Source organism: 'Nostoc azollae' 0708 (genome assembly GCF_000196515.1).
Classification (GTDB): domain Bacteria; phylum Cyanobacteriota; class Cyanobacteriia; order Cyanobacteriales; family Nostocaceae; genus Trichormus_B; species Trichormus_B azollae.
This window is the reverse complement of the sequence record NC_014248.1, coordinates 1,496,545-1,611,887: the sequence shown is the minus strand read 5'-3', so window position 1 is coordinate 1,611,887 and position 115,343 is coordinate 1,496,545. Positions and strand designations below refer to the sequence as shown.

General features: G+C 38.2%; 93 protein-coding genes and 34 pseudogenes (2 of these 127 only partly in view). 67 read left to right on the top strand and 60 right to left on the bottom strand.

Annotated features, from left to right (window positions below; genetic code table 11):
* Positions 1 to 287: the beginning of a GDP-mannose 4,6-dehydratase gene (locus tag AAZO_RS07360; protein ID WP_013190748.1), read on the bottom strand. It extends 712 nt beyond the left edge of the window; 287 of the gene's 999 nt are visible here — the first part of the coding sequence; it begins with the start codon at positions 285 to 287; its stop codon lies off the left edge, out of view.
* Positions 288 to 596: 309 nt separating this feature from the next.
* Here AAZO_RS07360 and AAZO_RS42365 point away from each other — a divergent pair, with 309 nt between their 5' ends.
* The 7 genes from AAZO_RS42365 to AAZO_RS07340 all read left to right on the top strand — a co-directional run bounded on the left by AAZO_RS42365 (position 597) and on the right by AAZO_RS07340 (position 4,409).
* Positions 597 to 734 carry a hypothetical protein gene (locus tag AAZO_RS42365; protein WP_338027077.1) on the top strand — a complete coding sequence of 46 codons (138 nt, stop codon included), beginning with the start codon at positions 597 to 599 and terminating at the stop codon, positions 732 to 734.
* 152 nt (positions 735 to 886) lie between these two features.
* A complete protein-coding gene (locus AAZO_RS42360) occupies positions 887 to 1,252 on the top strand; it encodes an oxidoreductase (protein ID WP_338027177.1) in 366 nt (121 codons plus the stop codon).
* Between the two features lie 21 nt (positions 1,253 to 1,273).
* Entirely contained in the window at positions 1,274 to 1,516 is a 243-nt protein-coding gene (locus AAZO_RS42355) for a hypothetical protein (protein ID WP_338027076.1), read from the top strand.
* A 223-nt stretch (positions 1,517 to 1,739) separates the two neighbouring features.
* Complete coding sequence (locus tag AAZO_RS07350; RefSeq protein ID WP_013190747.1) at positions 1,740 to 2,453, top strand: rubrerythrin family protein; 714 nt, start codon at positions 1,740 to 1,742, stop codon at positions 2,451 to 2,453.
* An 889-nt stretch (positions 2,454 to 3,342) separates the two neighbouring features.
* The gene (locus tag AAZO_RS37350) at positions 3,343 to 3,498 is read left to right on the top strand and encodes a hypothetical protein (RefSeq protein WP_228371557.1); all 156 of its coding nucleotides are present in this window, start codon (positions 3,343 to 3,345) and stop codon (positions 3,496 to 3,498) included.
* Between the two features lie 61 nt (positions 3,499 to 3,559).
* A complete protein-coding gene (locus tag AAZO_RS37345) occupies positions 3,560 to 3,850 on the top strand; it encodes a hypothetical protein (RefSeq protein WP_228371556.1) in 291 nt (96 codons plus the stop codon).
* A gap of 367 nt (positions 3,851 to 4,217) precedes the next feature.
* Entirely contained in the window at positions 4,218 to 4,409 is a 192-nt protein-coding gene (locus AAZO_RS07340; RefSeq protein ID WP_013190746.1) for a hypothetical protein, read from the top strand.
* Positions 4,410 to 5,310: 901 nt separating this feature from the next.
* On the opposite strand, the pseudogene AAZO_RS07335 reads toward AAZO_RS07340, so the two are convergent.
* From AAZO_RS07335 to AAZO_RS07325, 3 pseudogenes are all read right to left on the bottom strand, one after another.
* Positions 5,311 to 6,337 (bottom strand): annotated as a pseudogene (locus AAZO_RS07335) (IS701 family transposase).
* Positions 6,338 to 6,411: 74 nt separating this feature from the next.
* A pseudogene (locus tag AAZO_RS07330) lies at positions 6,412 to 6,981 on the bottom strand (ABC transporter permease subunit); the annotation flags it as partial.
* Between the two features lie 37 nt (positions 6,982 to 7,018).
* Positions 7,019 to 7,963 (bottom strand): annotated as a pseudogene (locus tag AAZO_RS07325) (CmpA/NrtA family ABC transporter substrate-binding protein); the annotation flags it as partial.
* 175 nt (positions 7,964 to 8,138) lie between these two features.
* Between AAZO_RS07325 and AAZO_RS07320 the strand changes: the two are divergent.
* The 3 pseudogenes from AAZO_RS07320 to AAZO_RS07310 all read left to right on the top strand — a co-directional run.
* Positions 8,139 to 8,408 (top strand): annotated as a pseudogene (locus AAZO_RS07320) (ABC transporter permease subunit); the annotation flags it as partial.
* Between the two features lie 93 nt (positions 8,409 to 8,501).
* A pseudogene (locus tag AAZO_RS07315) lies at positions 8,502 to 10,465 on the top strand (ABC transporter ATP-binding/substrate-binding protein).
* A gap of 279 nt (positions 10,466 to 10,744) precedes the next feature.
* Positions 10,745 to 11,584 (top strand): annotated as a pseudogene (locus AAZO_RS07310) (nitrate ABC transporter ATP-binding protein).
* Between the two features lie 85 nt (positions 11,585 to 11,669).
* Here AAZO_RS07310 and AAZO_RS37335 read toward each other — a convergent pair.
* A pseudogene (locus AAZO_RS37335) lies at positions 11,670 to 12,212 on the bottom strand (P-loop NTPase family protein).
* A gap of 774 nt (positions 12,213 to 12,986) precedes the next feature.
* On the opposite strand from AAZO_RS37335, the pseudogene AAZO_RS07305 reads away from it, so the two are divergent.
* The 6 genes and pseudogenes from AAZO_RS07305 to AAZO_RS33485 all read left to right on the top strand — a co-directional run.
* Positions 12,987 to 13,532, top strand: a pseudogene (locus AAZO_RS07305) (nucleoside monophosphate kinase).
* Between the two features lie 81 nt (positions 13,533 to 13,613).
* A complete protein-coding gene (gene rph / locus AAZO_RS07300; RefSeq protein ID WP_013190745.1) occupies positions 13,614 to 14,354 on the top strand; it encodes a ribonuclease PH in 741 nt (246 codons plus the stop codon).
* Positions 14,355 to 14,419: 65 nt separating this feature from the next.
* Positions 14,420 to 15,205 carry an MlaE family ABC transporter permease gene (locus AAZO_RS07295; RefSeq protein ID WP_013190744.1) on the top strand — a complete coding sequence of 262 codons (786 nt, stop codon included), beginning with the start codon at positions 14,420 to 14,422 and terminating at the stop codon, positions 15,203 to 15,205.
* A 302-nt stretch (positions 15,206 to 15,507) separates the two neighbouring features.
* A complete protein-coding gene (gene pgl / locus AAZO_RS07285) occupies positions 15,508 to 16,230 on the top strand; it encodes a 6-phosphogluconolactonase (RefSeq protein WP_013190742.1) in 723 nt (240 codons plus the stop codon).
* Between the two features lie 65 nt (positions 16,231 to 16,295).
* The gene (locus AAZO_RS07280; RefSeq protein WP_013190741.1) at positions 16,296 to 17,183 is read left to right on the top strand and encodes an FHA domain-containing protein; all 888 of its coding nucleotides are present in this window, start codon (positions 16,296 to 16,298) and stop codon (positions 17,181 to 17,183) included.
* Between the two features lie 128 nt (positions 17,184 to 17,311).
* Positions 17,312 to 17,395 (top strand): annotated as a pseudogene (locus AAZO_RS33485) (M50 family metallopeptidase); the annotation flags it as partial.
* A 309-nt stretch (positions 17,396 to 17,704) separates the two neighbouring features.
* Here the strand turns inward: AAZO_RS33485 and mutS are convergent.
* The 8 genes and pseudogenes from mutS to AAZO_RS07255 all read right to left on the bottom strand — a co-directional run bounded on the left by mutS (position 17,705) and on the right by AAZO_RS07255 (position 24,677).
* A complete protein-coding gene (mutS, locus tag AAZO_RS07270; RefSeq protein ID WP_013190739.1) occupies positions 17,705 to 20,269 on the bottom strand; it encodes a DNA mismatch repair protein MutS in 2,565 nt (854 codons plus the stop codon).
* 320 nt (positions 20,270 to 20,589) lie between these two features.
* Entirely contained in the window at positions 20,590 to 20,763 is a 174-nt protein-coding gene (locus AAZO_RS41090) for a hypothetical protein (protein WP_266889367.1), read from the bottom strand.
* Positions 20,764 to 20,828: 65 nt separating this feature from the next.
* Positions 20,829 to 21,077, bottom strand: a pseudogene (locus AAZO_RS41085) (transposase family protein); the annotation flags it as partial.
* A 45-nt stretch (positions 21,078 to 21,122) separates the two neighbouring features.
* On the bottom strand, positions 21,123 to 21,491 hold the full coding sequence (locus AAZO_RS07265; RefSeq protein WP_041639628.1) for a transposase family protein: 369 nt from the start codon (positions 21,489 to 21,491) through the stop codon (positions 21,123 to 21,125).
* 122 nt (positions 21,492 to 21,613) lie between these two features.
* A pseudogene (locus tag AAZO_RS33475) lies at positions 21,614 to 21,841 on the bottom strand (IS4 family transposase); the annotation flags it as partial.
* Between the two features lie 409 nt (positions 21,842 to 22,250).
* On the bottom strand, positions 22,251 to 22,439 hold the full coding sequence (locus AAZO_RS07260; RefSeq protein ID WP_144031254.1) for a hypothetical protein: 189 nt from the start codon (positions 22,437 to 22,439) through the stop codon (positions 22,251 to 22,253).
* Positions 22,440 to 23,425: 986 nt separating this feature from the next.
* The gene (locus AAZO_RS37325; RefSeq protein ID WP_228371555.1) at positions 23,426 to 23,530 is read right to left on the bottom strand and encodes a transposase family protein; all 105 of its coding nucleotides are present in this window, start codon (positions 23,528 to 23,530) and stop codon (positions 23,426 to 23,428) included.
* 133 nt (positions 23,531 to 23,663) lie between these two features.
* Positions 23,664 to 24,677 (bottom strand): annotated as a pseudogene (locus tag AAZO_RS07255) (IS701 family transposase).
* A 483-nt stretch (positions 24,678 to 25,160) separates the two neighbouring features.
* On the opposite strand from AAZO_RS07255, the gene AAZO_RS41080 reads away from it, so the two are divergent.
* The 5 genes and pseudogenes from AAZO_RS41080 to AAZO_RS29280 form a co-directional block, all read left to right on the top strand.
* Positions 25,161 to 25,292 carry a hypothetical protein gene (locus AAZO_RS41080; RefSeq protein ID WP_266888689.1) on the top strand — a complete coding sequence of 44 codons (132 nt, stop codon included), beginning with the start codon at positions 25,161 to 25,163 and terminating at the stop codon, positions 25,290 to 25,292.
* Between the two features lie 11 nt (positions 25,293 to 25,303).
* Complete coding sequence (locus tag AAZO_RS26185; RefSeq protein WP_049790610.1) at positions 25,304 to 25,552, top strand: hypothetical protein; 249 nt, start codon at positions 25,304 to 25,306, stop codon at positions 25,550 to 25,552.
* Positions 25,537 to 25,725: a peptidylprolyl isomerase gene (locus AAZO_RS26180; RefSeq protein ID WP_049790609.1), complete on the top strand. Its 189-nt coding sequence runs from the start codon at positions 25,537 to 25,539 to the stop codon at positions 25,723 to 25,725. The genes AAZO_RS26185 and AAZO_RS26180 overlap by 16 nt, the downstream gene beginning before the upstream one ends.
* Before the next feature lie 339 nt (positions 25,726 to 26,064).
* Positions 26,065 to 26,364 carry a hypothetical protein gene (locus AAZO_RS43475; protein WP_041639625.1) on the top strand — a complete coding sequence of 100 codons (300 nt, stop codon included), beginning with the start codon at positions 26,065 to 26,067 and terminating at the stop codon, positions 26,362 to 26,364.
* A pseudogene (locus tag AAZO_RS29280) lies at positions 26,321 to 26,807 on the top strand (IS4 family transposase); the annotation flags it as partial. The gene AAZO_RS43475 and the pseudogene AAZO_RS29280, both read left to right, overlap by 44 nt.
* Positions 26,808 to 27,079: 272 nt before the next feature.
* Here AAZO_RS29280 and AAZO_RS07240 read toward each other — a convergent pair.
* The 4 genes from AAZO_RS07240 to AAZO_RS07225 all read right to left on the bottom strand — a co-directional run bounded on the left by AAZO_RS07240 (position 27,080) and on the right by AAZO_RS07225 (position 29,931).
* Positions 27,080 to 27,763: a DUF4276 family protein gene (locus tag AAZO_RS07240; protein ID WP_013190736.1), complete on the bottom strand. Its 684-nt coding sequence runs from the start codon at positions 27,761 to 27,763 to the stop codon at positions 27,080 to 27,082.
* Positions 27,764 to 27,780: 17 nt separating this feature from the next.
* Entirely contained in the window at positions 27,781 to 28,878 is a 1,098-nt protein-coding gene (locus AAZO_RS07235) for an AI-2E family transporter (RefSeq protein ID WP_013190735.1), read from the bottom strand.
* 222 nt (positions 28,879 to 29,100) lie between these two features.
* A complete protein-coding gene (locus tag AAZO_RS07230) occupies positions 29,101 to 29,499 on the bottom strand; it encodes an NUDIX hydrolase (protein WP_013190734.1) in 399 nt (132 codons plus the stop codon).
* Between the two features lie 9 nt (positions 29,500 to 29,508).
* On the bottom strand, positions 29,509 to 29,931 hold the full coding sequence (locus tag AAZO_RS07225) for a hypothetical protein (RefSeq protein WP_013190733.1): 423 nt from the start codon (positions 29,929 to 29,931) through the stop codon (positions 29,509 to 29,511).
* Positions 29,932 to 30,201: 270 nt separating this feature from the next.
* Between AAZO_RS07225 and folD the strand changes: the two genes are divergently transcribed.
* The 3 genes and pseudogenes from folD (at position 30,202) to AAZO_RS07210 (ending at position 32,972) form a co-directional block, all read left to right on the top strand.
* A complete protein-coding gene (gene folD, locus AAZO_RS07220; protein WP_041639624.1) occupies positions 30,202 to 31,080 on the top strand; it encodes a bifunctional methylenetetrahydrofolate dehydrogenase/methenyltetrahydrofolate cyclohydrolase FolD in 879 nt (292 codons plus the stop codon).
* 192 nt (positions 31,081 to 31,272) lie between these two features.
* Positions 31,273 to 32,203: pseudogene (crtE, locus tag AAZO_RS07215) on the top strand (geranylgeranyl diphosphate synthase CrtE).
* 313 nt (positions 32,204 to 32,516) lie between these two features.
* Positions 32,517 to 32,972, top strand: a complete 456-nt coding sequence (locus AAZO_RS07210) for a divergent PAP2 family protein (protein WP_013190731.1) — start codon at positions 32,517 to 32,519, stop codon at positions 32,970 to 32,972.
* Between the two features lie 60 nt (positions 32,973 to 33,032).
* Here AAZO_RS07210 and AAZO_RS07205 read toward each other — a convergent pair whose 3' ends face one another.
* The 4 genes from AAZO_RS07205 to AAZO_RS07190 all read right to left on the bottom strand — a co-directional run bounded on the left by AAZO_RS07205 (position 33,033) and on the right by AAZO_RS07190 (position 35,781).
* On the bottom strand, positions 33,033 to 33,749 hold the full coding sequence (locus AAZO_RS07205; RefSeq protein ID WP_041642759.1) for a hypothetical protein: 717 nt from the start codon (positions 33,747 to 33,749) through the stop codon (positions 33,033 to 33,035).
* A gap of 80 nt (positions 33,750 to 33,829) precedes the next feature.
* Positions 33,830 to 34,156, bottom strand: coding sequence for an MgPME-cyclase complex family protein (locus AAZO_RS07200; RefSeq protein WP_013190729.1), 327 nt, complete (start codon positions 34,154 to 34,156; stop codon positions 33,830 to 33,832).
* A gap of 64 nt (positions 34,157 to 34,220) precedes the next feature.
* Positions 34,221 to 34,946, bottom strand: a complete 726-nt coding sequence (locus AAZO_RS07195; RefSeq protein WP_013190728.1) for a nuclear transport factor 2 family protein — start codon at positions 34,944 to 34,946, stop codon at positions 34,221 to 34,223.
* 109 nt (positions 34,947 to 35,055) lie between these two features.
* Positions 35,056 to 35,781, bottom strand: coding sequence for a pyridoxine 5'-phosphate synthase (locus AAZO_RS07190; protein ID WP_013190727.1), 726 nt, complete (start codon positions 35,779 to 35,781; stop codon positions 35,056 to 35,058).
* A gap of 390 nt (positions 35,782 to 36,171) precedes the next feature.
* Here AAZO_RS07190 and AAZO_RS32730 point away from each other — a divergent pair, with 390 nt between their 5' ends.
* A complete protein-coding gene (locus AAZO_RS32730) occupies positions 36,172 to 36,492 on the top strand; it encodes a hypothetical protein (protein WP_013190726.1) in 321 nt (106 codons plus the stop codon).
* Between the two features lie 534 nt (positions 36,493 to 37,026).
* On the opposite strand, the gene AAZO_RS07180 is transcribed toward AAZO_RS32730, so the two are convergent.
* The gene (locus tag AAZO_RS07180) at positions 37,027 to 37,809 is read right to left on the bottom strand and encodes an ABC transporter permease (RefSeq protein WP_013190725.1); all 783 of its coding nucleotides are present in this window, start codon (positions 37,807 to 37,809) and stop codon (positions 37,027 to 37,029) included.
* A 127-nt stretch (positions 37,810 to 37,936) separates the two neighbouring features.
* Here AAZO_RS07180 and AAZO_RS07175 point away from each other — a divergent pair, with 127 nt between their 5' ends.
* The 13 genes and pseudogenes from AAZO_RS07175 (at position 37,937) to AAZO_RS07140 (ending at position 49,810) form a co-directional block, all read left to right on the top strand.
* On the top strand, positions 37,937 to 38,542 hold the full coding sequence (locus AAZO_RS07175; protein WP_013190724.1) for a DedA family protein: 606 nt from the start codon (positions 37,937 to 37,939) through the stop codon (positions 38,540 to 38,542).
* 64 nt (positions 38,543 to 38,606) lie between these two features.
* Positions 38,607 to 39,126, top strand: a pseudogene (locus AAZO_RS07170) (exopolysaccharide biosynthesis protein); the annotation flags it as partial.
* A 160-nt stretch (positions 39,127 to 39,286) separates the two neighbouring features.
* The gene (locus tag AAZO_RS07165) at positions 39,287 to 41,023 is read left to right on the top strand and encodes an ABC transporter ATP-binding protein (RefSeq protein ID WP_013190723.1); all 1,737 of its coding nucleotides are present in this window, start codon (positions 39,287 to 39,289) and stop codon (positions 41,021 to 41,023) included.
* 709 nt (positions 41,024 to 41,732) lie between these two features.
* Complete coding sequence (locus AAZO_RS26175; protein ID WP_049790608.1) at positions 41,733 to 42,404, top strand: CBS domain-containing protein; 672 nt, start codon at positions 41,733 to 41,735, stop codon at positions 42,402 to 42,404.
* Positions 42,405 to 42,407: 3 nt separating this feature from the next.
* Positions 42,408 to 42,902 carry a CBS domain-containing protein gene (locus AAZO_RS26170; protein WP_049790607.1) on the top strand — a complete coding sequence of 165 codons (495 nt, stop codon included), beginning with the start codon at positions 42,408 to 42,410 and terminating at the stop codon, positions 42,900 to 42,902.
* 6 nt (positions 42,903 to 42,908) lie between these two features.
* Positions 42,909 to 43,148, top strand: coding sequence for a GAF domain-containing protein (locus AAZO_RS26165; protein ID WP_049790606.1), 240 nt, complete (start codon positions 42,909 to 42,911; stop codon positions 43,146 to 43,148).
* Positions 43,149 to 43,437: 289 nt separating this feature from the next.
* Positions 43,438 to 43,905, top strand: a complete 468-nt coding sequence (locus tag AAZO_RS07155; RefSeq protein ID WP_041639623.1) for a PAS domain S-box protein — start codon at positions 43,438 to 43,440, stop codon at positions 43,903 to 43,905.
* A gap of 440 nt (positions 43,906 to 44,345) precedes the next feature.
* Positions 44,346 to 44,432 (top strand): annotated as a pseudogene (locus tag AAZO_RS43470) (histidine kinase dimerization/phospho-acceptor domain-containing protein); the annotation flags it as partial.
* Between the two features lie 8 nt (positions 44,433 to 44,440).
* On the top strand, positions 44,441 to 44,854 hold the full coding sequence (locus tag AAZO_RS26160; protein ID WP_049790605.1) for a sensor histidine kinase: 414 nt from the start codon (positions 44,441 to 44,443) through the stop codon (positions 44,852 to 44,854).
* Between the two features lie 93 nt (positions 44,855 to 44,947).
* Complete coding sequence (locus tag AAZO_RS26155) at positions 44,948 to 45,202, top strand: hybrid sensor histidine kinase/response regulator (protein ID WP_049790604.1); 255 nt, start codon at positions 44,948 to 44,950, stop codon at positions 45,200 to 45,202.
* A 6-nt stretch (positions 45,203 to 45,208) separates the two neighbouring features.
* Positions 45,209 to 45,550: a response regulator gene (locus AAZO_RS26150; RefSeq protein WP_081462725.1), complete on the top strand. Its 342-nt coding sequence runs from the start codon at positions 45,209 to 45,211 to the stop codon at positions 45,548 to 45,550.
* A gap of 581 nt (positions 45,551 to 46,131) precedes the next feature.
* Complete coding sequence (locus AAZO_RS07145; RefSeq protein ID WP_013190722.1) at positions 46,132 to 47,829, top strand: serine/threonine-protein kinase; 1,698 nt, start codon at positions 46,132 to 46,134, stop codon at positions 47,827 to 47,829.
* A 790-nt stretch (positions 47,830 to 48,619) separates the two neighbouring features.
* Positions 48,620 to 49,810: a M20 family metallopeptidase gene (locus AAZO_RS07140; protein WP_013190720.1), complete on the top strand. Its 1,191-nt coding sequence runs from the start codon at positions 48,620 to 48,622 to the stop codon at positions 49,808 to 49,810.
* A gap of 891 nt (positions 49,811 to 50,701) precedes the next feature.
* On the opposite strand, the gene AAZO_RS07135 is transcribed toward AAZO_RS07140, so the two are convergent.
* Positions 50,702 to 51,757: a hemerythrin domain-containing protein gene (locus AAZO_RS07135; RefSeq protein WP_013190719.1), complete on the bottom strand. Its 1,056-nt coding sequence runs from the start codon at positions 51,755 to 51,757 to the stop codon at positions 50,702 to 50,704.
* Between the two features lie 270 nt (positions 51,758 to 52,027).
* On the opposite strand from AAZO_RS07135, the gene AAZO_RS42350 reads away from it, so the two are divergent.
* From AAZO_RS42350 to fabG, 5 genes and pseudogenes are all read left to right on the top strand, one after another.
* Positions 52,028 to 52,156, top strand: coding sequence for a hypothetical protein (locus tag AAZO_RS42350; RefSeq protein ID WP_338027075.1), 129 nt, complete (start codon positions 52,028 to 52,030; stop codon positions 52,154 to 52,156).
* Positions 52,157 to 52,168: 12 nt separating this feature from the next.
* Positions 52,169 to 52,363, top strand: a pseudogene (locus AAZO_RS42345) (LmeA family phospholipid-binding protein); the annotation flags it as partial.
* Positions 52,364 to 52,375: 12 nt separating this feature from the next.
* Positions 52,376 to 52,594, top strand: coding sequence for a hypothetical protein (locus AAZO_RS42340; RefSeq protein WP_338027074.1), 219 nt, complete (start codon positions 52,376 to 52,378; stop codon positions 52,592 to 52,594).
* Positions 52,595 to 52,782: 188 nt separating this feature from the next.
* Positions 52,783 to 53,325, top strand: coding sequence for a DUF2231 domain-containing protein (locus tag AAZO_RS07125; RefSeq protein ID WP_013190718.1), 543 nt, complete (start codon positions 52,783 to 52,785; stop codon positions 53,323 to 53,325).
* Positions 53,326 to 53,384: 59 nt separating this feature from the next.
* Complete coding sequence (gene fabG / locus AAZO_RS07120; protein WP_013190717.1) at positions 53,385 to 54,080, top strand: 3-oxoacyl-ACP reductase FabG; 696 nt, start codon at positions 53,385 to 53,387, stop codon at positions 54,078 to 54,080.
* Positions 54,081 to 55,168: 1,088 nt separating this feature from the next.
* On the opposite strand, the gene AAZO_RS07115 is transcribed toward fabG, so the two are convergent.
* Complete coding sequence (locus AAZO_RS07115) at positions 55,169 to 56,320, bottom strand: homospermidine biosynthesis protein (protein WP_013190715.1); 1,152 nt, start codon at positions 56,318 to 56,320, stop codon at positions 55,169 to 55,171.
* 407 nt (positions 56,321 to 56,727) lie between these two features.
* Here AAZO_RS07115 and cobO point away from each other — a divergent pair, with 407 nt between their 5' ends.
* Entirely contained in the window at positions 56,728 to 57,405 is a 678-nt protein-coding gene (gene cobO / locus AAZO_RS07110) for a cob(I)yrinic acid a,c-diamide adenosyltransferase (RefSeq protein WP_013190714.1), read from the top strand.
* Between the two features lies 1 nt (position 57,406).
* On the opposite strand, the gene AAZO_RS07105 is transcribed toward cobO, so the two are convergent.
* Positions 57,407 to 58,132 carry a hypothetical protein gene (locus tag AAZO_RS07105; protein ID WP_013190713.1) on the bottom strand — a complete coding sequence of 242 codons (726 nt, stop codon included), beginning with the start codon at positions 58,130 to 58,132 and terminating at the stop codon, positions 57,407 to 57,409.
* Positions 58,133 to 58,987: 855 nt separating this feature from the next.
* Here AAZO_RS07105 and AAZO_RS07095 point away from each other — a divergent pair.
* A pseudogene (locus tag AAZO_RS07095) lies at positions 58,988 to 59,656 on the top strand (Uma2 family endonuclease).
* Positions 59,657 to 59,671: 15 nt separating this feature from the next.
* On the opposite strand, the gene AAZO_RS43465 reads toward AAZO_RS07095, so the two are convergent.
* From AAZO_RS43465 to AAZO_RS07075, 5 genes are all read right to left on the bottom strand, one after another.
* The gene (locus AAZO_RS43465) at positions 59,672 to 59,854 is read right to left on the bottom strand and encodes a DUF2283 domain-containing protein (RefSeq protein WP_081462896.1); all 183 of its coding nucleotides are present in this window, start codon (positions 59,852 to 59,854) and stop codon (positions 59,672 to 59,674) included.
* Positions 59,855 to 60,392: 538 nt separating this feature from the next.
* A complete protein-coding gene (locus tag AAZO_RS07090) occupies positions 60,393 to 61,376 on the bottom strand; it encodes an RNA polymerase sigma factor, RpoD/SigA family (RefSeq protein ID WP_013190711.1) in 984 nt (327 codons plus the stop codon).
* Positions 61,377 to 61,946: 570 nt separating this feature from the next.
* Complete coding sequence (locus AAZO_RS07085; protein ID WP_041639620.1) at positions 61,947 to 63,677, bottom strand: helicase HerA domain-containing protein; 1,731 nt, start codon at positions 63,675 to 63,677, stop codon at positions 61,947 to 61,949.
* Between the two features lie 210 nt (positions 63,678 to 63,887).
* Positions 63,888 to 64,679, bottom strand: coding sequence for a glutathione S-transferase family protein (locus AAZO_RS07080; protein WP_013190709.1), 792 nt, complete (start codon positions 64,677 to 64,679; stop codon positions 63,888 to 63,890).
* Positions 64,680 to 64,855: 176 nt separating this feature from the next.
* Positions 64,856 to 65,809, bottom strand: a complete 954-nt coding sequence (locus AAZO_RS07075) for a diguanylate cyclase (RefSeq protein ID WP_013190708.1) — start codon at positions 65,807 to 65,809, stop codon at positions 64,856 to 64,858.
* 333 nt (positions 65,810 to 66,142) lie between these two features.
* On the opposite strand from AAZO_RS07075, the gene AAZO_RS07070 reads away from it, so the two are divergent.
* Together AAZO_RS07070 and AAZO_RS07065 are read left to right on the top strand one after the other, a co-directional pair.
* On the top strand, positions 66,143 to 67,615 hold the full coding sequence (locus tag AAZO_RS07070) for a TldD/PmbA family protein (protein ID WP_013190707.1): 1,473 nt from the start codon (positions 66,143 to 66,145) through the stop codon (positions 67,613 to 67,615).
* A 102-nt stretch (positions 67,616 to 67,717) separates the two neighbouring features.
* A complete protein-coding gene (locus tag AAZO_RS07065) occupies positions 67,718 to 69,079 on the top strand; it encodes a TldD/PmbA family protein (protein ID WP_013190706.1) in 1,362 nt (453 codons plus the stop codon).
* A 64-nt stretch (positions 69,080 to 69,143) separates the two neighbouring features.
* Here the strand turns inward: AAZO_RS07065 and AAZO_RS37320 are convergent, their stop codons facing one another.
* The 8 genes and pseudogenes from AAZO_RS37320 to AAZO_RS43460 all read right to left on the bottom strand — a co-directional run bounded on the left by AAZO_RS37320 (position 69,144) and on the right by AAZO_RS43460 (position 76,975).
* Complete coding sequence (locus tag AAZO_RS37320; protein ID WP_228371554.1) at positions 69,144 to 69,539, bottom strand: pentapeptide repeat-containing protein; 396 nt, start codon at positions 69,537 to 69,539, stop codon at positions 69,144 to 69,146.
* The gene (locus AAZO_RS37315) at positions 69,529 to 69,897 is read right to left on the bottom strand and encodes a pentapeptide repeat-containing protein (protein ID WP_228371553.1); all 369 of its coding nucleotides are present in this window, start codon (positions 69,895 to 69,897) and stop codon (positions 69,529 to 69,531) included. Before AAZO_RS37315 ends, AAZO_RS37320 begins: the two co-directional genes overlap by 11 nt.
* Positions 69,898 to 69,952: 55 nt before the next feature.
* Positions 69,953 to 70,948, bottom strand: a complete 996-nt coding sequence (locus AAZO_RS07055) for an aspartate carbamoyltransferase catalytic subunit (RefSeq protein ID WP_013190705.1) — start codon at positions 70,946 to 70,948, stop codon at positions 69,953 to 69,955.
* A gap of 92 nt (positions 70,949 to 71,040) precedes the next feature.
* Entirely contained in the window at positions 71,041 to 72,390 is a 1,350-nt protein-coding gene (mgtE, locus tag AAZO_RS07050) for a magnesium transporter (protein ID WP_013190704.1), read from the bottom strand.
* Between the two features lie 752 nt (positions 72,391 to 73,142).
* A complete protein-coding gene (locus AAZO_RS07045; RefSeq protein WP_013190703.1) occupies positions 73,143 to 74,003 on the bottom strand; it encodes a DUF6671 family protein in 861 nt (286 codons plus the stop codon).
* A 103-nt stretch (positions 74,004 to 74,106) separates the two neighbouring features.
* Positions 74,107 to 75,485: pseudogene (locus AAZO_RS29255) on the bottom strand (IS66 family transposase).
* 473 nt (positions 75,486 to 75,958) lie between these two features.
* Complete coding sequence (gene hemJ, locus AAZO_RS07035) at positions 75,959 to 76,522, bottom strand: protoporphyrinogen oxidase HemJ (RefSeq protein ID WP_013190702.1); 564 nt, start codon at positions 76,520 to 76,522, stop codon at positions 75,959 to 75,961.
* 348 nt (positions 76,523 to 76,870) lie between these two features.
* Positions 76,871 to 76,975 (bottom strand): GIY-YIG nuclease family protein, encoded by a 105-nt coding sequence (locus AAZO_RS43460; protein WP_420807045.1) that lies wholly within the window; start codon positions 76,973 to 76,975, stop codon positions 76,871 to 76,873.
* A 243-nt stretch (positions 76,976 to 77,218) separates the two neighbouring features.
* Between AAZO_RS43460 and AAZO_RS43455 the strand changes: the two are divergent.
* The 4 genes and pseudogenes from AAZO_RS43455 to AAZO_RS42335 all read left to right on the top strand — a co-directional run.
* Positions 77,219 to 78,478 (top strand): annotated as a pseudogene (locus AAZO_RS43455) (IS1634 family transposase); the annotation flags it as partial.
* Between the two features lie 82 nt (positions 78,479 to 78,560).
* A pseudogene (locus AAZO_RS29240) lies at positions 78,561 to 79,386 on the top strand (IS5 family transposase).
* 9 nt (positions 79,387 to 79,395) lie between these two features.
* Positions 79,396 to 79,787 (top strand): annotated as a pseudogene (locus tag AAZO_RS07015) (IS1634 family transposase); the annotation flags it as partial.
* Positions 79,788 to 79,902: 115 nt separating this feature from the next.
* Positions 79,903 to 80,121: a hypothetical protein gene (locus tag AAZO_RS42335; RefSeq protein ID WP_013190700.1), complete on the top strand. Its 219-nt coding sequence runs from the start codon at positions 79,903 to 79,905 to the stop codon at positions 80,119 to 80,121.
* Positions 80,122 to 80,249: 128 nt separating this feature from the next.
* Here the strand turns inward: AAZO_RS42335 and AAZO_RS07010 are convergent.
* The 3 genes and pseudogenes from AAZO_RS07010 to psbQ form a co-directional block, all read right to left on the bottom strand.
* Positions 80,250 to 81,074, bottom strand: a pseudogene (locus AAZO_RS07010) (alpha/beta fold hydrolase).
* Positions 81,075 to 81,371: 297 nt separating this feature from the next.
* Positions 81,372 to 82,511 (bottom strand): NAD(P)/FAD-dependent oxidoreductase, encoded by a 1,140-nt coding sequence (locus tag AAZO_RS07005; RefSeq protein WP_013190699.1) that lies wholly within the window; start codon positions 82,509 to 82,511, stop codon positions 81,372 to 81,374.
* Positions 82,512 to 82,655: 144 nt separating this feature from the next.
* Entirely contained in the window at positions 82,656 to 83,117 is a 462-nt protein-coding gene (gene psbQ, locus AAZO_RS07000) for a photosystem II protein PsbQ (protein WP_013190698.1), read from the bottom strand.
* A gap of 320 nt (positions 83,118 to 83,437) precedes the next feature.
* Between psbQ and AAZO_RS06995 the strand changes: the two genes are divergently transcribed.
* Positions 83,438 to 83,869 carry a hypothetical protein gene (locus AAZO_RS06995; protein ID WP_013190697.1) on the top strand — a complete coding sequence of 144 codons (432 nt, stop codon included), beginning with the start codon at positions 83,438 to 83,440 and terminating at the stop codon, positions 83,867 to 83,869.
* A 62-nt stretch (positions 83,870 to 83,931) separates the two neighbouring features.
* On the opposite strand, the pseudogene AAZO_RS37295 reads toward AAZO_RS06995, so the two are convergent.
* Positions 83,932 to 84,156, bottom strand: a pseudogene (locus AAZO_RS37295) (hypothetical protein); the annotation flags it as partial.
* Between the two features lie 507 nt (positions 84,157 to 84,663).
* Between AAZO_RS37295 and AAZO_RS37290 the strand changes: the two are divergent.
* Positions 84,664 to 84,807: a hypothetical protein gene (locus AAZO_RS37290; protein ID WP_013190695.1), complete on the top strand. Its 144-nt coding sequence runs from the start codon at positions 84,664 to 84,666 to the stop codon at positions 84,805 to 84,807.
* Between the two features lie 287 nt (positions 84,808 to 85,094).
* Here the strand turns inward: AAZO_RS37290 and AAZO_RS06980 are convergent, their stop codons facing one another.
* The 3 genes from AAZO_RS06980 to AAZO_RS06970 all read right to left on the bottom strand — a co-directional run bounded on the left by AAZO_RS06980 (position 85,095) and on the right by AAZO_RS06970 (position 89,489).
* A complete protein-coding gene (locus AAZO_RS06980) occupies positions 85,095 to 87,773 on the bottom strand; it encodes a peptidase domain-containing ABC transporter (RefSeq protein ID WP_013190694.1) in 2,679 nt (892 codons plus the stop codon).
* Positions 87,722 to 88,480, bottom strand: coding sequence for a peptidylprolyl isomerase (locus AAZO_RS06975; protein WP_013190693.1), 759 nt, complete (start codon positions 88,478 to 88,480; stop codon positions 87,722 to 87,724). Before AAZO_RS06975 ends, AAZO_RS06980 begins: the two co-directional genes overlap by 52 nt.
* Before the next feature lie 250 nt (positions 88,481 to 88,730).
* Positions 88,731 to 89,489 carry a TIGR00297 family protein gene (locus AAZO_RS06970; RefSeq protein WP_013190692.1) on the bottom strand — a complete coding sequence of 253 codons (759 nt, stop codon included), beginning with the start codon at positions 89,487 to 89,489 and terminating at the stop codon, positions 88,731 to 88,733.
* 297 nt (positions 89,490 to 89,786) lie between these two features.
* Between AAZO_RS06970 and AAZO_RS06965 the strand changes: the two are divergent.
* Positions 89,787 to 90,386: pseudogene (locus tag AAZO_RS06965) on the top strand (Uma2 family endonuclease); the annotation flags it as partial.
* Between the two features lie 157 nt (positions 90,387 to 90,543).
* On the opposite strand, the gene AAZO_RS06960 reads toward AAZO_RS06965, so the two are convergent.
* On the bottom strand, positions 90,544 to 91,248 hold the full coding sequence (locus AAZO_RS06960) for an HAD family hydrolase (RefSeq protein ID WP_041642740.1): 705 nt from the start codon (positions 91,246 to 91,248) through the stop codon (positions 90,544 to 90,546).
* Between the two features lie 827 nt (positions 91,249 to 92,075).
* A complete protein-coding gene (locus AAZO_RS06955; protein ID WP_041639610.1) occupies positions 92,076 to 92,303 on the bottom strand; it encodes a transposase family protein in 228 nt (75 codons plus the stop codon).
* 305 nt (positions 92,304 to 92,608) lie between these two features.
* On the opposite strand from AAZO_RS06955, the pseudogene AAZO_RS43450 reads away from it, so the two are divergent.
* Positions 92,609 to 92,695 (top strand): annotated as a pseudogene (locus AAZO_RS43450) (RtcB family protein); the annotation flags it as partial.
* Positions 92,696 to 93,071: 376 nt separating this feature from the next.
* Here the strand turns inward: AAZO_RS43450 and AAZO_RS06950 are convergent.
* Positions 93,072 to 94,092: pseudogene (locus AAZO_RS06950) on the bottom strand (ISKra4 family transposase).
* Between the two features lie 35 nt (positions 94,093 to 94,127).
* Positions 94,128 to 95,410 (bottom strand): annotated as a pseudogene (locus AAZO_RS06945) (IS701 family transposase).
* A gap of 120 nt (positions 95,411 to 95,530) precedes the next feature.
* Here AAZO_RS06945 and AAZO_RS37285 point away from each other — a divergent pair.
* Both AAZO_RS37285 and AAZO_RS06935 read left to right on the top strand, forming a co-directional pair.
* On the top strand, positions 95,531 to 95,737 hold the full coding sequence (locus AAZO_RS37285; protein WP_228371552.1) for a Fic/DOC family N-terminal domain-containing protein: 207 nt from the start codon (positions 95,531 to 95,533) through the stop codon (positions 95,735 to 95,737).
* 315 nt (positions 95,738 to 96,052) lie between these two features.
* Positions 96,053 to 96,922, top strand: coding sequence for a zinc metalloprotease HtpX (locus tag AAZO_RS06935; RefSeq protein ID WP_013190690.1), 870 nt, complete (start codon positions 96,053 to 96,055; stop codon positions 96,920 to 96,922).
* Positions 96,923 to 97,200: 278 nt separating this feature from the next.
* Here the strand turns inward: AAZO_RS06935 and AAZO_RS35050 are convergent, their stop codons facing one another.
* Entirely contained in the window at positions 97,201 to 97,374 is a 174-nt protein-coding gene (locus AAZO_RS35050) for a hypothetical protein (protein WP_013190689.1), read from the bottom strand.
* Between the two features lie 319 nt (positions 97,375 to 97,693).
* Positions 97,694 to 97,930, bottom strand: a complete 237-nt coding sequence (locus AAZO_RS06930; RefSeq protein ID WP_013190688.1) for a hypothetical protein — start codon at positions 97,928 to 97,930, stop codon at positions 97,694 to 97,696.
* 615 nt (positions 97,931 to 98,545) lie between these two features.
* Between AAZO_RS06930 and AAZO_RS06925 the strand changes: the two genes are divergently transcribed.
* Both AAZO_RS06925 and AAZO_RS06920 read left to right on the top strand, forming a co-directional pair.
* Positions 98,546 to 100,531 (top strand): AMP-dependent synthetase/ligase, encoded by a 1,986-nt coding sequence (locus tag AAZO_RS06925; protein WP_013190687.1) that lies wholly within the window; start codon positions 98,546 to 98,548, stop codon positions 100,529 to 100,531.
* A 38-nt stretch (positions 100,532 to 100,569) separates the two neighbouring features.
* A complete protein-coding gene (locus AAZO_RS06920; protein ID WP_013190686.1) occupies positions 100,570 to 101,019 on the top strand; it encodes a YlqD family protein in 450 nt (149 codons plus the stop codon).
* A 49-nt stretch (positions 101,020 to 101,068) separates the two neighbouring features.
* Here AAZO_RS06920 and AAZO_RS06915 read toward each other — a convergent pair whose 3' ends face one another.
* Positions 101,069 to 101,593 carry a hypothetical protein gene (locus AAZO_RS06915; protein ID WP_013190685.1) on the bottom strand — a complete coding sequence of 175 codons (525 nt, stop codon included), beginning with the start codon at positions 101,591 to 101,593 and terminating at the stop codon, positions 101,069 to 101,071.
* Positions 101,594 to 101,909: 316 nt separating this feature from the next.
* Here AAZO_RS06915 and AAZO_RS06910 point away from each other — a divergent pair, with 316 nt between their 5' ends.
* Complete coding sequence (locus AAZO_RS06910) at positions 101,910 to 103,211, top strand: dihydrolipoamide acetyltransferase family protein (RefSeq protein ID WP_041642737.1); 1,302 nt, start codon at positions 101,910 to 101,912, stop codon at positions 103,209 to 103,211.
* Positions 103,212 to 103,521: 310 nt separating this feature from the next.
* Here AAZO_RS06910 and AAZO_RS06905 read toward each other — a convergent pair whose 3' ends face one another.
* From AAZO_RS06905 to AAZO_RS29225, 3 genes and pseudogenes are all read right to left on the bottom strand, one after another.
* Positions 103,522 to 103,710: an RNA-binding S4 domain-containing protein gene (locus AAZO_RS06905; RefSeq protein ID WP_013190682.1), complete on the bottom strand. Its 189-nt coding sequence runs from the start codon at positions 103,708 to 103,710 to the stop codon at positions 103,522 to 103,524.
* Between the two features lie 73 nt (positions 103,711 to 103,783).
* Positions 103,784 to 104,152: a cyclic nucleotide-binding domain-containing protein gene (locus AAZO_RS06900; RefSeq protein ID WP_013190681.1), complete on the bottom strand. Its 369-nt coding sequence runs from the start codon at positions 104,150 to 104,152 to the stop codon at positions 103,784 to 103,786.
* A gap of 239 nt (positions 104,153 to 104,391) precedes the next feature.
* Positions 104,392 to 105,342: pseudogene (locus AAZO_RS29225) on the bottom strand (RtcB family protein); the annotation flags it as partial.
* A gap of 246 nt (positions 105,343 to 105,588) precedes the next feature.
* Here AAZO_RS29225 and AAZO_RS35045 point away from each other — a divergent pair.
* From AAZO_RS35045 to crcB, 3 genes and pseudogenes are all read left to right on the top strand, one after another.
* Positions 105,589 to 105,726 carry a hypothetical protein gene (locus tag AAZO_RS35045; protein WP_187289614.1) on the top strand — a complete coding sequence of 46 codons (138 nt, stop codon included), beginning with the start codon at positions 105,589 to 105,591 and terminating at the stop codon, positions 105,724 to 105,726.
* Positions 105,727 to 105,802: 76 nt separating this feature from the next.
* A pseudogene (locus tag AAZO_RS06890) lies at positions 105,803 to 107,085 on the top strand (IS701 family transposase).
* A gap of 376 nt (positions 107,086 to 107,461) precedes the next feature.
* Positions 107,462 to 107,860 (top strand): fluoride efflux transporter CrcB, encoded by a 399-nt coding sequence (crcB, locus tag AAZO_RS06885; RefSeq protein WP_013190680.1) that lies wholly within the window; start codon positions 107,462 to 107,464, stop codon positions 107,858 to 107,860.
* 18 nt (positions 107,861 to 107,878) lie between these two features.
* On the opposite strand, the gene AAZO_RS06880 is transcribed toward crcB, so the two are convergent.
* Positions 107,879 to 109,486 carry a peptide ligase PGM1-related protein gene (locus AAZO_RS06880; RefSeq protein ID WP_013190679.1) on the bottom strand — a complete coding sequence of 536 codons (1,608 nt, stop codon included), beginning with the start codon at positions 109,484 to 109,486 and terminating at the stop codon, positions 107,879 to 107,881.
* Between the two features lie 803 nt (positions 109,487 to 110,289).
* On the opposite strand from AAZO_RS06880, the pseudogene AAZO_RS06875 reads away from it, so the two are divergent.
* Positions 110,290 to 111,087 (top strand): annotated as a pseudogene (locus AAZO_RS06875) (SDR family oxidoreductase).
* 228 nt (positions 111,088 to 111,315) lie between these two features.
* Positions 111,316 to 111,573 (top strand): hypothetical protein, encoded by a 258-nt coding sequence (locus AAZO_RS06870; protein WP_013190678.1) that lies wholly within the window; start codon positions 111,316 to 111,318, stop codon positions 111,571 to 111,573.
* 59 nt (positions 111,574 to 111,632) lie between these two features.
* Here the strand turns inward: AAZO_RS06870 and AAZO_RS06865 are convergent, their stop codons facing one another.
* The gene (locus AAZO_RS06865) at positions 111,633 to 113,180 is read right to left on the bottom strand and encodes a mercuric reductase (protein ID WP_013190677.1); all 1,548 of its coding nucleotides are present in this window, start codon (positions 113,178 to 113,180) and stop codon (positions 111,633 to 111,635) included.
* A gap of 166 nt (positions 113,181 to 113,346) precedes the next feature.
* Here AAZO_RS06865 and AAZO_RS41070 point away from each other — a divergent pair, with 166 nt between their 5' ends.
* Positions 113,347 to 113,481, top strand: a complete 135-nt coding sequence (locus tag AAZO_RS41070; RefSeq protein ID WP_013190676.1) for a hypothetical protein — start codon at positions 113,347 to 113,349, stop codon at positions 113,479 to 113,481.
* Positions 113,482 to 113,497: 16 nt separating this feature from the next.
* Here AAZO_RS41070 and AAZO_RS06860 read toward each other — a convergent pair.
* Together AAZO_RS06860 and AAZO_RS06855 are read right to left on the bottom strand one after the other, a co-directional pair.
* A pseudogene (locus AAZO_RS06860) lies at positions 113,498 to 114,250 on the bottom strand (TVP38/TMEM64 family protein).
* A 33-nt stretch (positions 114,251 to 114,283) separates the two neighbouring features.
* Positions 114,284 to 114,960, bottom strand: a pseudogene (locus AAZO_RS06855) (TIGR04283 family arsenosugar biosynthesis glycosyltransferase).
* A gap of 99 nt (positions 114,961 to 115,059) precedes the next feature.
* On the opposite strand from AAZO_RS06855, the gene AAZO_RS43445 reads away from it, so the two are divergent.
* The gene (locus AAZO_RS43445) at positions 115,060 to 115,128 is read left to right on the top strand and encodes a hypothetical protein (RefSeq protein WP_081462895.1); all 69 of its coding nucleotides are present in this window, start codon (positions 115,060 to 115,062) and stop codon (positions 115,126 to 115,128) included.
* Here AAZO_RS43445 and AAZO_RS29210 read toward each other — a convergent pair.
* Positions 115,111 to 115,343: pseudogene (locus AAZO_RS29210) on the bottom strand (IS630 family transposase) (it continues 872 nt past the right edge of the window). The gene AAZO_RS43445 and the pseudogene AAZO_RS29210 sit on opposite strands and share 18 nt — an antisense overlap.

The window sequence follows — 115,343 nt, the reverse complement described above, 5'->3', positions numbered from 1 at the left end:
AGTGTTCCCAAAGGATCATGCCAGGAATCGGGAACGAAACTGGGAGCAGCTAAATTATAAATTTCCTGGGGTTGTAGTTGTTCAACAGCAGTGAATAAACCCGCACTATCTCTTAAATCAACAGTATAAATTTCTACTTTATCTGCCAGCTCTCCCAATTTTGACAAATTAGGTTGTCGGTGAGGAGGCACCAAGCCTACGACTCGGTAATTTTGGTTAAGAAGTAAATGACTGAGATAGTAGCCATCTTGACCTGTAATGCCAGTGATTAGCGCTGTTTTTGTCATAGATATGGTTTTTGATATGACAGTTTTAGTTTAGGGAAATTATGTATCTAGTATATTTAGTATTATTTTTACAGAGAAATTGGCTTTTCCAGTGGTGAGATTTCGGAATTTTATCAAACATTTATTAAAGATTTACGAGTATATTGAATTTGACAGTATCTCCTTAAAGATATGATTAAATGGATAGCAAGCAAAATCTGTTTACACCTGTTCCACTTAAACTATATATTAACCATATATTCTACCTAATCTGATTTTCATAGCTCTTATAACTCGGTTAAGGACGATTGATAGCATTCCAACTCGCTGATGGCGACTTATTATCCTCAACGCGCTAGTGCAGGGGTAATTGTCACAGAATGGACAATGGTATCTCCAATGAGTTTAGGTTACATGAGTGACCAGGGTAAATATTCAGATGACAGGTGGGAGAATGACAACTGGTAACAGATGTTGTTCATGTATAGCAATCTGGCAGGATTTCCCACTCATTTTTGTTAGGGGGATAGTTGCCTGTTTCTCCCAGTGTGATCGCAGCAGTGGGTTCATTACATAAACTGATTAATAAAGTATAATTAGATACTAAATACCAATTGTAAATCGAGGAGATCCTTGAAATAGTTGAGCAATTCCGGCAAGGGGCAAAAAATTCTTTATTAGCTGGTTTTGATAGTGTGGAACTACACGGTGCTTTTGGTTATTTAATTGACCGATTTTTACAAGATGGTTCTAAGCAACGTACTGATGAATATCGTGGTTCAATTGAAAACCGCAGCAGGTTTCTATTGGATGTGGTCACTGCTGTGGCTAAAGTTTGGGGAGGTGAGCCCATCGGTATTAAACTTTCACTTAGTAATACATCTTACGCGATGCAAGATAGCAATCCTCTAGCAACTTTTGGTTATGTAATTCAGGGAATTAACTCCTTTGGACTAGCCTATTTGCATTTGATGGAAGCCAATTAAATTGATTTAGCTACCTGTCTGTTGAATCCTGTAATTACTCAGTTTAGCCCCATTTACCAAGGCACAATCATTGCTAACAGTGGCTATGATCAGATTCTTGGAGAAGGTAATCCAGATTTAGTATCTTTTGGCAAGCTATTTATCTCCAATCCAGATTTACCAAAACCCTTGCAACTTAACGCCCAATTGAATAGCCCAGACCAGAAAATATTTTACACTCCAGATGCTACAGGATATACAGATTATCCCTTCTTAGAATCTTAGAATCTTCACAAATTTATCTCGATTCCTGTGAAAAATCATAAGCTAACCAAAGTTTTCAGTTTTATAATTGTCGAGGGCAGCTAACAAACCACGTGATTAAAAGATGAATCATAATAGGTTGTATAAAACCTATTTAGTATCTTTTTCAAAAAAAATAAATCATCTATGCTAGTTTGAAAGTCTGTTTTTTCCATTAAGTATCACTTCGCAGGCACACAAAAATATGGATTCGTCAAATTTTACTACACTCCAGAACTTAGAATCTGCTTTCGGTGGTGAATCGATGGCAAATCGCAAATATCTGTTCTTTGCAAATGTAGCACGTCAACTGGGTTTTTCAGACTTAGCAAGACTTTTTAAAGAAACAGCAGATCAAGAAACTGAACACGCTTTTGCACATTTCGAGTTATTACATCCAGAACTAGTTGTGAAAGATGCCGCTAGTTTAACTGATCAACAAAGACGGGAAATAGTATCTCGCTGTTTGTCTTTAGCAATTGAAGGTGAAACCTATGAATATACTACAATGTATCCTGAATTTGCTGCTGCTGCTCAAAAGGACAGAGACAATCCAGCAGCTGAAGAATTTCTTAAACAAGCCCAAGAATCTAGCGACCACGCTAACACATTCCGCGCCGCAGCACACCGTTTTGGGTTATTAAAATTCATCGAAAATTACCACGCAGATCGTTACACCGAAGCATTAGAAGTATTAAATGGAGGACAAGCTGTAAGCAGAGTAGCAGGTGAAGATCCTCAAACTCAAAAATGGATTTGTAGACAATGCAGCATGATTTATGATCCCGTTGTTGGTGATCCTGATTCGGGAATTGCACCTGATACACCTTTTGCACAAATTCCCGATGATTGGAGTTGTCCTATTTGCGGTGCGACTAAAAAGACTTTTAACCCACTGGAAACAAAAGTTCCTGCTTAAGGTAACAGCCAAATTTTAATTAATTTAAATCCCTCTTTCGTGATAATCTATAAAATACGGAAGGGGTATTTTTTTAGTTTCTATTAACTGGATTGTATTTCTGAACAGAGAAATAAATATGCATGCAGCAAAAAATAAGAAAAATATACAATACAGACTCGAAGATTCTTCAACACCAGATATATTCTATCATTCCTTTACTCCTGTTTTAGGGTAAGGACTCAGGTGGTGGAGTATTGACAAGTGTGATAGGAGAGGCAGAATATAGCAGTTATGGAAAAGAAGCTGCCACCAAAACTAGACAGAGAGATATTGAAGCAGTTGGCAACAGAGCAACTGGTAGAAATCATTATTGACCAGGGGACAAAGTATAGAGAACCTAACAAATAGAGTAGTAGAACTGGAAAAAGAAATAGAGAAACTCAAAGTCAGTAGAGATTTAGAGACCATAACATGATCCAAATCACCGTCGGGAGACATCCTCCAAAAAACCGAGAACAAACAACAAGAGAAACCAGAAGAAAACCAGACACCAAAATGGAAACCAGGAGGACAACGAGGGCATAGGGGAAAAAGGAGAAAGGGGTTTGGTGGAGTAGATAGAATAAATTTGAGATAGTGGGACGGCAAGTGTGTGGATGGTGAGGTCAGGGGCAATTGTTTGGCGAACCAATAAAAATCCAAACACAACAAGTAGGGGACTTGGTGGACAGGCCAATCCAAAATAGTAGAATATGAAAGATATACGTGGATGTGCAGTGTATGTGGGGCAACACAAAGGCCACAGTGGTCACCAGAGATAGTACTGGGACAAAATATAGGAATCACAGGACAAGCTTTTTTGGGATGGATCAATAACTAGGGCCATTGAGCCTATGAAAAACAACACTTGTTGTTGTGGGAACTGGGTCAAATAGAAATTGGAGTGGGAACATTAGTAGGTACCAATGAAGGAATAGATGGTCCAGTGGCTCAAAGTATTCATAGCCTCAAACAGTGGATAAAACAAACCCAGCCTCATATCCTTGGGGATGAAACACCCTGAGTAGTCAAAGGGGTGAAACAATAGTTATGGATTTTTGCCAATAGTGACTTCCCTTGATTTTATGGGTCCTGATACTCCTTGTCCTGGCGAATTAGAATCCATTGTGGGTTCAAGTTACTCTGATGTACTCAGTTCTGATGACTTTACTGCCTATAACGGTTATGCGGTCACAGCTCAACAGAAATGTCAGGCACATCTACCCCGTCACTTCAAGACACTAATCAAGATTCCTGGCTTCAATCACCAAGAAATTGGCACAAAATTCATGGACCTCATAGATGAAGGTTTTAAAAACTACCCTTTATTCCAACAAACCCAAAACCTTCATGAATTCTTGACTTGCCTATCCTAGTTTCAACCAAAAGTTGAATCTTCCATTCATTCATTGATCAAGCCCCAGGGGAACCTGGTAAACTTTTACCTTCCTTAGGCAATAGACCTTGATCATAATTTAGCTGAACCAAGGTTAGGTTTAGCACTGAAACAACGAAAAGTCTGTGGTGGTTCTCTTTCTCTGGAGCTATTCCAACATCCTGTCAATTTATTGACGGTTATACAAACTTTTCGCCGTCAAGCACTTCCTCTAATTGAGTTTTTTGACCAACCTATGAAAGTCATGGTTCACTCTGCTTTCCATAGATTTTCTTTAATCCCTCTTCCTTAAACCTGAATCCTGACAACTTTAGAAGGTATTTTTATCTATTTTTGCTGGCTGGGAAATGATTGTTTTTTGTTTGATATTAGGTTTATTTATTAGTATTTTAATCTTAGATATTGATAATTGCCATGAAGTAATAACCTGCCATTTCAATTCTGCACTTGGTCAAATTATCTTGCGACAACGAAATATATTCTCTCAAGGAGTAATTGAATTACCACTTTCTGATATTGAAACAGTAAAAATTACCTAGCGCAGTTCTTCTTTGACTACTAAAACTAGTTCTCATAAAAAAATCCAAATTGATGACCAGGTACAAGTAGGTTAGCGTTAAAAATTGTCGTTATGACAGGCAAAAGGCAAGAGGTGAACCAGCACAGTCTTCGAGAGCTACTGCGGTGGATGGGTTTCCCGGCATAAAGCAAGTGGTGTCGTTTCCCCCATGTAGGCGCTTCGCCTTCCCACAGAGTGCAAAAGGGCAAAAGGCAACTTGGATTATTTTAGTATTATATTCTGGTGAATATCGCCGCTTATACTAAAAACGGTTTAAAAGTGTGATTCTGAACTTTCGCGGAGCGTCTCTGAAAGAGATAGTGAAGAATCTCCGAGATACTAGTACCGCTGTGAATTCAAAATGCTTCTTTCAGAAGAGCTAAGCTAACAGGATATCTCCTTCGGAGACGCTCCGCAAAAATTCAGAATGTATATGGCGTGAGCTTTTCAGAGATTTAGAATGGTTGGTTTATTTACGCCGTACTGCACTAGAGCCTAAGGCATGCTCCGAGTTCACGCAGTGTCCCGAAGGGATAAGCTGCACTATATTACACATGACTTACGCCACGCTACGCTATCAGTATGACATAAGTCCAAGTTTTACCCGTTTGGGGTAAACTTATCTTCGTCATAAGATTCACCTATGGATAAAGACATTACTCTATGGTTAACATCGAATTTATCTATCTTATGCGTTTGTTATGTAATTAACTAAATCAATGACTACGGGTATCATAACCTCAAGGTAATCATTATTATCAACTAAAAAATATATATTAGAAAGTTTCCTCAAAATTAAGCCGCCATTATAAATTTTTGCTTATATATCCAATCTAATATTCTAGGAGTTACGCATTGACAAAAAAACTCGTCCATAGGTATTAAGCAGCATCAGTACTGATAAGATTTTCCACAATGTAGTCGCGTACAACTAAAGTGAATAAGTTCCTTTGCAATTCATACCAATTGGAAATTATGTTTTCAGAGCGCATTATTTCTAAACGAACAAATGCTTGAAGTGAACAAAATATCTGTGTTTCAATTCCTTGGCTATCTCTAACCATAAGTCGACAAATTCCACATACTTGTTTGATGGCTCTATGAAAACTTTCAATCCCCCAATGATTATTATGAATTGTTACAAATTCACTTTTGGTGATTTGATTGAGAGCTTCTTCATCTGGTAGATAGACTATATAGTCTCTAGAGTCTTCTTTTTTGAAGTCTTGTCTAAACAGTTTGATCAATCGAAATGCTCTCAAATGAGTTATCAAACCTTCATCAAGAATTCCTAAACTCCTTAATAGACAATAGTTTTCCAGTTTATTTGATACGGTTCTACTTCTGTCAATCCCAAATAGAAAACCCAATTTCTGGTTTTTCGAAAATTTTCAGCTTTCTACCCCTGAATACCAACTGTCTCCTGTAACTATTCTTGGTTTTATACCCCAATCAATCACTTCCTTGAGCATTTCCCGACAACAATCGTTCTTCGTCTTTCCCTCCTTCTTCTCATATATTCTGTAATTTATTGGTACTGAATTTCCATACACATCACTGTAGTACAGTGTGATTAAATTTATTCCTTTCCTGGTCTTATGATATTTCCCAGACCAAGAATAACTGATTAATTCTGAATGTTTTGGGTCACTATACAATTTTTATACTACTGTGTTATCTACACTTGAAATCCCTCATAGTATATTTATGATCTTCTTTACTGTATCGAATAAATATTTCGGTTCCTATCTTCTCTCTGAGCAATAATCTATTCACACTGTCATGTGAAACGTTTTCAAACATCTCTCCCAATCTACAACGTCCCCGATGCTTTGGTTCTGATAGCAAAAACAGAGTGTAATGTTCCAGATTGCATTCTGCTGTAGAAGGTTTAGTCATTTCTCTAATTCTCCCATACCTGCTAAGTAGATAACATTTTTTATCCCTACACTATTTTGCTACTTTGTCAATGCGTAAGTCCTATATTCTTTGCGGCTAAGTTGGAGAACTTTAGCAATGTTTTTATAGTCTTGAGGAATTTGAGTTACACCAACAGCAGTCTTGATTAAAATCAGCCAAGCAGTAATGAAAATTATGAATAATGCTGGTGGTTTATTATCTCTTAAAGGTGCTAGATAAATAGGAACCCAAGCCAAAGGTGGTACAGTTATTAATAACTGAAATAGAGGGTCTAAAGCCTTGGACATGGTTTTATTTACACTGATTAAAACCCCCGGACCAATACCCACAACTGCCGCTTAGCTATAGCTAATAGCAACCCGTTGTAAACTACCCCAAATCTGCCAGAATAATCCTTCCTCAGTACCACCTTTATCATAGAATGGATACAAAATTAATTTCCAGGTGTCTTGAATAACCTGTATGGGTCCTGCTAAAGTCGCTCCTGGAGTCCAAGAGAATAATTGCCAAATCGTCAAGAATATCAGGAGGGCAATAACTGGAGTGACAAGTTCAGGAAATTGCTTTTGCAAACTTGATAAAAAGCTATTATCAACTTTATGGCTTGTGGAAGATTTATGAGCTAAAGTCATGGATGTTATTATCCTCAAATTTACTAATTATTAATCACTAAACACCGGCTTCTTTGATTTTCAAACTATTGAGATATTCCTCTGGTTTTTCTGGATCAAATTTAACGCTATGAAAAAATTTTTCTACTCCAGGAGATGTACTAGTTGGGATATCAGCCGCAGGTATTCCTAGTTCTTTACCAGCTTCTTTCCAAAGATCTTCGCGGTTAACTTTTTTGATCAATTCTCTGGCTTTAGCACCACCATCAGCAATGTAATCTCTTGGTCAGAATACCCAAAGCACATTTTCAATTATAAACCATAAATCATGACTTTGGTAGGGATAAGAAACACTGCTTTTTTAATCTTTCCATTAGTAAGGATCCATTGATTTATCATCAATTTTGCGACCATCACCCATGTCATATTTACCTTGATAGGGATCTACAAGAACTTCTGGTGAAGATAAACCAAAATATTTTTTAGCAGCAAGAATTTCGGCTGCTTCTTTGCGGTTATCAAAATTATCTAGCTATTGCTGGGCTTCCATGATACCTTTGAGTAGGGCTTTTGTGGCTTTGGGATGTTGATCAACCCAATCTCCTGTCATGGCAAAATATTCTTCGGGATGATTTTTCCAAATTTCCGCTGTTAATGCGGTCATGAAGCCAATTTTGTCGTTAACAAGGCAAAATGGCCAGGGGTCACCGGTACTCGAAGCGTCTATTGTCCCGGTTTTTATGTTGGCGACAGTTTGTGGTGCTGGTACTGTTAACAATTTGACATCTGCATCTGGATCAATTCTACTTACGGATAACCAATAGCGAATCGATAAATCTTGGTTAACGTGGGGAAAGGTAAAAGCTGCGGTGAAAGGTATGGAGGATTTAAGTTGGGCTAATAGAGGTTTAGCGCCATCAAGTTTTAAGCTAATACCTTTCCCTAGATGTTTGTTAGCGATCGCAATTCCATTACCATGTGTAATTAATTGACACAAAACATATCAAGCATTTGTTCGTTTAGAAAAAACGTGCTCTGAAAATATAATTTCTAATTGGTATGAATTGGAAAGGAACTTATTCACTTTAGTTGTGCGCGACTACATTGTGGAAAATCTTATCAATACTGGTGCTATCTAATACTCAGATATGAGTTTTTTTGTCAATGCGTAACTCCTAGAATACTTTTTCAAAATTCTTATTCCTTCACCATTAACATACATTTTCACTGGTTTGAGAATTGGGATAGGTTTAGCTCGGTTAGCAATTATTGCAGTAGAAATCGTCATGTCCCGGATTGTGGGAATTGGCTTTTTTATCTGGGATACTTATCACAATAACAACTTTAGTGAAGTTATTTTGGCTCTAGTTTATATCGGTGTTGTCGGTCTAATCTTATATAAACTCATGGCTGCACTACAAAACTGGATTTTACCAGAACAAAAATAGGGGCTGGAGACTGGGTACTGGTTACTGGGTACTGGAAACAGTATTACCAATCACCAATTACCAATTAAAATACGAAATACAAAATCTAAAAATATGTCTGTATTTATTGCTGTCGATAAAATTGATAAGGTCTTTGAATTAACCAGTAGCGGTCAATATATCGCCCTTAAAGGGATTAACTTAGAAATCAAGAAGGGTGAATTTATTTCTCTTATTGGTCACTCTGGTTGTGGTAGATCTAATCTTTTAAAGATGATTGCTGGTTTAGATTTGCCCAGTGAGGTTTTAGTCACTTTGGAAGGTCAAAGGATTAAAAAACCTGGGCTAGATAGAATGGTGGTGTTTTAAAACTATTCTCTTTTGCCTTGGCGAACTGTCAGAGAAAATATAGCCTTGGCTGTAGATTCAGTCTTAAATGGGATGCCAGCTGCCGAACGTAAAGCCATAATCGACAGACATACATAGAGATATGGTGCGTTTACGTCCCCATGCTGACAAACAACCAGGAATGTTATCTCGTGGACAAAAGCAACCGGTTGTGATCGTACCGGCTTTGGCAATTCGTCCTAAACTATTACTATTAGACCACCCCTTCGGTGCTTTAGACGCACTGACTCGGGGTAACTTGCAAGAACAATTAATGCAAATCTGCGAAGAAAACGAAGTCACAGCAATCATGATGACACACGACGTAGACGAGGCCGTTTTGTTATCTGAGAGAATTGTGATGTTGACCAATGGACCAGAATCTAAAATTAGTCACATTTTAGAAGTAGATATTCCTAGACCCCGTAAACGCATGGAAGTTGTAGAACATCCCAGTTACTACAGTTTGCGGAGTCAAATGATTTATTTTCTCGACCAACAAAAACGTATCAAAAAATTACGGGCAAGAAAAACACCAGGTATAGCCCGTCATGGTTTAGAAAAAGTAAATTTAGAAATTGGTCTCTTACCCATAACTGTTTGTGCGCCCCTAGCCATAGCCAAAGAAAAAGGCTTCTTTACCAAAGATCGTTTAGATGAAGTTTCCTTAGTCAGATAAAGTAACTGGCGCGGTATTGTGGATCGTAGTCCGGTGGTTATTTAGATGCAGCCCAAATGCCATCAGGAATGCCTATGTGGCTATCATTAGGAGGTAACAAAAACCAACCCTTACCAGTACCTCCTTAACCATGACTCGCAACAGTAACGCCATTACCCTAGCAAAAAGATTTTATGAAGAAGGTGTACATAGTATTTTCGACTTCAAAAAATACGTTCTCAAAACCCGCTATCAAATGCATAGAATGTGGGTGTAGTACATCCAGCATGCATGTACAATTTACTCCTTCGTTATTGGTTAGCAGCAGGAGCAATTGCTCCTGATTTTGATGCGGGACTATTGACGGTTATTGTGTAGGTGAACCTTGGAACTATCGCGCCGCAATAGAAGGTTCAGGTTTTACAATTGCCACAGATTTAGGAGTTTGGTTAGGGCATCCTGGTAAGGTTTTAGGTGTACGGGAAGACTGGGCTAATAATTATCGAAACACTCATATTGCCTTAACTAAGGCTTTATTAGAAGCTTGTCAATATTGTGCTGATTCCAACGATTCCCAAGAAGTCAGACAAGTTTTAGCCGGTCGAGAATATGTTAGTACCGACATTGATTTTATCCAAATTGAAGATCCAGATGGTGTAAATACTTGCAATTTAGATCATCCCATGCGGGAGTATGCCGATCATCTCATCAATTTTAAGCTACATCTGCTATTAAGCCCCCCAGTCGTACTGAGCAAATTTGGATTATGACACAGTTACCACGGTGGGGTGAAACTCCCTTTCCTCGTAACTAGGTGGAAATTGTGGAAAGAGTTTGTCGAGTTGGTGTGTTTAGCACCGCTGCTAGAGAACTAGGTTTAGATATCAGTTACACTCATCAATCTATTCAATTATTTGATGGTAAACCCTTCAACGCTGATGATCCTTTTGCCTATCTCACCAGTTTAGAACTTAAACGCGATTTTTCTGTGGCGGAAGTGGTTCTTGATACTCCCAGAAAAATAGCAGCTTAATCAATTCAAAATACAGCAGATTGCAGATCAATGAGGTACAAAATCTAAATTGAAACCTAGATAGCAAGAGAGGTTTACTCCTGACTCCTGACTTCTGACTCCTGACTCCTGCTGTATTGTCTACGGTAAACAAAATTTATCGTTTCTTGTTTAATTTCTCATTTCCAGTTCCCATACTCTGTATGGGAATGAATTATGGAACAATCTACCTTCCTTGATATTAGAGGTAGAGCCTCATGATAGCATTCCCAGTTTCTAATAATTACCAATTACCAAACTATGCAAAACAGTACCCTAACTCCTACCAAATCATCTACCCAAATTAACAGCAGTCAACCTTTTTTACAAATTCAAGACGTTTGGAACGTTTATCCCACCAACAATGGACTATTTACCGTCCTTCATGGTGTTAATCTCAACTTTGAACAAGGGGAATTTATTTGCGTTATCGGCCACTCTGGTTGCGGTAAATCAACGCTTTTAAACATGGTTTCTGGTTTTAACTTTCCTACCACCGGACAAGTCCTGTTAGAAGGAGAACCAATTACTAAACCTGCTCCAGATAGAATGGTGGTTTTCCAAAACTATGCGCTGTTACCTTGGTAGACTCCGTTTGAAAATATTTATTTGGCTGTAAATGCAGTTTACCCGACTAAACCAGAAGCTGAAAAACGGGCGATTGTCCTTGATTATTTGGCAATGGTGGGTTTACCTGACACAATGGAAAAGAAGCCCCTGCAAGTGTCTGGGGGGATGAAACACGGTGTTTCTATTGCTCGTGCTTTACCTATTCGTCCCAAGGTGTTGATTTTAGATGAACCTTTTGGTACTTTGCATGCTATCACCAAGGAAGAGTTACAGGAAGAGTTGTTGAAAATCTGGAATGATAACCGTTGTAAGGTGTTGATGATTACTCATTATATTGATGAGGCTTTGTTTTTGGCTGATAAGTTGGTAATGATGACCAACTTATCAGCCAAAATTGGGGAAGTGATGGAAATTCCTTTTTCTCAACCATGGGATAGAGCAAGAATTATGGAAGATCCTCAATATTAGCAACTCCGTAACTATGCGCTAGATTTTCTGTTTAGCAGCTTTGGTCATGATAATGTAGCTTAATCAACATTAGGGCGAACTTCACTTCGCCTATATATTTATAAAATAGATATTAAGCTCGGCTAAGAAATCCTCTTGGCAAATTTTCTTATGGCTGATGACTACGACAAATTTCTGTAATTTGGTCTGCTACATCCAAGAATTTAATGATTTGGGCATTTCCGGTCCACTCAGAATGATATCAACATAAGGAGGGCGTTTTGTCAGAAATGCTAAAACCTCCGATTCTGGAATTCAGGCAAAGTTAATAGCTAAACTTAACTCATCCAAAACAACAAGAGAATACTTCCCTTCAGATACGACTGTTTGTGTAAATTGCCACAATTGTTGTAAGGCTTGATCTTCTATTTCCTCTAAGTGTGCTGTATTAATATACTACACTTAGGCCACAGCGAATCAAATCTAACTTCTGTCCCACTTGGATCGGTTAATCTTGTCCTTGACGAATACCACCTTTGAGGAACTACACTATTAAGACTGGTGTACCTTGACCAGCGATTCTTAGCACCTGAGACATAACGCTAGTAAAAAAGTTACGGTGCGAACTGGTGAAAACCTGCACTAGTCCCTGAACTGAGTATGGTAAGCTGAGAGTCGAATTAATACTAGGGGTGTCTAGTTGGGCAACCATAGGGCTAAGTTTAAAAAGTAACAATAAATTAAATAGCTTCTGATAGTAGTAAACGGAATTTTAGGCTGTATAATCAATTTGTTTTTTGCTGAGTAGTGTATTTTTTGATTAGCATTCTTAGCCAAACACTAGATTTAGTCTGAAGTCAAGAGGGATTTTTATTGAGATTTTAGTTTTGTGCTGGAAAGTAGTTGTAAAAATACAAACCAACAGTTGGCGGTGTCTATATAGAAAATAACAGGCTTCTTCATGAGCGTTAGCCAGATACTGGCAGGGTTAAAAGTTGTTTGTATGTAACAATTCAGGAGTCAGGAGTGAGAATATTTGAGAAATTGGTTAATTATTCAATAGGTCTTTTTGGCGTTAGCCTGAAAAACCTGACTGCTGATAGCTGTTCGCGTAGCGTGCCATTAGGCATTAGCTGAATGCTTACGTTTGTATGTCTATTTTATTATTAGTTGATGTCCTAAATAAGTAGGTAGACACAAATAAACATAACTATGTAACAAAATGTAAATTACTGGAAACCGTTGGGATTGGTTGATTCCCCTTTGCTGCATTCACCATGACATAGTTATAAATTTTTCCGCCCACCTACTTATCTTTAGCGATCGCTATAAATTAAAAATTAAAGATAGGGGCTAACAAATCCTGGAAATAGTAGGTTTATCAGGTTTATCATTTTACTTGCGAAACACAGAGGGAGAAAATAAATAAATTTAAGATGATGAGGCGTAAATTGTTGTGAAATTGGTAATTTTAGGAGGTTAAGGATTGGGGAAAAGCACTCAAGCAAAAAGGCTCTGCAAATACTTTGATGTTCGTCTGATTTCAAGAGGTGAGATTTTACGGGAAGCTTATTTGATGATAATTCCAGCGATGGCTATGGTGAAATACGTGATTTAGTTCGCTATGCTAAACCTTATGTTGAAAAATGGGAATTAGTACCAGATTAAATGATGATTGCATTTATTAGAGTTCCGGTTAGGCGGGAGGATATTAATTGTGGGTGGATATTAGAAGGTTATCCTCGGACTGCTTTTCAAGCTGAAGAATTAGATTTTTTGCTGGACACTTTGGAATAAAAATTTAGATTGGGCAATTTATCTGCAAGTGTAAGAGGCAGTGATGGTTAGTCGTTCTTTAGCGCGATCGCTCCCAGATTATCAACCAGAAATTGTCCAGCGGCGTGTAGAATTATTCTACGATCGCACTATTCCTATTTTAGGATACTATGACCCTCGTCGCCGTCTGTTAACTATCAATGGTGATGATTCCCCAGAACAGGTACAGCAGAATATTCTTAATTTACTTGGGTAGTTAGAGGTAGGGGTGTAGGGGAAGAATATTCTATTACCTATTACCTTTTTTCACTGATAACTGATATTTGAGGAAATTCCCATGGCTTGGCAGCGTCCCGATGGACGAAATTCTTACGAACTTCGTCCCTTAAGTTTTTATTCTAATTTCACCCGCTTTGCTTCTGGTTCAGTTTTGGCTAAATGTGGTGATACGCAGGTACTTTGTACTGTTAGCGTCTCTGATAGTGTGCCTAAGTTCTTAAATGGGACTGGTAAAGGTTGGTTGACGGCTGAGTATAGGATGTTACCATCGGCTACTCAAAAACGACAGGAAAGGGAATTATTGAAATTATCGGGACGAACACAAGAAATCCAACGTTTAATTGGACGCAGTTTAAGAGCAGCTTTAGATTTTGAGGTGTTGGGAGAACGGACGCTGATTATAGATGCTGATGTGTTGCAAGCTGACGCTGGGACAAGAACAACAGCAATTACAGGCAGTTTTGTAGCTTTAGCTCATGCTATTTCTCAAATGTTGCAGCAGGGAGTTTTAGAGCGATCACCTCTGTGTCGACAAGTGGCAGCAGTTTCAGTTGGCTTATTGGCAGGAGAAGCATTTTTGGATCTTAATTACATTGAAGATGTAGCTGCCACCGTCGATTTTAACGTAGTTATGAATCAAAACTTGGAAATTATAGAAGTCCAGGGAACAGCAGAGGAAGGTAGTTTTAACCGTCAGCAATTGAATAAGTTGCTGGATGTTGCCGAAAAAGGAATTCAGGAATTATTAATTGCTCAACGGGATGCCATTACTAATTGGAAGACTCTGATAGGAAATTAGGATGCAATATTTCCCGTCAATGGTCACTTGTGTTAAATACTAACAAATAACAAAAGTCAAGACTAATGGCGGTAAAATTGCAACCAACTAAAAATTTAGAGCAATTGTGGATTGTCCGCTGTTTGTCCACAGTGCTGCTGTTTGGTCAAATCTCGCTACATATACTTCAAGGAAAAACCTATTATGGTAAGGTGTTGGAACATACAGTTACAGCTGGTCCGGCTTCCCTGCCACCAGTTCTCCTCGTTAGTGGTTTTGCAGGAATGATTTTCACCATTCAAACAGCCAGAGAATTAGTGAGATTTGGTGCTGTGGAAAATGTAGGAGGTGCTTTTGCTTTGGCTTTTTGCCGAGAATTAGCACCAATCTTGACCGCTAGTATTATCGCCGGACAGGTAGGTTCAGCATTTGCCGCCGAAATAGGAGCAATGCGAGTGACTGAACAGATTGATGCTCTTTATATGCTCAAAACTGATCCCATTGATTATCTAGTCCTGCCAAGAGTCATTGCTTGCTGTTTGATGATGCCTTTGATGATGATTCTTGCTGTAATTATGGGCATCACAGGTGGAGCTTTTGCAGCATCATATTTTTATCAAGTTCAACCAGAAACATTTTTAGAATCAGTCCGAGATTTTTTAACACCTTCAGATGTTTTTATTATTTTGCTCAAAGGGTTAATTTTTGGACTGATAGTTGCAGTTAATGGTTGTAGTTGGGGACTGACTACCAAAGGAGGGGCTAAGGAAGTAGGAGAATCTGCTACAACGGCAGTTGTCACTACGTGGGTAGCCATTTTTATCATGGATTTTATACTGGCCTTAATACTATTTGAGAAGCCGATACTTTAACAGTTAACAGTTAACAGTTAACAGTGATTAGTTATAAGATAATAGACTCAAGTTGCTGATTATAACAGTAATGCGGAAAGAAAAGGGTGTAGGGGAAGAATCACCTCTTGCGTCCTTAACTACTGATAGCGTACCTTATGGGAAGCTTGCTACACAGATTGTACTGTAGGCGTAGCGATCGCCATACTTCTGACTCCTGACTACTGCCTCCTCATGATCTTAAAAGTTTCAAAAGTTAAAAAGGGAAATAGTCAGAAGTTAGGTATTGTATTGCTGGAAGCCGGCTATGTGATGATGAAGCTATGAACAAAACGGTTGAAGTTTTACCGGATCTGCCTGCGCTGGTAGCACGGGCCCTAGATTTGATCCTGTCCAAATTGGAAACTGCTATTCGGGAACGGGGGCAATTTACTATTGCTTTATCTGGTGGCACCACACCCAAGCCCTTGTACGAAGCAATAGCCTGTTCAAACCTGCGTTGGGATAAAATTCATGTGTTCTGGGGAGATGAACGTTATGTACCACCAAATCATCCTGATAGCAATGAATTGATGGCACGTGTTGCATGGCTAGACCGCGTAGCTATCCCCCCAACGAATATTCACGCCATACCAACTTTATCAGGCAATCCATCAGTAGATGCTGCTAAACATGAACGGCATCTACGAGAATTTTTCAATTCTCCACCGGGAAACTTTCCTGCTTTGGATGTAATTTTACTAGGAATGGGTGATGATGCCCATACTGCATCTTTGTTTCCCCACTCAGAAGCTCTGAAAGTGAGCGATCGCTTGGTAACTGTGGGTAATAAAGATGATAATCTTCGTATCACTTTCACTTACCCATTGATCAACGCTGCACGGAATGTAATTTTCTTAGCTGCTGGTGCTAATAAACGACCTGCTTTAGCTCAAGTTTTTGCACCAGTCGCTGATGATTTTGCTTATCCATCCCGCTTAATTAAACCCCAAGGAAAATTGTTATGGCTGCTAGATGCAGCCGCAGGTTTGGAACTCAGACCCTAAATCAGTTAACTGATAACTGCTTGCCAGAATATATTCTACGATGACCTTGACAAAGGCTTAAATCCATGATCGTCTGCCCGAATTGCAATCATCCCAATCCAGACGGCGCTGTTCAGTGTGAAGCTTGCTACACACCGTTACCAGCTACTACTAACTGTCCCAGTTGTGGGGCAACGGTACAAGCAGATGCTGCTTTTTGTGGTCAGTGTGGTTATAACCTACACTCTAACGCTGTTGCAGTAGAAGCAATAGTAGTAGGATCAACGATGACGCCCGATATTCCTGTGGAAGTGCCACCGTTGGTTACTCCTGATCCAATGTTAGAACTTTTACAAGCAGATGCTCTGGGACTAGGCGCTCCTACTAGTTCTAGTCTACCCCCAACAGTAGTAGCAGTAGCCCCACAACCTATCCCAACACCAGCACCGGTTCCACCTCCAGAAGCCGTTGCACTACCTGTACCAGTTCCACCTCCAGAAGCCGTTGCACTACCTGTACCAGTTCCACCTCCAGAAGCCGTTGCACTACCTGTACCAGTTCCACCTCCAGAAACAGTTGCACCTCCAGAAACAGTTGCACCTCCAGAAGCACCTGTGGTAACTGCGTCTAGAACCCAACTACAGCAAGTAGTGGCGGGGCTATTCCATGTTCAGAGTAATCAAGAAATTGAATTACCGCAAAATCTCTCTGTGATTCATATCGGTAAACCTAATGACCGCATTCCCCCAGATATAGATGTGGCTGGATTTCCCAATTCAGAAATTGTTTCCCGGATTCATTCAGATATCCGTGTTGAGGGAGATGCTCACTATATAGAAGATGTGGGTAGTTCTAACGGCACCTATATTAATAATTTGCCGCTATTACCAGGGAACAGACACCGCTTACGTCCAGGTGATCGCATTAGTCTGGGTAAGGGAGATTTGGTAACTTTCTTATTTCAACTCTCTTAGACGAATAATTCGTAATTGATAATAGTGCCGGAGGCACGCTGTGCGAAGGCTTTAGCGATACGTAATTCGTAATTAATAATGAGTAATTATAATTTACGAATTACGATTAATTATCAGGAATATCATCCATGAAAGAACCAAAAGATTTTCAACCTTTGCTATCTCAAGAAGCTCCTCCAGAAGTTGAACGAATGGGGCTAACATGGCTAATAGGCTAAAAAAATCCATTGAACTGGCTGATAGCGTAGCTTGGCGTTAAGCCATATAAACAGAAAACCTGTATAACTCAAGAGTTTCAGGGGTTGAAAAGGTGAATAAGGTCCAAGGAATAAGCCTTGAAACCATCAAAAACCAATTAATTGCCAGTGCTGCAGGCAATAGGGTAGCTTGGCGTAAGCCATAGCCAGTCACCTTCCCAGATTCGATACTATTCTTACCTCCTTCTAATTCTCCCTCCTGACTCCTGACTCTTGACTCCTGACTCATAGCCCTTACGAAAAGACTTTTTTAGCAAACCCTAATTACAGTCCTTCACGCAAACCCACAGCAATTTTACTATGTTTTTCAATTTGTCCCATTACTTGTTTTGCACGCTTGATTACCACCGTGGGTAAACCTGCTAATCTTCCTGCTTCAATACCATAGGATTTATCAGCACCACCTGGCTGAACTTGATGTAAAAAGATAATTTGATCAGGTAATTCTTTCACGGTAACTTGATAATTAGCCACATTAGAAACAATACTCGCTAATTCATTTAATTCATGATAGTGAGTTGCAAAAATTGTCCGAGATTTAATCTCTACTGCTAAATATTCTGCTACAGCCCAAGCTATTGAAAGACCATCAAATGTTGCTGTTCCACGGCCAATTTCATCTAATAAAACTAATGATTTAACAGTTGCATGATTGAGAATATTTGCAGTTTCATTCATTTCTACCATAAATGTAGATTGACCTGTTGCTAAATCGTCTACAGCACCTACACGGGTAAAAATGCGATCGCACACTCCCAACTTAGCAGAACGCGCTGGCACAAAACTACCAACCTGCGCCATCAACTGAATTAACCCCACTTGACGTAAATAACAACTCTTGCCACTCGCATTCGGCCCTGTGAGAATGACTAAATCAGGTGATTGGTGATTAGTAGGTTCATTCCCAGTCCCCAATGTTGTCGAGTTAGGAACAAAAAACCCCGCTGGTAAAGATTGTTCCACTACTGGATGACGACCATCAATAACCTCAATTTCCCATCCTTCCACCATTTCCGGACAACAGTAACCTTGATGTACCGCTAACTCAGCTAATCCGCATAATACATCAGCAGCAGCTACCGCATGGGAAATATTACGAATGGTTTCCGCGTGAGAACCGACTTCATCCCGCAAAGCAGCGAAAATCTCATATTCCAACTGATTTAAGTCATCTCGCGCTGTGAGAATCCGCGCTTCTCGTTCTTTCAGGTCTGGAGTAATGTATCGTTCCTCGTTCGTCAGAGTTTGCTTACGGATGTAATTATCAGGTACTTGGTCAGATTTGGAACGAGAAATACTAATATAGTAGCCAAAGGTTTTATTAAATCCTACCTTTAAAGTCGGGATTCTTGTTCTCGCTCTTTCATCAACTTCTAGATTTGCAATCCATTTTTGATCCGCTTCTACAGTAGCTTTTCTTTCATCTAAAAGCGGGTTGATCCCGGGGCGAATCAAACTACCTTCTTTGAGATGGATTGGTGGTGATTCTACGATGTGAGCCTGTAACCTTTCTGCTAGTTCCTCTAGTACAGGTGGTACTTTTTGCAAAGCTTTCAAGAATGGCGAGCGCGCATCTTCTACTATACGAGATAATTCAGGTAAACTAGAGAAAGAATCAGCTAAAGCCATTAAATCCCGTGCATTGGCTGTTCCTGAACCTGCACGACCTGTTAAACGTTCTAAATCATAGATCTTCCGTAATAATCTCCGTAAATCCTGACGTAAAGGAGTATTTTCACATAATTCTTGAATGGTATATTGTCGCGCTCGAATGCCTTTAATATCAAGTAGCGGTTGTAACAACCATCTTCTTAAGGCTCGTCCACCCATGGCGGTAGTAGTGCGGTTTAAAGCCCATAACAAAGAACCGTGAAATGTGCCATCGCGCACGGTTTGGGTAATTTCTAAGTTACGTCGGGTTTGGTGGTCAACGATAAGATAATCGGTTAGGCTGTAGGTGTGTAATAGTTGCAGAGGAACGGGGTTTTGTTTTTGGGTATCTTCGATATATTCCAAAAGTCCACCAGCAGCGCGAACTGCGAGGGGAAGATGTTCACAACCTAAGCCTTCGAGCGATCGCAGTTTGAATTTCTGCAATAATTTACTTCTAGCTTCGGATTGAGAAAAGGGAAGTTGCGATCGCAAACTGTAACAAAATGTAGGTGGTAAACATTGGGGAAGAGATGGCGAAGTTTCCCCTGGACGCAGTAAAGTACCTAAATCGGGGGCGTTGGTAGGAAACAACACTTCCGATGGTTGCAATCGCATTAACTCTTGGGTCAAGTGTTCTAAATCACTACCTTCACAGGTGAGAAATTCTCCAGTTGATATATCTGCATAAGCCAACCCCCAATGATTGACAGCAATTACCACAGCCGCCAAATAATTATTGCGACTTGTTTGTAGCATTCCTTCTTCCAACAAAGTCCCAGGGGTAAGGATGCGGGTTACTTCGCGTTTTACCAAACCCACTGCTTCCGATGAATCTTCAACTTGGTCACAAATCACCACAGCGTAACCTTTTTCTACGAGTAGAGTTGTGTAGCGTTCCCAAGCGTGATGAGGTACACCAGTCATAGCAATACGACCAAGCTCACCACCATGTTTACTGGTTAAAACTAATTCTAATTCTCTGGATACGGTTACAGCGTCTTGGAAAAATGTTTCAAAAAAATCACCGACGCGATATAGTAGCAACGCATGAGGATATTTATCCTTCATTTCTACATAGTGCTGATACATCTTACTCAGCTTGCTGCGGTCTTCTACCAGTTTCGTATCCCTAAGAGGTGTATTTGGTTGATTGTGTTCTGGTGTCGGAGTCGTCATGGTATATGCTGAGATCTTAGGCACAGTTTAGACACTATCTTTGATCATAGCGTGATGTGGGGGATGGAGTCCGAGCGCTTAAAGTTTATTTATTTTTACCGAGTTTCCAGCACTTCCTCAACTGTCAAATTTATGTCACCAATAGACTTATCCACACAAGATAAAAAGCTTACTGTGAAAGCGTTACACGAACTATAACTGGGATGAAATACTAATTATGGCTGAAGGCAAAAATATGGGTTTGGGGATGAAAATATCAAAATTATTAAAAGTTTTGAGAAACATAGCCTTCTAAAAAAGATAATCTAAAGGCTGATGATTCAAATATCATGACTTAGTATAAATGAATAATTTAGATCTAACCTAACTAATCCACATACTACCATTATCACCGGATTATAACCATGTCCAGCTAAAGGAAATCTATCACTAGCTACTCGAAAAGTTTTGACTCTACATATGAGATGTTCAACACCAATTCTTCTTGAAGATATTTTCTTATTTTTAAATCTCTAAAAATTCAGCTTTTTTGGGCTTCTTAATAAGGTGTAGTAATAAATTATTCTCCTATACAAGCTTCGTCTCCGGAAGATCTTTGTTTGGCATCTAGGTTTTGGCGATTATTTCTAAATAGTGTAATCTTGCTTATCTTACCTAATTCTCCAATATAAATATCAACTATATCTTCACATCCTGGCAATACTCTAAATTGATTTTTTAGAGTGTGTATTTTCTTCTTGCCTGAATAATTTTTTTTCTGCTCCTGATAGTTACCTGGTCTTTCTATAGCTTCTTCTGCACTATCTATTAGTAATTCATACTCACTCAGTACTTCCCATAATTCTTGATACTTTCACTCATCTTTTTTTGCTTCTTTCATTTGGGAGATAGGTAAAATTTCCATCAGAATTTCTACCCAATAATTAAATGTGCTATTTGCTTTTATCCTCCATAGATTAAACAGTAATTCTAGAATTTCAAATGTTAGCTTCCGTCTCAGTTTTACTAGGTATAGACATACTCCCTCCTTTGGGGTCATTTCTGCTTTACGTCCTCCTCCAGACGCTATTAACCTAATTTTTATTTTTTCAATTTCTGCTTGTTTCTCTAGATGGCTTTCTTCTGCTAATGCTACTAATGTGATAAACTCTTCATACTTAATCCCAATTAATCTTTTTGATTCCTGGGGGTAGAATTCTATTCTTGCTAGGGGACTTGTCATTATTGATATACACAGTTACATTTTTTATGTTTATTTTCCCACAAAATTTCTTTTAAAGATAGGTGTAATGACCTTACGTAACGAAGTTGGTGAAATGTCGCGTCCCTTGTGAAATGGAACTGTTGTTCCCCTACGGCATCAGCTAAATCTACTAAAACAGTATAAAATAACCAAGTCACCCAAATTTGTAATTGAATTCAATTGATTGAACCCGTCCATAAATAACTTAAACCCAAGAGTCTTTTTACTGTATTACAGGCATCTTAAATCCGCCAACGTCCCCGATATAAATCGGCTACCACATCAGGTGGTAAAACATCAGGGTTTAACACGCTTGTTCCATAAGAATGCAATGCCTCCAATCTTGAACCCTTCGGGTTCGCCAGTTACTATAAGGTTAACACCGCAGCCATGATCAACGGTAAATTCAGTAGGCCTCTTGCAAAATTGTTTATGTGGTATGAAAGAGAGTTTTAGATTTTATGTATTTTTGGTGTTCTTTGCGATCGCTAATTCAAACATAACCGTGTAACTCTAACTTTTGGCTAGAACAAAGACAAAGGTGCATTGTAACATAAAATTAATTCTGCAAGAGGTCTAGTATCCGTTCACTGAGTCCTAATGTTCGGTAGTAAGTAGGTAGACACAAATAAACATAACTATGTAACAAAATGTAAATTACTTGAAACCCTTGGGATTGGTTGATTCCCCTTTGCTGCATTCGCCATAACATAGTTATAAATTTTTCCGCCCACCTACTTAGTTTTCTTGATTTGTAATGGTTGGTGTCAGTAATCCTGAGAGTTGCTCGGCAATTACTTGATCTTCTACGAGTAGTCTGTGTTTCTTTTTCGTGTAGTCTCGATTGGTTTTTCGGCTCTGTGTCATGGCTAGTAACAATCGCTCAATTACTTGCCTATTAATGAGTTGCTCACTATTTTTAACCACTCCAAATACCACCCTTGAAAATTTCCCCTTTTCCTTAACTTGTGACCAATAGATGCAGGTAGATGGACTGTGTTTTGCATCACTTATAATTAAGACTGAATTTATGTGTTTCGTTACCCTGGCTTTTGATCAAAACCAGGGATTTTTTATGACATTGTGGCGCGGCTGTCTGGCTAGACAAATTATATGACGCACTACATTAATTACTTGACATAAATGTATTTGACATAAATGTATAGGATCATGCCTGTATAAGTAGGTGGGCGGAAAAATTTATAACTATGTTATGGCGAATGCAGCAAAGGGGAATCAACCAATCCCAAGGGTTTCAAGTAATTTACATTTTGTTACATAGTTATGTTTATTTGTGTCTACCTACTTAATTCTTACTTTTCTCAGGGTAAAAGACGGGGCAGAATATAGTCTACAAAAGGGTACAGAAAAATAGTTCCTCTTCGGGCTCCGCTTACAGAAAAACGGCTAATAAAAAGAGCGACTGGAAGAATAACTGGGAGAGTATCCCTTCGGGATACTCTCCATTTCATTACGCTTAGAATAGAGGCCTCCGACAATTTACAAAGGAGTCTGTGTCTGGCTTTCCATAGTGTTAAGATGAGGAAAGAGCCAAGGAAAGAATCAGGTTTGGGAATAGTTACGGATAGTTCCTATCCATGAAGATGTTGATGACAAATTCATAACTGACCTCATATCCATAACATTTATGAAATGGGCAAAACTAATGAACCAATTCCTAATGTGACTAAACCACAAATAGTTAGTAAGAATTACTTGTGAGTAAACTGGGGAATCCAGGGGAAATCTTTGTTGAGGTACCCGGAATATTTTTACAAGTCTAATGACCTGTTCAACAACAATACCCTTGGTGGAAAACTCTTTGCTTCCTGCCTTTTGTTCTGAGTCGCCATGGTATAATCCCTATCATGTTTTTCTAGCTGTTCACGGAGACTAGGAGGGAAAACATCTCTTCATATCTCTAGCCAGTAATGAAATGTGTCCTTTGCTTCCGTTTTCCATATACCGAAATGCAAACCTAAAACATCAAATGTTGGCATTTTCGTCAAATAGAACAAGCACAGACATACCTATTCTTTTATCTCTAGTTTCCGTTTCCCCCTTCCTCCTTTCTGATTTATACGTATCCAGGACTTACGCAACTGGCACAAATAGGGGGCCGGATGTAGCCCTGGTACGCAATAATTGAACTCAAACCAAGCACATAGGAAGACTTGGGCATTTTAGTTGCTGAATTAAATAATTAGAAAGCAATCTATGCTTGTTTTGATAAACAGTTTGACCAGTCTGATAGGCTAAATTCTTTAATCTAATCCAAACCAACATTGCACAAGCAATATGATTTCTTTTAAGCCTAGCTTTACGACATTGACAAGATTCAATGCCACTTATTTGTTTAATCTCTCGGTGAAACTCCTCGATTTTCCAACGAATTTTACACACCTCTTGTACAACATTCGTAGAACTTTGAGATAAATCGTTAGTAGCGACATAATCCGTTCTGTTGCTAGAAACAGCAACCCGGAATAGGTTCACTTTTTTCTGAGCGGGAAACCCTTTAATTTTTATAATTTTACCACATTCTAACTCTTCAGTACTCCATTCTCATAATTCAATAGGTTTATCTTTTTCCTTGGCAAATGTATCATCAACTAACCGATTCTTGTTTAAAAGGTAATAATAAATTTTGTCTAAACTATTAATATACAGCATGGAACTATTCACTGCATACCATGTGTCCATCAAAACCGTATCAAAGGAGAAAAGCTGATGATACACCAGGTTTTGCAGCATATCTTTCACATGGTCTATCTTGGTTTTACCATCCACATCAGCATTAAAAATGCGGTAATCTATTACCCCAAATCTTTGAACTTTAGCATTCACATATACACAACTGACTACACCAATTCCTTGGAGTATGCCATGTTCATTACCACTATATTGTTTCCTCACCATCTCTATTTCTTCAGAATATCTTTTGTCTAAGACACTATCATCAAATATGATGTACCCATTACCATCAGGTTCTACTACCTCTTTCACCTTATCCCATAGTAGACGAGATGTTAACTTTTCGGTTTTTAAATAATAGTTAATTGCATCATGGCTAATACTTTCTAAATGCTCTGCTAAGTTAGTAACTGTATAATTAATTTGACTACTTAATAAGTATTGCCAGTAATCAAGTTTAGTAAATCCCATTACCCTCAGCAACATTTATGTAATACAATCTCCTACCTATTTTCTCATGAATATTTCAATAATGTTTCCTGTTGCAGCTACTTCTTATGGGTTGATAAAGCTTTCCATATCCGATTCATTTAATATCGGTGTAGTATATTTCACCCATCGCCTGTGCCAGTTGCCTAAGTCCTGGTATCTTTCTTTTTACTTTCTATATCACCTTGAAGTTTTTTATGCTGCATTTCAGCTTGGGCTAACAAGTCTTGAAACTCATGGTTAGTTATTCCCAGTATTTGTTTTGTAAAATGTGGATATTCTTGTCTTGAATATAGTTAATTTAGTGGATCTTTCCTTTTGCTACACCTTCAAGATTCCCTTCTAGCATTTCTTTCACACCAAGTTAATTTTCTTGACAGGTCTAATGACAATTTATACCTCTTAAAACTTTCCAAACATGCTCTTAGAGATCTCCAGGTTGCTGGCAAACTACAACCTTTCTTAATGGAAATAGTGCAACAGTATATTCTTAAACAAGAAACATCTACCATGGCAGATATTGATACAGTAGAGCAATATATCATCGATTTTCAGTTCCAACAGCAACTTGTCAAACCAGAGTCGCGTAATAGCTGAGCACTAACGGCATGAATTTTGCTGATTTTAGTGCATCTGTCGCTTTTCGACTCAAACTAGATCGACTCAAAGCCCAAGTTAGAGAACCCAAACTTGACGAATATTTTACCCAAAACCAACGGTTACTAGAGCAATTTGTTTTCTCTCGTATGGTTGTAGACAATTCCAACTTAGCCCAAGATTTACGCCAACAAGTTGAGCAAAATGGCGCTGATTTTACCAACTCGCCAAATAACACTCTGTTGTGGATGATGCTGTAGTAGGTGGTGTAATGGGAGCAATTAGTCGTAAAGAAATGCCCGATTTCATCCAAGCAGCAACTTTAAACGTTATCCCTGGTCAAATAATTGACCCTTTTGAAATTGATGATCTCTACTACTTGTTGAAAGTCGAAGAGGTCCTCAGTGCTACCCTAGCAGGAGAACTGAAATAAGAGCTAGAAAATCAGATATTTGAAGAGTGGTTGCAAGATAAATTGCAATAAATGAATATCCAGCTTGCTATTGAATGATTGGCGAAGAGTGAAAGTGGCTTTATCAAAGCCTAATCTTTGCTTACAACTTCCTTTTATTATAGGCGCTCGCTCAAAATTTTAGCCACTCAAATTCAAAATCTCAAAATCATCGCTCTCAACAATAAATTCTAAATTCTGTCTATGGTAAGCATTGATGACAAGTTAAGGAAAAGGGGAAATTGTCAAGGCTGGTATTTGCAGTGGTTAAAATCGTGAGTAACTCATTATAGGCAAGTAATTGAGCGATTGTTACCAGCCATGACACAGAGGCGAAAAACCAATCGAGACTACACAAAAAGGAAACACAGACTACTCGTAGAAGATCAAGTAATTGCCGAGCAACTCTCAGGATTACTGACACCAACCATTACAAATCAAGAAAACTACTACCGAAAATTAGGACTCAGAAAACGGATACTGAATTTACCGTTCATGATGGCTGCGCTGTTAACCTTATTATGGGTCAGTGCCGGCGTCAGAGCACTGACAAGAATGTTAGCCGAAGTGGGGTCAGGAAAAACAATGGCATTCTTATTTAACAAGCGTGTTAGACCCTAATGTTTTACCACCTTATGTGGTAGCCGATTCATATCGGGGACGTTGGCGGGTTTAAGATGCCTGTAATACAGTAAAAAGACTCTTGGGTTTAAGTTATTTATGGACGGGTTCAATCAATTGAATTCAATTATAAATTTGGGCGACTTGGTTATTTTATGGTGTTTTAGTAGATTTACGTGATGCCGTAGCGGATGAACTTTCTCTGCCCTTTGATGAAATCTCATTAGAAATGATTTATCGTCGTCTTTATCATTTGATGATGGCTCATTAAAAAGGTAAGGCAACAGAAGAAAGTTAAGTATTTTACTGACCCCCAAAATCGAGATTTAGGTATTATCAAACAGCAGCGAAAACCAAATGTTAGGTTAATTGTCGCTCCTTTACCTGATCTTCAACGAGGGCTTGACCAATTCTTTTTCCATATTTCTCCAAAAGCCTCTTGACAAAAGACTTTCAGCCTTAATTTGTCACCAATGCATTGATATTGTCATATAAATCAACTTTTCTGGTTCTTGGGAACTTATTATGTTGAAATTTTAATTAAATTCCGTCAATTGCCTTGAAAATCAAGCCTTATAGACATTTATTTATAACGTCAATTTCAGTAATTTTGCCTCAAACCCTAAGAATAAGGACTGTTATTATTACCCAGCAAGGGTTTCAAGCTGATTTACAGACATATTTAGCATAACAAGTAATGAAGAGCCAATTTTCTTTATTTTCTCTCAGTGTCGTTGATTAATCCAGTCCTTTTTGATACAGATATAGTAAACAAGTGATCGCAATAAGGGGAAGCTTGACAAACCTTAGCTACATCTAACAATTCTAACAGCTTATAGGCGTGTTTGATTTTGTGATATTCTCCCTTGGTAGTGCTACCAGTCGCAGTTTTGAGAGTAGGTTCTAAAATATCTTTTGAAATAATCTCCACATTAGCATTTTTGGGAATAGAATTTTCTTTAAAATCTTGTCTATAAAACTTTTTCAGAGTTGCAATATCAGCAATAAACCAAGCTTCCATTGTTTGTAGTATTAAATGGCAATTATGATCATCAACTACTACTGGTTCATCCCAATTATCCCTAGCTTTCAAATGTTCCCAAGGAGAATTTATTTTCACAGGTGTTTCTCCATCAAGAAACGACAGATCAAAAGTATCGGCATAAGATTTGAAAGCATTCTTAAAGTCCCTAAAAGCATGATTATAAGTACCACCAATAATAATATCCCATTTAATTTTTGGACTGCTTGCGGTATCAGCAATAGGTTGTAAAAAACGTGCAAATCCTTCCTTAATTAATTTTTTTGTATTTTTATAATCTCCACCACCTTCTATATAAATTCTAATCTCTTTTACCTTCCATCTACCCCTCCTATCTACCCATCTAAACTTTACCAAAATCCCTCAAATAAAGCTCAGCGAACCTCCGTGTTAACCTCCTCGCACTTCTGGGTTTCAATTACCTCCTCAACCCTTCTCAACTCACCCGCCCGCCAACTATCAGCAATATCTTTAATAAAACTAGCGATAGGAATAGCCACCAACAAACCCAAAACGCCGCCTAACTTCGCACCAATTAACAAAGAAATCACCACCCAAACAGGATTTAAACCGGTCAAATTACCCAAAATCCTTGGTGCAACAATATTAGAATTAATTTGGTCAATTGTTACCGCTATCGCTGCAACTTCTACCCCTTCCCAAAAATTTTCTAACGCTACCAATAAACTCACAATACCAATACCTATTCCAGTTCCAAAAGGGAAAAGAGAGAAAATACCAATACCTATTCCAAACAACAAAGCTAAAGGAATTCTTAACGCTACAAATGCCAAAGTAACTGTCACTGCTAAAATCGCTCCTAATGTTGCTTGACCGATAAAATAATTCTGAAAATCCTCTTTGAGTAATTCTCTTACTTTGGTGCTAATATTGGAGGGAAACCATTGATAAATCCCACTCCATAATTTTTCACCATTTAAGGTTAAATAAATAGTTAAAACTACTGCTAATAGTAAATTAACTAAAAATCCAATAGTATCAAATGCAAAACTAAGAATCTTACCGGTAAAAGATTGAAATTGACTAGAAATTCTTTCCAATAACTGTGTAGCTAAACCACTGATATTAACTGGTAGATCTTGTTGTGTAGCTGCCCAATTCAGAAAAACTTGTAATTGTTTAGTTCCCGAATCAATCCAAACTGGGAGAATATTAACTAATTCATTGAGTTGTTGAAAAATTAAGGGTACTAAAATTACGCCTACAGCCCCCAAAATTACTACTGCTATCAGTAAAACTCCCACAATTGCTAAGTTACGTGGTACTCCGCGTTTATGAAAAAATTTGATAGGATAATCCAAGACAAAAGCTAATAAAATGGCAACAGAAATAACACTGACTAAAGGTTGGAAATATTGAATAACTTGGATTACTAACCAACCGTTAAGAATGGCAATAGGAAAAGCCAAACCTATACTTAACCATCTTGGTAATTTGTCGATTGTTTGCATGAGTTGTAATGTTCTTGATTGATTCAGTTGATTGAGATATTTAGAATGGTTTCTTTATTGAGTCCGTGCTGTACTAATTTTTTATTAAGCAAGTGTCACATTCAATGTCTATTGAAGGGTAAATCAAGTGTCGAACATCTTTTGATACTAACCAATTTATAGTTGTGACGCGCCCTACTGAATATGCTATTTGCTTAAGTCATGAAGAAAATCCAGCATAATCTATTGATGGGTAATTCCTAAAGGCCTTACTTCTTCAGCTATTACTGAATAATAACTACTTTGGAAAATATCTTCCGGTCTTAGTAATACCATATCCCACCCTTTATTTAAAACTAATTGATCTAATCCTACTAATAATGGAGCCTGAAAAACATGAGGAATAATGTTTTCATCGGCATACATTCCAAATTTGCTAAAAGATGGTAGTTCATAATTGATTTCTTCAATAACGTCCCTCATAAGTGGTGTTTCTGGGGTTTCTCCTGGTTCTAGATGTCCACCAAATAATCCCCAACAAACAGGATGGACAATATGAGGAAAATTATCCCGCAGTTGCATGAGGAACTTGTTATTTTGGTAAAGAATGGCGATAGCTACTTCCTCAATTGGATTGTTCATAATATTATATTATTCTTCTTCTAAGTAAACTTCACCGTACTCCTGTCCAGATAAGGGAATACTTTTGTATTTGATTCTGCCCTTAAATACTGCATCTTGTCCCACTTGCAGATTGGTTTGATTAGTCACAACCCAGATTTTCCCCGTTAAGTCAGCAATTTGATATGCTCGTTGCTTAATTAAAGGAGCTTTTTTTTCTACTTTGCCTTGGATGTAAACTGTAGTTTTATTATCCTGTACTGGTTTAATTTCTCGAATCGGTGTGACATTAGCACCAATCCTCAAATTATTTAAGTTCAATTCTGTAGGTTTACCATTACCACAACTACAAAATCCCATTACCAGAAGAACAAGCAATCCTTGGTGAAAGAATCTTAAATAAGAAAGTTGTGCTTGTTTCATAAAAGCCAGCAAATGAGAGAATTTTTCCATTAATCCTTACCTTGTCACCAATTTCTCGAAGTTTGTATTCATACTATCTATTCTTTATCCTTCAGTTGACAGAGCTAATCTGAGAAAATAGTCGTTGACTGGGAAATTCTGAACTACTGAATTTCTCAACTCCTAATAGGGGAGCGTGGCGTAAGCCATACTTCTGATAGTGTTTACGTAGTGTGCTGTAGGCATAGCGTGGTGTATAACTCCTACGTCGTCACGCAAGCTATAGTAATATTCCTGAACTTCTTCTTCTCATTAATGACAATGGAAACACAAACTGCAAAAATCCTTGATGGTAAAGCATTAGCTGCTAAAATCCAGAAAGAATTGGCTGCTACCATTACAGAATCACAACTGAAAATTGGACGACCTCCTGGTTTAGCTGTGTTGATGGTTGGTGATAACCCAGCTTCAGCAGCTTATATCAGCAACAAAGAAAGAGCCTGCGCTAAAGTGGGCATTGCCTCTTTTGGTAAGCATTTTCCCACCCAAACTAGCCAAACTGAACTAGAGGATGTGATTGCTGAACTTAACCAGGATGAACAGGTAAATGGGATTCTGGTACAGTTGCCCTTGCCTAAACATTTAGATGCAATAAGCCTTTTACATAGAATTGCACCAGATAAAGACGCTGATGGACTTCACCCGGTTAATTTAGGACGACTGGTGCGGGGTGAAGCAGGTTTACGCAGTTGCACCCCTGCTGGAGTGATACGGCTGCTGGAAGAATATAAAATTCCTTTGCTAGGAAAACAGGCAGTGGTAGTAGGACGTAGTATTTTAGTTGGTAAGCCAATGGCATTGATGCTGTTAGAGGTTGATGCGACAGTCACTATTGCCCATTCTCGAACCCAAGACCTAAAAACCATCACCCAAAATGCTGATATTCTGATTGCAGCAGCTGGTATTCCTGGATTAATCACTGCCCAGATGGTGAAACTGGGCGCTGTTGTGGTAGATGTGGGGATAAATCGCATTACTGATAGCAGTGGTAAGAGTCGTCTGGTTGGCGATATTGACTTTTCCACAACGGCTATGGTGGCAGAATATATTACCCCTGTTCCGGGTGGTATTGGTCCGATGACAGTCGCTATGTTGTTGCAAAATACAGTATCTAGCTATTTGCAGGCGACCAGTAATTAAGGAGTGATAATTTCCCAGCTAACTGCGCCGATTTGAGATTTTCTGGTCAAAGTTCCTAGTTTCCACTATGGAATCACACCAAAATCTAAAATCCAAAATCCAAAATTGAACCCCTAGTGAGTGTTTCTGCTCCACCACACCGTAAAATTGTCACACAGATCAAGATCAACCGAAAAGTTTAGGAATTGCAGTATGGTAGCAACGGATAACTTTCAAAAGAAATCAGAACAAGCTAGGTTTAACCTCGCTGCCTATCTTAAAGAACGACAAAAGCTTTGTGATACTGCCTTAGACCAAGCTATTCCTGTCGTTTATCCAGAAAAGATTTATGAAGCCATGCGCTACTCCCTCTTAGCCGGAGGTAAGCGTGTACGTCCCATTCTCTGCCTTGCTACCAGTGAAATGATTGGCGGTACACTGGAAATGGCCATGCCAACGGCTTGTGCAGTGGAGATGATCCACACCATGTCTTTGATCCATGATGACTTACCAGCAATGGATAACGACGATTACCGTCGTGGTAAGTTGACAAATCATAAAGTCTACGGTGAGGATATTGCGATTTTAGCCGGGGATAGCTTATTAGCTTTAGCTTTTGAGTTCTTAGCCACTCAAACCCCGAGAAATGTGCCATCAGAGCGCTCTTTACACGTCATTGCCCGTTTGGGTAAGGCGCTTGGGGCTGCGGGTTTAGTTGGTGGTCAAGTTGTAGATTTAGAATCGGAAGGTAAATCAGATATTTCCCTAGAAACTCTGAATTTTATTCATAACCACAAAACCACCGCACTTTTAGAAGCTTGTGTGTGTGTGTGGGGGAATTATCGCCGACGCATCCCCAGAAGATATACAAAAATTAACTCGTTATTCTCAAAATATTGGGCTGGCATTCCAAATCATAGATGATATTCTCGATATCACTGCCACTCAAGAAAAACTCGGAAAAACTGTAGGTAAAGACCTCAAAGCTGAGAAGGTCACCTATCCTAGCCTGTGGGGAATCGAAGAATCACGAGCTAAAGCACAACAACTAGTTGAGGAAGCTTGTGTAGAATTGGCATTCTATGGAGACAAAGCAATTCCTCTCCAGTCCATCGCACACTTTATCATTAATCGCGATCACTAGGGTCAAAAGACAGAAGAATTTTGGATTTTGGACTGACGATTTTGGATTTTAGATAAACCTATCCCAAATTTAAAATCGCAAGTACAAAATTTAGTCACAAAATCATCCACGAAACTGGTTTGAATGCTGAACGCTGACTACTGGTGTAAAAAAACTGCTTCTCAACACACAACTGCTGCTTATACAGCAGGAGTCAGGAGTCAGGAGTCGGGAGTCAGGAGTAAAACTCTCTTGCTGTCTAGGTTTCAATTTAGATTCTGTACCTCATTGATCTACAATCTGCTGTAATTTAATTCACCTTAATCAAAATACCATGCAGGACATAGGCGACATTTTCAACAACCGGGTGCTGCTGGTTGCTCTTGTAGCTTGTTTTGTGGCTCAAGGATTAAAACTCATCGTAGAAGTGATTAAACATCGCAAAATAGATATGCGTGTCTTAGTCACCACAGGAGGTATGCCCAGCGCCCATTCGGCCTTAGTAACGGCTTTAGCTGCTGGTGTGGGGCAAACTCTGGGTTGGGCATCCCCTGATTTTGCCGTAGCTGTAATTTTTGCGATCATTGTCATGTACGATGCTGCCGGAGTGCGCCAAGCCGCTGGTAAGCAAGCTCGAATACTTAATCAAATGATTGATGAATTATTTCATGAAAAACCGGAATTTAGCCAAGACCGACTCAAAGAACTCCTGGGACATACACCAGTTCAAGTAATAGTCGGTTCAGCTTTAGGTATAACTATTTATTGGCTATCTAGAGCTGCTTATTAGTCATTAGTTATTGGCAATTAGGAGAGGAATAATCACCAATCACCAATTCCGAATTACCAGTTACTTGGAATTCACAACTGAACGCAGTAATATGACTTTTCGACCATCTGCTAAGAGGGGAAAAAAACCATTTTCATTTAGTTTTTGTAATGTATTATATGCCTCTGTTTGATTGGTAGTATAAACAGCCAATAAATAAGAGCGTTGTCCATAAGAAACAAGACCCACATTACCCCCAACTGCTCTTTGAACACTATTAGCCAGTTCGGGGCGGTTGAAATAATCTACCAATACAGCAAAACCATCTCCTAAGACTCTGGGATTATAGCTAAGTATCTGATTTGGAACAACTGCCGATGAGGTTATTGCCGCTGCGATTGTTTTTGATGTTGTTATTGGCGGTGGGATTGTTGGTGCAGTTAGTCGAGTCGTGATAATGGCAGATAAACCGACAATATTGTTAACATATTTTGCCCAACGATTAGCATCATCAATCTTTTTAAAACCACCAATCCGGGTTACTGTTTCATTCAAATATTGACAAGTAACAGTTTTTAAATCCGATGGTAAAGCACTGCGTAATTGCTCTTGACTATTAGTTGTGGGACTAACAACTAATAAAAGATACTCCCCCTTACTAGGAGGTTGACAAACAGGAATAACTAGTTGGGCAAAAACAGGATTAATCCTACTAATTAAAGGGGCGATGCCTGCGGTGAGTGTAGTTATTGCTAATAATAAAGCACTTGGTAAAGAATGAAATCTTTGCACAAACATTTGATACCTAATATTATATGTTTGTAAATGTTTGTAAGCATTCAGCACCAAGCCAGAATGCCTACATATATTCTAATTGATTACACAGTTGTTAAAGATGCTAAAGGATCAGGAATTTGTGGTGAAGGAGCCTCAAATTGTCCAGTAATTACATACTCTAGACGCAATTTTAACCAATTAATAAATTGATGATTAGTGGAAATAATTGCTACTGGAGGTCTAGGACACTTAGATTTATTTTCTGCCATTTCTGGCGCTTCTAGAAAAGCTGGGTTTTTCACTAACCAAAAATCAATTTCTTTTTCTTGTTCGTGATAATGACGGGTGCGTTCCTTCAACACTTCGTGTATTGGTTCTTCTTCCAGTAGAAAGTGTTGACTAGCCAAAACGTAATAGTACGTTTTCATTTTCTTCCTTGGGTTACTATTTAATAATTTATAGGGTACAGTACGGCTGCTGTACCCTGAACAGTTAACTTTTTTTGAATCCCTTAAACCAAGAACTGAAGGGACAACCACTAGCTTTCTTTTCGTTTTCACTATTGACCAGTGTGCCACCTGCTGTCAGCTTTTCTAAGAACAGGTTGTTGTCAAAATAGTGTTCCACGGACAGAATCTTTAAATCATCAGTAACATGAGCTACACTTATACCGATAAGTTCCACCGTTTCCCCCGTAGGTGCAAAGTCTTTGTAAGCACCTTGGAAATGTCCCCAGTGTCTCCACTTAAATGTAACATTAGGTGGTCCTGAGTACACTTGTAGCACTTCCCAAGGAAAACCTTGTGGAAATGTGCTGTGGAATATTTTAGCTGATGATTCAAAACTTTCTTCCGAAGCTTTGTAATGTTGGGAATCAGCCATAAATAGGTTATAACTACCTTGGGCGGATAAATCTGCTGCTGTATACTCTTTACCACCATTGGTACTGACCCGAAATTTCTCACCTACCACAGATAACCATTGCTGGGGGTTACTTTTGTAAGATACCTCCATCTCGAAGGTTCTCACCAAGTTCTGTACAATCGCTTCTAGTGTACCTTCTAAGTGATTGCAGGTACTTTCCTTAGCTAGATTTTCTTTGGAACGAGTATAATCCGGTGGTGTTTGATAGCGCCATTCGGCATGGCTACTGTATGCAATCACTGTATCCCGGTCTTGTACCCAAAGAGGCAGGTTGTTAGACTGTGTGGAAGTCATAGAAGTGTTAAGTTACAAATGTCACTTTAATCTTGTAGGATTACGCAGCTAATACCCCCCTAATACCATTCAAAATGTTTCTTCATTTTGAATTTTTAATTTTTAATTCTTAATTGGATCCCAGCGACATGGCTTGTTTCATTTCTCGGACGGCTCTTTCTATTCCCACTAAAGCCGCCCGACTGATGATAGTATGACCAATATTTAGTTCTTCCATGCCTGGAAGTGCCGCTACTGGATAAACGTTCCAGTATGTGAGTCCATGACCAGCATTTACTCGCAGACCAGCTTTAATTGCTTGCTCACATCCCTGTGCTAATAAACCTAGTTCACGTTGGCGGGTTATTTCATCTTTTGCTTCAGCATATTGTCCTGTGTGCAGTTCAATAAATTTCGCCTGTACCTTGACAGAAGCTTGGATTTGTGCTGATTCAGCATCAATGAACAAACTGACGGGAATGCCAGCATTTTGCAATTTATCAACTATCTCCCCTATTCTAGCAATTTGCCCGACAATATCCAAACCGCCTTCTGTGGTTACTTCTTGGCGCTTTTCGGGAACTAAAGTTACATAATCTGGTTTGATGTCGAGGGCAATTCCTAACATTTCATCGGTTGCAGCCATTTCTAAGTTTAAGTGCGAGCGCACCGTTTGTCTTAAAATTCTCACATCTCTGTCTTGAATATGTCTTCTATCTTCACGTAAATGTACGGTAATTCCATCTGCACCTGCTAATTCTGCCAATACCGCAGCCGCTACAGGGTCTGGTTCTACAGTCCGTCTGGCTTGGCGAATAGTAGCGATATGGTCAATATTTACACCGAGTGTAGGCACGCCTGGTTTCTCCTGTTTTACTGTCTTTCAGATGTTGATTTTACAGAAAATACCAATTGAGTGGTGAACGTGGAAACTAGATTTTTATTTTTGGACATATTTTTTTTAAAGAAAGACAATTATCCAAAAATTGACCAATAATTCCTTGATGCTACAAGCCCCCGGACTTATCCGTGGAGTCAATCTAAAATCTAAAATCTAAAATCTAAAATCTAAAATCTAAAATCTAAAATCTAAAATCTAAAATCTAAAATCTAAAATCTAAAATCTAAAATCTAAAATCTAAAATCTAAAATCTAAAATCTAAAATCTAAAATCTAAAATCTAAAATCTAAAATCTAAAATCTAAAATCTAAAATCTAAAATTAGGATGACAATGTCTAAGGCGATATGCTTTTAGAACTGCAACAAATTATTGTCGAACTATGTCAACAGATGTTACTAAAAAATATTAATTGGCAGCAATTAGAAAACATTCTAGAGGAAATGGTAGAAAAGTGTGCTCCACGTATTTATTATAGTGATGACCGGCTAAAATTTATGGTTTCTCTACCCGAACACGAAAAATATAAAGAACTTATTGGTGATTTAATTAAACTTGTATTAGACAAACTCGAAATTGATTTTGAGCCTTTTGGTTCTACAAGACTTAAAAATGAGCGAATGCGACAAGAAAATGCTTGGTTGTGGTGTAGACGTTTGGGTTTTTAGTTAGGAACTTGGGAAGGAACTATAGATAGATAAAGTGCAATTTGGGTGCGGTTTTATGATGTTGCGGGAAATCTAGTTTTCTGACCAGAAGAGGCAGCTAAATAACAAGCAAAAATTGCAGTTGTACAAGCGGAGGAATCTAAAGCACGAGAGGAAGAAGCTAAAGCTAAAGCAGCTAAATTGGCTGCTAGATTAAGAGAACTGGGTGAAAATCCAGATATGTTGTGATCACTTTTCTGTAGGTTGGGGATCCATTGCTATGGACGGATTACCCGGCTTGAAGCGAATGGCGTTTGACCCAAGGAAACCCAACATTTATAGCAGGAGTCAGGAGTAAAACTCTCTTGCTGTCTAGGTCTCAATTTAGATTCTGTACCTCATTGATCTACAATCTGCTGTAACTCTCATAAGTACCTGGGCAAAATTAATCAAACATTTTTGGTAAAAACAGAAATCTCTGTATTGCTTATCTCTTCCTTGTTCCCTCCTCTAAATGTACAATTTATTTTGCACGACTACTTGTAAGTATTATAACTAACTTGAAGCACTAGTATAAAACCTTAATGCAAACCGCCAGAACCAAGTAGAAATGAAAAATAATATCACCGCTAATATGGCTGCACCAAATAACCAAGTTAACTTACCTTGTCCTAACATTGCTTGTGCAGGAACGGTGGTTAAAAATGTCACTGGTACTACAAAGGTAAAGAAAACTCGGTAAGTAGCTGGATAAGCTACAATCGGATATCTGCCAGCTTCTAAGAAACCCTGCAATACTTCAGTAACATTGTATATTTTTATAAACCAAATTGTAGTAGATACCAAGATAAACCACAGGCTGTAAAGAATGACCAGGCTACAACCCAAGGGAAATATACTAAGTAGGTATTTGTCTATTCCTAAACCCAGATTTTTACCTGCATAGCCAATGATGATACAGCCAAAGATTAAATCTGGTAATCCCCACGGTGATAGGGTATGAGTGGAAAGCCAAAACTGACTGCGGATAGGTTTTAATAATACAAAGTCTAAAGTACCTTCTTGGACATAACGAACAATGTGGTTTAAGTTGGGTGCTAGGAAGGTGTCAGAAAAGCCTTGCAATAAGGTAAATATTCCTAGAACTATTAAAGCGGCTGACCATGACCAACCAGTAAAGGTGTAACCGTTGCGGTAAAACAAGAATAGCCCAAAAATACTGCCTGCGAGATTGCTGATACTGCTGAAGGTGGCGATAATGAAGTTGAGACGGTACTCCATTTCTGCGGCGATCGCAGCACTCCAAAATAATCGTAGCACTTTTATATATCTTTGCATCTTGTTCCCTTAAACTAATATCTACAACATCTAAAATAACTTTATATAATCTTATTATTAACTTTTATTTTCTGAAAACTTTGAACGTTAAGATGTTGAATACAACTTATTGAGCAGGTTAGATTTGATGCACTTTAATTTACCAGATTTAATTAAATCACTAGGATACTTTGGGGTATGGGGAATTATCTTTGCTGAATCTGGCTTACTGATTGGTTTTTTTCTCCCTGGTGATAGTTTACTATTTACAGCAGGATTTGTTGCTTCTCAAAAATTGCTGAATATTTGGGTGCTAATTTTTGGTGCGTTTGTTTGTGCTGTGTTTGGGGATAATGTGGGCTATTTTACTGGCCATAAATTTGGCAGAAAATTATTTGATAAAGAACATTCTTGGTTATTTCATAAAAATCACATTGTTAAGACTCAAGCTTTTTATGAAAAAAATGGCAAAAAAACTATTGTTTTAGCAAGATTTATCCCAATTATCCGCACCTTTGCCCCAATTGTGGCAGGAATTGGTTCTATGCACTATCGCACATTCATGTCTTACAACGTGATTGGTGGTTTTGTTTGGACATTTGGTATTACTATGTTAGGTTTCTTTTTAGGTAACTCACTACCACCAGAAAAAGTAGATAAATATCTATTACCAATCATTGGTTTAATTATTATTGTTTCTTTATTACCTTCAATTATTCATGTAATTAAAGAAAATAGAGCCAAGAGATCATGATAAAAGAAATAATTATGCTTTTTGTTATATAAGCTCAACTAAATGGTTAGATTACGATTAATATATGGCTAAACTGTCTAAGGAATTACAAAGCTATTTTTTTGAAGAAGAAAAACATGAAAACCTAACTCTGGCAGATATTCTATTATTAGCTGGAGAGAGGATTTTTAGTTTCTTGCTGGTAATTTTATCTCTACCTTCGGCTTTACCTGTTCCTACTCCTGGTTATTCAACTCCTTTTGGTGTGCTGATTTCTCTGTTAGCGATACAGTTAATTTCCAGTGCTAAAACTCCTTGGTTGTCTGAAAAAATGCTGCACCATCCTCTTCAACTCACGACAGTGGAAGGTTGTCTGAAAGCTAGACTGCCTTGGTTAAGAAGAATTGAAGCAATAGCACGTTCTCGTTTATCCTATATTTGTACTACTTTACCAGGTAGAATCACTCTTGGGGTGGTGATCGCTCTCATGGCTATTTCAATCATGGATGATTCCCATCCCAGGGACCAACACTCTACCAGGAATGGGCATTTTTGTAACTGCCTTTGGTTTGTCAGAAGATTATGGTGCCATTAGTTTAGAGGGCAGAGGTTTTGGTCAATTTTACTTTTCGTTACATACTTCTCTCCGAGAAGTCGCTGTGCGTCTACGGTTTTTTTTTGCCTTCCTACTTAATAGTAATAAGTTATCACGGCAAGTTGATAAATTGAAAAAAAGAAAAAATATTTTTTGTGGAAGTTTAAGTTTTGGACACACACTCTAATTCACGATCTAATTATTGGCAACTTTTACCTTACATTCGCATCCAGTGGCAACCCATCACTAAGGGGTTTCTGGGAATATTAGGATATGTATTTGCAACTTTAACACTGATTAATCTAGCGGGTAAATTGGCAGTTCCCTTTGGACAGGGTAATGTAGTAGTGATCGCCCAATTAACCGGAATGTGTGCTTTAGTATTTCTTGTGCGCGGCTTTTTTCAGTCGGTACAGGACTTATACATGGCACGTGCAGCTTTAAGGGTTGCTTTTCATCTCCGTCAACAGGTTTACGCACACTTACAAAAACTGAATCTTAGTTATTTTGAAACCGCGAAATCAGGAGATTTATCTTACCGTCTCACAGAAGATGTTGACAGGGTTGGGGAAGTTATCAATAAGCTTTTTCATGATTTTGTACCCTGTCTTTTGCAGTTGCTAGCTATTCCCATCTACATGATTTATTTGAATTGGCAACTCACTCTTGCTACAGTGATTGTTGCCCCAATTATGGGAATTTTAATCGGTTGGTTTGGGGAACGTTTACGTAAATATTCACTTAAAAGTCAAAATCGTATTTCCGATTTATCAGCTATTTTAACAGAAGTATTTACTGGTATTCGTTTAATTCAAGCTTTTGCAGCAGAAAACTATGAAATTGCTAGATTTAGCCATGAAGCAGAACGTAGTTTAAAGGCTAAATATTCAGCAGAAAAATTAAAAGCGATTCAAATTCCCATTGTGGGATTTTTGGAAGCTTTGAGTGCCTTATCTTTGCTAATGGTGGGAGTATGGCAAATTTCTCAAAATAATTTAACTGTAGGTGAATTTTTTAGTTATTTAGCAGCAGCAGCTTTGTTAATTGATCCTATTGGGCATACGACTAATAACTATAATGAATTTAAAGAAGGTGAAGCATCAGTTGACCGAGTTTTTGAGTTATTAGCGATTCAACCAACGGTGTTAGAAAAAGATGATGCTTTCAATCTTCCTAGTGTTAGTGGCAAAATTGAATATTTGAATGTGACTTTTGCTTATAAACCAGGAGAAATTGTCTTAAATAAGATTAATTTATTGGTGATGCCAGGACAAGCGATCGCACTTGTCGGTGCTTCTGGTGCTGGTAAAACTACTTTTGTAAATCTGTTACCGCGATTTTATGATCCTGAAATTGGGGAAATTTTTATAGATGGTGTAAATATTCGAGATGTTACACTAAATAGTTTGAGAAAACAAATTGGCATTGTTCCTCAAGAAACTATTATGTTTTCAGGAACTATTGCTCAAAATATCGCGTTTGGAAAAAAAGGTTTTGATATTTATGCAGTCGATAAAGCAGCAAAAATTGCTAATGCCCATCAATTTATTCAGCAACTACCAGAAGGTTATAATACTTGGGTAGGTGAACGTGGTGTAAATTTATCTGGTGGACAAAGACAGCGAATTGCCATTGCACGTGCTGTACTGTTAAACCCGCAAATATTGATACTTGATGAAGCAACATCTGCATTAGATTCTGAGTCAGAAGCATTGGTACAGGAAGCTTTAGAAAGATTGATGAAAAAGCGCACGGTATTAATTATTGCTCATAGATTATCGACAGTGAGAAAGTGCGATCGCATTTTAGTTTTAGAAAAAGGACAAATTGTAGAATCAGGAAATCATGAAGAACTGTTAACCTTAGAAGGTAAATATGCGCGGTTTTATGCCCAGCAATTTTCTTAAACAGAACTGCCATATTTAGTAGGATGCGTCAAACCTAGAAATTGGTTAATATCAACAGATTTTCAACATCTGACGCACCTTACAAGAGACTTGATTTTTACCAAAAATTCCTTGATGCTTCAAGCCCCCGGATTTATCCGTGGAATCAATCCGAAATACAAAACTGTATGACACATCCATACGCAATGCTTACACCGTATTCATTTTTACGTTTTCATTCACGGCGCTACTAGTACAGTACGGTGTAAATAAACCAACCATTCGAAATCTCTGAAAAGCTTATGGCGTATACATTTTGAATTTTGTTGGCGCAGCCTGGTGGAAGCACTATTTTGTTAACATAGCTCTTTTGAAAGAAGCATTTTGAATTTACAGCGGTACTAGTCTTGCATTGAAATATCAAATTTAAAAGGATCATTTGATCTGTTATTGAGCTTTGTGGCAAAATGTAATAATTCTGTATGAATGTTGATTATTTATGTATTGATAGAATAAGTCATTTTTACAAAAAGAAAATTGAAATCCTATGGTTTTGATTTGCTAATTTTTACATAATTATTTACCTTAAAAGATAAATATACGCGTTTCAATGCTGATGGGCTTAGTTAATTACTAATAATTGTAATTATCGGCTAGACCAATATTTAGGGAACACTAGAAAAGTGCCAATCAGCGAAAGCTTTTAGAACTCAATTGTTGAGGTTTAATCATGGAACCTGCAAAAACCTCACTGTCTGACTTCGGTAATCAATACATTCAGCGTCATTTTGTGGTAGTCAATCCAGATGCCTGTCTGATCGATGTCCTACAAATGACGAGTAGAATGGGAGAAACAGTCTCTTACTCAAATACCCTTCGTACTAGTTGCGCTTTTGTATTAAATAACCAGCAACTAGTTGGTTTATTAACAGAGAGAGACTTGGTGAGACTAGCTGCACAACAACGCAATTTAAGAACAACCAAAGTCTCCGAAGTCATGAGCAGGAATTTGATTACCTGCCAAGAATGGGAAGCGCAGGAACTGATGAAAGTGATCCAATTACTACGTCAGCATAGGATTTGTCATTTACCAATAGTCAACGAACAGGATCAACCTGTGGGTTTAGTCACAGAATCTAGCCTTCGCAGTGTGCTACAACCAGCAGATTTACTCAAGTATCGGTATGTCAGAGAGGTAATGGCAGAAAATGTGATTCATGCCCTTCCTACACACACAGTTCTGGAGTTAATACAGCTGATGGATTCTCATTATCTCAGTTTTGTTCTCATTGGCAGAGCGATCACACCTGGAGAAATCCTACCTGTGGGAATTGTTACAGAACGAGATATTGTTCAACTCCAACTTCTAGAAATAAACTTCAGGGAATTACAAGCCCAATAAGTAATGAGTTCTCCCCCGTTGTTAGTCAATCCTGAAGATTCACTTTGGGAAACTCATCACAAAGTGCAGCAGCAGAATGTACAGCTATCTGTTGTTGCTGATAACCAAGGATATCTAGCAGGGATTTTAACCCAAAGCAGCATTTTACAAGCTTGTGATATCAGAGAACTTCACCAAGTTATTACCCTATTACAACAGCAAGTACATAACCTAGAAACGGAAAAAGTCAATTTACTCAAACGCCTTAATTCCGATCTAACAGAACAAGTCAGCAATAAAAAAGCCAAACTCAAAACCCAAGTTCAACGCAATCAACTATTAGCTGATATCGCTTTAGGCATTTGTGCCTCTTTGCGTTTAGACGAAATTCTCAATGAAACAGTCACAGAAGTACGTCAATTATTAGAAGTTGAGCGTGTAATTATTTATCATTTTGACTCTGACTGGCATGGAGAAGTGATTGTGGAATCAGTAAATATTCCCCAATGGTCAATTTGAGATAAAGTGGTAGTAGATAATTGTTTCGAACAGAATTGGCTACACTCTGATCAAAACAAAGTTTCTAAGGCTATTGCCGATATTCATCAATCAAACTTGAGTCCTTATCACATTGAATTTTCAATAGAGTTTCAAATCAAAGCCAATTTAGTAGTACCAATCTTAGTAGATGATTCCCTTTGGGGATTGCTAATTGCTCATAGGTGTAATGATGTGATTGAGTGGCAAACTAAACTGACGAAATAGAATTTCTAGAACAGCTATCAATACAGGTAGCAACCGCCATTCAACAAGCCACTTTACTTGCCCAAGTCCAGAGAATCAATGCCGAACTTGAAGCCAAGGTAGCAGAACGGACTATAGAACTACAAGCAACTAATGAACGCTTACAAAAAGAGTTAGTCCACCTTCAATAAGCAAAAGCTGCACTCCAAAAAAGTGAAGAACAATATCGACGCATTGTAGAAACAACTTCTGAAGTAATTTGGATGCTCGATACAGAAAGCAATACTAGCTTTATCAACCCCCGTCAGCAATGCTGGGTTATTCTGTCAAAGAAATGCTGGGAAGAGTATTACTTAATTTTATACGCATAGAAGAACAGAAAATAGCCCAAATACACTTAGAACTTCGGCATCAAGGTATTCAAGAACAACACGATTTGAAATTTTGCCGTCGAGATGGCGCCGAATTGTGGGCAATAGTTTCTACTACACCTATTTTTGACACTATAGGAAAATATCTAGGTGCATTAGCAATGCAAACAGATATTACTGGGCGTAAACAAGTGGAATTAGCCTTACAACAGAAATTAGAAAACGAGCTACTAGTCAAGCAAATCACTGAGCAAATTCGTCAAAATTTGCAAACTCAGCATATTTTTGAAACTGCTGCTATTCAAATTAGTCAAGGGTTGAAAGTTCATCGTTGTGTAATTCATAGATATCTTACTCAACCAGAAGCTCTTCTGCCTTTAGTAGCAGAGTACTTTAATGGAAATTAAAAACCCATCAAAGACATAAAAATTCCTGTTACCAACAATCCTCATGTTGAAGCAGTGTTAGCTCAAGATCAGGCAATAGTGATTTCAGATATTTATACTCAACTATTATTTCAACCTGTGATTGAACTGTGCCACAAATTGCAAATCAAATCTCAAATCAATGTTAGGTGTTAGTACTTCCTAGCCAGGACAACTCAATGGCTCCATTGGAATACATCAATGTATCAGTTACCCAGGGTCCCAGGATCACCAAATTCGAGAGTGGAAACGTGATGAAATTGAACTATTAGAAGCCATAGCTGCTCAAGTGGGAATTGCACCAGCTCAAGCCACTTTATTAGAAAAAGAAACTACTAGATGGAAAGAACTGACGCTGAGAAATTTGTTTGGCATTAGAAGAAGCGAAACGGTAAGCTGAAAGTGCTAACCAAGCCAAAAGCGAATTTCTCCCTAATATGAGTCACGAAGTTCGTACACCCATAAATGCCATTCTTGGTTTTGCATATTTATACAATCTGAAGTTATAGAACCTCATATGGCCCCTTATGTTCAAGCTATTACCTCCAGTGGCAGAACTTTATTCGCAGTGATTAATGATATTCTTGATTTGTCTAAGATTGAATCATGTAAGTTAGCACTTCACTATGAACCTGTCAATTTAAGAGGATTAATTGGAGAAATCTTACCAATATTTAGCCCAAATACAACTCATAGAAATTTAATCTTGCGCTCAACCATTGACGATACCGTACCTCAAACTATTTACATTGATGAAGTCCGGTTGCGACAAATCCTTTTTAAGGTTGTCGGCAATGCTTTGAAATTCACAGAACAAGGATACATTCAAATAACTATCCGCGCTCATCTTTATTGTACAAACTTAGAAGAAAAAGTTTGGTTAGAAATTACTGTTGAAGATACAGGTATTGGCATATCTCGTGAACAGTAACAAGGTATTCTTGAGGCATTTGTTCAAAGTTGAGGTCACAGCAGTCGCAAATATGATGGTACAGGGTTAGGACTAGCAATCACTAAGTGATTAATGAATATTATGGGTGGAATCATCACACTCCAAAGTGAATTAGCAAAAGGTAGTATTTTTACGTTTGTTTTCCCAGCAATTTCTCCTGCAAATAGTTCAATAGAAATAGTCGCAGAATCATACCGAAATGATGATTTAAACCAGTTTGCACTCAGTAGAATTTTAGTTGTAGATGATGTGGTATCAAATCGGGAATTAATTCAGGGATATTTCCATAAAACTCATCATCTAGTTTTGCTTGTAGAAGATCGATAGCAAACGATTAATTTAGCTCAATTACATTATCCCGATTTAATTTTGTTAGAGTTGAGGATGGGTCTTATGGATGGGAAAGAAATAGCACAACATCTAAAACAGCATGAAGGAACTAAACATATTCCTATCGTTATTCTCACTGCTTCATCTCAAACTCAAGAGAAAGATAAACTTGAGAAAACTTGTCAGGGTTTTTTATCTACACGTATTAGCTGTATCCAACTTCTTCAAGAACTCAAAAAACATTTACACGCTGTGAGTAATTTTGGAACTTCCAAGCAATTAGATAGATTATCTACTGATTCGGAAGAACCAGAATTGTTGCATATTTCAATTAATTACCCATAAAAAATATTAATCAAATTACAGGAAGAATAAATGGTATTGAATAGTTTACGTAGAAATTTAAAAATACGGCATATAAAGAAATTTATTCGGCGTTTAGGAACTTGGTGACAGGAGTATCACTATCCGTTATTACTGGAATATGCTGATTCTGTGCAAACTAATTTGCATGCTTTTGATATCGAGCAACTATCTTAGATAATTGAGCAATTTCCATCTTTGTAACAAACACTAGAAAACCTAATTCACAGAGAGAATAAAAAGTGTTTGTAAGTAATTTAGAATTGCTATATCATATATAGTACAGCTGTGAATTCAAAATGCTTCTTTCAGAAGAGCTACGTTAACAAAATAGTGCTTCCACCAGGCTGCGCCAACAAAATTCAAAATGTATACGGCATCAGCTTTTCAGAAATTTGAATCAGCTTTGGTGATTGCCTTTTTCCTAGTTTTGGACTGGAAATGCTCATGGGGGAACTTTCACCTCCTATCCTAGTCGTATAGTCACTTGATCAGCATTTCTGGGTTCTATAAAGTAGAAAAGGCAAAATAGACGCTAAAATCGATCCAGCCTTTGTATTTTCGTGGTTTTGTCCCAGATAAATCAGAGTGCGGTTCACTGCATAAATCCTAACTGTCAACGTCCCTATCCCCAACCTTGGGGAAACAAATTTTGTAATAGCTGTGGTGCACCGCTACATTTGTTAGACCGCTATTACCCAATTCAACCTTTGGGTTCAGGAGGTTTCGCCCAAATTTATACCGTTTGGGATGAAAAAAACCAAACTGAAAAAGTGCTGAAAGTGTTAGTGGAAGACTCTCCCAAAGCTTTGGAATTATTTATTCAGGAAGCGCAGGTTTTAAGTAGTTTCCATCATACTGGTGTTCCCAAAGTTGATGCTGATGGGTATTTTCAAATCAATTTGACTGTTCCTAAACCACACCAGTTAGCTTGTCTGGTGATGGAAAAAATTTATGGCCATAATTTAGAAGAGATTCGTAGAAATTATCCCCAAGGATGTCCAGAGCATTTGGTGCTAAATTGGTTTGCACAAGCTGTGAAGATTTTACAGGAGTTGCATAAACGCCAAATTATTCATCGGGATATTAAACCTTCTAATTTAATGTTGCGTACTCCTTCACCTACTGCACCTCTACAAGCGGAACAATTGGTGTTGATTGATTTCGGTGGTGCTAAACAATTTAGTGGTGCAATATTACGATCGCACTCTCCCTCGACCCGATTATTTTCTTCTGGGTATAGTCCACCAGAACAAATGATTGGCGGTAATGTGGGACCTGCGGCTGATTTTTATGCCTTGGGACGCACAATAATTGAATTACTTACAGCTAGGTATCCCCAACAGTTGGAAGATCCCATTACTGGAGAATTACGTTGGAGAAATCGGTGCAGTGTTAATCCACGTCTCGCAGATTTACTAGATGAAATGATACAGACGGATGTGCGATCGCGTCCAGCCCATGCAGCTATCATTCAAGAAAGGTTACTGAAAATTGTTCCCGCAGAATCAAAACCAGGGTTATTTACCCAATTAAAAAACACCGTTATCCAAACCGTCACCCAATTTACCCTAGCTGTGGGTAACACAACCCTATTCACAGTTCAGGCAATTTTCAAATTCTTACTAGCTTGTCTGGGAACAATTTGGGCGATGATTTTAGGCGGGATGGGTGCTAGTTTAGGGACTATCGCTGGTTTTCTTTTGGCTTATCAAACCAAATTAGGCGCTTTCGTTGCAGAATTTATCTCACTTCAATTACCCGAATTAATTCAAAATTCCCAAACTGGTTCAGCAAGGGAAATTATAGTATATGCAGTTACTGGTTTGGGAACTGCTTGGGGAATTACTCTATCTGGAAGTTTTGGTCAAAAAAGACGATTTTTAGTATCAGCTTTCATGGGTTTAATTGGCTATAGTTTAGGTTGGATAATTTGGCAATTTATCAAACCACATAATAGTGCAGAGGGTTTAGTTCCATGGATGCTGGTGTCAATTTCCCTGCTAACTCTGGGTTTAGGTCTTCGCACCCATTCCCTAGCTTACACTTTGATAGCTGCCTTTGGTAGTGCCAACATCATCGCAGCTTTAATACATCTAGGGTTAAAAATCTCCTTTATCCATTTTTCCAATCAACCAAGCTTTTTAGAGTTATTTTCACCTATTGCTTTTTTTGGTTTTATAGGTATTTTAATCAGTCTTTGTTTAGGGTTAAGTTATTACCTTATTGTCCCTTGTTTGCGTTGGTTGGGATGGCGATAATTAGGGTTTGCGGAAAAAGTCTTTTCCTAAGGGCTAGGAGTCAGGAGGGAGAATTAGAAGGAGGTAAGAATAGTCTCGAATCTGGGAAAGTGATTGATTGGCTATGGCTTACGCCACGCTACGCTACGCCACGCTACGCCACGCTACGCCACGCCACGCCACGCCACGCTATCGCTAGTGCCTCAGGCAATCGGTTTGTGATGGTTTCAAGGCTTATTCCTTGCACCTTATTCACCTTTTCAACCCCTACAACTAATGACGGTTAAAACAAGATCCCCCTAGCTGTTTTTTCTTTAAGCTAGGGGGATCACATATTTGGTAGTCTATAAATCTTTCGGTATAGTTAACTAAAATAAATTTTATATCATTTATTTGGCTTTGGCTAGTCTTGCCGTTATAATTTTCAGAAATTTTATATCTTCTTCATAATTCCTGAAGTGATATGTAGAGCTTGCTGAAAAAGTTGTTCGTGACGATTAGGAATCAGGAGTCAGGACTTAGGAGGAAGAAGAGGAGGATTTAGAATCATCTAGAATCTGAAAAAGTGTTTGAGTTTTCATGGTATCAAGGCTTATTTCCTGCATCTTATCCACCTTAAATAACCCTTAAACTATTGATTTATCCAGGTTTTCCGTTTCTATGGCTTAACGCCATGCTACGCTATCAGCAAACCCTATGTATCAGGGTTCTCGTGAAATGGTATTACCCTGCTTCTTAGGTCAGGAAGAGCATTTTCCTAATTAACACTTATCTATCATGGGAACAACACTTATTAACTATAATCAATTCCATGCTGACCCGGATTAAAGACTTAGCTACCAACCTAGCACCCCGCTTACTGGAGATTCGCCGCCATATTCACTCTCACCCAGAACTCAGCGGACAAGAGTATCAAACGGCTGCTTTTGTTGCTGGTGTGTTGTCTTCTAGCGGGTTGCACGTGGTAGAAGGAGTTGGGAAAACTGGTGTTATTGGTGAATTACAAGGAACTCAGCACAATGAAAAGGTGTTGGCAATTCGCACAGATATGGATGCATTGCCAATTCAAGAACGTAGTGGATTGGAATATGCTTCTCGCAATATGGGGGTAATGCACGCTTGTGGACATGATGCTCATACTACTATAGGGTTAGGTACGGCAATGGTGCTTTCCCAAATAGCAGAGGAGTTGGGGGGGAAAATCAGATTTTTATTTCAGCCAGCAGAAGAAATTGCCCAAGGTGCAAGCTGGATGGTAAAAGATGGGGTGATGAACCATGTTTCGGCAATTTTAGGTGTTCATGTTTTTCCTTCTATTCCTGCTGGTTATGTTGGGATTCGTTATGGTGCATTGACAGCAGCAGCAGATGATTTGGAGATTATGATTATTGGTGAGTCTGGACATGGTGCGCGTCCCCATGAAGCTATTGATGCGATTTGGATTGCTTGCCAAGTTATTACTTCATTGCAACAAGCTATTAGCCGCACTCAAAATCCTTTGCGTCCAGTGGTGTTGAGTATTGGTAAGATTCATGGTGGGAGAGCGCCAAATATAATTGCTGATCAAGTACAGTTATTAGGTACGGTGCGATCGCTCCATCCAGAAACTCGCACTCAACTGCCAAGTTGGATTGAAAATATTGTTGCTAATGTTTGCAATTCTTACGGTGCAAAATATCAAGTTAATTATCGTCAAGGTGTACCCAGTGTACAAAATGATTACGCGCTAACAAAATTATTGCAGTCATCCGCAGAAGAAGCTTGGACAACTGATCGCATTCAAGTTTTACCAGAACCTTCCCTTGGGGCTGAAGATTTTTCCGTGTATTTAGAACACGCTCCCGGTTCCATGTTTCGTTTGGGTGTAGGCTACCAAGATCGCAGCATTAATCATCCTCTACATCATCCCCAATTTGAAGTTGATGAATCTGCAATTGTTACCGGGGTTGTGACCTTGGCTTATGCGGCTTATAAATACTGGAAAATAAGTAGAACGACGTGAAAAAACAAAAGTATGTAACAAAATGTCAATTAGTCTGAAAACCTCTTCACTCTTCCATGAGTGCCTTTTGCCCTTCGGGAAGGCGAAGTGCCTACATGGGCGAAACCACGCTACTTAGTTTATGCCCGGAAACCCTTCCACCGCAGCTGCTTCCCAAGACCGCGCTGGTTCACCTCTTTTGTCATAACGACAATTTTTAACACCCACTTACTTAAAATAAATGCCTTTTCCAGCATTGAGTTGTAATCAGGTATGATTGTAATACACTTGCTGGACATTCAGCCTCAACAACAAAGATATTAATTAATTTTATGCGTTGAGAATTTATTTATAAATATGTGATGTTGTAGAGGTTGCGTTATTGCTTTACTCTAACCTCATCTACTGCAATAAATTATCTCCAGCTGAAAAACATGGCACAAGAAATTATTTACGAAACACTTAATGACAACGGAACAAGACAAACCGGAGCAGGATTGGACAATAAAAACCTCATCTCTATTAATCATGCCACCAATAGAAAGTCTAGAATCATCACCACAACCTATTAATTAATAATAATTGGTATTTATTAACTGTGCCTTCTAAGAGACGAGAAGTTTTTCTAAAAAATCTGAGAATTTGTGATTGAACAAAATAAACTATAAGAATTAGTTTTAGATATTAAGATTCCTCAAGATTGCGTGTATGAAGATATGGTTTGACTGAATCTCACTAGTTTTAAAACCGCCTCTACATACCTACATAAAGTTCAATGTTTTCAACACATAGAACGAAAACCATTACAATCAGCACAAGTTAATCGAATGTTAGGTATTGGGTGAATCAAATAATGAACAACAATATCCCCGATTTTTTATAGAAGTCGGGGATATGATTTTCTGATAAATTCTAGACAGTTGCTTCTGTTCTAGTCCCTCCCATTCTTTCTTGAATTCTGCCCTTAGCAGCTTTGAATTGTGTAGCTAATTCCTCAGCTTCTCGACTACTCATATTGTTGCGAATAGACGCAAACATTGTGCTTTCTTCTTGGCGAATATGGTCACCAATTTCATCCCATATTTGTCTAATTCTGTCTTTGAATTCAGGTACAGAAGGGCTAATAGTTCTCAATTGCTCAAGTGCTGGACCCCAGCGGGCTTGTTCATTATATAATTCTTGAGTATTCTCTTCACCGTAAAAAGGACGTACTGTAGGATAGACAACTTCCTCTTCCGCACCTGCATGGGCACTGAGATCCTTAAAGATTTGTCCAAAATATTCTTGAATTTTTTGAGGGTTATCGCTTTGTAGTAATTCTGTAAACAAGATATTTACCTTATTGTGATCCATACGCAGAATATCTTGGATATTCATATCCTGTTTGTCAGAAGTTTGGGTGACAGCACTACCTACAGCACCACTAATAGCTGCGATCGCATCTTGAACTCTAGACCAAATTCCTTGGTCTGCATCTTGTCCAGTCAATTCCCGCACACCCAAAATTTCTAAAATTCCTTTCAGTTGTTCTTGATGAGCGCGGTTTTCAAAATTGATCGTATTTAAAGGGCCAATTGCAGCCATGACATCAGCACCAACTTTCTGTACAGCTTTATGAATTGTCAGACCATTCATTACTTGTTGATGTTTCAATAACTCATGCTGAAATACTTTTTCAAAGAAACTTAATTCATTACCTTCCATGAATTGGCGAACTATTTGTACCACTTCTTGTGCAGTTGAATCTGCATCTTTGTGGATGCCATATTGAACCAATACAGTATCAAGAATGGCTAGATTTTTGCGATCATCATCTAGCATTCTGCGGAGACTATCAGCAATTTCTCCATCTGTACATTCTCTCAAAAATCGTTCGTCATTATCAATAAGCAACTGTTGCAGTAATTTCATATCTGCTAATTTTACTGCTATAGCGTTTCGTCTGGTATCATCTAAAGTTACAACCATTCTGAGTTCTCCTAGCCAAAGTAATCGTATTTATTACCAATCCCAGGTTCGCATAAGAATGAGATAATTTGCATCTTTCTTTTGAACGATTACCTTCATAACTCAGGATATAAAACTATAAATGATTACAAAAAAAATAGCTGTTAATTATGTTGACTTCTACTACTTTAGGTTATAAGGATTTTTATTTCCTTATCTCTCTAAGGAGAGATAAATTATTATAGTTTATTTTATAAAATGTCTCAAAGAGAGTTAACAAATTAGCTCATAATGGCAGACACACCAGGGATAGGAGAAAAAGCACTGAAGAAAGCCGCTGAAATAGGATTATCTAGCCAATTGGATGAAGTAGAAAATTTAGAAGCCAGCATTAAAACTGAAGCACTCAAACTGATTTAGGGAGAACTTGAAAAAGTACACATTGCTCGTGAGGGTTTGGTCATCCGAAAAGACCTCCGCATGACAGAAGAAATGCAAATTACCAGCGTTGCTATTAGTCTTATAGGTGTTGCTCTCGGGACAATTGAACTGACAAAACCAACAATAGGGAAAGCTGAAGTTGTTTTAACAGAAGCGGATATTAATCGAGCGTTTAATTCAGAATAGGTCCGGGATAAATTGCAAAATCACCAAATCACTGTCAATAGTCAAGAAACACCGATTACGCCCCAATACATAGATTTTCATCTACCTGGTGAGGGTAAAGTTATCCTCAATACCAGCATCTTATTAAGAGTAACTGGTAAAATTAAACAAGTTGGCTTTTCCGCAGTTCCTTCTATTAGTGCTAATGGTAAAAACATTTCTTTGGAAAATGTTGAGGATGGGAAAAGTTAACAAATTTAACCAGAATTAACACAAGCTTTGATAGCAGAAACAGGTGAAATTTTGAATTTGAGCAACTTTGATTTAGGACGAATGAGTCTACGAGTCTATAAATTAGAGTTAGAAAAAGGCAAATTAACCTTACAAGCTGAGGCTGATGTTCATAAAATTCCTACTGCTGAATCAGAGGATGTGAAAGAATGGAAACTACAGAACGAAATTCGACACCATTTCCCAATGTCCCACCAGTTATTGAAAGCGACGATAGAGAGTATCTAGATAGTGGTGTACCCAGCACAGTGGCCATCGCTGGACATCCCCTACATCCCCTCAGTATCATCTTTCCTATCGCCTTTTTAGCCGCAGCTTTAGGTAGTGACTTTGGCTATTGGTTAACAGGAGATTTCTTCTGGGCTAGGGCTTCTCTGTGGTTAATAGGACTAGGTTTAGTTACTGGTATCATCGCTTCAGTAATTGGCATGAGCGATTTTTTACAAATTGAAAGAGTTCGCAAACGTACCGCAGGCTGGGTACATTTGATTGTGAACATTTCTATTCTAGTTTTCACGGCCCTCAATTTCATCCTGCGTTGGGGTGATCCTGAGTCACCTATACTACCTTGGGGTTTGTTACTTTCCCTGATTGTGGGGACATTAACTAGCATTACCGGGTGGTTTGGTGCTGAACTTTCCTATCGTCATAAAATCGGTGTAGTAGGTGCAGGTAGTAAAAGATATCCATAACTTAAACTTAAAGTGATCGCCCTATCTTAAATTATGAAGATCAAAAGAGTGCATTTTTGATGAAAGGTAAACAAGTTTTACTCACTGGTGGTACTGGTGGACTGGTTTTAGGTGTCACACCCGCAGTTTTAGCCCAAGGTGCTGAGGTGACAATTCCTTATCGTAGCCCTAAAGATGTAGAATGTCTCAAAGGAATTATCTCACCAGCCGATATTGCTAGAATTCACTTTATTCCTGCTAATTTGGAAGATGAAGCATCTGTAGATAAACTCATCAGCCGGATGACAAAGGTTGATGTGTTAATTCATTTGGTGGGTGGGTTTTCGATGGGTAAGACTCACGAATACAGCTTTTATGACTGGAAACGCGTATCAGAATTAAATCTGAATACAACTTTTTTGACTTGCAAATATAGTCTCAAAAGTATGTTAGAAAATGGCTATGGACGTATTGTTACTGTGAGTTCTCGTGCTGGTGCTGAACCTGCGGGACAACTAGCGGCTTACTCTGCGGCTAAGGCTGGTGTGATAGCTTTAACGAAAGTGATCGCAGACGAAACCAAAGGAACTAACATCACCGCTAATAGTGTCCTCCCTAATTTCATTGACACCCCCACCAACCGGGAAGAGATGGGTGCAGACAATGCAGATAAATGGGTAAAACCGGAATCTATCGCTCAATTTAGCTGCTTTTTAGCTTCAGAAGCAGCTAAAGATGTACGTGCCGCAGCAGTTCCTGTTTACGGGAATATTTGATGATTTAATTGCAGATTTTATTTAATAACCCACCCAGATAAATAACTGCATGGGTATTTTTTGTTGTTGAATAGTAGAATAATATCAATTTCGGCTGACATTGCCAGAGCATTTGGTATAATCTCTCATTGACAATGAGGATTTAGCGCAAGTTGTAGAATAAGACTTACTGAAGTTTATTAGCAAAGTTTGCAATCCTATCATAAAGTAAAAATTCATGTATATAAGAAAAGTTGAAATTAAAAATTTCTGGGGAAATCATTCTTCATGGACACTCAATCAAGACGTAAATCTTTTGATTGGTAAAATAAAAATGGTTCAGGGAGATCAACAATACTATAAATGCTGAACGAAGCAATATTACCGATTGAAGACAGTCAATTTAATTTGAGTTTATTTGATCCATCGCTTTAGAAGACGATATTGTCATCAGAGTTGATAGTGAAAACAGAAGTATTACAGGAAATAAAGAAGGCATGAATTACAGATTAACTACATCATTCATTAATACTTTTGATCTAGATGCAACTCTCATATTACTTGATTACCAACTGGATAAGTTAAAACTAGAATTCGTTACTTATCAAAGAGATTTATAAAATCAATTAGAAGGAGTATTTAAAGAAGATGACAGAGAAGAAAGACTAAATCAATTAGCTAAAATTGAAGCTATCTATGAGCATAAAAAATATTTATTGATATCATAAATGAAGTATTTAACCATACAGAAAAAAGATTTGATGAAAAGGAATTTTGAATTTTACTTTATCAAGATAGGTATCCAGAAACCAATATTACCCCAGAATCTCTTATCTGGTGAATATTACCTAAGAATCTCTCATCTGGTGAAAAAGAAATACTGACTAAAAAAAATACTGGAAGACAGAACTGAATTAGTTTGGCTAATATTTTCAGTCAATTTATGATAGACACTATTTAGAAAAAAATAGGTGATTAGAAATCTATAGGTGATTGCACTCCCAAAGATCAGAAATCATTGATAAGAAATATTTATTTTGGGCTGGGAAACTGATCGCCTTCAGCAAACTTTAGAATAATATTTGAGGCGATCGCATGGAAGTAAAACCTTAACGTTTAATCGGTGTACCGCAACGATAAGAAGGTACTTCCTCAGTACCTTCTTCCTTAACAACTGGCTTGTCTTTAGCCGCAAGGTAATCCTTTTGCAAAGTCTCTAACAATGCTTCCCGTCTATCATACAACCGCTTCACAGGACGAGCTTGACACTGATTCAACACATAAGCCGTTACTAAAGGTATAGCGATCGTACTATCGGTATAACAAACAATGGTGCTGGGTAACTCATCTGGGTCAATCTTACCCCAACTCACCGCTTCCGCTGGAGTCGCACCCGATAAACCGCCTGTATCTGGACGCGCATCGGTAAACTGGACAAAGAAATTATGTCCCCTTTCTTCCAATCCGAGAACTTCGTGAATTTGCGGTTGAGTTTGCAACAAAAAGTTCTTAGGACTGCCACCACCGAGAATTACAGCGGCACTTTTACCATCGGTTTCTCGCGCACCGTAGGCGATCGCAGATGTTTCATTTACATCAATAGCTGGATCTAACACCAACCTTGAACCTTCTAAAGCCAAAGCCGCCACATTCATCCCTATAGAACTATCCCCAGGAGAGGAAGTATAAATCGGTACGCCATATTCATAAGCTGTAGCTAATAAGCAGGAATGCTGCACACCCAATTGCTTTTCTACTTCCCGCACATACTTACCCAGCAAATAATGAAACTCAGCCGTTCCCATGCGCTTTTGAAAAGGTTCTGCTTGTAGAACTTTGCGGATAAATGCATCAGTTTCTAACAGCACATCATAACCGAAAATAATGTCATAAATTCTTATTGTTCCTTCTTCCCGTAATTTTACATCATCTAAAAACGGACTACCAGCAAACAGTTCAAAACCTAAAGCATAGTGTACATCATGGTAAAGATTTGCACCAGTGCTAATCATCCAGTCAATAAAACCATGACGAATCAAAGGCGCAAGGGCGGAAACTCCAAAACCCGCTGGTGTCATCGCCCCGGAAAGACTAACCCCAACTGTTACACCTGCTTGAAAGATATCTTGACTCAGCAGTTTACAAGCTTCGCGCAACCGGGCTGAATTATACGCGGTGAAGTATTCATTAATCAAATCAACTACAGTAATACCCGCTGATATGGGCATGGGTGTGATTTTCTTACCTTGCAGTTTTGACATTTTTGCTCACTTTTAAATAAATGGTAAATACCCCGCATCTAATGTTATCTAGCTTTTCAGCAATTGTTTCAAGTCTTCTTGATACATAGGGTCAGCATCTGGGTTAAAAATCACAATAATTACCTATTTGGGTAAATTACAGCTTTGTTAAAAGCCTCTCCAGACAAGGGTTCAAGGATTGTTAACCCTTTAGTTAAATTTGCTTATTCATTTTCTGTGCGTTTAACGTCTCTATGTAGGTGAAACTTAAGGTTCTTTTTATTAAAATGTCAACAAGAGATTAATTTATTTCTTTGGTAGTAGAAATAATGTTATTGTTAATAACAATAAATAAGTACTTAACTGTAGAAATTACGGAGAAACGTAAATTTTGATTTGTAAAATTTGTTGCTGGATACAATATATAGATGAAAAACGACACCCCAGAAGAATTAAATTCAGATCAAGAGATTTCGCGTTTGATCGATGAGGTAATATCATCATCCCTGAATGACGACCAGTATCGCCAAAAGATGCAGCGACGCAAGGAAATACAGGATAAACGTATAGCCAAAGCCATACCAGAAAAAGGGTTAATTATTATCAATACTGGTCATGGTAAGGGTAAAACTACTGCTGCTTTGGGAATGGTAATGCGATCGCTTGGTCATGGATACAAAGTAGCGATCGTTCAATTTATCAAAGGTGCTTGGGAACCTTCAGAGAAGCGGGTTTTCAGCCATTGGCCAGACCAACTAGAATTTCATGCAATGGGTGAAGGCTTTACCTGGGAAACTCAAGATCGTGATCGCGATTTAGATAAAGCCAGTGCTGCTTGGGACAAATCATTAGAATTCATCCGCAACCCAGATTTTAAACTGGTACTATTGGACGAAATTAACATTGCACTCAAACTAGGTTACTTAGAAGTTGAGCAAGTATTAGCCGGTTTAGTCCAAAAACCACCAGATAAACATATCATCCTCACAGGTAGAGGCGCACCACCAGCTTTAATTGAAAAAGCAGATTTAGTCACAGAAATGACCTTAATTAAGCATCCTTTTCGAGATAAAGGGATTAAAGCCCAAGCTGGAATTGAGTATTAAACTACTGACCAGCACCGCTTAAATCTTGACTACAAGCCTGTAAAATTTGCTGCTCATTAGCACTGACGGAATTTAACTGATGATAGTCTTGCAGTGCTATGGAATGGGCGTAAGTGATAGCATTTTCATCAGTCAACCTGAGTATTCTACTAGCTGTTGAAACTTGAGTTAAACCAGCTTCACCCGGAGAACTAGTTACCGTGATTGCCAATTCTCCCGACTTAGCAAGCGTACCCTGAAAACAGCTAAACTCAGAACTGGGCATATACAATGCACCAATTACCTTACCTTGATGTTTTTGAAAGACAATATAACCTTGTCCTAACTGGTTTGGTGCTGAGGACTGACCATAAAGATAAATTCCATCTTTTTCAGGAAAATTTACTGGTGATGTGCCTTGTAATTGTGTTGTATTTGTGGGAATTGTTTTGGGAATATTTATGATTACAGATTGAGATGATAAATTCTTAGAAGCAAGACTGTTTAATTGCACTTGAATTTTTTGTTCTCTAATATCTTTAGGCTGCGACAAAACAGAATTTGTATCACTAAGTTGAATTTGATTTGTATAGCCTGGTAAATGGGCTACTATAGCGGTAGATTTCAGGTTTATTTTCCTCATTTCCCCAATTACACCCAAACCTAAAATCCCACTAGTAACAAGTAGTCTAATAACAGTAAATTTTAACTGACGAGAGGGAATGAATTTAGAAATATTGTTAAGCACGTGATTTCTCCTGTAATAAAACTAATTACTTACCTGCAATTCGCTTTAATCTTAACTAAATACTGATATTGCGTGATTCCCTCAAAGGTTTTATATATAAGATCTGGAGTCAAGAACCATCAACAAATGAAGTTATTATAGATTTTTGCTTGCTCATCGAACAATATTAAGCCTTAATAATTTCATGCTTCTCCCCAACAATTAATTCTTTTGGGGTATGGAAAATATATTTTTTACACTAGAAATAAAATCTATATCGATATATCTTGAAATTGACATTTTTAGATGTCATGTTCAGTGTGAAATAATCAGATTTTTTGCTCTATTGCCCATTTTGATACCTTTCGTGATTTGTATAAGCAATAAGCAAATTGTGATCAGCGAGATTGCACCCACAGTCCCATTTGCTTGGCTATTGTTAGCTACAACAGCAAGTCTGGGGATTTCGGACGAGATGAGGGAAAATTATAGGGGAAGTGAAATGCTAATGTCTGAGATGTAGTTAATTTTGACACCACTCAGTAAAAAGCCTGAATCGCTTATGCAACTCACTAGCAGCGAAATCCAAGCTATGGGGCGGGAATTAATGCCCGATTATACCCCCGGAGTGGAAGCCCTAAATAACTTATAAAAAGACAATAATGGTAATATGGAAACAGTTTCCGAGTTTTGGTAAACTTTCTTACGCCAATATATATATTATTATGCGGATTTTCCGCTTACAATGTAACCAGAGAGGGAGATTTGAGCTCAACCTATGGAAAAAAGATCAAAGCCGAAGCCCAAAAATTAATTGACAGATGACCTGATAATTTTACTTGGGATGATTGAAAGTAATTCCTGGAAGTATACCAAATGGTGATGGAGCAGCCACAAACTAACCCAACTCCTCAAATTCTATCTTTAGAAAATGGCGAGCGCTTATCACGCCATGAATTTGAACGTCGTTATGCTGAAAGTCCCGATATTAAAAAAGCTAAATTAATCGAAGGAGTAGTTTACGTTGCCTCACCCTTACGCTTTCAACGTCATGCAGTACCTCATGGCAAATTTATGATTTGGTTAGGAAATTATCAAATTTATACTCCCGGAATCAAATTAGGAATCGAACCCACTATTCAGACTAGATCAAGATAATGAACCCCAACCCGATGGAGTTTTATGAATTGAGGCAGCTTTGGGGGGAAACTCGCGGATAACTGATGATGATTATATTGAAGGCGCACCGGAATTACTAGCAGAAATTGCTGCCAGCAGTGCAGCTTATCAGCTATATGATAAGAAAAAGCCTATAAGCGCAACGGTATTCAAGAATATATTGTTTGGCAGAGCTTAGAAAGTAAATTAGACTGGTTTCAGTTACATGAGAGTGAATATATATCACTACAAACTGATGTAGATGGAATTATTAAAAGTCAAGTTATGCCGGGTTTATGGTTATCTATAACCTCATGATTAGCAGGAGATATGGTTAAGGTCTTAGAAGTATTGCAAGCAGGATTAAATTCATCAGAACACCGGTAATTTCTCCAGCATTTATCATGCTAATACTAGAATCCAAGATTGATAATTTTCAACTTTGATATTCTTTTTAGTCAAATTTATCCTACTTATTAACTGTAAAACTTCAATACCTACAACCTGATTCTGTTCATTAAAATCAAGAACAATTCCCGGATAAACTTCTTCATATTCAATAATTTTTGACTCATCGAGACGCAGTCAAATCATAAGGAAAGTTGTCTGTGTCTTTCACTCACTCATCACCTCTGGATATTATTTCACTGTATCATCCAACATTACAGTAGTTTAACAGTCAAAATTAAATCACTCTGGTAATTTCTCTAAAATATCCCTAGTAATATTCACCCGATATTCATCCTTATATTCAATATATATCTCTAACGCCTTCTGCCAATTCTCTCTCAATTCCCTCTTGCTGCTGTATAGTCTTTTTGTGCTGTTGCTAGTGTTCCTAAAGGAACGTAGGTTAAGGCTTGAGAATATCTATCTCCATATTCGATTTTAATATCCAAAGCTTGTTTATAAGTAGATGGTCGTAATTACATATAAAACTTATAGAGGGTATGACAGCTAGTAGTTAAACTGGTGGAAACATAGTGGAACGTTTTATATTTAATTGCACCTAGCTACTTATAACAAATGACCACTGACCACTGACAACGCACAAAAAAATTGCCCCCTGAATTCAGGAGGCGTACAGCTAAAAGTGTAGACAAGCAGCTGCTTGTCTACACTTTTAGCTGGCAACGTATTCTTTAACATTGGCGCGACGGCGACGTAAATGAGCAAGAGCTTGATGCTCCAGTTGACGGACTCGCTCACGGCTGAGGTTTAAGCGTTCACCAACTTTCGCTAAGGACATTTCATTACCATCTTCTAATCCAAAGCGCAATGCTAAAACTTCACGCTGTTGGGGTGTTAGTTCTGCTAACAGGTTATTCAAGTCTTGGCGCAAGAATTCCTGAGTTGTGTAATACTCTGGTGATGGCCCTTCATCTTCCAGCATTTCTTGGAGTTCGGTATCTTGATTATCACCAACTCGCACATCTAAAGATACTGGTTGACGCGCCATGTTCAGATATTCACGAATCTGAGCAGGTTCTAATTCTAGTTCTTTGGCGATTTCTGTAGGTGAAGGAGACCTTCCCAACTTTTGCGCCAACTCACGTTGCACTTTTTTAATTTTGTTCAGCTTTTCGGTAATATGGATGGGTAAGCGGATGGTTCGACCTTGTTGGGCGATCGCTCTCGTAATCGCTTGACGAATCCACCAGTAAGCATAGGTCGAGAACTTATAACCCCGCATGGGATCAAATTTCTCCACACCTCTTTCTAATCCCAAAGTTCCTTCCTGGATTAAATCCAGAAATTCCATATTTCGCTTTTGATACTTTTTAGCAATAGCTACAACCAAGCGCAAATTCGCTTCAATCATTTTCTGCTTGGCTCGCTTACCTTGTGCTACCGTCTGCTTAACTTCGGTTTCCGATTGGTTAACATGGGCAGCCCATTCTGGTAAACTAGGTTCATGGTCTAGTTTTTTTGCCAAAACTTCTTTAGCGTCCAGCAGCGTCATCATTTGCTGCACTTGCTTCCCATACACAATCTCTTGTTCACGGGTTAGCAGTGGTACACGACCAATTTCTCGCAGATAGGTTCGCACCATATCAGCCGTGAATTTGGTATTCAGGTTTTCAGTTTGCGTGTTAACAGTAGGCATTGGCGCGTTATCCTCTACTCCCTAAACACAAGGAATCTTTTCTCAACTAGAGTGAATTGAGAAGGGTGGCATAAACATCACTCGACAGAGGTGAGCTACTATAAGCAATTAATTTATATAGCTGTTGTCAAGACGGTATTACCCTGGGATGGGTTTCCCTACCCTTCCTCAATTTTGGAAAATCTTAGAAGCACACTGGTTTGTTTTCAAGAATTCTTTTTTCCTTCAGTCGCTGACAGCAACTGTAAAACACGAAGTCAGTATGAGTATTACTTTTCAATGGTACGGCAAGTTTGGCAGATAGTAAAGAGAAACAGATAAATCTTTCTATTATAAACCAAAGTGTGCTGTGTGTTAAAGCTGATTTTGAAGTTCCTTAAAAAGGCTAACTATTTTTATAGTGACGTGAAAAACGCCTCTTCTGTTGCTTATAAGTAGCCGGATAACCGAACTTGTGAGGCTTCCCTGATGGAGGGATGTTACTAAATGGTAATTTGTCAGTTGTCAGGAGTTCAATAGGAAGAATTAATTTTTCCCCTACAGCCTTACACCCCTACACCCTGGGAATTACTAAAAACCTAAGTCGGCTTTGGCTAGTTCTGCAGCTGCAAAAACTTCAGCATCTGACTTGTCTTCCCAAACTTGGTCGCCAATTTCCCTATAAAAAGCTGAATCATAAGGACGGGTACGCACAACCACTGGCATAGGAACAGCATGACCTAACACTAAAGCTTGTTGCTTGGAATCTAACTTAGCCAAGACTGAACGCAAAGCTCCTGCACCAGATACACCTGTAAAAATTGCATCAATATCTTTTTCGTCGTTAAGCAAAGCAGTGATGCGAGTACCAATTTGGGACATAACTTCATTATCTATCCCCGACGGGCGTTGATCAACTACCAAAAGTGTTACGAAATATTTCCGCAGTTCTCTAGCTATAGTTCCAAAAATTGTACTTTGTACCACGGCCGGGTCAAGAAAGCGGTGTGCTTCCTCAATTGTAATCATTAATGGCGTTGGCCGATCTAGAGGATTTTTACTTTGCAGAAACCTATCTGCTCTTTTAACATAATGCTCGTGAATGCGTCGGGTGATCATATTTGTCACCAACATATAAGATAGCATATTTGATTGGGAACCAAATTCCACAACCACATTTTTGCCTGCTTCTAACGATTGTAAAATTTTATTACTATAGTTTAGGGGACTCACCGCCCGCATATATTTCAACCTATCTAAACGTAATAGCTTGCGCTGTAAGGAAGTAATTGAACCTGGATGTCCTGGCTTGTCATTGCAAAAAATCTTAATATCCTCACCTGTCATATTGAACAATTGTGTAATCCAAGATTTTCCCAATTCATTGCAGAGGATATTGGCATTATCTAAAGCTGCATCTGAAAGTCCTAATTCTCTACCACATAATTTAATATCTTCAACTTCAATTTGTTCATAGCTAAGATAGATTTCTTGAGCATCTCTTACTCCCCTACGCTTTGTTGATTCGGGGTCAACGGTGTATACTTCGACTTGACCAGGAAATAATTGTTTTAAACCTTTGACGGTATTAACTTCTTTACCTTCTGCGACTGCTTCCCAGCCATACTCTGAGTGGATATCAAATATCAGGTTAACAGCCGCAGTTTTGCGAATTACACCACCTAAAAGTAAGCGAGTTAGGAAAGATTTCCCAGTTCCAGATTTACCAAAAACGCCATTACTCCGTTCCACAAACCGATTTAAATCAATACAAATCGGTACATCCATATCTAAGGGTTTACCGATAGAGAAGTTTTTTCTGTGGGGGTCATCTTCCCACCCAAATACTTTGCGGAAATCTTCTTCACTGGCTTCATAAACTTGGCTAAAGTGACTAGGAATGGTTTTTACAGGTAGCAATTCGATCGTCGTGCTGGTTTGGGGTTTAAATGATGCTAAACCACTAGCAGATGGAATAAAGGGATTGAGTGATTTACCGTTGGTGGAGGAGAAAGATTCATTAGATTCTCGCGTAAACATCAACATTGGTGAGATGTTGATCATTCCATAGGTACCACTTCCGGCTAAAACTTCTCGCAAAAATGTATCTTCCCAACCAGGAGGGCTAGCAATAATTCGCGCATTTGCAGCACCTAATGATACATCTGTCAGCATACAGAAAAAGCGCGCGCGCACCCCTTGTACCACCAGGAATTTACCCACCCGCATATCTTCTACAGAAATATCCGGGTGTAATCTAACTTCTAAACCCCCAGTTAGAGAACCTTCGATGACTGAACCTAATGCTTGTCGTGCATTCATTGTATTAGTCATTAGTCATTAGTCATTAGTCATTAGTCATTAGTCATTAGTCATTAGTCATTAGTCATTGGTGATTGGTGATTGGTGATTGGTAATTGGAATTAATTGGTTATAACTCTTTCCTCTCACCTGTCACCTGTCACCTGTCACCTATCACCTGTCACCTATCACCTGTCACCTATCACCTGTCACCTATCACCTATCAATTACTTAATCAATTTGAATTGAAGTTGGTGCACTTCCAGCAGCAGGTTTACCTGATAAGGGTTTTCTAAATTGGGCGTAGAGGCGATCACGCCAGGTGAAAAATGGTTCATAATCAGGATTATCCGCTAAAATAGGCAACCCTTTACCTCTGAGAGACTCTGGTAAATCTAAATAAGGCCCTTGTGGAAATTTCAATAATATCGACAATCCCGCCACTGTTAAATCAGCTATAGTTGGTTCATCTCCCAACAGATAAGGACTATCTGATAATAATTCCGTGAGGATTTCTAAATCTTGTCTTAAACTAGCGATTGCAGAATTAATTACATCACGACTAAAACCAACTCCTAAACCCAACACATTCAGAAAATCAGTAGGGACACCTTCAACCATACTTTTGAGTATATCTGGTGTTGAAACAGGTAATAAAGACTTGCGGAAATTTTGATCTTGACTAATTGCCGCAAATAGAGATTTTCTACCCTTAACACCTATTGACTCATCCGCCCAATCTTCCATCAATAAAGCCGCAGCACGTTTTTTTGGATCTTTTGGTAACAGAGGGTTCTCTGGATATTCTGAGTCTAAATACTTAGCTATTTCTGTAGAGTCTACAATATATCTATGGCCATCCTTTAACACTGGAACTTGTTTTTGACCAGTCAAACGAAACAATTCAACTTGTCCAATCCCCGGTGTAACTTCAATTTTACCATACTCCAAACCTTTATAATCAAGGATTAGACGCACCTTCTCTGAATATTGAGATAGTTCCCACTGATATAATTTCAGCATCTTCATTCCTTGTAACTAACTTACTGATTGATTTTACAATTTTATCTTTAGTTTACGATCTCTTTTAGATAGATTGCTAAATAATGGACAAGTCTATTATTAAGTAGGGCCGAAAGAGCAAAAATTAGGGAAATGCCATTTGTACAACTTAAAAGCATAAAATCTGCTGATAATAACTATTCCAATGGACATGATATCACCCGGTTACGTCCTTCATGTTTCGCTTGATAAAGCGCCTGGTCGGCCCGTCGAAGAATACTATCAATATTTTTATCTCCTGTCCTATAACTAGAAACACCAATACTGATTGTGATTGATACTTTTTGTTCTTCAAAAGTAATATACTGATTTTTAATATTTTCTCTGATACATTCAGCCACTATCATGGCTTCATCCATATCTGTTTCTGGCAATAACGCAACAAACTCTTCACCACCAAACCTACCAAAACAATCTGTACTCTGCAAATGATAGAGAACTGTTTTAGTCATAAATATAATTACATCATCCCCTATACTATGCCCATAAGTATCATTAATTTTCTTAAAATGGTCAATATCTATTAAGAGTACAGCAAAAGAAAAATTATATAGCTGACTGCGCTTTATTTCTTGCTCTGCTATCATCAGAAGATAACGACGATTCCACACTCCAGTTAAGGGATCAGTATTGGCTAAAGTTTCTAATTGTTTGACTAATTCTACTTGTTCCTGCAATAAATTCTTCAATTTTTGCCGTGAATATTTTAACTCCAAGTGCATTCTCACACGAGCCAAAAGTTCCGCACTATGAAATGGTTTTGCGACATAATCAACCGCTCCCTTTTGAAAAGCTTGAAGTAAATGCTCTTGCTCCTGACTAGCAGATATAAATATAATTGGAATTTCTGACAACTCTGGATTAGCTTGAATTTTTTCACATACTTCCAAACCATCCATTTCTGGCATCATTAAGTCTAATAAGATTAAATCTGGACGAGCAGATCTCACTCGTTTCAAGGCTTGATAACCATTAGAAGCAAAGCTACATTCATAGCCTACATTATCTAGAATTTTGGCAACGATTTGGAGATTTAATTTTACATCATCTACAACTAAAATTAAGCAATCTTCAGGTTTAAATAGTGCCATATAACAATCCTATATCGGTTATTAACAAATGAGTTATTATCATTAAATTTCTAACAGTTCACCTTAATTATTTTTTCGTAGAATTGGTATATTTAGTCAGTAACACCAGCAAAACAACATCTCTGGAAACATCTAGAAAATAAATTATACAATCCTATGGTATTTTTAAAAGTCCACTATTTCTAAGTATTAGGTAAATAATAACATCTTGAAAACATGGCGGAAAACCCTACTATCTAAATGCCAACACTCGCTTTCATGGATTTGTTAGACTAATGTCACCAGGATTTCTTCTGTCAGATATCTGAATCACGCCAGCAGACGAGGCTATTCATGCTTACAAATACCTTACTTCTCTCAAACCAACTCCCCAGCCTACAATATTCATCAACCACAGAACGATTTGATGAAACTTGGGAAGCGCCTCTGGCAATCCTTTTGGGACTGGGACGTGCCGCAGGTGCGGACTTTATCGAATTATTTTTAGAACGTCGTAACTACATTAGCTGCTTGGCAGAAGACGACATCATCACCAGTATTTCACCTAGTTTAGCCACAGGTGCAGGAGTGAGAGTATTTCGCGGTAAGGCTGACTGTTACGTTAGCACCAATAACCTGACATTTGTCGGTTTAAAAGCAGCTTTAGAAAAAGGTCTTTCCATCCTGGGATTACAACTGCCAGGACCGAGTGCTTTCATACCCGAAATTAACCTAGAATTACTTAGAGACTACGCCACCAAACGTGGTAAAGACGGCTGGCTACCTCTGTGCAGTTCTATCCGCGAAATGGGAGAAATCCTCCTTGAGGGTACTGCCCAACTTAACAAAAAAGCTACTCACATCCAATCTCGCCGTGCTACCTATTTCCGTGACTGGCAAGAAGTCTTAGTTGCTGCCAGTGATGGCACATTTGCCCGTGATATCCGCCTCACCCAGTCCGTCGGCTTTAATATTCTTTGCGCTGACGGTGCCAACCGCGCCTCCATAGGTGAACGTGCAGGTAACACCAGTGATGCTAACTTCCTGAGAACTTGGGATTATCAACAAGCATCCGAACAAATCGCCGAATCCGCAGGTAAAATGCTTTATGCAGATTATGTAGAATCAGGAACTTACCCCATTATTATGGCCAATCATTTTGGTGGTGTCATTTTCCATGAAGCCTGTGGACACCTATTAGAAACTACCCAAATTGAACGCCAAACCACACCATTTGCTGATAAAAAAGGCGAAGAAATCGCCCATGAAAGTTTAACAGCATGGGACGAAGGACGTGCTGATAACGCCTTCGGCACAATTGATATGGATGACGAAGGAATGCCCGCCCAAAGAACATTATTAATTGAAAAAGGCATTCTCAAAAACTTCCTGGCTGACAGAACAGGTTCAGTCCGCACAGGACACCCTAGAACAGGCAGTGGTCGCCGTCAAAATTACACATTTGCAGCTGCCAGTCGGATGCGAAATACCTATATTGATACAGGCAACTACAGCAACGAAGACTTATTTGCCTCCGTTGATAAAGGTATTTATTGCAAAAAAATGGGTGGTGGTAGTGTCGGTGCAACAGGTCAATTTAACTTTAGCGTTGACGAAGCTTACTTAATAGAAAATGGTAAACTTACCAAACCACTAAAAGGCGCTACTCTCATTGGTGAAGCCAAGGAAATCATGAACAAAATTTCCATGTGTTCCCAAGATTTAGAATTAGCTCCCGGTTTTTGTGGTTCAGTCAGCGGCAGCATTTACACCACCGTTGGACAACCTCACATTAAGGTTGATTCCATTACTGTTGGTGGACGATAAAAACAACAAATAAGAATCATCAGATGCACACAGATAAACCATCCATATCATCTGCGTTTATCTGCGTTCATCTGCCGTCGAAAATCACAAATTAATTCAATCATGTCTAACATCCGAGAAATTGCAACTTACGCCCAACAAAATGCCACCAAACTAGGCATTCAAAAATTTGATATTTACGGTTCAACAGTAGACGATACCAGCGTTCAAGTTGACCAAGGAGAACCCAAACAAGTAAAAGCTTCAAATCGTTCCGGTGTCACAGTTCGGGTTTGGAACGAAGAAAATACAATGGGTGTCACCAGTACCACAGATATAGATCCGAAAGGATTAGAATTAGCTTTACAAACTGCTTATGAAGCGAGTTTCTTTGGTGTAAAAGAAAACGTCCCTGATTTTAGTCCAGAAGCGACCATTCCCATCGCCAAAACCACCAAAAACAAAGCACTACAAGCACCTATCTCAGAACTAATTGAAAGATTATTAGTAGCAGAGAAAGAACTATTAGCGGCTCATCCTGCAATTAAAGGAGTACCTTATAATGGTTTGGCACAAAGAGATATCGACCGCTTTTATCTCAACAGTGAAGGTGCTTTAAGAACAGAGTCTCATTCCTTAGCTTCTGTTTATCTTTATAGCAAAACTGAAGAAGAAGGTAAAAAACCCCGCAGTGCTGGTGCTTATCGAATTAAAGAAAATTTAGCTGATTTAGATATTGCAGGTTGTGTAAAAGAAACTGCTGATAAAACTATCAGCCACTTAAATTATGAGAAAATCAAAACTGGTAAATATCGAGTAGTTTTCTCTGCTGAAGCTTTCTTGAGTTTATTGGGTGCATTTTCTAACTTATTTAATGCCCAAAGTATCCTTGACAATCAAAGTTTATCAAAGGCTGATGATATCGGTAAAGAAATTGCTTCACCCTTACTTTCAGTTTATGATGATGCCCTACATCCTGCTAATATCGGTGCAGAAAGTTTTGATGGTGAAGGTACTCCTACCCGTCAGGTAAAGTTAGTAGAAAAAGGTGTCTTAACCAGCTTTCTCCATAGTGCGGGAACAGCTAAAAGGTTAAATGCCCAACCTACAGGTAATGCAAGTATTGGTGCTAAGGTGAGCGTTGGTCCCAATTTTTATCATGTTTTTGCCGCAGCTACACCTGATAGCCTGCATGGCTTACCCATGCAAGAATTAAGCTTAGAAACTGCGGAAAATGTGATTTTAATTGATGATTTACAAGCTCTCCATGCTGGTGTTAAGGCTTTGCAAGGTTCGTTTTCTTTGCCTTTTGATGGTTGGTTAGTTAACAAAGGTGAGAAAATTAGTATCGAATCGGCAACAGTAGCTGGTGATTTCTTGGAAGTCTTGAAATCAATTGTTTATGTAGAGAAAGAAGCAGAATTAACACCAGGAGGAGTTTGTCCCAGAGTTTGGGTGAGTGAACTCTCTATTACTGGAGAGTAAATATAAGCTTCCGGTGGGCATTGCCCACCAATCACCAATTACCAATCAATCACCAATTACCAATTTAATCGTTAACTGTGCCATCAGGAATTACTGCTTCACTCAAATTTGTATGCATCAAATTTGCACTACTAATTTCTGCTCTGATCGAATTTGCCTGACTTAAATTAGCGTCAATTAAGTTAGTTCTGGCAAGATAGGCATCTACTAAATCTGCTTCTGTAAGGTTAGCTTCGCGCAGGTTAGCCTGACTTAAATCTGCTCTACTTAATCTAGCAAAACTCAGATTTGCTCGACTCATATTGGGTCTAGTTAGTTTAGTAACTGCCATAATTGTACCTTGCAAGTTAGCACCTATAAGTTCAGCTTCCGTGAAGTTTGATCTTTCCAACCTAGCATTCATTAAATTAGCACCATTAAGAATAGCACCACCTAAAATTAATATCGCTTCAAGACGCATTATATAAAATTGCTCCACTCAGATTAGCACCATGCAAATCAGCACCCCGCAAGCTTGACTCACCTAAGTTAGCACCACTTAGATCAACTTTATATAAGTCTGCACCAGTTAAATCAGCACCTCGCAAGTCAGCCTTATGGAGTTTAGTACCCCGGAGAATGGCACAGTAAATTCTCTTTTCTTCCCGTAGGTTAGCACCACGCAAGCACGCACCTGTGAGGTTAGCACTGCTTAAGTCGACACCACGCAAATCCGCATTCATTAAGTTAGCATCTAGCATATCTGCTAATGTTAAATTGTCATTACGCTGAGTAGGTTGCTTTAAGCCACAGCGGAACCCAACAGAAGCATTGATCATGTTGGGTTTCTTTGCGTTAACTCAATCTACTTTTGTCTGGTCTGAATCGTATAAATTAAGCCCTACCGCTACCAATAAAATACAACAATGCCATTCGCACAGCAACACCACTCGTTACTTGAGATTGAATTAAGCTAAATTCAGGATCATCCATTAAATCAGAACTAATTTCTACACCTCTATTTACTGGTCCTGGGTGCAAAACTTTAACGTTGGGTTTACAGAGTTTTAATTTATTGCGGGTAATGCCAAATAGTTGATGGTATTCTCTTAAACTTGGTAATAAATGCGCTGTCATTCGTTCTTTTTGTAAACGCAATGTCATCACAAAATCGGCGTTTTCTAAGGCTGGTTCTAGTTGCCAATGTGTAAATAAACGCTGAGAATTTTCTGTGCGTCCTAAATATTCAGCAAAGAATTTAGGTAGTAATGTGGGAGGTCCGGCTAGATAAACTTCTGCACCACTAGCGATTAAACTCCAAATATTAGAACGGGCTACGCGAGAATGGAGAATATCTCCAACAATGGCTATTTTTTTGCCTTCTAATAATTCAATTCTGGGTTGTGCTGGATCAATTAATGTACAAATTGTAAATAAATCAAGTAATCCTTGGGATGGATGTTCATGTTGTCCATCACCTGCGTTGAGGACGCTAACTTTTACACCTAAACGATCCATTTCTTGGGCGATCACATGGGGTACTCCTGCTTCTTTATGGCGAATTACCATAATATCCGTTCCCATCGCTAAATAGGTCTTTGCTGTATCCAGAATGGTTTCTCCCTTGGTCATGGAAGATGTAGCAGCAGCGAAATTTAGGGTATCTGCACTTAAGCGTTTAGCAGCTATCTCAAAACTACTGCGGGTACGCGTTGAAGGTTCAAAGAATAAGTTTGCTACCACCTGTCCCTGTAGAGTTGGTACCTTTTTGGTTCGGCGTGATAATACTTCTTGAAATGAAGCAGCGGTCTGTAAAACGGCGTTATATTCGCTGGTTGTGAAGTCAGCTAGGGAAAGAATATGATGACGAGTCCAGGTAGTAGTAGACATAAAGACTTTGAATTTGAGATTGCCGATTTTATCTAATTGTGAATCAGTAATAAGGAGAAATTCATGATTGCTAATCACCAATTACTCACCTATTAAGCTTGCAGGTGGAATACCTTTAAAGCAATGGAAATCATGCTGAGGAAGGTTAAAAAGCCGATGGTATCTAACATTGTTGTCACTAATGGACCACTCACCAATGCAGGATCTAGCTTTAACCTTTTCAGACCCATTGGTAATAAAGTTCCCAGGGTAACGGCAACCATTGTATTAGTTGCCATCACTGTTCCTGCAATTAATGCTACCCACCGTTCTTGGGGTTGAGCCCAAATTAAGGAAAGTAGCATCATAGTTATACATAACCCAATAGCTGTACCTAATCCGGCTAAAAGTTCTTTACGGAGGATTTTTAAAGTATCTTCGGGTGTGACTTCACCTACACCTAAACTGCGAATAGTCACGGTTAAGGCTTGAATACCCACAGTTCCACCTGTGTTAGAAAATATGGGCATAATTACGGCTAGAACTGGTACAGCAGCAATTACTTGTTGAAAAGGTGCGATCGCACTAGCAGCACCAATATATAATCCCATAATCGCTAACAACCAAGGTAAGCGTTTGCGAATCGTTACTAAAGGAGGAGATAAAGCTTCTTCATCACCACTTACACCTGCCAATTTTTGAATATCTTCTGTAGCTTCTTCTTCTAAAATGTCAATGACATCATCAATGGTAATAATTCCCACTAATCGATCTTCTCTGTCAACTACAGGAATCGCAATTAAATCATAACGTTGCATAATTCTGGCAACCTCTTCCTGTGAGTTTTCTGTTCTCACTTTGACAACGTGGGAACTAGCAATATCTTTAATTAAAACATCGGGAAAAGTAAATAATAGCTGTCGTAAAGAAACAACACTAACTAAAGTGCGATTATCATCTGTGACATACGCATAGTAAATTGTTTCCTTATCTCCATCTTGCAAGCGGATTTTACTTAAGGCTTCACCAACAGTTAATCCCCGTCGCAACCGGACATATTCAGTCGTCATTACCCTCCCAGCAGTCCCTTCAGGATAACCGAGAATCGTCGCAGTAGCTTGTCTTTGTTCGTTACTAAGTTGTTGCAATAGCCGTTTGACTACCCCTGCTGGTAGTTCATCAAACAATTCTGCCCTTTCATCAGGACTCATTTCCTCCACAAGTTGCACCACCTGGATATCGTGGAGAGAGTGAATCAATTCTTCCTGTATTTCTGTGGGTAAATACTCAAAGACATCTATGGCCTGAGTTTTATTCAGTACCCGAAATGCGATCGCCCTTTGTTTTTCAGGCAATTCCGAAATATACTCTCCTACATCTACTGGTTGCAAACTATTTAAATCACATTTCAATTGATTTAAGTCGGCAATATCCAATAAATTGCGAATATCTTGTGTGAGCATAATAAACATCTCCTAATGTCTCCCCCACGCCGGGAGACAATCTCGCCTAAGCGTTGAGGAGGATACTACTGCCATCTGGTGGACTTTTGTCCATAAAATCTTAAAAACTCAATATTGATATTTAATCAAAGCTTTGCTAACCTACAATCGTAACCCGGAATGGGCTGATAGTATAGAACCCTAATCTTAATCTATTGTTGGTAACAATTCACACTAGTATACTTCACACTAGTATACATTCGCCTGGATGTGTGTTCATGGTACATGATTTTACTACTGTAAAACTCTGGTCAAGTCAATCAACCTAAAAAGTTCCTCTAGCATCAAAATATTAAACTATACACAATCTTATCTTAAGAATTGTCCTTTATTTTCTATCAAATTGATCTTAAGTACTTTAATATACGATTTTCAACTGGTTAAGGAACATTTATCTATCTCATGGAGGAATCAACATACATACAATAAATACTAAATAATTAAATATTCCGATCACCTGACGAACTTTAATACTAAAATCCCTCGTTTATATCTGAAAGCGAGGGATCTTTTTATCTAATTAAACCAACATATAATAACAGCTGAAGATTTATCTATCTAAAGGAGGACTGGAGAAATAGCTAATCAATATTAAATATTAAATAGCCCGATTACCCTACCGGACTTTAGCTCCAAACCTCTTCTTGTGATTAACCGTTCAAGAGGAGGCTTTATTAGATCAGTTACCAATTATCAGTTGTCTAATTTTTTATCTAAGGATTACAATAGTTACATAGTCCAGGATCTGCAAACTTTTTACCTTCAGGATATAACTTTTCTTTCCTGAAATTACATTTTCGACATTGATAAATTACCGTCATACTCAAGAAAGTAGGTTGATGACAAATTTCACAGGGTAAACCTTTGATTTTTTCAGCTATACTGAACCCAGGTGTAGAACATTGAGGACAATAACTATTGATTTTATTTAGCAAATCTTGGGTAGCTTTTTTGATATTTCTCATCCGCGTCGGATTATAAAGCGCCCGCATATCTGTTTCTATATGCACCTTTCCATCTAGTGAATTCTCTAAAGCGAAATTTACAGATTCTTGTAATCCTTCTTTTGTCGTGATACCTTTAATAATTTGCGGATTTTCAGGATTTGATTTCTCGAACCAAATAACTAAAGCATGTTCAGGAAAACCAACTTTACTAGAAAATTCTTCTGCTGCTTGTAAATTATTGACAACCTGATGATTAAAGTTTGTATCAGTTGAAAATACCTCACCAATAATTTCTAAGTCATTTTTTTGATCTAAAAAAACAATAATTTCTCTATTAGCATAAATATAAGGAAAACTGGGATGAGGAGCAAAACTACCCTCACTAGCTATAGCTATAGTTTCTCCTGTTATTTCTAAAGCTTTCTCAGCTTTTAGTTTCGCAGTAGCAATTTGTGTATATTGACGTTTTATTTCTCTAGTAAATGTACCAAAAGCATCGGTGTTAACGTTTTGCGGAACTATGACTTGTATTCCTAACTCTTGCTGTAATAATGGGGCAATTACTTTTTCTTTCTGGTGCATGGTTAAAAGAACAGCCACACGGTTATTAAATAATTGCTTCGTCATTGCAGTTGAGACTCCCCGATAATAGCAATATGCTTGGTTTTAAAAGAATTGTAGCTTGAGTTACGCAACAGCACAACCCAACCAAATTAGTAATAATTCAGGTCTAAGGTAGAGCGATTAAAGAAGGTGTATGCAAGGCAGGGTGAACCATGACTTTCATAGGTTGGTCAAAAAACTCAATTAGAGAAACTGCTTGACGGCGACAAGTTTGTATAACCGTCAATCAATTGGTAGGATGTTGGAATAGCTCTAGAGAAAGAGAACCACCACAGACTTTTCGATGTGTCAGTGCTAAACCTAACCTTGGTTCAGCTAAATTATGATCAAGGTCTATTACCTAAGGAAGGTAAAAGTTTACCAGTTTCCCCTGGGGCTTGATCAATGAATGAATGGAAGATTCAACTTTTGGTTGAAACTAGGATGGCCAAGTCAAGAATTTATGAAGGTTTTGGGTTTGTTGGAATAAAGGGTAGTTTTTAAAACCTTCATCTATGAGGTCCATGAATTTTGTGCCAATTTTTTGGTGATTGAAGCCAGGAATCTTGATTAGTGTCTTGAAGTGACGGGGTAGGGTAGATGTGCCTGACATTTATGTTGAGTTGTGACCGCATAACCGTTATAGGCAGTAAAGTCATCAGAACTGAGTACACCAGAGTAACTTGAACCCACAATGGATTCTAATTCGGTAGGACAAGGAGTATCAGACCCATGAAATAAAGGGAAGTCACTATTGGCAACAATCCATAACCATTGTTTCACCCCTTTAACTACCCAGGGTGTTTCATCCCCAAGGATATGAGGCTGGGTTTGTTTTATCCACTGTTTGAGGCTATGAATACTTTAAGCCACTGCACTATCTATTCCTTCATTGGTACCTACTAATGTTCCCACTCCAATTTCTATTTGACCCAGTTCCCACAACAACAAGTGTTGTTTTTCATAGGGTCAATGGCCCTAGTTATTGATCCATCCCAAAAAAGCTTGTCCTGTGATTCCTATATCTTGTCCCGGTACTATCTCTGGTGACCAGTGTGGCCTTTGTATTTCCGCACACACACTGCAAATCCACTTCCATTGGCCTGTCCACCAACTCCCCTACTTGTTGTGTTTGGATTTTTATTGGTTCGCCAAACAATTGCCCCTGACCTCACCATCCACACACTTGCCGTCCCACTATCTCAAATTTATTCTATCTACTCCACCAAATACCTTTCTCCTTTTTCCCCTATGCCCTGGTTGTCCTCCTGGTTTCCGTTTTGGTGTCTGGTTTTCTTCTGGTTGCTCTTCTTGTTTGTTCTCGGTTTTCTTAAGGATGTCTCCCGATGGTGGTTTGGATCATGTTATGGTCTCTAAATATATACTGACCTTGAGTTTCTCTATTTCTTTTTCCAGTTCTACTACTCTATTTCTTAGGTTCTCTATACTTTTCCCCTGGTCAATAATGATTTCTACCAGTTGCTCTGTTCCCAACTGCTTCAATATCTTTCAGTCTAGTTTTGGTGGCAGCTTCTTTTCCATAACTGCTATATTCTCACTCACCTATCACACTTGTCAATACCCCACCACCTGAATCCTTACGGCGATTTTATAAATAACCAAATTGGTTGAACCTGCGGGAAGCAAGCTTATTTCTTGATGTTGTTGGTGAATTATTTCTGAATATTGGACTTTATGATAAATTTTTATTTTTTAGAAATGTTGGGTTTCCTTAGGTCAAGCAAACCTACGGTAAAACATAGTTTTCCAGGAAAAAAAGTTTAGATCTATAGTACAGCTTGGCATAAATAAACCAACCATTCCAAACCTCTGAAAAGCTCACGCCATATACATTACCAATAAGCACAAAAAATTATTTGATGGGTTTTGCTTTCACTCTACCCATCCTAGAAAATCAAGTCTCCTGTTTATCCCTATTTTATACTAACTTTGTGTTTGGGGAACTTGATTAACTTGATTCATTTCCTCTCTACGATCATCTTCTCTTTATTCCGTCTGCGGATTTTGGCATACATCTGAATACTCACACCCATGAAAATCACCAACCCAAAAACCAGCCAAGCAGTGATATCTGTAGGTAGGTTATTCTTGAAAATAGCCAACATGACAATTACCACTAACAACAAAGTCGGTGCTTCATTTAAAGCCCGCAAATGTTGTTCACTCCACTTACATTCATCTGCGGCTAACTGTTTCATCAACCTACCACAATAATGATGATACATAAGTAAAATACCCACAAATCCTAATTTAAAATGTAACCAAGTTTCTTTTAACAAGTCTGGGTTGGTGGAAATAATACCCATGGCCATCGCAACCGTGACTATCATTCCTGGGATAGTGATAATGTGGTAGAGACGCTTTTCCATAATTTGATACTGATTTTTCAGTATCGTTTTAGCTGGTTCTGGTTCTTGGTTCGCTTCGACATGGTATATAAACAGACGCACTAGGTAGAATAATCCCGCAAACCAAACCACAAAGCCGATAATGTGAAAGGCTTTAAACCATAAATAAGCCATGAATCCTAACCTACCTTAATCAATTTACAGATGATTGCATTTACTCTCATTATTGAGGTTACGGTAATTGTTGACAAGGATACAAATTAGGTTAAGAACTCTAAATAGTTTGTCATTCTCAACGCGGTTATCATTGAAATGGAATAGTAATTTGCTTATTCTCCATACCATTCAATACTCAGATCTTGCCAATTAGGATTGATAGATTAAATTAGTAATATTTTATTCGTTCTTAACCATCCTTTTATCTGTTTCTCACGTTTGATAGCTGCTTGAATATCTGAAGTTTTTTTCATAGAATACGAGCTTAGTAATATTTTACTTTTCAGTAAATTCTGGTATAAGTTCTTATTTATCCTCGTATATTCTGCGATGTAAATTATTGGTGACACCTATGTATAAGCTTTTTGATTTGTTACTGATTATGTAGACATAATATCCTACCTTCCGCACCCTAACTGTACCCTAACTGTCACAGATAGTAGTACATATGAACTAAGGCTCCTGCAAGGAAGAAAAGGCTTAATGAGAATAGTATCATTAAAATGGCAATAGAGTGAGAGAATAAAGTTTTGTAAACAAGATAAAAGAAAAGAAAATTTAATGATTTAAAAATTAAATTAGAACAGAAGAAGAAATGATTGAATCACAACAGGAGTTGTGGATAATTCTTTTGTGAAATCAAAGCTTCAAAAAATGGAAATTCAAAACCTAGACCATTTAGGCATAGTAGCAGGAATAATAGACGCCATAGGAGTAGTAGAAATAATCCTTGAAATTGGAGAGAAAGTAAGTCCGGGTCATGTAGTAAAACCCATGATAATCAACGGGTTAGGATTTGTATAAAAACCCTTATATATGTTTCCCCAAGATTTTGAAACAATCCCCTGTGACCATCTAATAGGAGCAGGAGTAAAACCAGAACATCTCAAGGACGATAAACTGGGGAGAGTCATGGATAAACTATTTATAAAAGGATTGGATAGAATATTTTTTGTTGTCGCCTTAAAAGCAGCCCCAAAATTTGGAGTATCCCTATGAGCAGGGCATCTAGACTCATCATAAATGCACATACATTGGCAATATAATACCAGCTTACCAGAAGTAATACTTGAGAGTCAAAAAGTAGGAAATAATCAAGAAATAGAAGAATTAGCAGTAAAATCACCAAAAGAAATAACCATCACCTACGGTTATTCTGGTGACCATAGACCGGAGTTAAAACAGTTCATCATAGAAATGATATGTTCAGGAGATGGAGACATACCAATATTTTTATAACTAGCATCGGGAAACCAAGCAGATTCATCATGCTTTGCTAAAATAGCAGTAGAGTACCAAAAACAATTAAAAGTTAACTAAAAGTTAACAGTCTCATAGTAGCAGACTGGGCCTTATATACAGAATCAAGTCTAAAAATGATGAATGATGTCATATTTAAGCTGGTTATATCCAGTGCCATTAAGCGTAGAATTAGCACAATGATGAATATCAACATTACCAGAACCAGAATTTGTTGATAGTAACTTACCCGGATATAAACTAGCTTCAAAAACAGTAAATTATCCAGGAATAGAACAAAGATGGTTAGTAGTGCAAAGTCAAGAAAGAAGAGAATCAGACCTGGGTAAACTCTCACAAAAAATTACCAAGGCACAATCAAAAGCTGTGCAAGATTTGAAAAAATTATCACCAGAAAAATTTGCTTGTAAAGCTGATGCTATCAAGGGGTTATCTAAACTATTCAAACAATTCAAATATCACCAAATTAACCAGAGTAAAGTTACTCAAATCAAATCTAAGAAAAAAGATAGTTCAGGAGAGATATCCTCTGAAATATCAGCTACAGTCTCCCAGAATAAAAGTAAAATTAATACAGAATTCCTGAGGGCATGGCCTTTTATTATTGCTACAAACCTTTTGGATTCCAATGAACTTACCCATGAGAGGCTATTGATAAAGTAAATGTAGAGGGGAGTAGAAAAGGAATATTGGAAGGATAGGATACATAAAATGTAGTGTATTTACATAGCTACTCATGGAACGAAAGTCTTACCTCACAGACTTAACTGATATGGAGTGGGAAATCCTATGGAGTGGGAAATCCTAGCCCCATTGATTCCACCAGGCAAAGAAGGAGGGCATCCACCCACAACAGATATGGGTGAAATATGTAATTCCATCTATTATCATTTGAAAACTGGATGTCAATGGAATATGCTTCCAGGTGACTTCCCGCCAAGGTCAACGGTATATAGCTATTACAGTAAATGGCAGGGCCAGGGGGTTCGGGAAAAATTCAACCATACATTGGGTGGTCAAGTTCGCTCGAAATTAGGTAAATCAACACAACCTACCGCGCTCGCCGCAGACAGTCAGTCGGTCAACACTGACCAAAAAAAGGGGATGTGTATGGTTTTGACGGATGTAAAAAGGTAAAAGGAAGAAAGGGGCAGACTTTAGTTGATAGCCTGGGACTTGTGTTGAAAGTTGTTGTTAGTGAAGCGAATGCCCCAGAACGAATACTTGCTGCCTATGCACTAATGGAACTGCTAGAGGAACCCACAGAATTATTGGAAAAAGTCCAGGTTTTATGGGTTGATTCCGGTTATGACGGTGATAAATTTGCACTTGCAGTTTGGTTCATGATTCAAGCTCATGTTGAAGTCATAGGACCTACTGAGCAAGAATTTAAAGTTTTACCACAACCCTGGGTAGTAGAAAGAACATTTGGGTGGTTTAACCAATATCATCGTCTAAGCAAGGATTATGAGCGTTTAACACAAATGAGGGAAGGGTCTATATATGCTCTTATGGCTAGAATTATGCTACTTCCTCTTGTCTCCTCAACATTTACTTTATAAATCATCTCTGACTCCATCTTGAGTGAATATAAAGCTCAACAGTCTTGCCAGAGAGGGTTTGCTTTTCTCAAAGACCCATTATTTTTGCAGACAGTATTTTCCTAAAAAGTCCAGAGAGAATAGAGTCCCTGGGAATGATTATGGGTTTATATCTGCTGGTTTATACTTTAGGGCAACGACAAATTAGAACCCCTTTGAGAGAGTCTAAATCAACAGTAAAAAGTCAATTGGGCAAACCAACTGACCGCCCCACTTTACGCTGGATTTTTCCATACTTTCAGTCTATTCATTTAGTTACACTTAACCAAGAAAAACACATCTGTTACTGGACTCAAGAGAGAGATTTTATTGTGAATCTTTTACCAGAGCATTGTTTTCCCTACTATCAATTACTTACCTAATTTTCTTCTCTATTAATTTAATTTCTATCAGAGAATAACCTAATGTCGTTGATTTATAGCTCTATTTTACTATGTCCATAATTTCTTTTTTTACTTCAATCTATGAGTCTAAGTTATGATTTATCTCTTGAATATCTTCATTTATCTGTTGACTCCTCTGGGGGGTGTTCTTTCTTATTGCTCCTTATTGAGGATAGCTTTTGATACTATTTTTGGTGCTTTACTGTTTCTCCAATGCCTTTTTTCACTGCATATGTTTGTTTTCATGCTCCCTTGGATTTTTTGTCTCCGTAATTTCTCTCTGTGGCACTTTATGGTGCCGAATGTGGGATAATATTGGTTCATAATCGTTAAATTAACAGGCTCAAAGGTACGATATACAAACAAAAATCATTAAAAATGTAGAGACGTTATCCTATGGTAAGCTTCCGCTACATGAAACATCTCTATAATTAGCTAATTTCATCCTGAACGACGTACAAAGGGTAAAACGTCTTGTAAAATCCTTTCTTGATAATTTTCCTGGGGATAATGTCCAAGATTGTTGAGTTTAATTAATTCCCCATCAGGGACAGATTTAACGAAACTTTCACCAATATCTACAGATAACCAAGGGTCAATCATTCCCCATTGTAAGAAAATTGGTCTCTGCCATTCTTTAAACCTAGTTTCTATTTCTGTCATTGCTTTGTCTAGTTGTAAATTTCTAATTGTCCAAAGCAGACTACGACCAGATGAAGAACTTTTTAAGAATGGTTTTCTATAAATATCTAAATCTTTATCTTCGATGAGATAGCAACAACCACCTTCTAAGGTTCTATCCACTAATGATCGGTCTTCTGTCATGACTTCACCTGCTAATCGTAATCCCACTTGTTTGATTTTACAAGGTAATTTAGCAGATGTGAAAACTGGTGTATTTAAAATCGCAATGTTGGCAATTTTTTCAGGATACCGCAATACTAAAAATTCTTGCACGACTAAGGAAAAACGTTCTATTTCTATTGCTTGGATAAAATCATCTAAAGCTTTGATAAATGCGTCGGGAGTGTACGCAGAATCCTGTTTTTCGGGTTTACTAGAAAAGCCGTAACCAATCCAATCTGGTGTGAGCACTCTTGTTCCTTGTGCTGCCAATGCTGGTATAATATTTCTCCAGCTATAAGTTTGTGGAACTATGCCATGTAGCAATACCACTGGTAATAAGTCACTTTTAGCAATCGCTTCAGCTTCCCGATAGAACCATTCTAATCAATTTACTGTTATTTTGTGTTCTTGAATTGACACTTTATTTTCCTATCCTGAAAATGCAACAGCATCGCACAGATGCCTTAATACTGAATTGTCTTTTATCATCCTACAAATAGGTAAGAGAATTTTTACGAAAAGTCTCGCATTATAAGAAAGAGAGATACCCTTTGACTTCAATCTCAAAACCTGATCTGCTAGATGTGGATAAGGAAGAACTATCATCAAATATTTTATCTAAATCAGGATTTACAGGGTTTAAGGTTCTACAGAATTAAATTAAAAATAATATTAATTAACCCGTCACCTATCACCTGTGACCTGCTATTAGGAACCTTAAGAAATGATCATATTCTGCACTGCTAAAGCTGTGGCAGGTGCGAGTAAAACACCGTTGCGATAGTGACCAGTAGCCAACAAGACATTGCTAAAACCAGGAAGTTTATCAATCACAGGTGCTGGACGATTTTCGGGACGGGGACGTAAACCAGACCAAGTGCGGACAACTTTGGCTGAAGCTAAATCTGGACAAAATGCGAGCGCTTGTTTTTGCAAAGATTCCAGCAACTCTTTGTTTGCAAATATCTCATCTGCATCATTGGGAAATTCAACCGTTGCACCCACCCAATAATCACCACTACCCATAGGTACAAGATGGATATCATTACCAGTAATCACTGGTTGAAAATCAGGATTTCCTAAAATTCGTCCTAAACTGAGGTATAAGGCTTGCCCTAAAACCGGACGGATATGCACCTTGTGATTTAATTGTGCAGTTATGGCAGTTGAACCCAAGCCAGCAGCGACAATAAACCAGTCAGCGTTAACTGTACCCTCTGAAGTTTCAATAGATTTAAGTTGCTCAGTAAATCTCGGTAATATCTGTATTAATTGAGAAGATGGAGCTTGTTTATTGTTTACAGCCACACCAAATTTAAATTTTACGCCATTGCGTTGAGCCGCATCGACAAAAGCTAATGTTAAAGCTGTAGGATTTAGTTGACGGTCTTGAGGAGAGTAGACAGCACCAATAATAGTGGGATGATTAATTTGTGGACAAAATTTCTGAAGTTTATCTTTGTCCCAAACAGCTAACTGCCAACCTTGAGCTTTACGAATTTCCCGCAACTGTTCCCATTCTGTAATCGCTTCCACACCACTGGCTAAAGGGTGTTCTGAGTCTTCCGACAACAGCATCACAATTCCCTGACGGTTACAAGGAATTTTGCGCCCTGTAATCCCTTCTAGTTCAGGAATCAAAGTTTCATAACGTTGAATGCTTTCTTGGCGCATTTGCCAAGCTTTACCCTTGATTTTATGGCTGATTACGCCCATTAAAACACCAAGAGCAGCACCTGTTGAAGCTTGTGCTGGTTGGTTTTGGTCGAAAACAGTGATATTTAGACCTTTAACTTGACTGAGTTGATAGGCGATCGCAGCCCCAACTACACCACAACCGATAATTACTACATTCATGACTTTTGTTAACAGAGAGGAGTGATAGGGTGAAGAGTTTTCCCCTTCACCCTATCACTCCATTACCCTAGTGTTTTGTGACTCAAGACTCAGAGTTATTCAGTTATCAGTTATCAGTAGACACGTCCGTTCACTGTTCACTTTTTACTGTTCACTGTCACCTTTTTCTGGAATCAATTGTAGGAACTTGTCAACATCGGCAAAAGCATCTTTGTAGTTACTTAACGCCAGACTAGTGTTACCTATACTAGCCGCTTGGTCAATTTTCACAAGATGACCCAATAAATCCTTGGTAATCTGTCTACCTTTAGGTTGGTCTTGGGGTACTAGGTTGGGGATGACATAAGTCATATTTAGCCTAGCTTCGGTCATGGGGCCATGAATAAAATTACCCACCTTAATCCATTCACCGCTTTGAATCAGGTTTTTCAGTTCTTCTGAGCGATCGCGCACCACCTGAATATCAGGAATATATTCCTGAATTTTCACCAGTTGAGCAGATGTGTAAGATGGAGGTGCAGTAGCAACACTAGGATTGCCACAGCTGATTAGGAATGTGGTCAATAGTACAAGAATCAGTGACAAAATAGAGCGTTGACGCACCATAAACGTAAATTAATTTACTGTTTGTTTGCAGCTTTACAGTGTTATTGTAATTTATCGTTCCAGTCAACAAAGGTTTTTATAGAAAATTCGCCAAACCCCACTAGAAAAATTGTTGTCTCCCCAGTCACAAGGCAGAGTTGTTAGTGCTTAGAGACGTTTTTTATGTATAATTGCCCCAGAAAATATGAGGGAATATTCATTCACACTTGCTAAATTTCCAATCTTCTTGATAAGCTGAAACACTAATAATATAAGCCTTATGGCGGTTTTTCCGTTTTCAAATGCCCCACAGGCCGATGCACGATTAGGAGAGTTTTGACGTGAATGCAGCGGAACAGGCAACAAACCTTGAACTGGCCAGCAAGATTGCTGCCGTAGTAAATTTATTTAAATTTGAGTTTCCTGATGCCAAATCGGATCTTAAACCCTGGCAAAATGATCTAGAAACTAGGGAATTAGTAGATCCAGATTCTATAGACATCGGGTTTCACTTTCCCGGAATTAGCAAATCTTGGAGCAGCCGCAGCATTTTAATTCAAATCCGGTTTTATCAAGATTCCATCAATAAATCGCGGCGAGCCATTGGTATTGAAGTATCAGGATTTGACCATCGTGGCCAAGTATGGCGACTTTCAACCGTAGACCAATGGAATTTTTTAGGTGAATCCCTACCCTCCCCTGATGTTGGCGAAAAACTTAAAAAAATTTGCCGGCAAATTTTAGAAGTATTTAACCTCAATTCCCCTTTATAGAAGGCGATAATTTACATCCTCCTACTGCTAGACCCACAAGGGTTAGGGGGGGATTCCAAAAATCATTTCTTGGGTTTCCTCTTTCCACGACTCGACTTACTTGGAGGGATTTCTGGACCCAAGTAGAGGTCGATATCTCCAGAGGTGATTAACCCTTCGACTGCACTCAGGGCTGGCGTTCCAGTGTACCCCACGGTACGGAGTTTTATCTCAAGTATGTTTCGTGCAGCGTTCCAATCTCTATCCTGTATATGTCCGTCATAGGGGCAAATATGAGTTCTGGTACTGCTTCTTTGTTCCTTCCAACTTTGCCTCAAATACCAGCATTGTTACGTCAAACTCATTGACGTAATTATATCACAAGTACGGTTAAAAACGAAACGCCAACCGTTCCAGTGTGGCCGGAGCATTCTCTCGGAAGTTTAGGTAAAGCTAATTTTATCATAACTCCTGACTCCTGACTCCTGACTCCTGACTCCTGAATTTCAATCAGTGGCAGGTTTAAGCCCCCACTGATTATCTTTAATTTTTAACTCCCCGAACGGATTGACAGATTTACCACATAACAGAAATAACTCTGATTTTCTGCCATAAATAAATTCTACAAATCAAATTAATCAACCTGTAAACATTACCAGTGTGTTATCTACCGTCAACACTACACTGAGGAAATATATGCGTTTGCCTAGCCATGGTAAAAAACTCAAATCCTCTATTTTATCTGCTGTTAAGTAGATCATCTTTACGTTTTTTTTGGAACTCTAATATTTTGTGGTTTCTATACAGGTTCCTTCATGATGTCTTATGTTTTAGCTGGATGTAACACTATTCACCCTACCTCAATTCCTGGTATTAAAGACCAAGAAAGATGTCAGAAAAATGGTAAAGTTTGGCGTAATGATAAATACTGGGATTATCAACATAATCCCTCACTTTAATAGATATGGTTTGTAAAGCTTTCAGCAAGTGAGGTTGTTTCCGTTATTTTCCAAGACAATTGCACCAAATGTTGCAAAATAATCACAACCTCTAAGCAAGAAATTAAGTAGAGACTTTCACTAGAACAGTACGGCGTAAATAAACCAACAATTCCACATCTCTGACAGGCTTACAACGTATACATTTTGAATTTTGTTGCGCAGCCTGCTGGAAGCACTATTTTGTTAGCTTAGCTCTTATGAAAGAAGCATTTTAAATTCACGGCGGTACTAGGAACGTCTTTAAGTTAAATATTCGCCTGTTGTCGTTGATAAAGTGACCAATACAGACCTTTTTGTTCCAATAATCCCGCGTGTGTACCCCGTTCAGCAATGATACCTTTTTCCATTACTAATATTAAATCTGCACGTTTCAAAGGTGCAAAACGGTGAGCAATTAAAAACACGGTGCGGTTAGCTGAAACTTTTCGCAAGTTTTGTAAAACTTGCTGTTCTGTTTCACTATCTAAGGCGCTAGTTGCTTCATCTAAAATCAAAATTGGTGCTGAAGAAATAAATAACCTTGCTAAAGCTATTCTTTGTCTTTGTCCACCAGATAAAGCTGTACCTCTTTCACCAACGTTGCTTTCGTAACCGTAAGGTAGTTGGCTGATAAAATCATGTGCTACGGCTAATTTTGCAGCTTCTACAACTTCTTCGGCGGTAATATCTGGATTTCCTAAACTGATATTTTCCAAGATAGAACCATTAAATAAAAAGTCTTCTTGGAGAACCACGCCAATTTGTTGACGTAAAGATGTTAAATCAGAACTTTTGAGATCAAAACCATCAATAAGGATTCGTCCTGATTCAATTTGATAAAGGCGTTGTAAAAGTTTGGAAATGGTACTTTTACCAGAACCACTACGTCCTACAATTCCTACAAACTGTCCTGGTTCAACATCAAAATAAATTCCTTTCAATACGGGTTCGGTATTGGGACTGTAGCGAAAGAAAACTTGATCAAAATTAACTTCACCTTTGAGAGGTGGTAATACTAAACCTGTTCCTGTTTCCGCTTCTGGTGCAGTGTTAAGAATATCACCAATGCGGTCTACTGATAATAGCACCTGTTGAAGATTTTGCCACAACTGCACTAGACGTAATAAGGGTCCTGTGACTCTCCCCGATAACATTTGAAAGGCGATTAATTGACCAACTGTAAGTTGATGGTCAATCACTAATTTTGCACCAAACCAAAGTATTAGCAATGTCGAGAAATTGGTAAGAAAATCACCTATGTTACTGCTAATATTTGAGGTTGTGGAAGCTTTAAACCCAGTGCGGATAAAGCGAGCAAATAAGCCTTCCCATCGTTCCCTTGCGACTGGTTCTGCTGCATGGGCTTTGACTGAATGAATACCCGTGACTGTCTCTACCAAAAATGATTGACTATCAGCACTGCGGTTAAAGGTTTCATTTAGCCAAGTTCGTAAAATTGGTGTAGCAACAATTGTTAAAGTTGCAAATAATGGTAATACAGCTAAGGCCACAAATGTCAAGGGAATGTTGTAATAAAACATCAATCCCAGATACACCACAGCAAAGATACTATCGAGAATGACCGTTAAAGCTGTACCCGTGAGAAATTGGCGAATTTGTTCCAATTCCTGAACTCTGGCTATTGTATCTCCCACTCTCCTAGACTCAAAATAAGCCAAGGGTAAACGAATTAAATGGCGAAAAAGTTGGGCTGATAAACTCAAATCTAAACGCCGTGCTGTGTGGGTAAAGATAAATAGCCGCAGCATACCCAGGATAGATTCAAATATAGCGACTAACAACAGTGCGATGGCCATAACATTGAGAGTGGCTAAACTCTCCTGCACCATAACTTTATCAATGATAACTTGGGTGATTAATGGTGAAGTCAAACCCAACAATTGCAAAGTGAAGGAAGCCAGCAATACTTCACCTAACAATACCCGATATTTCCAAATTGCGGGAATAAACCAAGAAAGATTAAATTTATCTTGTTTGCAAATTAATTCTGCTTGCCATAATTTCCCATCCCAACAAGATTCTACTACTGATTTGGTTAAATATTCACATTCAAAGTTGAGAGGATTGGCAATAATTAAACAATTACCTTTCATCCCATAAGCTACAACCCAACTACTAATAGAGTCAGATTTCCACAGTAGTAAAGCTGGAAATGATAGCTGTCGTAATTCATCCCAACTTATCTGTAACTGTCGGAAAACTAGCCCTAACTTTTCTGCCGTTTCTATCACATTTTTTGGGCGTTGTCCCCGCAGTTGACGTTGCACCCATTCCAGTTGTACAGCAATATTTAAATATTGTGCCACCATGACTAAAGAAGCAGCCGCAGTATTTCCACTTGAGACAAAAGGATAGTTAGAAATTACAGGTGTGGGTGCAGGAGGTAACAGTTCAGAAGGTGACAGTAAAGAAAATGAAGGAGATGAAGTAGGTGAAGAAGAAATTCCTCCTTCTTCCCTTTGTTCCCTGGCACCTATTTTTTCACCTTTCAAATTCCAAAATTCATCAATTTGAGGGTTAGAAAACTTCGCCCACAGTGATGAATTCCAACACACAGTTACTACTTCCTTACTAGCAGCTACAGCTTTGCAATTAATAAATCTTGGCTGACAATCACCAAACCAATCTCCCTCCTGTAGAGTGACTACAGGTTTACTCATTTCATCCCGTAAACGGACTTTACCAGTAACAATCAAAAATTGACATTCTCCTGTTTCTTTTGACCAAATTTTTCCTCCAAGTTTATATTGGTGGATTTCTGACTGATTCTTTAATCGGGTTTGTTGTTGAGGAGTTAACCAGCATAATGGAGGTTGATTCCAGGGTACAGTATCTAGCACATTTACTTGTAGAGATTGATTATCCAGAATATTTAGCTCACTTGTAATTTGACTGTCAGGTTTTGAATTTTCTCCCCTAGCCATTTTTCAAATAACTCATTTTGTAGTGATTGTTTGAATTGAGTATTCTCTAAAGATGCAGGCAGAATGTTTTCTAATCTAAACAAACTTAAACTCCCTTCTAATTCGATGGGTCCTATCAGTTTTCCGGGAGTCGCAGCATCCACAGCCGCCCGCAATATATCCGGTAAACTACCCCTACTAATAGGACCCATCATCCCGTTAAAAATTCGCTCATCTGCTAATGAATACTCTTTTGCTAGTTGTTCAAAACTACCACCTTCTTCAATTTGAGTGTGTAGTTCTTCCGCTAGTTCTCGGTTATCGACCATAATCCGAGAGAGTACCACTCTATCTAAATAAATCTTGCGTTCAATAAAGTATTCTGGTAGTTTTGGTTCTACAATTAACGCCTTCAGTTTTTCTAATTTGAAGCTAAATGTAACTGAAGCATGAAATGTAGCGTAATCACTACCATTGTTTTTTAACCATTTTTGGAATTGTTCAGGATCTGTGAGTTGGTTTTTTAAGCGATAATCAATTATTGCTTGTTCAATTAATGCCGTACTAATCTCGATATCATTTCTGGTTTCTAGTTCTTGTTCCAAGACGTACTGACGCAGAACATCACTAATAAACTGATTCAGTTTACCAGAGACTTGTAAATACTGAATTACTTGATAAAGGTCGATTTGTTCGTCATTGATTGTAAAAAATGATGAAGGTTCCATGAAATAAATATGAGGACAACGCTAAAAATCTATACAAGTTTTCCATTAAATAATAGATAAAACCGCAAGAAATTATGGTTCATAATGATAAAGATTCTATGAATTAGATAGACAAAAAATAAATAGTTACAAAATTTACATAAAAAGTATCAATCGCAAGTATAGGTTATTACTTGAGTACTAGTATATAATGATGCGACATATATAACAGCAGCTCCGCTGTTAACAGATTTTATTTTTCAGTAAAATTTTAAACAAATATACTTTGCCAGATTAAAGCCATAATAGTCGCTGAAATAGCCCCAATCAGTGTATTGAAGATATTTACAACCTCATTGCTAAGCCAAGTATATTTAGATTGCAATGTTGCACCAATTACACTTTCCAAGTTAGTAGCTATAAATGCTGCAACGACACAGAAAACAATTCCTAAGATATCAATTAAATTTACACCCCAAGCCACCAGTGAGATCGCTACTGATCCAACAATACCTGCTAAAGTCCCTTCTAAACTTACTGCCCCTTCTGTACCTCTAGCCACAGGTTGGAGTGTTGTAATCAAAAAGGTGCGCTTTCCATAGGCTTTACCCACTTCACTGGCTGTCGTGTCCGATAATTTGGTGCTAAAACTCGCTACATAGCCTAAACACAGCAAAAACTTCCACTCAGGTAAAAACAACACTCCCACAGCACACAAAGCCGCAACTAACGCCGAACCCCAAACATTTTCTGAACCCCTAGCACCAGAACGCTTTTCCGCAATTCCTGCTGCTTCCTTTTCTGCCATCCCAATGCGCGTTACCCCAGAACCAACAATAAAATAAAACACTACCACTAGATATCCTGTCCACCCTAATGTTCCCCAAATAATTACACCCAATAACCAAGCATGGAAGATACCCGCAGGTGTTAGTAATTTTTTAGGAATAATTGCCACTATTCCCAATAAAATCGTGTTTAGTCCTACACCTACTAACCAGGGATTAATTGAATTAAGTACAGATAACATTGGTAATGAATTATGAGTATTTTCAGTTTTTTATGATACTCGAATCATTTTATTATTTTTGCGAATAATGATAAAATCCAAATTTCTATTCTTCCCCTGCATGCTCTGCTCTCCCTGCCTGGTTTTACCCGTCATTTCTGGGTTGACAGACTAGTATTGTAGGGCGGCCATAGTCCATTATAACTGCCCTGTGATGGGTAATTCCCACTCTATGTATATTTCCGAAATCAAATTTGTCAAATTACTTTACTTAGAGCTATTATCCTTATAATAACTAATTCTGAAAAGCCATGACCTGTTACCTTTCAGGAATTTGTTGATTGGCTACATCAAAATTCCGGAGTAATTTACGAACTACATAATGGGAATATTGTTGAAATGGCACAACCAGTAGGGGATTATGAAGAAGTTAAAGGGTTTGTCACAATCAAGCTCAGTGCTACAATTGACAGATTAGACCTTCCTTATGTTATCCCCAACCGACCTATAGTTAGACCTGATGGCAAAGATTCTGGTTATTTTCCAGATGTGTTGCTGCTAAACTGTGCAAATTTAGTTAGCCAACGAACAATTATGGAAAAAACAATCCATTCTTAGTTTAGGTGCATCAATACCTTTGGTGATTGAAGTTGTCTCAACTAATTGGCGTGATCATTACTACTTGAAGTATGCTGATTATGAAGAAATGGGAATTCCTGAATATTGGATTGTAGATTATGCAGCCTTGGTTGGACGTAATTGTATCGGTAATCCTAAACAACTAACATATCTATTTGTAACTTGGTTCATGGAGAATATCAAATTACTAAGTTTCGAGATCATGAACGCATTATCTCCCAAACTTTTTCTGAATTAAATCTTACTGCTAATCAGATTTTCCAAGCTGGTATGGTATAGGTTGCAAGTCAAGCCAAAGCCAGCATATTCTGTAAGTAAATCAAACTTATATTAATCTAGAGAAAAAATATTAGCAATTTTTATCAATATTGTTTAAAGTTCTACTGTAAACACTCTACTTTCATTATTCGTTTTCTGATACAGAAACGTCAGATTTTCAATCTTTTTGCAAGTAAACTTCCTGTACCCGTTCCAATTCTAAATCAATCAAATAATCTACAGTCCAGTTAGCTTGACGTTGCATAATATGGAAGGGGTAAGTATTAGCTACACCAACAACTTGCATCTGAGCGCGTTTGGCTGCTTGAATACCCGCAGGTGTATCTTCAATAGATAAACATTCGTGGGGTTGTAAATTTAAGTCTGGATAAACTTGATTAAGTCGTTCTACAGCCAGCAGATAAGCTTCTGGTTCGGGCTTACTAGTATTAATATCATCGCCGGCGACGATAATCTGAAAATATTCAGTCAATTTAGCGCGTTCTAGCACCAAGTCTATTTCTTGACGCAAAGCACCACTAACTAACCCTAGTTTAAGATTTTGCCATCGCACCTGAAAAATTAAATCTTCTATCCCAGAATACAGAGGTAGTTTTTCCCATTTTTCCAGTGCTGATACATAAGCTTGAGCTTTGCGGTTGAGCAACTGACTTAAATACTCTTCCGTCAACACTCTACCACGATTTTTCAGCAGGTCTTGAAAACAAGCGCGATCGCTCCTTCCCAGACAAATTTGACGTTCATGCAACTTTTGCGGCTGCATATTTTCCTGCAACAGAATCTCATCTATCAGCTGTAGATGGATTGACTTATCTTTAATGATGACACCATTGAAATCAAACAAAACTGCCTTTAAACTCATGCCACAAACTGGTGAACCCATATCCTCACGAATTATTATGATCTATTTTTGTGCATCTTGATCTTGATCACAGCCTTAATCACATTATCACAGATGAATACAGGAATAATTGAGTATTATCGACAACGGGATATAGCTAAGCTTTTTTATTTCTGGCTCTCTATTTAGCATATCCATTCTTCATCCAACAATGTAACACTCCATTTTTTATGTATTGACAGATAAGTTATTTATGTACATTATACTATGTATAATAGGAGACCGTAAGTCTAAAAATACCATGAACAATGTAATTTCTCGCACTGACATAGCATCTAATGGAAATTAGCTTTTTGAATTTTTCCCCTTGAACTTTAAATTTGTATTATGCCCTACGAACAATTAGGAATTAACACCCCATCACCCGTTTTATCTTGGGCAAATCATCCTTTAGCCTCAGATGGAACCAAAATGGCTAAGAAGCTACATTCTTAGCCATTTGTGTTTAAGCACCTTGCCTTAATGCCCGATGTTCACTAGAGAGGTCCGAAAACTTAGAAAGGAGTCTGTGTCTGGCTTTCCATAGTGTTAAGATTAGGAAGAGCCAAGGAAAGAATCAGGGTTGGGAATAGTTAGGGATAGTTCCTATCGATGAAGATGTTGATGACGAATTCATAACTGACCTGATATCCATTTCATAACTGACCTCATATCCATAACATTTATGAAATGGGCAAAACTAATGAACCAATTCCTAATGTGACTAAACCACAAATAGTTAGTAAGAATTACTTGTGACTAAATTGGGGAATCTAGGGGAAATATTTGTTGAGGTACCCGGAATATTTTTACAAGTCTAATGACCTGTTCAACAAAAATCCCCTTGGTGGAAAACTCTTTATTTCCTGCGTTTTATTCTGAGTCGCCATAGCATAATCGCTATCATATTTTTCTACCTGTTCAAAGAGACTAGCAGGGAAAACATTTCGTAATATCTCTAGCCAGTAATGAAATGTGTCCTTTGCTTCCGTTTTCCATATACCGAAATGCAAACCTAAAACCTCAAATGTTGGCATTTTCCTCCAATAGAAGAAGCATAGACATACCTCTTCTTTTTTCCTTTATCTCTAGTTTCCCTTTCCCCCCTCCTCCTTTCTGATTTATACCTATCTTTTTACTTGCTATGTCACCTTGAAGTTTTCCATGCTACATTTCACCTTGGGCTAAAAAGTCTTGAAACTGATGGTTAGTTATTCCCAGTATTTCTTTTCTACGATGTGGATATTCTTGAATATAGTTAATTTAGTGGATTTTTCTTTTTGGTATACCCTCAAAATTCCCTTCTACCATTTTTCTGATACCAAGTTAATTTTCCTGACAGGTATACTTAGGAAAAGGTGCATTAGTCGGTTCAGTTATTGCTACCAAAGATGCTATTATTCCTGCGGCTGTCGGACTAGATATGGGTTTCTTTGTCGGAGAAACTTTAATTCCTTTAATAGATGGAAAATCATATCCAATTAAAGAATTAGCAGATAATAATAGAGAATTTCCATGAATCAGATAATCGTGCAGAAAATCTTGAATTTATGGGAGCTAATGAGCATTCTGCCTATCACCGTTCTTTACTAGAAAATCATCAACACTGGCAATTTCCAGAAGTTGAAGAAATAAAGAAAAGCTGCTATTGCGAAAAAAGCAGATCCTCCAGAAGGATATCAGTATTATACTGAGCGAGGAACTAAAAATATTCTTCAGTATATGCAGCAGGAACCGGAAAATTTTAGAAATGCCGTTGCAGATAATGGAGTCCGAGGGGGAGGATCGAGTTTTGGCAGAAAGACTCAAATAGGAAGCAAACCATTGAGATAAGCACAAGGAAGGGAAAGGGCTTCGTAGACACTTTCAAGATTCCACTGTGGGCCAGAAATTTTGATCCTTGCTCCAATCTGTTTAATAGCAGATTCGACAGATCCAGAACCAATAGAACACAGTTGTTCAGCTTGGTAGTAGCTGTAGTTAATAATGCCAGTAGGATGTTTTTCGCTTATGTCGAAAGACTTCTTAACTTGTTTGCCTCGACAATTATTAAATAAAGCTTGAATTGGCTCTATCTGACCTTACCACAATAAACTCTCAACAGCTTGGAGACGCCTTAAAAAACCACTAATTTGATAAAGATTCTCTTTGAGGTGATACCAATCCAAAATTTCCAAAGGTTTGGATTTTTCAGTTCCAAACTCTTTAACTAAATTCCAAACTCCATCATGACCATCCCCCAAACACACAAGGGGGTTAACTAAAGACTGGCTACTAACATAATCAACTTATGATTTATTAGTTGTTATCAAAAAATGCGCCATCATAAATTCCTTGTAGACGAAGGGTTTTTATAGTCTCGCCAGTACCAGCCTGGTTGTGGTTTGCCCCTAGTCGTACTTTTCCACCATCCACCCTCACTTCACAGACAGCTTGTTTTCCTTGTGGTAGCTCCCAATCTTGTTCCACAACTAGTTTTTGTTGCCTCCTATGGCCAACTTTTACTCCTGTTAATGCCTCAATTTCAACTTCTGCTTGTTGATATGATTCCTTCCTTAGCTGATAGCCTCAAGCAGCACTTTTGAAGTAATGGACTTAATCGACTTCTTGGCTTCAAACCCAGTCTCTTCAACTGTTTAGCTTTTAGTTTTAGTTCTCCTACCAAGGTTTTGAGTTTCCTGGTTTTACCTACTTTCCTTCCGCTTGTTTCTTCGATAAAAAAAGGGCTATTTCTAGACTTACCACTTCTAATATTTGACTCCTTACTGTTTCTTATATTCCTTCCAAGTCTGTTATCTGACTTTTGTCTGCTTCTTTATATAACAATGTTGCCTATTCTCCTAACGGGACGTAAACAAAAATCAAGCCCAAATGTAGCCCAAACTGGCTTGGTAAGGAGGAAACACGTCCGGCTCCAATTTGAACCAATCAATAAATAGAAAAGATATGGCTGTGCTAACCGCTTCTACAGCTGCAGTAAAAGTATTCAAAGGTTTCTTAGCCCACCTTGGTCTTAATCCTCCAGTCCACTGATGGCAAAGAATAAAAGTGTAGGTACAGCAAACCAAAATAAAATGGCGCAGTCAACTGCTTTTATCTCGAACTTGATATTCTTTAAGTCCTAACCATCCCTTGGCTTCCCTGTAAACAACTTCTACCCAATTTCTTTGAGAATATGTATCAACTATCCATTGGGGTGTGACAATTGATGAAGAAACATTGGTCATAAAGTAGTCAATATCAGTGGCTTGAGAGAAGGTAGAAGTGTTGATGAATATAGCAATATTGCCCTTTCCACTTAAGGCTGATATTTCTACTTCTTTAGTTACTACCCATAATGTTTTGGGTTGATCTAACTCCAGTTCAATTTCTGTAAAAGCCTCTTGGGGTAAACTTTGTGCTAATTCATCTAACCTAATTATTTGTGGACTATCCTCTTGTTCACTGGCAAGGACTTTGGGATTTTTAGCTAATCCTTCTCAATACTTTCAATTCCGATTCTCTATCTTTCAATAAGAAAGATGTATTGTGGCCATATCCAGCATCTATAATTACTATTCCTGGTTGATTACCACGGCTTAAGGTTAGATCTATTAATTTAATTCCTAACTCAGGTTTATTCTCAAATAGAGGGTCTTGTTTCCCTTTGGGTCAAGAATCACCCTGGTGATATAATTCTATATGTAATGGTAAGCTTTTACTCCTATCATATCATATAGATGTGTTGTTACTACTACTATTCCATTGTCCCTTTTCCCAATTTCTCCAATCAATATATAATATATTTTCTTCCTACTCCATCCCTAAAATTCCCGCTTTTTCTATGGTCATAATCATCAATTATTAAGCTAAATCCTCTGGTGATTCTCCTCTGACTACACTTGTTCATAATCTCTACCCGACGCTCATTGACTTGGGAACTGGACCAAGGTGCTTCATTTAAAACGTGGTGTAATCGGTGGTAGGTCACCCCTAGGGCATTCTCTGCCATTTGAAATAGGTTTTTTCTCTCACTTTCACCCAATCATCCCCCTAAATCATGTCTAAACTCTCTTCTTTCCCCTTGATGAGTAAATACATCATCAAACCTTTAACACCATGTTTCAAACCATGGTGCCATTGCTGGGGCAGTGGTTTCTTTCATCAGCTTCTTGGAACGTGAAAGCTACACCGAAAGCCCATTATACTCCTTTTTACTCTTAACTTTTGTTTAAGTCCCGCTAGTCCACTTCCTCCAGTGCCTGAAATTAATATGGATCAGGAGATGTGGCAAATACTATCTCAAGCATATTTACCATTAGGTCGTCTAGATGGTTCTACAGATGCCTTGCCTAACCCAGATTTATTTGTATTTATGTATGTTTGGAAAGAAGCTGTTCTTTCTAGTCAGATTGAGGGTACACCAGCCTCACTAATGGATGTTTTAGAATTTGGAGCTAAAGCACTAGAACCGATAATCCTCAAGATTTAGCTGAGGTAGTTAACTATATCATCGCAGCTGTTAATCATGGTCTTGAAAAATTGGCGGATTTACCTATATCGCTGAGACTAACTCGGGAAATTCACCAGGAGTTAATAAGATGTATTTGAATATTCTTGATAATATTCCCTAGCAGCTAAACTCAATTGTATTTTTACATATGTAGTGTGAGACCCGTACTTCCCTGACAGGTTTTCATCACTCTACATCAAAGTTGAACTGGATACAATCAAGACATAGCTAAACTAATGCTGTTATCTAGTCAAAACTAAACAAAATTATGCAGCATTAACAGGAGATATCAATATGGGAAACCAAATGAAAACTGCTGCTTTGTTAGCAGCACTTAGTGGCTTATTAATTGCAATTAGTTATTGGGTAATTGGTGGTAGTAGTGGCTTAATCATCGGCATTGGATTAGCAGCAGTTACAAACCTATTTTCTTGGTATCAATCTGATAAGATTGCTTTGGCAGTTTATAACGCCCAACCTGTTAGCGAAGCCCAAGCACCTGCACTTTATCGCATGGTAGAAAGACTGTCGGCCCGTGTTAATATTCCCATGCCAAGAGTTTACATTGTTCCTGGACAAACTGCCAATGCTTTTGCTACAGGAAGAGATCCAGAACACGCTGCGGTTGCTGTTACTGAAGGCATTTTAAATATATTACCAGGGGAAGAATTAGAAGGGGTAATTGCTCACGAACTCACCCACATAATTAATCGTGATACCTTAACTCAAGCCGTTGCGGCTACTGTCGCCGGTGGAATTTCTTTCCTTGCACAAATGTTAAGTTACAGCCTGTGGTTTGGTGGTGCTTCAAGAGATAATGAAAGAGGTGGTAATCCTTTGGGTGTGCTGGTAACAGTGATGCTTGCACCTATAGCCGCGACAATTATTCAGTTAGCAATTTCCCGCACCAGAGAATTTTCTGCTGATGCTGGTGCTGCAAAATTAACAGGTAATCCCCGGGCTTTAGCTAGGGCTTTACAAAGATTAGAAGCTACTGCAAGAGAAATACCTTTAAATGCTAATCCAGCTTTTGAACCATTGTTAATTATTCATCCCATTTCTCGACAGTTTTTAGGTAATTTGTTCTCCAGTCACCCTGCAACTGAGATGCGTGTGGAAGCTTTACTAAAGTTGGAACAAGATTTTGCACAAATTAATAAATAATTTGTGCAAAATAAATATCCGATTTCTTTGAGCGGATATCTGAATACTGGGAAGATCCCCGTCAATCTACACCACTTGTCTGATGCTGGGGAACTCGTCCACCGCAGTTGCTTGCATTAAACAGGGGTTGGAATAGTTTGAAGAAAAGTTAGACAGTCAGCTTTTCCAGGCTAACGCCAAAAGTACCTGTTTGATAATTAACCCAGTTATCAAACATTCTGACTCCTGAATTCCTACTTGTGTTTTCCCTCATGCGAGATGTGATCGCTTCTTAAATCTTACGAAAAACTAGGAATTTCTGGGTTAGGTTCTGATATAGGGATATTAATCTGCTGTTTCTCTTGATTTATTTTAGTCTTCTTAGTAGCACTAATTATAGATAATAATTTAGGTGAAACAAGACAAACAACAGTATTTAACAGAGTCAAAAGTACACCATCTATTAAACTCATGGATAATTCCTCCTTGAAAGAAAATGACTTGTAATATTAATTTTCTGATATTTAGTATGGACTAAAACGGTTGTGTTGGCACAACTGTGAGTTTTTCAATTTCTTTTATTAGATATAAGTTAACTAAATATAGTATTAATATTTAGTTATATAAAGATATATAAATTTAAATAACTTAAGATTGTTTAATCAAGTTTATAAACCGTGAGCAAAATAGAAGGGTAAAAGGTGAATAGTTTTTCCTCTTACCCTGATTTTGATTAATTTCTCTCTCCATCAAAAATATCAAATTAGCCTAGTATGAATGCCAATATTCCCTTCAATTAGGAGAACACTTAGAACAAAAATGAGGACTAAATTTACAGAAATGGCGGCCAGTCAAAGCATAAGCTGTACAATAGGGAAAACTAGTAATTTCTATCCTGGCTTTTTGCAACTGAGAATCCATAGATGATGACTTAGGAAGGTTAGTTTGAGGAGGCAAAAGCATAGATAAAAGCTTGGGTAATGCTAGACAAGCAGCAGCATTGATGACCGTGATTAATACAGCATCCATTAAACCTATAGGTAATCACCTCCTTGAGAAATTATCTAGTACCGCCGTGAATTCAAAATGCTTCTTTCAGAAGATCTACGCTAACAAAATAGTTCTTGCAGCAGGCTGATCCAACGAAATTCAAAATGAATACGGCGTGAGCTTTTCAGAGATTTAGAATGGTTGGTTTATTTACGCCGTACTTTAATAGGAACAAGTAATTCGTAATTCAGATGTAGAGATTCCTTATTTTTAGTCAGAACACAGAATCAACAATGCTTGTAGCTATTGAAGTCATGAAAAATAAAAAACGGCTGTGATTGAGACTCTCGTTTCGACAAGCATTCTGATTTCTGATTCATGATATCTTGCTGTTACTAGATTTCTCGGTTTACGGTTTAGATAATTACGAATTAAAAATTCGTAATTATTTGTCCATTGAGTAACAGGCTCTGCAAAATGCACAGAACAGCAACAAAGCTGAATGATTTCATTTTGTTTAGATAAAACTAGTTTAACATAAAGTTTTGTAAATATGACTGTAATAATTGCGCTATTGTTATACACAGTAGCTAAGTTGCATATTAAATACTGTTATTAGCAATAACAATCCGTTTACTACTCAATCATTGCGTTATGACAAAAATACAACAACCTACTGCTTCTTTTTTATCTAACGTCACCGAGCAAGAATACCGGGAATTACAGCGTTTGGTAGACTATACCAATGTAGATTTGCTCCCAGAAATTTGGCCTTTAGCTGCCAAAAAGTTTGGTAATACTGTTGCCCTCCATAACCCCCACGCTAAACCAGAAGTTAAGATTACTTATAGTCAGTTAGCAGATCAAATCCAAAGATTTGCAGTAGGTTTGCAGTCATTAGGAATGAATATGGGTGACAGTGAAACACCCAACATTGGAGAACGCATTTCCCTAATTGCTGATAACAGTCCGGGCTGGTTTATTGCTGATCAAGGTATCATGACTGCTGGGGCTGTGAACGCAGTGCGTAGCGCCCAAGCCGAACGGGAAGAACTATTATTTATTATTGCTAATAGCGGTAGTACTGTGCTGGTGGTCGAGGATATCAAAACATTCCAGAAACTAGAGAAGGGTCTGAAGGACTTACCTATTAAACTGGTCATTCTTCTTTCCGATGAAACACCACCAACAGCAGAAAATTTGGAACTGGTGAACTTTTCCCAGTTACTAGAAATTGGCAGCAACCACACCTTAGCACCGATGAAACAAAGCCGTGATAGCTTGGCAACCTTAATTTATACATCTGGTACTACTGCTAAGCCAAAAGGTGTAATGCTTTCCCATAGCAACTTGCTGCACCAAGTTACAACCTTGGGAACAGTAGTGCAACCGGAATCTGGAGATATAGTTCTGAGTATTTTACCTACTTGGCACAGTTATGAACGGAGTGGAGAGTATTTCTTGCTTTCTCAAGGTTGCACTCAAGTTTACACAAATTTACGCTCTGTCAAAGATGATCTAAAAAACTTTAAGCCTAATTATATTATTGCTGTACCAAGATTCTGGGAATCAATATATGAAGGAGTGCAAAAGCAGTTTCGTTCCCAGCCTGCGAAAAAACAACAGTTGATTAAATTTTTATTGGATATGAGCCAGAAATATATCCAAGCGAGGAGGATTGCTGAAGGATTGAGTTTACATCATGTTAATCCCTCAGCTGTTGAGCGATTAGGAGCAAAAATACTAGAATTAGCTCTGTTGCCATTCCAAACACTGGGAGAAAAATTAGTTTATGCCAAAGTACGGGAAGCTACAGGTGACAAAATCAAGCAGGTAATTAGTGGTGGTGGTGCGCTTCCCCAACATATAGATAACTTTTTTGAAATAATTGGTGTAGAAATTTTACAGGGCTATGGCTTGACGGAAACCTCACCAGTAACAAATGCCCGTCGTCCTTGGCGAAATTTGCGAGGATCATCTGGGCAACCAATTCCGGGAACAGAAGTTAAGATAGTTAGTCCTGAGACTCGTCAGCCACTACCAGCAGGAGAACGTGGTTTGGTGTTGCTCAGAGGGCCACAAATTATGCAGGGCTATTATCAAAATCCGGAAGCGACAAAAAAAGTCATAGATGCTGAAGGTTGGTTTGATAGTGGTGATTTAGGCTGGGTGACACCCCAAAACGACTTGGTGCTAACTGGTAGGGCAAAGGATACGATTGTTTTAACCAATGGGGAGAATATCGAACCCCAACCTATAGAAGATGCTTGTTTGCGATCGCCCTACATTGATCAAATCATGTTAGTGGGACAAGACCAGCGCAGCCTTGGGGCGTTAATTGTTCCCAATCTCGAAGCCTTGGAAAAATCGGCAGCAAATCAGAATGATAATATTACTGCCTCCAGCGGTCAAAAAATTGACTTAGAGAGTAAAATGATCCAGGATTTGTTTCGGCAAGAATTGAATCGGGAAGTAAAAAACCGTCCCGGTTATCGAGCCGATGACCGGATTGGCCCATTCCAATTGATTATCGAACCCTTTTCCATTGAAAATGGCATGATGACACAAACTCTAAAAATCCGTCGTCACGTCGTCACGGACGAGTATCACGATATTATTGACCGAATGTTTGCCAAATAATTCCATCTGCAAACTATCAAAGTGAACGCGAAATTTTTATGGATGTCTCCAACCCTCAATTGCTTTTAAAACGTGGGGTTAACGTTAAAGTCATCGTTACTCCCCTCTGGAAAGAGGAAGTGCAACAGCAACTACAAGCTCAGATTAATCAACTTGATCAGCAACTGCAACAACTAGATGTAGAAGGACAAAGAGCAATTTCAGCAATTCAAAAACAAAGTTTACAACCACCAGGACCCCAAATTCTCCAACAAATTGACAATATCCAACTTCAGGTTAATCAAAAGAAAAGTGAGTTTTTAGAACAAAAGAATCAATTGCTGCAAAATCTCCAGCAAGTGCAGTTTCTAGAGTTAGATCAAGAAGTCAACCAATTTCAAATGGAAGGCTTTTTTCGAGTAGAACGAGGAGACAACTTAATTAGCAAAATGCAAGTTGAATTAGTGCTGAGGGATGGTATTGTCGAAGAAATTCGCGGCGATATCTAAAATTTAGTCAGTGGTCAGTGGTCAGTTGCTAAGGACTAATGACTAATGATTAATTACAGTTTTGGCTAAATTTATTCTGGGTTGGACTTTTAGAGAAACATTGCACTTGGAATCCAGCCCAGATAATTTCCCAGACTGGGGGTGAACTGACTAAAAGCGATCGCCCAAAGCGGCTCATTTCTACTCGGTATTTAATCGCACCTACAGAATGATTTTGCCCTTGCTTAACTTGGATAATCGTTACTAAAGCTTTATTAGGTTGGGGATATGCCACCTCTACCTGGGGTTTTCCTTGCACTGATGTCACTTCATCCAGGAGATTCAAAGCCAGGGTTGCAGGATTACTGCCTTGGAGAACAGAATTAATACTGTTTAAAGGAATGGTTTTATAATGGGAACGATCAGGGTAAGCCAGCAGTTCTGAAGATTCCTGTTCTATAGATAAAAGTTGCTGTTGTCCATTGGCAGTCCCAGCCATTAATGCCCGTGGTTGATGCTGGATCATATACACTCCACCAGCAGTGGCAAAAACGCTGAAGATCAAAATTAAAAAGAATTTCAACTTTGCCGACATAGTAATAGTATTAAAGGGGAATTTGAAACAGGTTAAGCACCAATTTTGAGCTTTAAATTCAATTCGCGCCCCTAGCCACTGCTAATAAGTAAATTTTGTGTGTGCAGAAGTGGTGAGGAGCATGATTATATATTGACACCCATTGTGGGTTTAAGTTCCAAAGGCAGGAGAATTTCAGATTTTGGACTTTGGACTAGTTTACCCCACACCCCACAGCCTACACAGGAACTACCAAAAAATCCTCATGCCGGGATACAATTTGATCTGGCAACAACTTGTTAAATTCCATAAAATTATTGATTCTGAAACCACCATTATGAGCATTCATGAAGTATTTATGCCCGCGCTGAGTTCCACCATGACAGAGGGGAAGATTGTCTCTTGGGTAAAATCGCCAGGGGATAAAGTGGAAAAAGGCGAAACAGTGGTGGTTGTTGAGTCGGATAAGGCTGATATGGATGTGGAATCTTTCTATGAGGGATTTCTAGCCCATATTATAGTACAAGCTGGTGAAACAGCCCCAATTGGCGCAGCGATCGCTTACGTAGCACAAACAGAAGCGGAAATTGAAGCTGCTAAGACTATGGCTGGTGGAGGTAGTGCAGTGGCTCAAACACACACACCCATACCCGCAGCCCCAACCGTAGCCACAACTGCTACACCCTCTCAAAATGGTTCTAACCATCGGGAAGAACGGTTAGTAGTGTCACCCCGCGCTCGCAAGTTAGCAAAAGAACTCCAGGTTGATTTAAATAACCTTAAAGGTAGTGGTCCTTATGGTCGCATTGTGGCCGAAGATGTGGAAGCTGCAGTTGGCAAAGTTCAGCCACCCACTACCCGTGCTGTCACCCCAACTCAACCGACACCACCTGTTATTCCGGCCCCACCCCCAGCACCTGCAAAACCAGCCGCTGTAACTGCACCAGTTGTTAGCAGTGCTGTTCCTGGTCAAGTAGTACCATTAACTACTCTGCAAAATACAGTGGTACGTAATATGGTGACAAGTCTATCTGTACCTATATTCCATGTTGGTTACACAATTACCACTGCTGCATTAGATAAACTTTACAAGCAAATTAAATCTAAAGGTGTGACAATGACGGCGCTATTGGCCAAAGCTGTAGCGGTGACATTGGAAAAACATCCATTACTCAATGCCAGCTATTCAGACCAAGGAATTGTCTATCATCCCAATATCAATATTTCCGTAGCTGTGGCGATGGATGATGGTGGTTTGATTACACCAGTAATGCAGAAAGCAAATCAAGTAGATATCTATTCTCTATCTCGCAATTGGAAATCTTTGGTAGATAGGGCTAGAGCAAAACAACTACAACCAGAAGAGTATAACAGTGGTACTTTTACCCTTTCTAACCTGGGTATGTTTGGTGTAGATACATTTGATGCGATTTTACCACCTGGACAAGGTTCAATTTTAGCGATCGCCGCATCGCGTCCGCAAGTTGTAGCTACCGCAGATGGTTTATTTGGTGTACGTAAACAAATGAAAGTTAATATCACCTGTGATCACCGCATTATTTACGGCGCTCATGCAGCAACATTCTTGCAAGATTTAGCGAAGTTGATTGAAACCAATCCTCAATCTTTAATACTTTAATGTCACAGGTTAAAAACGTAAGAATTCAGGAATCAGGAGTCAGAATATTTGAGAAATTGGTTAATTATCAAATAGGTATTTTTGGCCTTAGCCTGAAAAAGCTGACTGCTGATCCTTGATAACTGAATGCTTACTCAAAAACTAAATAAATATAGCAGTTGCTAAAATCATTAAAACTAGCTTAAATTCTTCAATCTTGAATAGATTATGCCACCTTGGGCTATGACACAAGAGTTTTAAAAAGCTAACTGCTATATTACTTTTTAAGTTGGAGTTCTTTAAGTTCCAAGTTTTTTTGAATCTCATCAGATCAAATTAAATCCCCAACATTAAAAGTTTTTCCTGTGACTGTTACTATATCAGTTGGTGCTAATTTCCGTCCACGTCTAGTTTCAACTGTACCATTGACTTTGACATCACCATCAATAATCATCAGTTTAGCCTGACCTCCAGTTGAGCCTATACCTAATAACTTTAAAAACTGATCTAGTTTAATCATCTTTCATTTCCAGGTGTAAAATTTGCAGAATATTTGAGTAAATCCTTGAGTTTATAGACATTGATGTATAAGTTTAGATACTGTGTTCGATCCGATTTAGACGTTCTGAGTAACTTTTCATAACTTGAATAGCAAACATTGGTGTTTCTTGAATAACAAAAAGAAAACTGTATTCATTAAGAAAAGCCAGTTTGCAGCTAGTTTTAGCTATAGCTGTATAGTTTCTCTGTTTTATTCCTACGAGTACACCTGCACCAAAAACTTCACCTGCTTGTATTGTTTCTAGTATTTTGTCATGAACTAATATCTCCACTTCTCCTGCGAGAATACCATACATAAAATCACCAGACTGTCCTTCTTCAAAGATGGTTGCACCTGATGAAAATACTTTTGGGTCTGGTTTTCTCTGAAAAATACTGATTTTTGCTACAGGACTTAACATAAAAGTCTCACTAGAGATAAATTGGTCAGAGTAATATAAGCACCGAAAAAAGTATACTATTTTTCTCAGCGTAAATTCTCTTTCCCGTCAAAATCACATAATAATCCTGTATCCTAATTAACTCTTAACTTAGTCATAATCAAGTCCCGCTCATTACTGCTTATAAGTTTGGTCTTGTTAGTAATTGCTTAATTGAGCATCCCCTGTTTCAATTACTATTCATGAATGCCCACCCTTATTTAACCTTTAACGCAAAGAACTTCTTTGAGTATTGCTACTATTTCCACTAAATGAGCTTGGTTTTCCATGACCTGTTCAATGGGTTAATAAGGACCAGGAATTTCATCCAAAACTCCCGTATCTTTACGGCATTCTACACACTGTATTTGGGTAATTAAATTATCAAGTGTATAAACATTTTTGACTTTATTTCTTGACATTAAACTTCCTGCACCATGACTACAAGAGCAAAAACTATGAGCATTACTTTTCCCCTTGACAATTAAAGATTTTGCTCCCATTGAACCAGAAATAATACCATAATCTTCTGTTTGAGCGCGAACCGCAGCTTTACGAGTTACATACACATCTTCGCCAAAATGTACTTCTTTCTCGGCGTAATTTTGATGAAAATTTACCTCTAATAAAGGTTTAGTAACTTTTCCTCCTGTGAGATGTTTCTCGATGATCTGTTTAAATCGTGCCATCATTACATCATGGTTAAAATGCGCGTAATTTTGCGCCCATTGTAAATCTTTCCAGTATGCCTGGAGTTCTGATATACAAGCAACAAAGTAGGCTAAATGTCGATCAGGTAATTTCTCACCTGCCATTTTTGCTAATTCTTTGGCTGTATTAATATCGCATTGTGCTAATTTATTACCAATGTTGCGAGAACCTCAATGCAACATCAGCCAAACGTGGTTCTCTGTATTGAGATAAACTTCGATAAAATGATTTCCTGCCTCCAGAGAACCTATTTGTTTCATGGCTTTGCTTTCTAAGTCTTACACACCACGATGCAATTTAGAAAAATCCCGCCAACGTTGCCAGTTAGTTACTGCTTTCTCTACATCTTTGTTTTCATTGAATCTGGTGGGAATTGCTGCTTAAATATCTAGGCGAATTTTTTTTAGTTTGCCTTCTATTTATTCAGCAGTAAATTGTGTTTTGATGGCACACATACCACAGTTGTGAACAAATATCCCTGCTTTCAGTGCGAAGTTATAATGTTCCGGCACTGTCAAACAATACACATCTTCTTTCTATTTAATTTATGGTAATTAAACTTACAATTCTGTGATTACATTTGTGTTCTTTGCGGCGGTGATTATGCAGTCCAATTAGTATTTTGATTTCTGCACCACAGATTTCACAAGTTTAGTAACGATTAGCAATTCATTGAGACTTTGCTCTCGCTTTTTCACTTGTGTTATATGCCACTAGATATTTCTTACCTCGAACGGGAGCATTCACTATTGGAAGATACACAAGTTTTAGGAGAATATAACGACAAACAAGTGTGGATTAGCAAGCATGAACCAGGAAAAAAGAACGGCTCAAAGTCTGCTTAGCGGGACTGAAACAAAACTTAAGAGTAAAAAGGAGTATAATGGGCTTTCGGTGTAGCTTTCACGTTCCAAGAAGCTGATGAAAGAAACCACTGCCCCAGCAATGGCACCATGGTTTGAAACATGGTGTTAAAGGTTTGATGATGTATTTACTCATCAAGGGGAAAGAAGAGAGTTTAGACATGATTTAGGGGGATGATTGGGTGAAAGTGAGAGAAAAAACCTATTTCAAATGGCAGAGAATGCCCTAGGGGTGACCTACCACCGATTACACCACGTTTTAAATGAAGCACCTTGGTCCAGTTCCCAAGTCAATGAGCGTCGGGTAGAGATTATGAACAAGTGTAGTCAGAGGAGAATCACCAGAGGATTTAGCTTAATAATTGATGATTATGACCATAGAAAAAGCGGGAATTTTAGGGATGGAGTAGGAAGAAAATATATTATATATTGATTGGAGAAATTGGGAAAAGGGACAATGGAATAGTAGTAGTAACAACACATCTATATGATATGATAGGAGTAAAAGCTTACCATTACATATAGAATTATATCACCAGGGTGATTCTTGACCCAAAGGGAAACAAGACCCTCTATTTGAGAATAAACCTGAGTTAGGAATTAAATTAATAGATCTAACCTTAAGCCGTGGTAATCAACCAGGAATAGTAATTATAGATGCTGGATATGGCCACAATACATCTTTCTTATTGAAAGATAGAGAATCGGAATTGAAAGTATTGAGAAGGATTAGCTAAAAATCCCAAAGTCCTTGCCAGTGAACAAGAGGATAGTCCACAAATAATTAGGTTAGATGAATTAGCACAAAGTTTACCCCAAGAGGCTTTTACAGAAATTGAACTGGAGTTAGATCAACCCAAAACATTATGGGTAGTAACTAAAGAAGTAGAAATATCAGCCTTAAGTGGAAAGGGCAATATTGCTATATTCATCAACACTTCTACCTTCTCTCAAGCCACTGATATTGACTACTTTATGACCAATGTTTCTTCATCAATTGTCACACCCCAATGGATAGTTGATACATATTCTCAAAGAAATTGGGTAGAAGTTGTTTACAGGGAAGCCAAGGGATGGTTAGGACTTAAAGAATATCAAGTTCGAGATAAAAGCAGTTGACTGCGCCATTTTATTTTGGTTTGCTGTACCTACACTTTTATTCTTTGCCATCAGTGGACTGGAGGATTAAGACCAAGGTGGGCTAAGAAACCTTTGAATACTTTTACTGCAGCTGTAGAAGCGGTTAGCACAGCCATATCTTTTCTATTTATTGATTGGTTCAAATTGGAGCCGGACGTGTTTCCTCCTTACCAAGCCAGTTTGGGCTACATTTGGGCTTGATTTTTGTTTACGTCCCGCTAGGGATAAAAGCTTTATATCTTGCTGGTTGCTCCACGTAGCGACCCGCTCTGGTAAGGTTGCTCATTATTATGGGTTTGGTTAACTATGATTTATCTAGTTATAATATCAAAAAATATATTGTTTCGTTAATGTACTCATGCGGAGAAAAATATATGATATAAGTACAAAATTCTAAATTCTGGCATTAGCTTTAGTCCAATCCTGTTTTTTGCTGGAGTCAAGATTTCAACTTACCTATTAGACATCTCCAGACATCGGGTATCGACCCTGGCAAAACAAGGCTTTTATCTTCTTCTTTGGAGATGGAAATACACTAGAGAATTTATGACCTGATTCACCAATCAAATTTTTCAATATGTTGCAAGATCCGAATCTGCGCCAATCGTTAGCTATTAGCTTGGGTGCGATCGCAGGTGTTGTAAGTCGCTATTATTTAACATTGTGGTTTGCCCAAAGATTTGGTATCAATTTTCCCTATGGAACTTTTTTCATTAATCTGAGCGGTTGTTTAGCAATGGGATTCTTCACTACTTGGGCTGTCGAGAAGGTAGCAATTATTCTCCCAGAATTACGGTTGATGATTGCAACCGGTTTTTTAGGTGCATATACGACTTTTTCCACTTACGGTTTAGAGTCTCTTGCTTTAATGCGTAGTGGCAATTTATTAACTGCAACTGGTTATTGGCTTGGTAGTGCCATTCTAGGAATTCTTAGTGTACAGTTAGGTGTAATTATTGCTAAGTTTTTTAGGTAAACACTTATTGACAATCTATTAATAACCAGATGTATCTCCAGCAATGGGAAAAGCATAATCGGAAAACAGAGCATAATTATTATGATCGCCTCTAGTTTCTTGATCAAGAACTTGGACAACTTTGTTATAAATATCTTCTGCCTGTTGGGGAGAATTACCAATGCTTGTTAATCCCAATTTACCAAACTGAGAAAGACAACCCATGAGATGAAATACTGTCCCTGTTTCACTTCCACTATCAAAATGTAATCTGTAATGGGCGATAATATCCATTAAATCGTTGGGTAATAATCCCCGATAGCGGTCTTTTTGTAAGTTGTCTGTAGCGACGTAATATTTATGTTTTCCTTGCTGACTGTGAAATAAACCAGTGGACAGATCATAGTGTCCGTTGGTTAATAATTTCAAGGTCATGAATGGGTGAGTTGTACCACCTTTACGGAGATTAATTTCAATTGCTTGAATGTCCCATTTACCATTACCTTGATTAACGGTGACAAAATCAACACCAAATCTTTCTAAGATACCTTTCTCTGCAAGTTTTTTACCTACTTTTAAACCTAATTGCTGTAATTGTACTCGATAATTTTCATCAGCAGGAAAGCGACAACCGAGATAAACTTGTCCGTCTGGACCTCCAAGAATTTGGTCATGGGTGGAGAGGATTTCCACTTTTCGATCTGGTGTGATGCGTCCTTGGACACTGGGAGAAAATTTAGTTTCACCTTCAATATAAGATTCGACGATCGCACCTAATTCTGGGATGCGTTGGGAAAAATTTGTCCAGCTTTCTTGTGTGGCTTGAAACCGCAGATTTGAGAAGAAGCTATAGCTAATTGCTCCTACTCTTTGAGAATGAGAACTTCGACCTGGTGCAACATCTATCAACGGACGGAGATCCAACAGTGCATTTCCTTCTCCAGAAATGCCCTCATTTAGTTTCAGAACCATCCGTTTTAATGTCGGTTGACGTTCCCATAAATCAGCCGCTGCTGTTGCTAAATCCTCTGAATTCCAAACTAGTTCGCTACCCTCTGGAAGAGGGATAGCACTTTGAGCAAAAATTTGCCGACTACCACTTTTTGTTCCCCAAGTCTGTAAATCTGGCGCAGCAGCATACAAAGGTACATTTAATTTCAGTGATAATTCCGCTTCCCAAAATGTGGAATTGTAACAAGTCATAAAAGCTTTATCTAATCGTAAAGCTTGACGAATTCTTTCCAACAAACGAGGACGTTCTAAAATCTTCTGAGTGAGGGGTTTAAGGGAAGCATCATAGGTAGAAAGTAATAATAAGCGATGACGGGCCTGGGAGAATGGTATTCCTGGTAATAGTTGTAAATAATAATCAATAATGCTGGGATGTAGTGGCATTGAGGTTACATAAATTAACCTAGTGCAGGGATTCCGCAAGCGCATCAACGAAAATAGTAATCTTTCTTCATAATGTTCACACCCTTCTATTTTTTGCAGTTCCCGCTGGTCAATACTCAAAGAGGGGATAATTAAAATATCCACTTCACTATTGTCAAATAACTCACTAGTTTTCCAGCGATCGCGTAAAGTTGATTGTAAGCTGCGAAATTTATCAATCTGCTCTAGTTCGGCAATATTTACTGTCACCATATCCCATACCCTCATTAGACCCTAATTATTCCTAATGTTATCTTAGGTATATCCTAAGAAAGACTTGAGATGGAGATCTCCTCTGTATCTTTTTGTAAATTTATATCTGCAACTCCAGGTTATGAATTGATATGAAATGCTTTGCAAGCTTAGCAGGATTAGGTTTGATATTGATATGATAAGTGAATATTCCTGTCAAATATGCTGGATAATTTCTCATTCATAATCTATAGATTTAGACTTTAAATTACTCTTTCCAAAGAGTGATAAAGTTTATTATTAGTTTATTTCTAGAGAACGATAAATAACACCACAATTATAGCTAAATTGAAAGCAGGTGCTCAGGAGAAATCCTTAGCACCAAAATAGAGTTATGTACTTGTTTTCAGTGGTTGGATTAAGAGCGTGTGACATGTGAGGAGGAAGTTTGGAAAGTCGCGCCCATTTGCCATAAATGAGCGCGTTTTGCAAATATCCGGGGTAAAAAAGTCTGAACTTGCAAAGGATTAGTACTGCAAGGCGGAATTCAAAATTCAAAATTCAAAATTCAAAATGAATATAGCAAAAGCTTTTCAGGGATTTGGAATGGGTAATTTATTTCCGCCGTACTGTACTAGTGGGAGCGAAAGCATAAAGTAAACCTTGGGTCGAGATTCTCTATCCAAGGTTTATTTTTAATAATTGCTGATTGATGATTGAGCATGAGATTTACAATAGTGAAATTTGGGGATACTTATTAAGTATGTCAACAAAAAACATTACAACTACCACAAACACAGGCAGCATCTGGTTTAGAGTCAGAAATGAAACCAAAACCCAAAGTAGAAAATGAACCATATCGGGGTAGTGGTAAATTAAAAGATAAAATCGCCTTAATTACTGGTGGAGATAGTGGTATTGGTCGTGCTGTGGCGATCTCATCTGCTAAAGAAGGTGCAGATGTAGCAATAGTTTATCTACAAGAACATCAAGATGCAAACGAAACCAAAAATTTAGTTGCACAACATGGACCCAAGGTAGTATCTATTCTAAGTCATATTACTGAGTAAAAGTTTTGTCAGCAAGCGCTAGAACAAAAGGTACGTGAGTTTGCTAAGCTTGATATTCTCGTAAATAATGCGGCTGAATCACACCCTAAAAACATTGAAGATATTAGGCGGGAGCAATTATAACGCACTTTTATAACTAATATTTTCTCGATGTTTTTCCTTATTAAAGCAGCAATGAAGCACCTGCACCTCCATGAAGGAATTTCTATCATCAATATAAGATCAGTAACAGCTTATAAAGAAAATGCTCATTTATTAGATTATTCTTCTACTAAAGGTGCAATTGTAGCCTTTACTCGTTCCCTTTCACAAAATCTAGTCTCCAAGGTAATTCGTGTTAATGCTGTAGCACCAGGGCCAATTTTGACACCTTAAATTCCCTCAACTCTTCCAGAAGAATAAGTAGAAAGTTTTGGCTCACAAGTACCAATGGGAAGACCCGGACAGCCAGAAGAAGTAGCACCTAGTTTTGTCTTTTTAGCTTCTGATGATTCTTCCTATATGTCTGGTCAAGTTTTACATCCTAATGGTGATGAAATAGTCAACGGTTGATTTTTCCAGGATATAAATAGCAGTTGAGGGAGAAAAAAAGGAGAATAAAAAACCTTTACTCAAACAAATTTTCTAATTCTAGGTTCACAAACCGAGCAGTATTGATACCCCGTTACCCACAAAGTTAGGTATCTGGTTATCTCCTTTCCTCCATTAGAGGGATGAGTTAATTGATTATGATTGATAATCTTTCTAGGAAAGAAAGTATTATCAATCATAACTACATCTATGGTATCCCCAACACAATTGCATGGTACAGAATTAGTAGATTGTGCTAGAGCAAATGCCAAACAGGGAATTAAAATAGCTGCTTATCAATGCGGCTATGGTGATGATATTAAAACGTTTGCTCAAGAACTACGTCAAGCTTGTGAAACGATGAATTTAAAAGTTAAAGAACTCAGCGAACTGATTACCGACCAGGATATGATTTTGACAATGGGTACGGGAGAAATTATTGCTCCTGATACGGCATCAGAACTTTAGTCAGTTATCAGTTATGATATGAGTTAACTGACTCCTGAATTATGTTAAAGATAGCCCCATCAAGAAAACTTAGTTAAGAATCCTAAAAGTTTTTTAGTTCTTGGTGTTATCAGTGTGCATCGATAAGCGTCCGCTGCTTTTTTAATGGCTTCGGCTTGAGTTGGGTAAGGATGAATGACACTACTTAATTTACTTAAACCAATTTTATTGACAATTGCTGTAGTAATTCCCGAAATCATCTCACCTCCATGACTAGCAACAATTGTTGCACCGATAATTTCATCTGATCCTTTTTTGTGGTGAATCTTCAAAAATCCTGCTTCTTGACTATCTGTGATCGCACGATCTACATTATTAAAACCAATCTTAATCGTCTCTATCTCAATACCCAATCTTTCTGCCTCATCTGCGTATATCCCCACATGAGCAATTTCTGGGTCAGTATATGTTACCCGAGGTATCACTAGACTACTTAGCCGAGAACGTCCCAAACCAAACGGAGAAAACAGTGTATTTTTAATGACTATTCTCGCTGCCGCATCAGCTGCATGGGTAAACTTCCAATTCATGCAGATATCACCCGCTGCATAAATATTAGAGTTAGTAGTTTGTAGATAATCATTCACCTTCACACCCAGTTTCTGGTCATACTCCACACCCACTGCTTCTAAATTTAAACCTTCCACACTTGGCACACGTCCTGCACCTACTAAAATTTCATTTACAGTTACCGAATCTCGATTACCATGAGATGAAAAATAAAGTCGTTTTCCTTCCGTCACTGTCACCACTTCTTCTAACTGACAATTGAGTACCAAGCGAATACCTTCATCAGTAAAAACTCGTTGCAAAATATCCGTTGCTTCCCTATCTTCTTTATTGAGGATGTGTGAACTATTATGAAATAATGTCACCTTACAACCCAGGCGTCGGAAGGCTTGTGCTAATTCGCAACCAATGGGTCCACCACCAATGACCGCCAATTTATCCGGTTTTTGTATCAGAGAAAAAACGTTTTCATTAGTTAAATAACCTGCTGCTTCAATACCGCAAATTTCTGGTTTGATTGCTCTTGCACCAGTCGCAATAACAGCTTTTTTAAACTTGAGGATTTGACCATCAACATCTATAGTATTTTTACTAGCAAATTTACCGTTACCTAAAAAAACATCAACTCCTAAATTTTTAAATCTGGCTGCGGAATCATGATGACTAATACCTGCTCTAATTCGTCGTAATCTGGACATTACTGTAGCAAAATCAACATTAATGTGTTGGGAAATATTCACACCTAAATTCTTAGCTTTCCACATTTCACCAATTACACGTGCAGACCGAATTAGAGATTTAGATGGTATACAACCAATATTTAAACAATCTCCACCCATGAGATTTTTTTCAATTAATGCCACTTTTAAACCTAAATCTAAACCCGCAGCACCCGCAGCTACAACTAATCCTGCTGTACCCGCACCAATAACTACCAAATCATAACAATTAGCTGGTTGAGGATTCACCCAATTTTCAGGATGAACATTAGCTACTAGCCTTTGATTATATTCATCCATTGGTAGAACTGTGATTCTCTCAAATTCTAAACTAGACATTAGTATTACCTCTGAATTCTCAAGTATAAACTAGGTTTTTGACAGTTTTTAGGTAAAATATTCAGGATGTTCTCTTTACAAGAGATACCGCTTTAGCAATATTTTGTCAGTTTTATATTTAACATTTTCTAGGAAATAATCCGAAAGAGATCACGGATTAGAAATTATGAATTATTGTAAGAAATCAGAAGTCAGAATGTTTGACAAATTGGTTAGTTATCAAATAGGTATTTTTGGCGTTAGCCTGAAAAAGCCAACTGCTGATGGGTGTTCGCGTACCGTGCCTTTAGGCATTAGCTGAATGCTTACAAATTATTTTATGATACTTCCTTATCTAAAGCTTTCTTGGCTATCCGATTTACATAAATTGTAACTGCAAGGGTGGCCATAAACCCAACTATTCTGATTATCCATGTGAGAGTGGGATTTGTAGGTTGAGACTCTGTAGCAATCAGAGCTAAATTCCCTGCTAAAGAATCTATGTAAACATACATAATTGTTCCGGGAATCATCCCTACTGAACTAATAAAAGAATCTTTGAGAGAAACACCAGTAATTCCCAAACCATAGTTTAATAAATTAAAAGGAAAGATGGGAGAAACTCGCGTTAATAAAACAATTTTTAATCCCTCTTTCCCTACTGCTTGGTCAATAGCCGCGAATTTTTTGTTACCTGCAATTTTCTGAGAAACCTAACCTCTAGTTACAGAACGTCCTACGAAAAATGCTGCTGTAGCACCGAGAGTCGCACCAATAAATACATAAATAGAACCCCAAACTATGCCAAAAACAACTCCCGCACCTAAAGTTAAAATCGCTCCTGGTAAAAAGGGAATAGTAGCAGTAATATAAATGCCAATAAAGGCTATACCTCCAATAGTACCCAAATCGTCAATCCACTGCAAAGCATTTATTAAGATCCCTTGAGGATTAAAGGTAGATGTATTGAGAGATGGCTGTGCTAAGGGAAAGTCTGGATATAATAAGCCAATTATCAATAATGTAAAAGTAATTAAAGTAGTCAGCTTGAGAAACTTGTATAAGTTTCTAATTTCTAATTGATAATTCATAGCTTAAATTCTGCTGAATTTTTCTCGACGATACTACTTACAAATGCGTTCTGGTGAAACACCAAGTAAATAGGCAATGATGATGATTTGTTCCAGTATGGTAGTCATGAAAATTCCCTTTTTTAACCATCTTAGTGGTGATGTATTTACAGGAACATAGGAAATAGCAATTTTACTTAGATACTTTAGCTTATTAATACAAACTCTTCCAGGATGGGTATTTGGGGAAAATTACCAATTTCGTTAAATGCTGATTTGGTTAAAAAAATAGCTTGATCACCTTAGGGTAGTTGGTAAAGATGCGATCACCATTTTACTCCCCACTTTACCAACCGTAACCCCCAATGTGGTGAATCTATCCGCAATGTAAAAGCACCAGCGACAATCCCTGAAGGTTTTAATACTGTGCGAATCATGGCATCAAATCCAGCAGGTAAGCGGGTGTCAGCATAGAGAAATAAAAAAATTTCACCACTAGCTATTGCTGCACCTGTATTCATTTGTACGGCGCGACCGGGAGCAGAAGAGATAACAGTTACACCTAATGATTGGGCTAATACTGGTGTATTATCGTTTGAGCCACCATCAACAACTATAAATTCTAAATTATGACTGGGTTGAGTGCTGGTAATTGCAGCTGTAATATTATTCACTTCCTTGAGAACAGGAATAATGATCGAAATTCGGGCATGATCAAGATATGAAATCATGAATAAGGAGATTGCAGGAATACAGCGGTTTTAATCCTGTTGAGAAACGGATTAAATATTTTTGCTTAGGTACTTACTAAAGCTGTTCCCGAACCTACCATAATCTTCGGTCTAGGTTTACTAGTAGTCTGCCAATGCAATTTTGCTGGGTTAAATGCTCGGATATAAACGCTGCATTTTTTTACGTGCATCCTTGGTTTTAAAACCCCAGTAAACACTGGGTTTTTGTTGATTACGCTGTGACTCCCAAGTAGCAATTTCAGAAGATAATATTTCTACATTAGGAATACCTCGTTCTAAGCATTGGCGAGATAAAACTGATAATTCAATTTCTACTTGATTCAACCAATAAGCGTGTTTAGGAGTATAGTGAAACTCTAATT

What these genes read in the sequence shown, in the direction of transcription:
- AAZO_RS42365 (WP_338027077.1), top strand. Translation starts at nt 597, where the DNA reads ATGGCGACTTATTATCCTCAACGCGCTAGTGCAGGGGTAATTGTCACA.
- AAZO_RS07350 (WP_013190747.1), top strand. Translation starts at nt 1,740, where the DNA reads ATGGATTCGTCAAATTTTACTACACTCCAGAACTTAGAATCTGCTTTC.
- AAZO_RS37345 (WP_228371556.1), top strand. Translation starts at nt 3,560, where the DNA reads ATGGGTCCTGATACTCCTTGTCCTGGCGAATTAGAATCCATTGTGGGT.
- AAZO_RS07340 (WP_013190746.1), top strand. Translation starts at nt 4,218, where the DNA reads ATGATTGTTTTTTGTTTGATATTAGGTTTATTTATTAGTATTTTAATC.
- rph (WP_013190745.1), top strand. Translation starts at nt 13,614, where the DNA reads ATGGCTTGGCAGCGTCCCGATGGACGAAATTCTTACGAACTTCGTCCC.
- AAZO_RS07295 (WP_013190744.1), top strand. Translation starts at nt 14,420, where the DNA reads ATGGCGGTAAAATTGCAACCAACTAAAAATTTAGAGCAATTGTGGATT.
- pgl (WP_013190742.1), top strand. Translation starts at nt 15,508, where the DNA reads ATGAACAAAACGGTTGAAGTTTTACCGGATCTGCCTGCGCTGGTAGCA.
- AAZO_RS07280 (WP_013190741.1), top strand. Translation starts at nt 16,296, where the DNA reads ATGATCGTCTGCCCGAATTGCAATCATCCCAATCCAGACGGCGCTGTT.
- mutS (WP_013190739.1), bottom strand. Translation starts at nt 20,269, where the DNA reads ATGACGACTCCGACACCAGAACACAATCAACCAAATACACCTCTTAGG.
- AAZO_RS07265 (WP_041639628.1), bottom strand. Translation starts at nt 21,491, where the DNA reads ATGACAAGTCCCCTAGCAAGAATAGAATTCTACCCCCAGGAATCAAAA.
- AAZO_RS41080 (WP_266888689.1), top strand. Translation starts at nt 25,161, where the DNA reads ATGGAAATAGTGCAACAGTATATTCTTAAACAAGAAACATCTACCATG.
- AAZO_RS26185 (WP_049790610.1), top strand. Translation starts at nt 25,304, where the DNA reads ATGAATTTTGCTGATTTTAGTGCATCTGTCGCTTTTCGACTCAAACTA.
- AAZO_RS43475 (WP_041639625.1), top strand. Translation starts at nt 26,065, where the DNA reads ATGACACAGAGGCGAAAAACCAATCGAGACTACACAAAAAGGAAACAC.
- AAZO_RS07235 (WP_013190735.1), bottom strand. Translation starts at nt 28,878, where the DNA reads ATGCAAACAATCGACAAATTACCAAGATGGTTAAGTATAGGTTTGGCT.
- AAZO_RS07230 (WP_013190734.1), bottom strand. Translation starts at nt 29,499, where the DNA reads ATGAACAATCCAATTGAGGAAGTAGCTATCGCCATTCTTTACCAAAAT.
- AAZO_RS07225 (WP_013190733.1), bottom strand. Translation starts at nt 29,931, where the DNA reads ATGGAAAAATTCTCTCATTTGCTGGCTTTTATGAAACAAGCACAACTT.
- folD (WP_041639624.1), top strand. Translation starts at nt 30,202, where the DNA reads ATGGAAACACAAACTGCAAAAATCCTTGATGGTAAAGCATTAGCTGCT.
- AAZO_RS07210 (WP_013190731.1), top strand. Translation starts at nt 32,517, where the DNA reads ATGCAGGACATAGGCGACATTTTCAACAACCGGGTGCTGCTGGTTGCT.
- AAZO_RS07205 (WP_041642759.1), bottom strand. Translation starts at nt 33,749, where the DNA reads ATGTTTGTGCAAAGATTTCATTCTTTACCAAGTGCTTTATTATTAGCA.
- AAZO_RS07200 (WP_013190729.1), bottom strand. Translation starts at nt 34,156, where the DNA reads ATGAAAACGTACTATTACGTTTTGGCTAGTCAACACTTTCTACTGGAA.
- AAZO_RS07195 (WP_013190728.1), bottom strand. Translation starts at nt 34,946, where the DNA reads ATGACTTCCACACAGTCTAACAACCTGCCTCTTTGGGTACAAGACCGG.
- AAZO_RS32730 (WP_013190726.1), top strand. Translation starts at nt 36,172, where the DNA reads ATGCTTTTAGAACTGCAACAAATTATTGTCGAACTATGTCAACAGATG.
- AAZO_RS07180 (WP_013190725.1), bottom strand. Translation starts at nt 37,809, where the DNA reads ATGCAAAGATATATAAAAGTGCTACGATTATTTTGGAGTGCTGCGATC.
- AAZO_RS07175 (WP_013190724.1), top strand. Translation starts at nt 37,937, where the DNA reads ATGCACTTTAATTTACCAGATTTAATTAAATCACTAGGATACTTTGGG.
- AAZO_RS26175 (WP_049790608.1), top strand. Translation starts at nt 41,733, where the DNA reads ATGGAACCTGCAAAAACCTCACTGTCTGACTTCGGTAATCAATACATT.
- AAZO_RS26170 (WP_049790607.1), top strand. Translation starts at nt 42,408, where the DNA reads ATGAGTTCTCCCCCGTTGTTAGTCAATCCTGAAGATTCACTTTGGGAA.
- AAZO_RS07155 (WP_041639623.1), top strand. Translation starts at nt 43,438, where the DNA reads ATGCTGGGTTATTCTGTCAAAGAAATGCTGGGAAGAGTATTACTTAAT.
- AAZO_RS26160 (WP_049790605.1), top strand. Translation starts at nt 44,441, where the DNA reads ATGGCCCCTTATGTTCAAGCTATTACCTCCAGTGGCAGAACTTTATTC.
- AAZO_RS26155 (WP_049790604.1), top strand. Translation starts at nt 44,948, where the DNA reads ATGAATATTATGGGTGGAATCATCACACTCCAAAGTGAATTAGCAAAA.
- AAZO_RS07140 (WP_013190720.1), top strand. Translation starts at nt 48,620, where the DNA reads ATGCTGACCCGGATTAAAGACTTAGCTACCAACCTAGCACCCCGCTTA.
- AAZO_RS07135 (WP_013190719.1), bottom strand. Translation starts at nt 51,757, where the DNA reads ATGGTTGTAACTTTAGATGATACCAGACGAAACGCTATAGCAGTAAAA.
- AAZO_RS42350 (WP_338027075.1), top strand. Translation starts at nt 52,028, where the DNA reads ATGGCAGACACACCAGGGATAGGAGAAAAAGCACTGAAGAAAGCCGCT.
- AAZO_RS07125 (WP_013190718.1), top strand. Translation starts at nt 52,783, where the DNA reads ATGGAAACTACAGAACGAAATTCGACACCATTTCCCAATGTCCCACCA.
- fabG (WP_013190717.1), top strand. Translation starts at nt 53,385, where the DNA reads ATGAAAGGTAAACAAGTTTTACTCACTGGTGGTACTGGTGGACTGGTT.
- AAZO_RS07115 (WP_013190715.1), bottom strand. Translation starts at nt 56,320, where the DNA reads ATGTCAAAACTGCAAGGTAAGAAAATCACACCCATGCCCATATCAGCG.
- cobO (WP_013190714.1), top strand. Translation starts at nt 56,728, where the DNA reads ATGAAAAACGACACCCCAGAAGAATTAAATTCAGATCAAGAGATTTCG.
- AAZO_RS07090 (WP_013190711.1), bottom strand. Translation starts at nt 61,376, where the DNA reads ATGCCTACTGTTAACACGCAAACTGAAAACCTGAATACCAAATTCACG.
- AAZO_RS07085 (WP_041639620.1), bottom strand. Translation starts at nt 63,677, where the DNA reads ATGAATGCACGACAAGCATTAGGTTCAGTCATCGAAGGTTCTCTAACT.
- AAZO_RS07080 (WP_013190709.1), bottom strand. Translation starts at nt 64,679, where the DNA reads ATGCTGAAATTATATCAGTGGGAACTATCTCAATATTCAGAGAAGGTG.
- AAZO_RS07075 (WP_013190708.1), bottom strand. Translation starts at nt 65,809, where the DNA reads ATGGCACTATTTAAACCTGAAGATTGCTTAATTTTAGTTGTAGATGAT.
- AAZO_RS07070 (WP_013190707.1), top strand. Translation starts at nt 66,143, where the DNA reads ATGCTTACAAATACCTTACTTCTCTCAAACCAACTCCCCAGCCTACAA.
- AAZO_RS07065 (WP_013190706.1), top strand. Translation starts at nt 67,718, where the DNA reads ATGTCTAACATCCGAGAAATTGCAACTTACGCCCAACAAAATGCCACC.
- AAZO_RS37320 (WP_228371554.1), bottom strand. Translation starts at nt 69,539, where the DNA reads ATGCGTCTTGAAGCGATATTAATTTTAGGTGGTGCTATTCTTAATGGT.
- AAZO_RS37315 (WP_228371553.1), bottom strand. Translation starts at nt 69,897, where the DNA reads ATGATCAATGCTTCTGTTGGGTTCCGCTGTGGCTTAAAGCAACCTACT.
- AAZO_RS07055 (WP_013190705.1), bottom strand. Translation starts at nt 70,948, where the DNA reads ATGTCTACTACTACCTGGACTCGTCATCATATTCTTTCCCTAGCTGAC.
- mgtE (WP_013190704.1), bottom strand. Translation starts at nt 72,390, where the DNA reads ATGCTCACACAAGATATTCGCAATTTATTGGATATTGCCGACTTAAAT.
- AAZO_RS07045 (WP_013190703.1), bottom strand. Translation starts at nt 74,003, where the DNA reads ATGACGAAGCAATTATTTAATAACCGTGTGGCTGTTCTTTTAACCATG.
- hemJ (WP_013190702.1), bottom strand. Translation starts at nt 76,522, where the DNA reads ATGGCTTATTTATGGTTTAAAGCCTTTCACATTATCGGCTTTGTGGTT.
- AAZO_RS42335 (WP_013190700.1), top strand. Translation starts at nt 79,903, where the DNA reads ATGATTTATCTCTTGAATATCTTCATTTATCTGTTGACTCCTCTGGGG.
- AAZO_RS07005 (WP_013190699.1), bottom strand. Translation starts at nt 82,511, where the DNA reads ATGAATGTAGTAATTATCGGTTGTGGTGTAGTTGGGGCTGCGATCGCC.
- psbQ (WP_013190698.1), bottom strand. Translation starts at nt 83,117, where the DNA reads ATGGTGCGTCAACGCTCTATTTTGTCACTGATTCTTGTACTATTGACC.
- AAZO_RS37290 (WP_013190695.1), top strand. Translation starts at nt 84,664, where the DNA reads ATGATGTCTTATGTTTTAGCTGGATGTAACACTATTCACCCTACCTCA.
- AAZO_RS06980 (WP_013190694.1), bottom strand. Translation starts at nt 87,773, where the DNA reads ATGGCTAGGGGAGAAAATTCAAAACCTGACAGTCAAATTACAAGTGAG.
- AAZO_RS06975 (WP_013190693.1), bottom strand. Translation starts at nt 88,480, where the DNA reads ATGGAACCTTCATCATTTTTTACAATCAATGACGAACAAATCGACCTT.
- AAZO_RS06970 (WP_013190692.1), bottom strand. Translation starts at nt 89,489, where the DNA reads ATGTTATCTGTACTTAATTCAATTAATCCCTGGTTAGTAGGTGTAGGA.
- AAZO_RS06960 (WP_041642740.1), bottom strand. Translation starts at nt 91,248, where the DNA reads ATGAGTTTAAAGGCAGTTTTGTTTGATTTCAATGGTGTCATCATTAAA.
- AAZO_RS06955 (WP_041639610.1), bottom strand. Translation starts at nt 92,303, where the DNA reads ATGCCAACATTTGAGGTTTTAGGTTTGCATTTCGGTATATGGAAAACG.
- AAZO_RS37285 (WP_228371552.1), top strand. Translation starts at nt 95,531, where the DNA reads ATGTGGCAAATACTATCTCAAGCATATTTACCATTAGGTCGTCTAGAT.
- AAZO_RS06935 (WP_013190690.1), top strand. Translation starts at nt 96,053, where the DNA reads ATGGGAAACCAAATGAAAACTGCTGCTTTGTTAGCAGCACTTAGTGGC.
- AAZO_RS35050 (WP_013190689.1), bottom strand. Translation starts at nt 97,374, where the DNA reads ATGAGTTTAATAGATGGTGTACTTTTGACTCTGTTAAATACTGTTGTT.
- AAZO_RS06930 (WP_013190688.1), bottom strand. Translation starts at nt 97,930, where the DNA reads ATGGATGCTGTATTAATCACGGTCATCAATGCTGCTGCTTGTCTAGCA.
- AAZO_RS06925 (WP_013190687.1), top strand. Translation starts at nt 98,546, where the DNA reads ATGACAAAAATACAACAACCTACTGCTTCTTTTTTATCTAACGTCACC.
- AAZO_RS06920 (WP_013190686.1), top strand. Translation starts at nt 100,570, where the DNA reads ATGGATGTCTCCAACCCTCAATTGCTTTTAAAACGTGGGGTTAACGTT.
- AAZO_RS06915 (WP_013190685.1), bottom strand. Translation starts at nt 101,593, where the DNA reads ATGTCGGCAAAGTTGAAATTCTTTTTAATTTTGATCTTCAGCGTTTTT.
- AAZO_RS06910 (WP_041642737.1), top strand. Translation starts at nt 101,910, where the DNA reads ATGAGCATTCATGAAGTATTTATGCCCGCGCTGAGTTCCACCATGACA.
- AAZO_RS06905 (WP_013190682.1), bottom strand. Translation starts at nt 103,710, where the DNA reads ATGATTAAACTAGATCAGTTTTTAAAGTTATTAGGTATAGGCTCAACT.
- AAZO_RS06900 (WP_013190681.1), bottom strand. Translation starts at nt 104,152, where the DNA reads ATGTTAAGTCCTGTAGCAAAAATCAGTATTTTTCAGAGAAAACCAGAC.
- AAZO_RS35045 (WP_187289614.1), top strand. Translation starts at nt 105,589, where the DNA reads ATGCCACTAGATATTTCTTACCTCGAACGGGAGCATTCACTATTGGAA.
- crcB (WP_013190680.1), top strand. Translation starts at nt 107,462, where the DNA reads ATGTTGCAAGATCCGAATCTGCGCCAATCGTTAGCTATTAGCTTGGGT.
- AAZO_RS06880 (WP_013190679.1), bottom strand. Translation starts at nt 109,486, where the DNA reads ATGGTGACAGTAAATATTGCCGAACTAGAGCAGATTGATAAATTTCGC.
- AAZO_RS06870 (WP_013190678.1), top strand. Translation starts at nt 111,316, where the DNA reads ATGGTATCCCCAACACAATTGCATGGTACAGAATTAGTAGATTGTGCT.
- AAZO_RS06865 (WP_013190677.1), bottom strand. Translation starts at nt 113,180, where the DNA reads ATGTCTAGTTTAGAATTTGAGAGAATCACAGTTCTACCAATGGATGAA.
- AAZO_RS41070 (WP_013190676.1), top strand. Translation starts at nt 113,347, where the DNA reads ATGAATTATTGTAAGAAATCAGAAGTCAGAATGTTTGACAAATTGGTT.